The organism is Isoptericola nanjingensis (genome assembly GCF_050311635.1).
Taxonomy (GTDB): domain Bacteria; phylum Actinomycetota; class Actinomycetes; order Actinomycetales; family Cellulomonadaceae; genus Isoptericola; species Isoptericola nanjingensis.
This window is the reverse complement of record NZ_JBNOZL010000004.1, coordinates 112,365-227,707: the sequence shown is the minus strand read 5'-3', so window position 1 is coordinate 227,707 and position 115,343 is coordinate 112,365. Positions and strand designations below refer to the sequence as shown.

Annotated in this window: 85 protein-coding genes and 1 pseudogene (2 of these 86 cut by a window edge); 40 read left to right on the top strand and 46 right to left on the bottom strand. The window is 72.0% G+C overall.

Going from position 1 to position 115,343, the window contains the following annotated elements:
• Positions 1-98: the 5' end (the start) of a lysophospholipid acyltransferase family protein gene (locus ACQP6G_RS09180; RefSeq protein WP_429763983.1), read on the bottom strand. It extends 661 nt beyond the left edge of the window; only the first 98 of its 759 coding nucleotides appear in the window; the start codon lies at positions 96-98; the stop codon falls past the left edge of the window.
• A gap of 41 nt (positions 99-139) precedes the next feature.
• Positions 140-1,456, bottom strand: coding sequence for a UDP-N-acetylglucosamine 1-carboxyvinyltransferase (gene murA, locus ACQP6G_RS09175; RefSeq protein ID WP_429763982.1), 1,317 nt, complete (start codon positions 1,454-1,456; stop codon positions 140-142).
• 237 nt (positions 1,457-1,693) lie between these two features.
• Between murA and ACQP6G_RS09170 the strand changes: the two genes are divergently transcribed.
• Positions 1,694-3,055, top strand: coding sequence for an MFS transporter (locus tag ACQP6G_RS09170; RefSeq protein WP_429763981.1), 1,362 nt, complete (start codon positions 1,694-1,696; stop codon positions 3,053-3,055).
• Between the two features lie 84 nt (positions 3,056-3,139).
• Here ACQP6G_RS09170 and ACQP6G_RS09165 read toward each other — a convergent pair whose 3' ends face one another.
• Together ACQP6G_RS09165 and ACQP6G_RS09160 are read right to left on the bottom strand one after the other, a co-directional pair.
• Complete coding sequence (locus ACQP6G_RS09165) at positions 3,140-4,792, bottom strand: DHA2 family efflux MFS transporter permease subunit (protein WP_429763980.1); 1,653 nt, start codon at positions 4,790-4,792, stop codon at positions 3,140-3,142.
• Between the two features lie 53 nt (positions 4,793-4,845).
• The gene (locus ACQP6G_RS09160) at positions 4,846-5,340 is read right to left on the bottom strand and encodes a MarR family winged helix-turn-helix transcriptional regulator (protein WP_429763979.1); all 495 of its coding nucleotides are present in this window, start codon (positions 5,338-5,340) and stop codon (positions 4,846-4,848) included.
• Between the two features lie 79 nt (positions 5,341-5,419).
• Between ACQP6G_RS09160 and ACQP6G_RS09155 the strand changes: the two genes are divergently transcribed.
• From ACQP6G_RS09155 to ACQP6G_RS09145, 3 genes are all read left to right on the top strand, one after another.
• Positions 5,420-6,499: an LLM class flavin-dependent oxidoreductase gene (locus ACQP6G_RS09155; protein WP_429763978.1), complete on the top strand. Its 1,080-nt coding sequence runs from the start codon at positions 5,420-5,422 to the stop codon at positions 6,497-6,499.
• Positions 6,496-7,131 carry an NADPH-dependent F420 reductase gene (locus ACQP6G_RS09150; RefSeq protein ID WP_429763977.1) on the top strand — a complete coding sequence of 212 codons (636 nt, stop codon included), beginning with the start codon at positions 6,496-6,498 and terminating at the stop codon, positions 7,129-7,131. Before ACQP6G_RS09155 ends, ACQP6G_RS09150 begins: the two co-directional genes overlap by 4 nt.
• A 229-nt stretch (positions 7,132-7,360) precedes the next feature.
• Positions 7,361-8,032 (top strand): DUF4287 domain-containing protein, encoded by a 672-nt coding sequence (locus tag ACQP6G_RS09145; protein WP_429763976.1) that lies wholly within the window; start codon positions 7,361-7,363, stop codon positions 8,030-8,032.
• 63 nt (positions 8,033-8,095) lie between these two features.
• Here the strand turns inward: ACQP6G_RS09145 and rbsD are convergent, their stop codons facing one another.
• The 9 genes from rbsD to ACQP6G_RS09100 form a co-directional block, all read right to left on the bottom strand.
• Positions 8,096-8,593: a D-ribose pyranase gene (gene rbsD / locus ACQP6G_RS09140; protein ID WP_429763975.1), complete on the bottom strand. Its 498-nt coding sequence runs from the start codon at positions 8,591-8,593 to the stop codon at positions 8,096-8,098.
• Positions 8,590-9,516, bottom strand: a complete 927-nt coding sequence (locus ACQP6G_RS09135) for a ribokinase (RefSeq protein WP_429763974.1) — start codon at positions 9,514-9,516, stop codon at positions 8,590-8,592. Before ACQP6G_RS09135 ends, rbsD begins: the two co-directional genes overlap by 4 nt.
• Positions 9,517-9,567: 51 nt before the next feature.
• Positions 9,568-10,272: a deoxyribose-phosphate aldolase gene (deoC, locus tag ACQP6G_RS09130; RefSeq protein WP_429763973.1), complete on the bottom strand. Its 705-nt coding sequence runs from the start codon at positions 10,270-10,272 to the stop codon at positions 9,568-9,570.
• A gap of 63 nt (positions 10,273-10,335) precedes the next feature.
• Positions 10,336-11,190 (bottom strand): carbohydrate ABC transporter permease, encoded by an 855-nt coding sequence (locus ACQP6G_RS09125; RefSeq protein WP_429763972.1) that lies wholly within the window; start codon positions 11,188-11,190, stop codon positions 10,336-10,338.
• The gene (locus ACQP6G_RS09120; RefSeq protein WP_429763971.1) at positions 11,187-12,080 is read right to left on the bottom strand and encodes a carbohydrate ABC transporter permease; all 894 of its coding nucleotides are present in this window, start codon (positions 12,078-12,080) and stop codon (positions 11,187-11,189) included. The genes ACQP6G_RS09125 and ACQP6G_RS09120 overlap by 4 nt, the downstream gene beginning before the upstream one ends.
• Before the next feature lie 25 nt (positions 12,081-12,105).
• A complete protein-coding gene (locus tag ACQP6G_RS09115) occupies positions 12,106-13,383 on the bottom strand; it encodes an ABC transporter substrate-binding protein (RefSeq protein WP_429763970.1) in 1,278 nt (425 codons plus the stop codon).
• Between the two features lie 88 nt (positions 13,384-13,471).
• On the bottom strand, positions 13,472-14,932 hold the full coding sequence (locus tag ACQP6G_RS09110; protein ID WP_429763969.1) for a hypothetical protein: 1,461 nt from the start codon (positions 14,930-14,932) through the stop codon (positions 13,472-13,474).
• 50 nt (positions 14,933-14,982) lie between these two features.
• Positions 14,983-15,999: a hydroxyacid dehydrogenase gene (locus tag ACQP6G_RS09105; RefSeq protein ID WP_429763968.1), complete on the bottom strand. Its 1,017-nt coding sequence runs from the start codon at positions 15,997-15,999 to the stop codon at positions 14,983-14,985.
• A complete protein-coding gene (locus tag ACQP6G_RS09100; protein WP_429763967.1) occupies positions 15,996-17,150 on the bottom strand; it encodes a mandelate racemase/muconate lactonizing enzyme family protein in 1,155 nt (384 codons plus the stop codon). Before ACQP6G_RS09100 ends, ACQP6G_RS09105 begins: the two co-directional genes overlap by 4 nt.
• 201 nt (positions 17,151-17,351) lie before the next feature.
• Between ACQP6G_RS09100 and ACQP6G_RS09095 the strand changes: the two genes are divergently transcribed.
• From ACQP6G_RS09095 to ACQP6G_RS09075, 5 genes are all read left to right on the top strand, one after another.
• Entirely contained in the window at positions 17,352-18,089 is a 738-nt protein-coding gene (locus ACQP6G_RS09095) for a FadR/GntR family transcriptional regulator (RefSeq protein ID WP_429763966.1), read from the top strand.
• Positions 18,090-18,394: 305 nt separating this feature from the next.
• Positions 18,395-20,833 carry a glycosyl hydrolase family 95 catalytic domain-containing protein gene (locus ACQP6G_RS09090; RefSeq protein ID WP_429763965.1) on the top strand — a complete coding sequence of 813 codons (2,439 nt, stop codon included), beginning with the start codon at positions 18,395-18,397 and terminating at the stop codon, positions 20,831-20,833.
• A gap of 58 nt (positions 20,834-20,891) precedes the next feature.
• Positions 20,892-22,784 (top strand): right-handed parallel beta-helix repeat-containing protein, encoded by a 1,893-nt coding sequence (locus ACQP6G_RS09085; protein ID WP_429763964.1) that lies wholly within the window; start codon positions 20,892-20,894, stop codon positions 22,782-22,784.
• Between the two features lie 96 nt (positions 22,785-22,880).
• Positions 22,881-24,776, top strand: a complete 1,896-nt coding sequence (locus ACQP6G_RS09080) for a right-handed parallel beta-helix repeat-containing protein (protein ID WP_429763963.1) — start codon at positions 22,881-22,883, stop codon at positions 24,774-24,776.
• Positions 24,777-24,859: 83 nt separating this feature from the next.
• Positions 24,860-27,349 carry an amylo-alpha-1,6-glucosidase gene (locus tag ACQP6G_RS09075; RefSeq protein ID WP_429763962.1) on the top strand — a complete coding sequence of 830 codons (2,490 nt, stop codon included), beginning with the start codon at positions 24,860-24,862 and terminating at the stop codon, positions 27,347-27,349.
• Between the two features lie 36 nt (positions 27,350-27,385).
• On the opposite strand, the gene ACQP6G_RS09070 is transcribed toward ACQP6G_RS09075, so the two are convergent.
• Positions 27,386-28,351: a helix-turn-helix transcriptional regulator gene (locus ACQP6G_RS09070; protein WP_429763961.1), complete on the bottom strand. Its 966-nt coding sequence runs from the start codon at positions 28,349-28,351 to the stop codon at positions 27,386-27,388.
• Between the two features lie 118 nt (positions 28,352-28,469).
• On the opposite strand from ACQP6G_RS09070, the gene ACQP6G_RS09065 reads away from it, so the two are divergent.
• Both ACQP6G_RS09065 and ACQP6G_RS09060 read left to right on the top strand, forming a co-directional pair.
• Complete coding sequence (locus ACQP6G_RS09065; RefSeq protein ID WP_429763960.1) at positions 28,470-28,880, top strand: VOC family protein; 411 nt, start codon at positions 28,470-28,472, stop codon at positions 28,878-28,880.
• Positions 28,881-28,946: 66 nt separating this feature from the next.
• Entirely contained in the window at positions 28,947-29,426 is a 480-nt protein-coding gene (locus ACQP6G_RS09060; RefSeq protein ID WP_429763959.1) for a pyridoxamine 5'-phosphate oxidase family protein, read from the top strand.
• 1 nt (position 29,427) lies between these two features.
• Here ACQP6G_RS09060 and ACQP6G_RS09055 read toward each other — a convergent pair whose 3' ends face one another.
• Complete coding sequence (locus tag ACQP6G_RS09055; RefSeq protein ID WP_429763958.1) at positions 29,428-30,003, bottom strand: hypothetical protein; 576 nt, start codon at positions 30,001-30,003, stop codon at positions 29,428-29,430.
• Between the two features lie 104 nt (positions 30,004-30,107).
• Here ACQP6G_RS09055 and ACQP6G_RS09050 point away from each other — a divergent pair, with 104 nt between their 5' ends.
• From ACQP6G_RS09050 to ACQP6G_RS09035, 4 genes are all read left to right on the top strand, one after another.
• On the top strand, positions 30,108-30,614 hold the full coding sequence (locus ACQP6G_RS09050; protein ID WP_429763957.1) for a GNAT family N-acetyltransferase: 507 nt from the start codon (positions 30,108-30,110) through the stop codon (positions 30,612-30,614).
• Between the two features lie 33 nt (positions 30,615-30,647).
• A complete protein-coding gene (locus tag ACQP6G_RS09045) occupies positions 30,648-31,271 on the top strand; it encodes a TetR/AcrR family transcriptional regulator (RefSeq protein ID WP_429763956.1) in 624 nt (207 codons plus the stop codon).
• Positions 31,272-31,385: 114 nt separating this feature from the next.
• The gene (locus ACQP6G_RS09040; protein WP_429763955.1) at positions 31,386-32,789 is read left to right on the top strand and encodes an MFS transporter; all 1,404 of its coding nucleotides are present in this window, start codon (positions 31,386-31,388) and stop codon (positions 32,787-32,789) included.
• Between the two features lie 139 nt (positions 32,790-32,928).
• Positions 32,929-35,721 carry a winged helix-turn-helix domain-containing protein gene (locus ACQP6G_RS09035; RefSeq protein WP_429763954.1) on the top strand — a complete coding sequence of 931 codons (2,793 nt, stop codon included), beginning with the start codon at positions 32,929-32,931 and terminating at the stop codon, positions 35,719-35,721.
• Here the strand turns inward: ACQP6G_RS09035 and ACQP6G_RS09030 are convergent.
• Entirely contained in the window at positions 35,694-36,350 is a 657-nt protein-coding gene (locus ACQP6G_RS09030) for a hypothetical protein (RefSeq protein WP_429763953.1), read from the bottom strand. The genes ACQP6G_RS09035 and ACQP6G_RS09030 overlap by 28 nt on opposite strands.
• A gap of 133 nt (positions 36,351-36,483) precedes the next feature.
• Positions 36,484-39,207: a cation-translocating P-type ATPase gene (locus ACQP6G_RS09025; protein ID WP_429763952.1), complete on the bottom strand. Its 2,724-nt coding sequence runs from the start codon at positions 39,205-39,207 to the stop codon at positions 36,484-36,486.
• Between the two features lie 194 nt (positions 39,208-39,401).
• Here ACQP6G_RS09025 and ACQP6G_RS09020 point away from each other — a divergent pair, with 194 nt between their 5' ends.
• The 4 genes from ACQP6G_RS09020 to ACQP6G_RS09005 are packed head-to-tail and all read left to right on the top strand — an operon-like array spanning position 39,402 to position 42,101.
• Positions 39,402-39,833: a DUF6325 family protein gene (locus ACQP6G_RS09020; RefSeq protein ID WP_429763951.1), complete on the top strand. Its 432-nt coding sequence runs from the start codon at positions 39,402-39,404 to the stop codon at positions 39,831-39,833.
• Position 39,834: 1 nt separating this feature from the next.
• A complete protein-coding gene (locus tag ACQP6G_RS09015; protein ID WP_429763950.1) occupies positions 39,835-40,125 on the top strand; it encodes an SHOCT domain-containing protein in 291 nt (96 codons plus the stop codon).
• A 33-nt stretch (positions 40,126-40,158) separates the two neighbouring features.
• Complete coding sequence (gene gadC, locus ACQP6G_RS09010) at positions 40,159-41,658, top strand: glutamate/gamma-aminobutyrate antiporter GadC (protein WP_429763949.1); 1,500 nt, start codon at positions 40,159-40,161, stop codon at positions 41,656-41,658.
• Complete coding sequence (locus ACQP6G_RS09005) at positions 41,655-42,101, top strand: hypothetical protein (RefSeq protein ID WP_429763948.1); 447 nt, start codon at positions 41,655-41,657, stop codon at positions 42,099-42,101. Before gadC ends, ACQP6G_RS09005 begins: the two co-directional genes overlap by 4 nt.
• A 13-nt stretch (positions 42,102-42,114) precedes the next feature.
• Here ACQP6G_RS09005 and ACQP6G_RS09000 read toward each other — a convergent pair whose 3' ends face one another.
• Positions 42,115-42,612 carry a pyridoxamine 5'-phosphate oxidase family protein gene (locus ACQP6G_RS09000; RefSeq protein WP_429763947.1) on the bottom strand — a complete coding sequence of 166 codons (498 nt, stop codon included), beginning with the start codon at positions 42,610-42,612 and terminating at the stop codon, positions 42,115-42,117.
• 251 nt (positions 42,613-42,863) lie between these two features.
• On the opposite strand from ACQP6G_RS09000, the gene ACQP6G_RS08995 reads away from it, so the two are divergent.
• Positions 42,864-43,526 (top strand): SDR family NAD(P)-dependent oxidoreductase, encoded by a 663-nt coding sequence (locus ACQP6G_RS08995; RefSeq protein ID WP_429763946.1) that lies wholly within the window; start codon positions 42,864-42,866, stop codon positions 43,524-43,526.
• 27 nt (positions 43,527-43,553) lie between these two features.
• Here ACQP6G_RS08995 and ACQP6G_RS08990 read toward each other — a convergent pair whose 3' ends face one another.
• From ACQP6G_RS08990 to ACQP6G_RS08975, 4 genes are all read right to left on the bottom strand, one after another.
• On the bottom strand, positions 43,554-43,982 hold the full coding sequence (locus ACQP6G_RS08990; RefSeq protein WP_429763945.1) for a YybH family protein: 429 nt from the start codon (positions 43,980-43,982) through the stop codon (positions 43,554-43,556).
• Between the two features lie 89 nt (positions 43,983-44,071).
• Positions 44,072-45,160, bottom strand: coding sequence for a LacI family DNA-binding transcriptional regulator (locus ACQP6G_RS08985; protein ID WP_429763944.1), 1,089 nt, complete (start codon positions 45,158-45,160; stop codon positions 44,072-44,074).
• A gap of 45 nt (positions 45,161-45,205) precedes the next feature.
• Positions 45,206-46,297, bottom strand: a complete 1,092-nt coding sequence (locus ACQP6G_RS08980) for a hypothetical protein (protein WP_429763943.1) — start codon at positions 46,295-46,297, stop codon at positions 45,206-45,208.
• Entirely contained in the window at positions 46,294-47,610 is a 1,317-nt protein-coding gene (locus tag ACQP6G_RS08975; RefSeq protein WP_429763942.1) for an ABC transporter substrate-binding protein, read from the bottom strand. Before ACQP6G_RS08975 ends, ACQP6G_RS08980 begins: the two co-directional genes overlap by 4 nt.
• Before the next feature lie 311 nt (positions 47,611-47,921).
• Here ACQP6G_RS08975 and ACQP6G_RS08970 point away from each other — a divergent pair, with 311 nt between their 5' ends.
• From ACQP6G_RS08970 to ACQP6G_RS08960, 3 genes are all read left to right on the top strand, one after another.
• Positions 47,922-48,518 (top strand): DUF6318 family protein, encoded by a 597-nt coding sequence (locus tag ACQP6G_RS08970; protein WP_429763941.1) that lies wholly within the window; start codon positions 47,922-47,924, stop codon positions 48,516-48,518.
• 203 nt (positions 48,519-48,721) lie between these two features.
• A complete protein-coding gene (locus ACQP6G_RS08965) occupies positions 48,722-49,492 on the top strand; it encodes a hypothetical protein (RefSeq protein ID WP_429763940.1) in 771 nt (256 codons plus the stop codon).
• A 231-nt stretch (positions 49,493-49,723) separates the two neighbouring features.
• Positions 49,724-50,218 (top strand): hypothetical protein, encoded by a 495-nt coding sequence (locus ACQP6G_RS08960; RefSeq protein WP_429763939.1) that lies wholly within the window; start codon positions 49,724-49,726, stop codon positions 50,216-50,218.
• 20 nt (positions 50,219-50,238) lie between these two features.
• Here the strand turns inward: ACQP6G_RS08960 and ACQP6G_RS08955 are convergent, their stop codons facing one another.
• The 3 genes from ACQP6G_RS08955 to ACQP6G_RS08945 all read right to left on the bottom strand — a co-directional run bounded on the left by ACQP6G_RS08955 (position 50,239) and on the right by ACQP6G_RS08945 (position 53,268).
• On the bottom strand, positions 50,239-50,991 hold the full coding sequence (locus tag ACQP6G_RS08955) for a carbohydrate ABC transporter permease (RefSeq protein ID WP_429764289.1): 753 nt from the start codon (positions 50,989-50,991) through the stop codon (positions 50,239-50,241).
• A 74-nt stretch (positions 50,992-51,065) separates the two neighbouring features.
• Positions 51,066-52,016: a carbohydrate ABC transporter permease gene (locus tag ACQP6G_RS08950; protein WP_429763938.1), complete on the bottom strand. Its 951-nt coding sequence runs from the start codon at positions 52,014-52,016 to the stop codon at positions 51,066-51,068.
• Positions 52,017-52,062: 46 nt separating this feature from the next.
• Complete coding sequence (locus ACQP6G_RS08945; RefSeq protein ID WP_429763937.1) at positions 52,063-53,268, bottom strand: sugar ABC transporter substrate-binding protein; 1,206 nt, start codon at positions 53,266-53,268, stop codon at positions 52,063-52,065.
• Positions 53,269-53,438: 170 nt separating this feature from the next.
• On the opposite strand from ACQP6G_RS08945, the gene ACQP6G_RS08940 reads away from it, so the two are divergent.
• The 5 genes from ACQP6G_RS08940 (at position 53,439) to ACQP6G_RS08920 (ending at position 59,388) form a co-directional block, all read left to right on the top strand.
• On the top strand, positions 53,439-54,449 hold the full coding sequence (locus tag ACQP6G_RS08940) for a LacI family DNA-binding transcriptional regulator (protein ID WP_429764288.1): 1,011 nt from the start codon (positions 53,439-53,441) through the stop codon (positions 54,447-54,449).
• Between the two features lie 49 nt (positions 54,450-54,498).
• Positions 54,499-56,814, top strand: a complete 2,316-nt coding sequence (gene yicI / locus ACQP6G_RS08935) for an alpha-xylosidase (RefSeq protein ID WP_429763936.1) — start codon at positions 54,499-54,501, stop codon at positions 56,812-56,814.
• Entirely contained in the window at positions 56,811-57,743 is a 933-nt protein-coding gene (locus ACQP6G_RS08930) for a D-isomer specific 2-hydroxyacid dehydrogenase family protein (protein ID WP_429763934.1), read from the top strand. The genes yicI and ACQP6G_RS08930 overlap by 4 nt, the downstream gene beginning before the upstream one ends.
• Position 57,744: 1 nt before the next feature.
• Complete coding sequence (locus ACQP6G_RS08925) at positions 57,745-58,281, top strand: gluconokinase (RefSeq protein ID WP_429763933.1); 537 nt, start codon at positions 57,745-57,747, stop codon at positions 58,279-58,281.
• Between the two features lie 66 nt (positions 58,282-58,347).
• Positions 58,348-59,388 (top strand): NAD(P)-dependent alcohol dehydrogenase, encoded by a 1,041-nt coding sequence (locus ACQP6G_RS08920; RefSeq protein WP_429763932.1) that lies wholly within the window; start codon positions 58,348-58,350, stop codon positions 59,386-59,388.
• A 41-nt stretch (positions 59,389-59,429) separates the two neighbouring features.
• On the opposite strand, the gene ACQP6G_RS08915 is transcribed toward ACQP6G_RS08920, so the two are convergent.
• Positions 59,430-60,311 (bottom strand): alpha/beta fold hydrolase, encoded by an 882-nt coding sequence (locus tag ACQP6G_RS08915; RefSeq protein ID WP_429763931.1) that lies wholly within the window; start codon positions 60,309-60,311, stop codon positions 59,430-59,432.
• 66 nt (positions 60,312-60,377) lie between these two features.
• The gene (locus tag ACQP6G_RS08910) at positions 60,378-61,271 is read right to left on the bottom strand and encodes a universal stress protein (protein ID WP_429763930.1); all 894 of its coding nucleotides are present in this window, start codon (positions 61,269-61,271) and stop codon (positions 60,378-60,380) included.
• 370 nt (positions 61,272-61,641) lie between these two features.
• Here ACQP6G_RS08910 and ACQP6G_RS08905 point away from each other — a divergent pair, with 370 nt between their 5' ends.
• On the top strand, positions 61,642-62,367 hold the full coding sequence (locus ACQP6G_RS08905; RefSeq protein WP_429763929.1) for an alpha/beta fold hydrolase: 726 nt from the start codon (positions 61,642-61,644) through the stop codon (positions 62,365-62,367).
• Positions 62,368-62,441: 74 nt separating this feature from the next.
• Here the strand turns inward: ACQP6G_RS08905 and ACQP6G_RS08900 are convergent, their stop codons facing one another.
• Both ACQP6G_RS08900 and ACQP6G_RS08895 read right to left on the bottom strand, forming a co-directional pair.
• Entirely contained in the window at positions 62,442-63,482 is a 1,041-nt protein-coding gene (locus ACQP6G_RS08900) for an alpha/beta fold hydrolase (protein ID WP_429763928.1), read from the bottom strand.
• A 57-nt stretch (positions 63,483-63,539) separates the two neighbouring features.
• Positions 63,540-65,255, bottom strand: a complete 1,716-nt coding sequence (locus ACQP6G_RS08895; protein WP_429763926.1) for a carboxylesterase/lipase family protein — start codon at positions 65,253-65,255, stop codon at positions 63,540-63,542.
• A 325-nt stretch (positions 65,256-65,580) separates the two neighbouring features.
• On the opposite strand from ACQP6G_RS08895, the gene ACQP6G_RS08890 reads away from it, so the two are divergent.
• The gene (locus ACQP6G_RS08890) at positions 65,581-66,018 is read left to right on the top strand and encodes a nuclear transport factor 2 family protein (RefSeq protein ID WP_429763925.1); all 438 of its coding nucleotides are present in this window, start codon (positions 65,581-65,583) and stop codon (positions 66,016-66,018) included.
• 46 nt (positions 66,019-66,064) lie between these two features.
• On the top strand, positions 66,065-68,890 hold the full coding sequence (locus ACQP6G_RS08885; protein ID WP_429763924.1) for a helix-turn-helix transcriptional regulator: 2,826 nt from the start codon (positions 66,065-66,067) through the stop codon (positions 68,888-68,890).
• On the opposite strand, the gene ACQP6G_RS08880 is transcribed toward ACQP6G_RS08885, so the two are convergent.
• The 13 genes and pseudogenes from ACQP6G_RS08880 to ACQP6G_RS08820 all read right to left on the bottom strand — a co-directional run bounded on the left by ACQP6G_RS08880 (position 68,837) and on the right by ACQP6G_RS08820 (position 87,056).
• Positions 68,837-70,075 (bottom strand): low temperature requirement protein A, encoded by a 1,239-nt coding sequence (locus ACQP6G_RS08880; RefSeq protein ID WP_429763923.1) that lies wholly within the window; start codon positions 70,073-70,075, stop codon positions 68,837-68,839. The genes ACQP6G_RS08885 and ACQP6G_RS08880 overlap by 54 nt on opposite strands.
• 49 nt (positions 70,076-70,124) lie before the next feature.
• The gene (locus ACQP6G_RS08875; protein WP_429763922.1) at positions 70,125-71,027 is read right to left on the bottom strand and encodes an SDR family NAD(P)-dependent oxidoreductase; all 903 of its coding nucleotides are present in this window, start codon (positions 71,025-71,027) and stop codon (positions 70,125-70,127) included.
• A gap of 48 nt (positions 71,028-71,075) precedes the next feature.
• Positions 71,076-71,507, bottom strand: coding sequence for a hypothetical protein (locus ACQP6G_RS08870; RefSeq protein ID WP_429763921.1), 432 nt, complete (start codon positions 71,505-71,507; stop codon positions 71,076-71,078).
• Positions 71,508-71,695: 188 nt separating this feature from the next.
• On the bottom strand, positions 71,696-72,376 hold the full coding sequence (locus tag ACQP6G_RS08865; protein WP_429763920.1) for a VOC family protein: 681 nt from the start codon (positions 72,374-72,376) through the stop codon (positions 71,696-71,698).
• Between the two features lie 161 nt (positions 72,377-72,537).
• Positions 72,538-73,365, bottom strand: a complete 828-nt coding sequence (locus ACQP6G_RS08860) for a DUF6999 family protein (RefSeq protein WP_429763919.1) — start codon at positions 73,363-73,365, stop codon at positions 72,538-72,540.
• On the bottom strand, positions 73,365-74,096 hold the full coding sequence (locus tag ACQP6G_RS08855) for an iron-containing redox enzyme family protein (protein ID WP_429763918.1): 732 nt from the start codon (positions 74,094-74,096) through the stop codon (positions 73,365-73,367). Before ACQP6G_RS08855 ends, ACQP6G_RS08860 begins: the two co-directional genes overlap by 1 nt.
• Entirely contained in the window at positions 74,093-75,223 is a 1,131-nt protein-coding gene (locus ACQP6G_RS08850) for a 3-oxoacyl-[acyl-carrier-protein] synthase III C-terminal domain-containing protein (RefSeq protein WP_429763917.1), read from the bottom strand. Before ACQP6G_RS08850 ends, ACQP6G_RS08855 begins: the two co-directional genes overlap by 4 nt.
• Before the next feature lie 110 nt (positions 75,224-75,333).
• On the bottom strand, positions 75,334-76,119 hold the full coding sequence (locus tag ACQP6G_RS08845) for an SCO1664 family protein (protein WP_429763915.1): 786 nt from the start codon (positions 76,117-76,119) through the stop codon (positions 75,334-75,336).
• 16 nt (positions 76,120-76,135) lie between these two features.
• Positions 76,136-76,711, bottom strand: coding sequence for a DUF3090 domain-containing protein (locus tag ACQP6G_RS08840; protein ID WP_429763914.1), 576 nt, complete (start codon positions 76,709-76,711; stop codon positions 76,136-76,138).
• A gap of 31 nt (positions 76,712-76,742) precedes the next feature.
• Complete coding sequence (locus ACQP6G_RS08835; protein WP_429763913.1) at positions 76,743-77,456, bottom strand: histidine phosphatase family protein; 714 nt, start codon at positions 77,454-77,456, stop codon at positions 76,743-76,745.
• A 113-nt stretch (positions 77,457-77,569) separates the two neighbouring features.
• Positions 77,570-78,009 (bottom strand): annotated as a pseudogene (arfB, locus tag ACQP6G_RS08830) (alternative ribosome rescue aminoacyl-tRNA hydrolase ArfB); the annotation flags it as partial.
• 810 nt (positions 78,010-78,819) lie between these two features.
• Positions 78,820-84,033, bottom strand: coding sequence for a DEAD/DEAH box helicase (locus ACQP6G_RS08825; RefSeq protein WP_429763912.1), 5,214 nt, complete (start codon positions 84,031-84,033; stop codon positions 78,820-78,822).
• 11 nt (positions 84,034-84,044) lie between these two features.
• Positions 84,045-87,056 carry a hypothetical protein gene (locus ACQP6G_RS08820; protein WP_429763911.1) on the bottom strand — a complete coding sequence of 1,004 codons (3,012 nt, stop codon included), beginning with the start codon at positions 87,054-87,056 and terminating at the stop codon, positions 84,045-84,047.
• A 197-nt stretch (positions 87,057-87,253) separates the two neighbouring features.
• Between ACQP6G_RS08820 and ACQP6G_RS08815 the strand changes: the two genes are divergently transcribed.
• Positions 87,254-89,122 carry a DUF262 domain-containing protein gene (locus ACQP6G_RS08815; protein ID WP_429763909.1) on the top strand — a complete coding sequence of 623 codons (1,869 nt, stop codon included), beginning with the start codon at positions 87,254-87,256 and terminating at the stop codon, positions 89,120-89,122.
• Positions 89,123-89,133: 11 nt separating this feature from the next.
• Here ACQP6G_RS08815 and ACQP6G_RS08810 read toward each other — a convergent pair whose 3' ends face one another.
• Positions 89,134-89,511: a very short patch repair endonuclease gene (locus tag ACQP6G_RS08810; RefSeq protein WP_429763908.1), complete on the bottom strand. Its 378-nt coding sequence runs from the start codon at positions 89,509-89,511 to the stop codon at positions 89,134-89,136.
• A gap of 70 nt (positions 89,512-89,581) precedes the next feature.
• On the bottom strand, positions 89,582-91,159 hold the full coding sequence (gene dcm / locus ACQP6G_RS08805) for a DNA (cytosine-5-)-methyltransferase (RefSeq protein ID WP_429763907.1): 1,578 nt from the start codon (positions 91,157-91,159) through the stop codon (positions 89,582-89,584).
• A 377-nt stretch (positions 91,160-91,536) separates the two neighbouring features.
• Here dcm and ACQP6G_RS08800 point away from each other — a divergent pair, with 377 nt between their 5' ends.
• The 3 genes from ACQP6G_RS08800 to ACQP6G_RS08790 all read left to right on the top strand — a co-directional run bounded on the left by ACQP6G_RS08800 (position 91,537) and on the right by ACQP6G_RS08790 (position 101,047).
• Positions 91,537-94,554 (top strand): helicase-related protein, encoded by a 3,018-nt coding sequence (locus ACQP6G_RS08800; RefSeq protein WP_429763906.1) that lies wholly within the window; start codon positions 91,537-91,539, stop codon positions 94,552-94,554.
• On the top strand, positions 94,554-99,527 hold the full coding sequence (locus ACQP6G_RS08795) for a class I SAM-dependent DNA methyltransferase (protein ID WP_429763905.1): 4,974 nt from the start codon (positions 94,554-94,556) through the stop codon (positions 99,525-99,527). Before ACQP6G_RS08800 ends, ACQP6G_RS08795 begins: the two co-directional genes overlap by 1 nt.
• Before the next feature lie 335 nt (positions 99,528-99,862).
• Positions 99,863-101,047, top strand: coding sequence for a reverse transcriptase domain-containing protein (locus ACQP6G_RS08790; RefSeq protein WP_486606400.1), 1,185 nt, complete (start codon positions 99,863-99,865; stop codon positions 101,045-101,047).
• A gap of 741 nt (positions 101,048-101,788) precedes the next feature.
• Here the strand turns inward: ACQP6G_RS08790 and ACQP6G_RS08785 are convergent.
• Positions 101,789-103,018: a DUF697 domain-containing protein gene (locus tag ACQP6G_RS08785; RefSeq protein WP_429763903.1), complete on the bottom strand. Its 1,230-nt coding sequence runs from the start codon at positions 103,016-103,018 to the stop codon at positions 101,789-101,791.
• A 136-nt stretch (positions 103,019-103,154) separates the two neighbouring features.
• Between ACQP6G_RS08785 and ACQP6G_RS08780 the strand changes: the two genes are divergently transcribed.
• From ACQP6G_RS08780 to ACQP6G_RS08760, 5 genes are all read left to right on the top strand, one after another.
• A complete protein-coding gene (locus tag ACQP6G_RS08780) occupies positions 103,155-109,646 on the top strand; it encodes a DEAD/DEAH box helicase (RefSeq protein ID WP_429763902.1) in 6,492 nt (2,163 codons plus the stop codon).
• 19 nt (positions 109,647-109,665) lie between these two features.
• Positions 109,666-111,942: a UvrD-helicase domain-containing protein gene (locus ACQP6G_RS08775; RefSeq protein ID WP_429763901.1), complete on the top strand. Its 2,277-nt coding sequence runs from the start codon at positions 109,666-109,668 to the stop codon at positions 111,940-111,942.
• A 109-nt stretch (positions 111,943-112,051) separates the two neighbouring features.
• Positions 112,052-113,698, top strand: a complete 1,647-nt coding sequence (locus ACQP6G_RS08770; RefSeq protein WP_429763900.1) for an SIR2 family protein — start codon at positions 112,052-112,054, stop codon at positions 113,696-113,698.
• Between the two features lie 300 nt (positions 113,699-113,998).
• On the top strand, positions 113,999-114,343 hold the full coding sequence (locus ACQP6G_RS08765) for a hypothetical protein (RefSeq protein WP_429763899.1): 345 nt from the start codon (positions 113,999-114,001) through the stop codon (positions 114,341-114,343).
• 4 nt (positions 114,344-114,347) lie between these two features.
• Positions 114,348-115,076: an 8-oxoguanine DNA glycosylase OGG fold protein gene (locus ACQP6G_RS08760; RefSeq protein ID WP_429763898.1), complete on the top strand. Its 729-nt coding sequence runs from the start codon at positions 114,348-114,350 to the stop codon at positions 115,074-115,076.
• 79 nt (positions 115,077-115,155) lie between these two features.
• On the opposite strand, the gene ACQP6G_RS08755 is transcribed toward ACQP6G_RS08760, so the two are convergent.
• On the bottom strand, positions 115,156-115,343 hold the 3' portion of the coding sequence (locus ACQP6G_RS08755; RefSeq protein ID WP_429763897.1) for a family 1 glycosylhydrolase. The gene runs 1,135 nt beyond the window's last position; 188 of the gene's 1,323 nt are visible here — the last part of the coding sequence; the start codon falls outside the window, past its right edge; it ends in the stop codon at positions 115,156-115,158.

Here is a 115,343-nt window from a genome sequence, read left to right as displayed (position 1 = left end):
CCGCCGTCCCAGTCGTAGCGGACCATCGAGAACAGCAGCGGCCGCACGATGCGCGCGACGAGGCGGTAACCACGGGAGTCAGGTCGGGCGATCGGCACGGGGCCAGAGCCTACCTCCCGGCCCCGGCGGTCGAGGTGCCTCAGCCGCGGGAGACGTCGGCGCCGAGCGCGACGAGCTTGTCCTGGAACGACTCGTACCCGCGGTCGATCAGGCTGATGCCCCGCACCGTGGAGGTCCCCTTCGCCGCCAGCGCCGCGATCAGGTGGGAGAACCCGCCCCGCAGGTCCGGCACCTCGATGTCCGCCGCGGACAGCGGCGTCGGGCCCGAGATGACAGCCGAGTGGTGGAAGTTGCGCTGCCCGAACCGGCAGTCGCGCCCGCCGAGGCACTCCTTGTACACCTGGATCGTCGCGCCCATCTTCCGCAGCGCGTCGGCGAACCCGAACCGGTTCTCGTACACCGTCTCGTGCACGATCGACAGGCCCTTGGCCTGCGTGAGGGCCACGACGAGCGGCTGCTGCCAGTCCGTCATGAAGCCGGGGTGCACGTCCGTCTCCAGCACGATCGAGTCCAGGTCCCCGCCCGGGTGCCAGAACCGGATCCCGTCCTCCTGCACGTCGAACCGGCCGCCGACCTTCCGGAACGTGTTGAGGAAGGTCATCATCTCGGGCTGCGTCGCACCCTTGACCGTCACGTCGCCGCCGGTGGCCAGCGCGGCCGACGCCCACGACGCCGTCTCGATCCGGTCGCCGAGCGCCGTGTGCGAGTACCCCTCGAGCCGGTCCACACCCTCGATCCGGATCACCCGGTCGGTGTCCACCGAGATGATCGCGCCCATCTTCTGCAGCACCGCGATCAGGTCCATGATCTCCGGCTCGGTCGCCGCGCCGGTCAGCTCCGTGATGCCCTCGGCCCGCACCGCGGTGAGCAGCAGCTGCTCCGTGGCGCCCACCGACGGGTACGGCAGCGAGATCTTGGTGCCCTGCAGCCGGCGCGGCGCGCGCAGCTGGATGCCGTTGGGCATCTTGTCCACCACCGCGCCGAACTGGCGCAGGATGTCCAGGTGGTAGTTGATCGGCCGGTCACCGATCCGGCAGCCGCCCAGGTCGGGGATGAACGCCTCACCGAGCCGGTGCAGCAGCGGCCCGCAGAACAAGATCGGGATCCGGCTCGAGCCCGCGTGCGCGTCGATGTCCGCCACGTGCGCCGACTCGACGTTGGACGGGTCGAGGTCCAGGATCCCGGCGTCCGGGTCCGACTTCACCGTCACCCCGTGCAACTCCAGCAAGCCCGTGACCACGCCCACGTCCCGGATCTGCGGCACGTTGCGCAGGACGCTCGCCGACTCGCCCAGCAGCGACGCCACCATCGCCTTGGAGACGAAGTTCTTCGCCCCCCGGACCGTGATCGTGCCCTCGAGAGGAGTCCCGCCGTTGACGTGCAGCAGATCGTTCATGTCGTCGTGTTCGTCCCGTCGTTACGGATGCAGTGGTCCTGGGATGCCGTCGGTACCGTCGTCCCAGCGCGCCGTCGATCCTGCCTCGCCCGACACGGTGGTGCCAACACGCGCCCCGGCGGGCTTATTCACGTTCACCACACCTTCACGCGGCGGGCACCGGCACGCAGCGGGGCGCTATTCATATCCTGAGACAATTGTTCATGATGCGGGACGCCGGTTCTACGGTCGTCGACCATGACCTCCTCCGTCACGTCGGGCGCCCCCAGCACGCCGACGCCGGCCGTCAACTCGCGCGGCCGCGTCATCGTCGCGTCGCTCATCGGCACCTCCATCGAGTTCTACGACTTCTACGCGTACGCGACCGCGGCCTCGCTCGTGTTCCCGGCGCTGTTCTTCCCGAACCAGGACGGCACGACGGCGTTGCTCGCGTCGTTCGCCGCGTTCGGCGTCGCCTTCGTCGCCCGGCCGCTCGGGTCGGTGCTCTTCGGGCACTTCGGCGACCGGGTGGGGCGCAAGACGACTCTCGTCGCGTCGCTCCTCACCATGGGGATCGCCACCGTCGTCATCGGCGTGATCCCCGCCGCCACCACGCCGGGCTGGGCCGTGCTCGCGCCGCTCGTCCTGGTGCTGTGCCGGTTCTGCCAGGGCCTGGGCCTCGGCGGCGAGTGGGGCGGCGCCGCCCTGCTGGCCACCGAGAACGCACCGGCCGGCAAGCGCGCGATCTGGGGCACGTTCCCGCAGCTCGGCGCGCCGATCGGCTTCATCCTGGCCAACCTCGTCTTCATCGGGCTGTCCCAGACCCTCACCGACGCGCAGTTCACGTCGTGGGGCTGGCGCGTGCCGTTCCTCGCCAGCTCGGTGCTCGTCATCGTGGGCCTGTGGGTGCGGCTCAAGCTCATCGAGACGCCCGCGTTCACCAAGGTCGTCGAGGCGGAGGCCGTGGCGAAGGTGCCGGTGGCCGAGGTCTTCCGCACCTCGTGGCGCAAGATCGTCTCGGGCACGTTCATCATGCTCGCCACGTACGGGCTCTTCTACCTGATGACCACGTTCACGCTGAACTACGGCGTCGCGGCCACCTCCCCCACCGACGGCTCCCCCGCGGGCCTGGGCTACGAGAAGATCGACTTCCTCTGGATGCTCATCGTGGGCTGCGTGTTCTTCGGCCTCTTCACGCTCGCGTCGGGACCCCTGGCCGAGAAGTACGGCCGCCGCCCGATGCTGCTGGTCGTCACCGGAGGCATCGCCGCCTTCGGCCTGCTGTTCGTGCCCCTCTTCGCGGGCGGCACGATCGGCGTGCAGTCGCTGCTCATCATCGGCTTCACCCTCATGGGCCTGACCTTCGGCCCGATGGCCGCGCTGCTGCCCGAGCTGTTCCCCGCGAACGTGCGCTACACGGGCGCGTCGGTGGCCTACAACCTCGCGTCGATCCTCGGTGCCGCCGTCGCCCCGTTCGTCGCGGTGTGGCTGTGGGAGGCCGCCGAGTCCCCGGTGCTGGTGGGCGTGTACCTCACGGTGATGGCCGCGATCACGTTCGTCGCGCTGTGGCTGCAGAAGGAGACCAGGGACGTCGACTTCAGCGGAGACATCCGCGCCTGACCCATCGAGCACCGTGGGCGCTCGTCCGGCGCCGTTCCTGCCCGGAACGGCGCCGGACGGGCGCCCACGACGCTCCCGGGGGTGTCAGGCCGCCGTCGGCGCGGCCTCGTGCTCGCGGTGCTGCACGGGGGACATCGCCGCCGCGCAGAGCACCCCGACGACGAGCACCACCCCCACCAGCAGCAGCGTCTGCGCCGCCGCGTCGGCGAAGCCCGCGAAGAACGCCTGCTGGGCGGCCGCCCCGACCTGCTCGGCGACCGAGGCCGGCACCTGGTCGGGCAGCTGCACCGACCCGACCGCCGTCGTGCCGAGGCTGCCGCTCGCCTGCGAGATGCCGTCGACGAACGCCTGGCGGTACTGCTCGGGCAGCTGCGCGGCGACGTCCTGCGCGGCCGCCGGGACCGTGACCGTGAGCCGGGCGGACAGCAGCGCCACGACGACCGCCGACCCGATGACCCCGCCCACCTGACGGGTGGTGTTGAACGCACCGGCGCCCGCCCCGGCCGTGCGCGCGTCGAGGCCCGACGTCGCCAGGTTGGACAGCGGCGAGAACGTGAGCCCCGTGCCGACGCCGAACAGCGCCATGGGCCACAGCAGCGCGAACGGGGACAGGTCCGGGTCGAGCACCGCGGCGAGCCACAGCACCGCGCCGGCGATGGCGGCGAACCCGGCCGCCACCACCCACTTGGCGGGCACCCGGTCCGACAGCCGGCCCGCGAACGGCGCGACGACGCCGGACACGAGCGAGCCTGGCATCATCACGAGCGCCGCATTGATGGGCGTCAGGCCGAGGATCGACTGCAGGAAGATCGTCAGCGGGAAGAAGATGCCGATCATCGCGAAGGTCACGACCATGCCGTCGACGTTCGCGAGCGAGAAGTTGCGCGAGCTGAACAGCCGCAGCGGCAGCAGAGCGCGCGGGCCCTGGCGGTGCTGCCACCACACGAAGACCGCGAGCACGAGGACGCCGAGACCCACCACCGACCACACGGAGAACGGCCCCCAGATGTGGCCCCAGTCGAAGTTCTCGCCCTCCTGGAGGCCGAAGACCACCGCCGCGAGGCCCAGGACGGACAGCACCACGCCCAGCGGGTCGATCGTGGTGCCGTGCGACGGCAGGTGCGGCAGCCGCGCGACCGAGAACCACAGCGCCGCCACGCCCACCGGGATGTTGACGTAGAAGATCCACTCCCAGCCGATCGTCTCCACGAAGACGCCGCCGAGGAGCGGGCCGACGAGCGTCGCCACGCCCGCCGTCGCGCCCCACAGCCCCATCGCCGCTCCGCGCTGGGTGGGCGGGAAGACGCGCGTGATCATCGACATCGTCTGCGGCGTCATCATCGCGGCGCCGACGCCCTGGACCACCCGGAAGCCGATGAGCCAGCCGATCTCGGGCTCCGAGCCGATGTTGCCGGAGAACCCGCACAGGAACGAGAACGTCGTGAACACGATCAACCCGGCGATGAACACCGACTTCTGCCCGTAGCGGTCGCCGAGCCGGCCGGCGAGGAGCATCAGCACCGCGTACGAGAGCAGGTAGGCGCTGTTGACCCAGCCGACCTCGATGAGGGAGGCGGAGAACTGCTCGGTCAGGGTGGGGATGGCGATGTTCACGATGGTCGTGTCGACCATGATCATGAAGAAGCCGAGGATGAGCGGCGGGAGCACGCTCCACGCGGACCTGCCGTGCAGGTCGACGAGCGGGGTCACCGGGCCGCGCCCGGGAGAGGTGGACATGCGACGAGCGTGGCACGACCCACCGACGCGCGCGCGGCCTGCCCCGAAGCGGTTCAGCCCTCGGCCGGAGCCTGGGCCGGGGACGGCTCGGGACGGTCCAGCGCGGCCCGCAGCGCGACGGCGATCTCGCCGGCGGCCGCCAGCTGGTCGTCGGTGAGCGCGTCGACGAAGAGCTGCCGCACGACGCGCAGGTGCGCGACGGACGCGCGCCGGAACGTCGCCGCGCCGTCGTCGGTGAGCGCGACGCCGGCCGCGCGGCTCCCCTGCCGGGCGACCAGGCCGCGCCGTTCCATGCGGCCCACCTGGTGCGACAGGCGGCTGCGCTCCCAGCCGACGGCGTCCGCGAGCGCCGACGATCGCAGGCAGTGACCCTGGGCGTCGTGCAGGGCGAGCAGGACGGCGTAGTCGGACGACGAGAGCCCCGACTCGGCCTGCAGGCGCGCGGACAGCCGCGAGCGCAGCGCGTCCGTGGTCTCGACGAACTCGCGCCAGGTGCGCAGCTGGTCGCTGGTCGGCGAGCGCCGACCGCCGTCCCGGCCCTGGGTCATGCCGCCCTCCAGCCCTCGGGAATTGACACGTCAATTCCGACGTTACCCCCGGCGACCGACACCGTCACGGGAGGGCATCATGACCACGCTCCAGCTCGGGCTCGACTCGTTCGGCGACCGCCCGGTGGGCGCCGACGGCGAGCTCGTCTCGCACGCCGCCGCGATCCGCCAGGTCGTCGAGGAGGCCGTGCTGGCCGACCGGGTGGGCGTCGACGTCGTCGCCCTCGGCGAGCACCACCGGCCCGAGTACGCGATCTCGACGCCGGAGACCGTGCTCGCCGCGATCGCGTCGCGCACGGAGCGGATCCGCCTCGCCTCGGGCGTCACGGTGCTGTCCTCCGACGACCCGGTGCGCGTCTTCCAGCGCTTCGCCACCCTCGACGCGCTCTCGGACGGCCGCGCGGAGGTCATCCTCGGGCGCGGGTCGTTCACCGAGTCGTTCCCGCTGTTCGGCTACGACCTGGCCGACTACGACCTCCTCTTCGACGAGAAGATCCACCTCTTCACCGAGCTCCTCAAGGAGCAGCCGGTCACCTGGTCGGGCACCACCCGGCCCGCGCTGCGCGACGCCGACGTCTTCCCCAAGACCGAGTCCGGCCACCTGTCGACGTGGGTGGGCGTGGGCGGCTCCCCGCAGTCCGTGGTCCGGGCCGCGCACTACGGCCTGCCCCTCATGCTCGCGATCATCGGCGGGGAGCCCGGCCGGTTCGCGCCGTACGTCGACCTGTACCGGCGCGCGACCGCCCAGCTCGGCACGACGGCGCACCCGGTCGGGATGCACTCGCCGGGGTTCGTCGCCGACACCGACGAGGAGGCCGTCGAGATCTTCTGGCCCCACTACCGCCTCCAGCGCGACCGCATCGGCGCCTCCCGCGGCTGGCCGCCGATCCGGCGCGAGGAGTACGACGCCGAGGTGGCGCACGGCTCCCTGTACATCGGTTCGCCGGAGACCGTGGCCCGCAAGATCGCGTCCGCGGTGACCGAGCTCGGCGTCGGCCGGTTCGACATGATCTACACCACCGGCGCGCAGCCCGCCGCTGCCCGCCTGCGCAACGTGGAGCTGTACGGCACGCAGGTGGTCCCCCGGGTCCGCGAGCTCGTCGCCGAGCACGCCGCGGCGTCCCCGGCGGAGCCGGTCACGGCAGGCGGTGCCGCGTGACCGCCACGATCGGCGTCCTCGGTGCGGGCAAGGTCGGCACGGTCCTGGCGCGGCTCGCCGTGGAGGCCGGGTACCGGGTGCTCGTCGCGGGCTCCGGCGACCCGGCGAGGATCGCGCTGACCGTCGAGGTGCTCGCGCCCGGCGCGCAGGCCGTCACGGCCCAGGAGGCCGCGGCGAAGGCCGACGTCGTCGTGCTCGCCCTGCCGCTGGGCCGGTACCGCACCGTGCCTGCGGACGCGCTGGCCGGCAAGCTCGTCGTCGACGCCATGAACTACTGGTGGGAGGTGGACGGGCACCGAGCCGACCTCAGCGACCCGGCCGCCTCGACGAGCGAGCTCGTGCAGGAGTTCCTGGCCGCGTCGCGGGTCGTCAAGGCGTTCAACCACATGGGCTACCACGACCTGGACGCCGGGGCCCGTCCTGCGGGAGCCCCGGGCCGCCGGGCGATCGCCGTCGCGGGGGACGACGCCGACGACGTGGCGCAGGTCGCCGGTCTCGTCGACCGGCTCGGCTTCGACCCCGTCGTCGCGGGCCCGCTGTCCGCCGGCGCGCGCCTGCAGCCCGGCACACCGGCGTTCGGGGCGAACCTCCCCCACGACGAGCTGCGCGCGCTGGTCTCCCCCGCCGCCTGACGCCGCGGGCGCCGTCCCGGGCGCCCGGCGGCGCCGCGCCCTATGCTGGTCGGCAGGGCGGCGCGTCCCGCCCGATCCCCGGACCGGCGCTCGCGCCGCCGGGACCGCGCGAGCGGTGGGGACAGAGGGGACCTCGAGTGCTCGACGCGGTCAGGACACCGTGTTCACCGGTGCCTGCCGGCGGGCGCGAGCCGCGGGTGGCGCACCGTGCGAGCACGCAGGAGTCCTCATGGCCACGCAGGAGTCGTTCAAGAAGCGCGTCCGCGCGCGCATGGCCGCCACCGGCGAGAGGTACGGCGCCGCGCGCCGCACCCTCCTCGCCTGGGCGGCACCTCCCCCGGCCGGCGCCCGCGCCTGGGTGTCGGAGCCCGACCTCTCCGACGACACGATCCGCGAGGGCACCGGCCGCGGGTGGGACGAGTGGGTCGCGCTCGTCGACGCCGGCCCCGGTCGCGACGCCGGGCACACCGCCATCGCCGCCTGGGTCGCGGGCGAACACGGCGTCTCCGGCTGGTGGGCGCAGTCGGTCACCGTGGGCTACGAGCGCATCACCGGGCTGCGCGTGCCCGGCCAGCGGCCCGACGGCACGTTCTCGGTCAGCCGGTCGCGGCTGCTCGACGTCGACCGCGACGCGCTGCGCGCCCTGCTCGACGACGACGCCGACCGCGCCGGCCTCGTGCCCGGCCTCACGCTCGCACCGCGGTCGCGCCCGGGCGTGAAGAGTCCGCGGTTCGGGGTGTCCGACGACGACGGCGAGCACGGCGTCGCGATGTTCTCGCCGGACCCGGTCGGGTCGCGGCTGCGCCTGACCGTGACCCACGAGCGGCTCGGCTCCGCGGCCGAGGCCGAGCTGTGGAAGGCGTTCTGGGCCGACTGGCTGGCAGCGCTCGACGACGCCTGACGGTCGCCCCGGCCGGTCTCGGACCGGTCCTCGACCGGGAACCCGCCGGACGCCGGGGGCGTGCTACCCGAGCTCGGGTCGAACGCCCTCGGCGATCATCCGCCGCCGCTCGACGTACTCCGGCAGGATCGTCACGTCGTCGTCGGCGAACCACTCGAACGGCGCGGTGGACGCGACGAGCGCGAAGTTCGCCCAGGGCTCGAACGAGCCGGAGCGCACCACGACCTTGGCGCGCGGCGCCCAGTGCTCGATGAGGTGCTCGTGGGTCGTGCCGCGGAACGTGGCGCCCGAGCCGGTGAAGAGGTCCTGCACGTCGCCGTAGAGGTGCGGGTGGTGCGTCCGCACCTCGCCGGCCATGTGCACCTCCTCGACGAAGACCTCCTCCAGCAGCACCCGCAGGATCGTCCGCACGTCGAGGTGCCCGCGTGTCAGCGCGAGGTCGACGCGGTGCGCGTCCTGCGGGATCGGGAACCCGGCGTCGGTCACCAGCACGACGTCGGTGTGCCCCAGCGTGGCGAGCGCCCCGGCCAGGCCGGGGTGCAGGATCCGTCCGCTTCTCATGCCCTCTCCTTCGTCCTCGCGAGGAACTCCTCGACCTCGGCGCGCGTCCGGTAGGACGGCACCGTCTCCCAGTGCTCGCAGCACAGCGCCGCCACGACGCCGGCGAAGGCGGCCGCGCCCCGCAGGTCGCGTCCCTCCCCGAGCGCGACGGCGAGCGCCGCGTTGAAGCTGTCGCCCGCGCCGTTGGAGTCGACGACGTCGACCGCCGCGGCCGGCACGGCCACCGCGCCCGCGGCGTCCGCCACGAGCGCCCCGTCCTCCCCGCGCGTGACGACGACGGCCCGCGGGCCGAGAGCGAGCAGGCGCCGGGCGAGCTCCTCGACCGGGGTCGGGTCGCCGGGCAGCAGGCCCAGCGCGACCCGTGCCTCGTGCTCGTTAGGCGTGAGCACGTCCACGGCCGACAGGTCGACGCCCCGCAGGTCCACGGCGGGTGCCGGGTTGAGCACCGTCGGCACGCCGGCATCCCGTGCGACGGCGAGCGCGTGCAGCGCCGAACCGAGCGGGATCTCGAGCTGGGCCAGGACGACGTCCGCCCCGCGCATCGCGTCGGCCGACGCGTCCAGCACGTCGGGCAGGAGCCCGTCGTTGGCGCCCTTGTCGACGACGATGAGGTTGCGCCCCGCGGTGTCCTTGACGATGAACCCGACCCCCGTCGGCGCGGTCGCGTCGACCGTCACGCGGGAGTCGTCGACCCCCTCGGCGGCCATGAGGGCGCGGAACTCCGCGCCGTGCGCGTCGTCACCCACGGCCCCGACGTACGCGACGTCGGCGCCGAGCCGGGCCGCCTGGACGGCCATGTCGGAGCCCTTACCCCCGTACGTCTCGCGGTACTCGCGCCCGAGCAGGGTCTCCCCCGCCTCGGGCAGCCGGTCGACCGTCATCACGAGAGCCTTGGCATAGCTCCCCACCACCGTGAGCCTCATCGCTCCCCTTCGTGTCGCGTCGTCGTGCGGTCTGCCGCGCGTCCGGCCCGGTCAGTAGGCGTCCGGGTCGCCGACGAGACCGTCGACGATGGCCGGCCCGGAGCTGGTGCCGACCAGCTCGGCGCCCGCCTCGAACAGGCGCTGCATCTTCCCGAGCGAGTTGACCTTGCCGGACACCTTGACCCGGCACGGTGGCTCGATGTTCGCGGCGAGCAGGCGCACGTCGTGCTCGGTGGCCTCCAGGCCGCCCTTGCCCCACCCGGAGGACTGCTTCACCCAGTCCACGCCGGCCTCGTACGCGATCCGCGTGGCGCGGGCCTTGAGGTCGTCGGTGGGCAGGAAGCCGAACTCGAGCATCACCTTCACGGCCACGCCCTCGGCGTGCGCGAGCCGGACGACGTCCTCGACGTCGCGGGCGTAGAGGTCCTCGTCGCCCCCGAGCAGCAGGCCCGGGTGCGGCGGGAAGTCGAACTCGTCCACCCCGGCCGCGACGAGCGCTCGCAGCGCGGCGAGCCGCATCTCGGGGGTGTCGTTGGCCATGGGGAAGTTGAGCGTGGATGCGACCTTGACGCCGGTGCCCGCGAGCACGTCCTTCGCCAGCGGCACCCAGTACGGCGCGATCATCGCGGCGTCGAAGCCGTAGGCGGCGCACGTCTCGAGGTGCTTCGTCACGCCGTCGCGCGTGAGGTCGGGGTTGACGTTCGTGTACTGGATCGCCCGGGCGACCTGCGCCGGGTCGGTGAAGTCGAGGGTCATGCGGTTCTCCTGGACAGGTGCGAGACGAGTGGGAGGCGAGGGGGAGACCGGTGGGTGGGCGGGTCAGCCCTTGACCGCGCCGGCGGACAGGCCGCTCATGACGTGGCGCTGCATGAGGACGAAGATGAGCAGGATCGGAACCACCGCCAGCAGCAGGGTGGGGAAGACGATCTCGTAGTTGGTCGTGTACGAGGACACGGCCGCGTACACGCCGGTGGTGATGGTCCGGAACGACGACCCGGGCCCGAGGATGAGCTGCGGGCTGACGAAGTCGTTCCAGGCGCTGAGCGCGTTGAGGATGAACGCCGTCGCGACGATCGGCTTCATGAGCGGGAACACGATCCGCCACAGCACGCGCTGCTGGCTCGCGCCGTCGATCGCCGCGGCCTCGTCGAGCGAGCGCGGCAGCATGCGGATGTACCCGGTGAAGATGAACAGGGTGAACGGGATCATCGTCGACGACATGAAGAGCACCAGGCCCGGCAGGGTCCCCATGAGGTGCAGCGCCTTCAGCACGAAGATCGCGGGCACCAGGATGATCTGCGCCGGGATGAACATGCCCGCGACGAAGAACATCAGCAGCACCCGGAACAGGACCGTCGGGGTCCTGGCGATGACGTACGCCGTGGGGACGGAGACCCCGATCGCGACGACGTTGCACGCGACGACCAGGAACAGCGTCACCGCGTAGCCGGAGACCACCGGGAAGTTGGGGTTGGTCCACGCGTCCTGCAGGAACTGGGTCGTGGCCGTGGCCGGGTCGAACCCGAGCGGCGACAGCAGGATCTCCTGCTGCGGCTTGAACGCGTTGACGACGACGATGTACAGCGGCACGAGCATCGCGACCGACAGGACGGCGATCGCCCCGTTCCGCAGGGTCGTGCGCGTCCGCGCCGACCGGCTGCCGGACAGGCTCATGACAGCGCCTCCGCTCCCTCTTCGGCGCGCCTGCGCAGCGCGATGATCGTGAACGACAGGATCCCGGCGACGACGATGAGCAGCATCGCCTGCGCGCACGCCAGCCCCACCTTGTTGTTGGCGAAGGACACGGCGAGGATCTCGTAGGCCCAGGTCTGCGTGGCGTCACCGGGGCCGCCGTTGGTGAGGCCGAGGACGACCTCGTAGACCTTGAGCAGCGACAGCACCGACGTCACGATCGTCACCGTCACGGTGGGCGCGAGCGCCGGCCACGTGACGTGCTGGAACACCTGCACGCGGCCGGCGCCGTCGAGCGTCGCCGCCTCCTGGAGGTCAGCGGGCACGGCCTGCAGGCCCGCCAGGTACAGCACGAGCTGGACGCCGAGCTGGGCCCACACGATGACGGCGATCATCGTGGCGAGCGCCCAGTCCGGGTCGGACAGGAACGGCAGGGTCGACCGGCCCGACCCGGTGAGCAGGTTGTTCACCGCGCCCTGCGGGCCGAGGACCGCCTGCCACAGGAAGCCCACGATGAGGGCCGACAGGACGTGCGGGTAGAACATCACGGCCCGCGCGAACGCCGTGAACGGGGTGGTCCGCCGCAGCAGGAGGGCCAGGCCCAGCGCGATCACGTTGACGCCGAACGCGCCCACCACCGCGATGACCCCGGTGACCCACAGCGACGAGTGCATGTCGCCCGTCGGGTCGGTGAAGATCCGCGTGTAGTTCTCCAGCCCGACCCACTCGGGCGCCTGGGTCGGGATGCCGTTGTACTCGGTGAACGAGTAGTAGACGGCGTACCCGACCGGCACCACCATGAGACCGATGTAGACCAGCGCCGCCGGGACCGTCATCAGGCCCCGGCCCAGCGCACCCCTTCTCCCCAGCACGCGTGCCGTCCTCGCTCGAGCCATGTCAGCCCGCTGCCTCCGCGTCGTACCACGCCGTGAGCTGGCCCGCGGCGTCCGCGGGCGACGTGCCCTGCCACAGCCCCTGCGCGACCTCGGTGAACTTCTCGTTGAACCCGGCGACCGGCAGGGCGAGGTCGCCCACCGTCTGGTTGCCGGGCACGACGAACGACGGCGCGGCGTCGAGCAGCTCCTGGACCAGCCCCGCGTACTCGTTCGCGCTCGCGTCCAGGCCCTCGCGGTTGAAGTTGTCCATCTCCGCCTGGGTGGCGATCGCGTCCTCGTCCGTCACGAGGTACTCCACGAGCTGCGTGGCGGCGTCCTTGGCCTGCGTCCCGTTCCAGACCATGTACGGGAACGCCATCGTGGCGCCCATCGGCGCGGGCTGGTCCGCGGCGTCGTCGACGGGCGGCGCGAAGATCCCGACCTCGAACTCGGGCGGCGACGCCGCGAGCGTCGTGGTGAACCACGAGCCCATCGGGTAGATCCCGACGTCGCCGGCGATGAAGTTCGCCTCCTGCGTGCCGCTGTCGGTGGCCACGTCGTCGGCGGTCGTGTAGCCGGCGTCGATCCAGCCGGCCACGTGCTCGAACATCGGCTGGAACTGGTCGCCGAGCGTCGAGGACCCGCCGGCCACGGCCTGCTGCCACCCGGGGGTGCTGAGGTTCTGCTGCGGGTGCCAGATCTCCTGCACCTGGACGCCGGTGGCCCACTCGGAGGCGAAGCCGATCGGCTTCTTCACGCCCTCGTCCTGCAGGGCCTTGAGGGCGGCGTCCATGTCCTCCCAGGTGGCGGGGGGCTCCGTGATGCCGGCCTTCTCGAAGAGTTCCTTGTTGTAGTACAGGAGCGACTGGGCCTGCATGCCCACGCCCACCACGTTGATCGCGCCGTCCGTGGAGTACAGGTCGGCCATCGGGGTGCCCTGCGCCCAGTCGAACTCCGACAGGTCGAGGATCTCGGGCGCCGTGTCCTCGGTGGGGAAGATCGACTGGATGACGTCGGGCGCCGTGCCGGCCGCGAGCTGCGTCGGGAACGTCTCGGCGACCGACTGGCCGCTCGGCCCCTCGATCTTGACGTCGATCCCCGTCTCCTCCTCGAAGGGGGCGACGAGCTCGTCCCACTTCGCCTGCGTGAGGTTGTCGGTGATGTTCACGAGCATCCGCACCTGGTCGCCGCCGCCCGAGCTGCCGCCGCCGTCGCCGGAGCTGCAGGCCGTGAGGGCGAGGACGGGTACGAGCCCGAGCGCGGAGGCGCCGATCGCCCCGCGCCGAAACCTTGCTGACATCGTTGTCTCCCTGGGTGGGTGCGTCGTCCTCGAGAACGAGGACCACTTGTCATACATGCTACATGTGAGAGGTGGCGTGCCACCAGCCTTAGCCGAGACGACCTCGGAACGGGACCGGGCCGACCACGGTGACGTCCGTGGACCGGTCCGAGCCGTCGATCCGGAAGATCCCCTCGTCCGCGACGAAGAACGCCGGCGGCCCGGGATACTCCAGCTCCGCCGGCAGCGGCTCCTTGTCCGTCCAGGCGAAGAACGACCGCGCGAACGTGTCGCGGTCCTTGCGGCCGAAGATGCTGAGATCCCCGGCCGTGTACGGGCTGAGGATGCACCAGTGCACGCCGTCCTCGGCCCAGAACGCCCGGTCCGACAGGATCACCGCCTGCCGGTCGGGGTCCGCGAACACGGCGTCCCAGAACGTCGCGTCGACGTCACCCCGGGCCAGCGCGTGACGGGCGAGGAAGAGCAGGTCGTGCGCGTGCCAGGCGGTGCTCGGCGCGACGTCGGCCTCGTGGTGCCAGCCCGTGGCGGAGACGAACGGGCCCGCGGGCGACTGGTAGTGCGCGTAGGTACGCAGGCACGCGTCGCGGAAGTCGCCCAGCTCGGGCACGTCGACGTCGGCCAGCACCTCCTCGATGCCGTACAGGCTCAGCCCCATCCCTGCGACCAGCATCGGCGTGGTCGACAGCAGGTGCGTGCCGCCCCGCACGTACCAGTAGCGGTGGAACCGCGTGCAGCCCGCGTCGTCCACCCAGGCGGAGCGCGCGACGTGCCGGCAGATCGCCACCGCCTCCTCCAGGAGGTCGGGCCGGCCGAACCGGCGCGCGCCCAGGACGAGCGGCACCACCATGAGCCCGTAGTACTCGGCGGGCTCGAGGATGCCGCCGCCCTCGCGGTCGGTCGGCTGACGGAAGACACCCACGGACTCGCCGTCGGGCACCCCGCGCACGTGGCTGAGGCGCACCAGGGCGTCGAGGTCGTCCTCGAGCTCGGCGGCGTAGACGTCGACGCCGCTCAGCTCCTCGTACCGCAGCTTGGCCCAGACCCGCGCGTACTCCTGGTTCACCGTGCCGTCGGGCGTCGGGCGTCCGCCGCCGTAGACGCGGCAGGCGTCGAGGTCGTGCCGGACGGCCGCGAGCACCTCGGCGCGCTCGTCCTCGGGCAGGAGGTGCCCGGCGTGCCGCAGCCCCTCCAGCAGGCCGAGGCAGCCCACCATGTTGTGGATCAGGCCCGCGGTGGCCGACTCCCCCACCTGGAACCCGATGTGGCGGAACTGCCCGTCGTCCTGCACGGTCCGCGCCTGGAAGAGCATCATCCGGCGCCACAGGTCGAGCCCGCGGTCGTCGGGGTACCGGCCGAGCACCTCGCCGAACGCCGCGGTGGCCGGGGCGGAGAACGCCTGGTGACCGCTGGTGAAGTCGACGAACGTCGCCGGGTTGGTGCCCCACACGCTGTGGTTGTGGAAGCCCCGGATCTGCCCCTCGTCGCCCACCCACGTGCGCATCCAGCGCGCGAGCGCCGCGACGTCGGGGCCTGCTTGTCCTGCCGCCATGCGTCCTCCTGCCTCGTTGCTGCGGGTGGCATCCTCGCGCACCTCGGTCGTCACGACGCCACCAGCTCCTCCGTGTGCACGAACGGCAGCCCGCGGGCGAACCGCTCGACCTCCGCCACGACGGAGTCGCCGATCCGGCGCAGCTCCGTGCCCGTGGAGCCCGCGAGGTGCGGGGTGAGCACCACGTTCGGCAGGCTCCACAGCTCGCTGTCCGGCGGGGGCGGCTCGGGGTCGGTGACGTCGAGCACCGCGTCGATCCGGCCGGTGCGCAGCTCGGCGAGCAGCGCCACGCCGTCGACGACGCCGCCGCGGGCGGTGTTGACGAGGGTGGCGCCGTCGGGCATCAGGCCGAGCACCCGGGCGTCGACCTGCCCCGCCGTCTCGGGCGTGAGCGGCTGGTGCAGGGACAGGACGTCGGCGCGCGCGGCGACCTCGTCGAGGCACGCCGCCCGCGCCCCCGGCAGGCCGGGCACCGGGCCGGGCGCCAGCTCCGGGGAGTACAGCAGCACGTCGAGGTCGAACGGCCCCAGCAGCTCGACGACGCGGCGCCCGACCAGCGAGGCCCCGACGATCCCCACCGTGCGGCGGTAGTTGCCCGTGCCGGTGAGGAGACGGTCCGCGTCCGGGGCGGCGCGCCGCTCGCGGTAGGTCCGCTCGGCGGCGTGCGCCTTCTTGTTCGCGAGCAGGATCATCGCCAGCGCGTACTCGGCGACCGGCACCGCGTTGGCGGCCCGGGCGTGGGACGCCGTCACCCCGCGCGCCGCCAGCGCGGCCGGGTCGGCGAGGCACGTGCGCGCGACGCCGCCCGCGTAGGCGACCGCGCGCAGCCGCGGCACGAGGTCCGTCGGCAGGGGCGGCGCGCCCCAGCCGGCGACCAGCAGCTCGGCGCCGGCGAGGCGGCGGCGCGCAGCCTCCGACGCGACCTCCACGACGACCTCCGGGTCGAGGTCCACGACCGCCCCCAGGCGCTCGAGGCCGTCCGCCCCGAAGATGCGCTCCACGAGCCCGGGCGGGTCGAAGGCCAGCACTGCGCGGGGCCGGGCCCGGGCCTGCGGGAAGGCGCTCACTGCTGCTCGCCCGCGCGGCGGCGCGCGAGGCGCAGGCCGGCGTCGACGGGTCGCACGTGGGGGCCCGACGGCACGGCCCATGTGCCGGACTCGCGGTTCGTGGCGATGAGCTCCTCGTCGACCTCGATGCCGAGGCCGGGCGCGTCGCCCAGCACGATCCCGCCGTCCTGGATCTCCTGGTCCACGCGGAGCCCCACGGGCCACGACAGGTCCTGCACCTCGGTGACCAGGTGGTTGGGCACGGCGGCCGACGCGTGCGCGACGGGGTTGGCGTTGTAGCCGACGGGGCTGACCGGCAGGTCCCGGCCGAGGGCGAGCACCGAGACCCGCAGGAAGTGCGTGACGCCCCAGACGCTGCCCGCCTGCACGACGCCCACGGCGTCGCGGTCGAGCAGCGGCCCGTACTGCTCCAGGCCCGTGAGGTTCTCACCCGTGGCGACCGCCGCGCGCAGCTCGGAGGCGACGGCCCGGTGCCCGGCGACGTCCCACCTGCGTACCGGCTCCTCGATCCACATGATGTCGACCTGGTCCTCGACGCGGCGGGCGAACCGGACTGCCTGGTGGCGCCCCCACGCCTCGTTCACGTCGTACATGAGGTCGGGGTGGTCGGTGTTCTCGCGCAGGACGTCGCGGACGATGGCGAGCCGCTTGACGTCGCGGTCGACGTCGAGGCCCCCCTTCACCTTGGCGCCGGTGAAGCCGCGCTCGGCCCACGGCTCGTAGAGCTCGACGAGCGCGTCGTCGGGCAGGGCGTACTCGAGCCCGGACGCATAGCCGGGCACGAAGCGGTCGGCCGCGCCGAGGGTGCGCCACAGGGGTTCGTCCGCCAGCTTGGCCTTGAGGTCCCACAGCGCCATGTCGAAGGCGCCGATGGTGCCGAACGTGCTGCCCGCGTGCCCGGACTTGAAGACGAACGCGAGCATGCGGTCGTAGAGCGCGGTCACCGCCCGCGGGTCCTGCCCCTCGAGGGCACCGAAGACCAGGTCGAGGTCGCCGCTCGCCCCGAGGCCGACGCCGGTGACGCCGGCGTCCGTCTCGAGGAGCACGACCGGTACCTCGGTCACCCCGTCCGCGACGACGCCGTTGACGTCGCCCACCGGCCGCCCCCATCGGTGGACGGTGGTGAGGGTCCGGTATCCCGTGATGCGCATCCGCTGCTCCTACTCCGCACGCGCCGCCGTCGGCGCGAGTCTCGAGGCCGGGTCGTGGGAGGTGCAGCGGCTGGTGCCAGCGCCTCGTCGAGCCTGTCGGCTAAGTCATAACTTATGATACGAGTGATGAGTGCGCAAGCCTCCGCTACGCTCGGGGTGGCCGTCAGCGCAGGCCGCGACGCAGAACGGAGCCCGGACGACATGACAACGACGCCCTCGACCGCCGGAGCGGTGCCCCGTCCCCAGCGACACCGCCCGCCGCTCGCCGCCGCGGTGGTGAAGAGCCTCGTCACGGCGATCGTCGTCGGCGAGCACCCCCCGGGCAGCGCCCTCCCTCCGGCGGGCGCCCTCTGCGAGCAGTACGAGGTCAGCCGCACCGTGATCCGCGAGGCCACCACCGCCCTGGTGGAGAAGGGCCTCGTCGCGTCGCGCCAGGGATGGGGCACGATCGTGCTCGACCAGGACCAGTGGAGCCTGCTCGACCCGCTCGTCCTCGACGCGCTCTTCCAGCGCGAGGACCGCCTCGTCTACCTCGACAACCTCATCGAGATCCGCACCACCCTGGAGTGCGCGATGGCCCGGCGGGCAGCCGGCCTGCTCGACGCCGAGCAGCGGTCCGCGCTCGCCGCCAAGCTCGACGAGCTCGCGGGGCTCGTCGACGACCCCACCGCGTACGCGCGCGTCGACCTCGAGTTCCACGAGCTGATCCACCGCGCCTCCCGCGACGCCTTCGGCCGTGCGATCGTCTCCAGCGTCCAGGGCAAGGCGCTGCACTCGCCGCAGTACAGCGGCACCCCGAGCGTCGACGACGTCCGTTCCACGCACGAGGGCCACACCCGGATCCTCGAGGCCCTCGCCGCCGGTGACGCGGACGGCGCGGAGGCCGCGATGCGCGAGCACATCACGTCGTCCTGGGCGCGCCGCCGGCCCCAGGAGTAGCACGGCCCGAGGCCCGGCCCTCCCGGCGGCACCGCTGCCGCCCGGAGCGCCGGGCCTCTTCTCGACCTGTTGACTTGTACTACATGTGATGTACTACATTCGATCCGTCGCGGCACCGCATCCCTGAGCACCTCGGGACGCGAGGACGGCGGGGCAGGGCTGCCCGGCCTCCACCGGCCGCGACAGCACTCCAGCGACACCCTGCAGTTCCGGTACCGAAGGCGACGACGCCCGACCGCACGGGCAGCCGTTCGACCTTTCGTGGCCTCGACGACGAGACGGACGACGAGAGGGATGTGGATGCGATGACCTCGTTCACCCGACGAGACCTGCTGAGATCGACCGGCGCCGCAGCGGCCGGAGCGGTCGTGCTGGCCGGCGGTGCCCGCGCCGGCACGGCCGAGGCCGCCACGGGGGACGCGGCCCCGGACGACGCCGCGACCCACCCGCTGGAGCTCTGGTACCCCCGGCCCGCGGCCGCGTGGCTGGAGGCTCTCGCGGTCGGCAACGGCCGGCTCGGCGCCATGGTCTTCGGCGGCGTCACGGCCGAGACGCTCATGCTCAACGAGGACACGGTCTGGGCGGGCGGCCCGCACGACTACGCCGACCCCGCGGGCGCCGAGGCCCTGCCGGAGATCCGGCGGCTGCTCACCGAGGAGCGCTGGGCCGACGCCCAGCGGCTCGCCGACGCGCGCTTCATGGGCCGGCCCACGGAGCAGATGCAGTACCAGCCCGTCGGCGACCTGCACCTCGCCTTCCCCGGGCTGACCGACGACGTCGCGGAGTACCGCCGTTCGCTCGACCTCACCACGGCGGTGACGACCACGACGTTCGTCGCCGACGGCGTGCGGCACACCCGGGAGGTGTTCGTCAGCCACGCCGACCAGGCGATCGTCGTGCGGCTGCGCGCGGACGTGCCGGGCGCCGTCTCGGTCGATGCCTCGTTCACGTCGCTGCAGGAGACGACCACCCTCGCGCACGACGGTCGGACGCTCGCGCTCGAGGGGCGCTCCGGCGAGGCCGAGGGCCTCGAGGGCGAGGTGCGGTTCGTCGCCCTGGCACGGGCCGTCGCCGAGGGCGGCTCGGTGGTGTGCGGCGAGACGTCGCTGCGGGTGCGGGGCGCCGACGCCGTCACGCTGCTCGTCACGATCGGCACCAGCCACCGCAGCTATCTCGACGTCGGGGGCGACCCCCTCCAGCAGGCGGCGCCGCCTCTCGAGCGGGCGAGCGTCCGCGGCTTCGGCGTCCTGCGCCGGTCGCACGTGCGCGACCACCAGGAGCTGTTCGGGCGCGTGGACCTCGACCTCGGCACGTCGCCGTCGGCCGACCTGCCGACCGACGAGCGGGTGGCGGCGTTCCGGGTCGGCGGCGACCCGCAGCTCGCCGCCCTGTACTACCAGTTCGGCCGCTACCTGCTGATCTCGAGCTCACGCGCGCCCGGCCAGCCGGCCAACCTGCAGGGGCTCTGGAACGCTGAGATGCTGCCCGCCTGGCAGTCGAAGTACACGCTCAACATCAACTGCGAGATGAACTACTGGCCGGCAGGCCCGTCGAACCTCGCGGAGTGCTGGCGGCCGCTGTTCGCGATGATCGAGGAGCTCGCGGAGTCGGGGGCGCGGACGGCGCGGAAGATGTGGGGAGCCCGGGGGTGGGTGGCCCACCACAACACCGACCTGTGGCGCGGGACCGCCCCCGTCGACCACGCCTTCTACGGGGTGTGGCCCACCGGCGGCGCGTGGCTCTCGCTGCTCTTCTGGGAGCACTACGAGTACACCGGCGACCTCGACACCCTGCGCGAGTACTTCCCCGTGCTGCGCGGCGCGGTCGAGTTCTTCCTCGACACGCTCGTCGTCGACGACGCGACCGGCTACCTGGTCACGAGCCCGTCGCACTCCCCCGAGCTGAAGCACCACGAGGACGATGACGAGGGCGTCAGCCTCTGCGCCGGGCCGACGATGGACTGCCAGATCCTGCGGGACCTGTTCACCGCGTTCGACAAGGCGTCGCGGGAGCTCGGCCTCGACCGCGAGACCGCCGTGGCCGCCCTCGCCGCGCGCGACAAGCTGCCCCCGAACCAGGTCGGCTACCTCGGCCAGCTCCAGGAGTGGCTGATCGACTGGGAGGACGCGGCCACCGAGACCAGCCGCCACGTCTCCCACCTGTGGGGCGTGTTCCCGAGCGACCAGATCACGCCTCGCCGGACGCCGGAGCTCGCGGCCGCGGCCGACCGGTCGCTCGAGCTGCGGGGCCCGGCCGTGACCGCCGGCTGGTCCCTGGCCTGGAAGATGAACATCCGCGCCCGCCTCCTGCAGCGCGACGGCGCCTACGCGCACCTCACGCAGCTGCTCTCCCCCGGCCGGACGGCGCCCAACCTGTTCGACCTGCACCCCCCGTTCCAGATCGACGGCAACTTCGGCGGCACGTCGGCGATCAACGAGATGCTCCTGCAGTCCCACTCCGGGGAGGTCTGGCTGCTGCCGTGCCTCCCCGAGGCCTGGCCCGAGGGGCGCGTGCGCGGCCTGCGCACCCGCGGGGGCTTCGAGATCACCATGACGTGGTCCGCCGGCCGACTCGACCACGCCCGCGTGCGCTCGCTGCTCGGCCGCACGGTCCGCCTGCGCACCGACGCGCCCGTGCGCGTCGTCGGGCCGCACGGTCCGGTCGCCGTCGAGCGACCCGAGGACGACCTGGCCGTGTTCGAGACGCGGCGCGGCGCCACCTACGTCGTCCAGCCGACGGCCTGAACCACCCGGCGGCAATCCACAGCCACCCACCCGCACCACTCACGAGAAGAGGACACCGATGTCCAGACGATGGATCAGGACCGGAACGGCGGCGGTCGTCGCGGTCAGCGCGGTCGCGGCCGTCGGGGTCGGGGCCACGGCCTTCGACCCGTACGCCGCCAGCTCCCAGAGCGGCGGCAAGTGCCCCCAGCTCTACGTCTCCCCCGACGGCGACGACGACCGCGGCAAGGGCACCGAGCGCAAGCCGTGGGCCAGCCTTGACAAGGCCCGCGACCACATCCAGGACCTCGGGCTCAACCACGAGCGCAAGATGCGCTGCGACATCGTGGTCAACCTCGCCGAGGGCGACTACCCCGTCGACGAGACCATCGAGTTCACCGAGAAGGACTCCGGCAACAACGGCCACCAGGTGATCTACCGCTCCGCCGACGGGCCCGGCAAGGCCAACCTCGTCGGCGCCGAGCCCGTCACCGGCTGGGAGCCCTACAAGGACGGCATCTACAAGACGACGTTCGACCCCGAGCAGCAGTTCTACACGCTGTTCGAGGACGGCGAGCGCTCCGAGCTGGCGCGCTACCCCAACCGGACCTCCGAGGACACGCAGGCCCCGTACCTGTTCTCCGTCCTCGGCGAGCCCGAGAAGGAGGCCGTCCGCTCCTGGCTCTACTGGAAGGACGGGGACTGGGACCCGGCGTGGGACGACACCGCGGACAGCAACCCTCTCAAGGACGCCCAGATCACGGTGTGGTCGGGCGGGTCCTGGAGCTGGTTCACGGACACGATCCCGATCGGCGGCGCGGACTACCGCAAGGGCTTCGCGACGTTCGACTACTGGTCGCGGTACGCCCTGGTCAACAGCCGCAGCGGGTCGCGCTACTACATCCAGAACGCCATGCCGTTCCTGGACCAGCCCGGTGAGTACTACGTGGACCGCGAGGCCGGCGAGCTCTACTACATGCCGCGGGGCGACATCGACGACGTCACCATCATGCGGCCGACCGTCGCCAAGCTCGTGGACATCAAGGGCGACTCCCCCGACGACCGGGCGCACGACATCACGTTCGACGGCCTCGGCGTCCAGTACTCCGACTTCGTCGACTGGTACCGCGCCGGGTGGATCAGCGCAGGCGACTCCGGCGAGGTGCACACCTATCCCGAGTACGACCGGCAGATCGAGATGCCCCGCAACCGGTTCGGCGCCGTCACGCTCGAGAACACCAGCAACATCACCCTCACCGGCATGCATATCCGGGACACCGGATTCATGGGTGTCTACGCACTGTTCGCCAACGACCACCTGACGGTCGAGGACTCCCTGCTGGAGAACATCGGCGCGGACGGCATCAAGGTCGAGGGCGGCTGGCCCGGCGAGGGCGACCTCACCCACGCGCACACGTTCCGCAACCTCTACATCGACCACGTCGGCGAGCTCGTGCCCGGCGACGCCGCCGGCATCGAGCTCATGGGCACCGGCGACAACACCGTCGAGCACGTCCACGTCAAGCACTCCGCGCGCTACGGCATCAGCCTCGAGTCGCGCCCCGAAGTGATCGACGGGGACCAGTACACCGACAACAACACCTTCCGCTACATCCGCATCGACCAGGCGGGGCTCGACTCGGGCGACATGGGCGCCTTCTACACCTACGGCGTCGCGAACCAGGAGCCGCACCCGATCCAGAACACCGTCGACCAGATGGTCATCGGCGACGTCATCCCCGACCCCGCCGGCGCCATGCCGGACTCCGGCACCCGCGGCGTGCACATGGACGCCGGCGGCTGCGGCTTCGCGTTCTCCAACATCGAGGTCGGAAAGACCACCGACCAGTCCTACCAGTCCTACCAGTGCAACGAGGTCACCAACGGCAACTGGGAGGACGGCTTCGACGCCACCCAGATGCAGTACGACCAGATCGGCGTGACCGACGACTTCCCCTTCGAGGTCGAGTAGCGCCCGGGGCCGTGTCGCGCACCGTGGCGTGCGCGGCACGGCCCGCCCCGCTCCACACCCGTTCCGCTCCCGTTCCACACCGACCGGAGGACGACGATGTCCAGCAGGTGGATCAGAACCAGCACGGTGGCCCTCACCGCGTTCGCGGCGGTCGCCGCCGTCGGGGTCGGGGCCACGGCCTTCGACCCGTACGCCGCCAGCTCCCAGGGCGCCGGCAGGTGCCCCCAGCTCTACGTCTCCCCCGACGGGGACGACGAGCGCGGCGACGGAACCCGCAGCGCCCCCTGGGCCACGCCCGACAAAGCCCGCGACCACATCCAGGACCTCGGGCTCAACCACGAGCGCAAGATGCGCTGCGACATCGTGGTCAACCTCGCCGAGGGCGACTACCCCGTCGACGAGACCATCGAGTTCACCGAGAAGGACTCCGGCAACAACGGCCACCAGGTGATCTACCGCTCCGCCGACGGACCCGGCAAGGCCAACCTCGTCGGCGCCGAGCCCGTCACCGGCTGGGAGCCCTACAAGGACGGCATCTACAAGGCGCCCGTCGACCTGGACGCCCCCTTCTACACGCTCTTCGTCGACGGCGACCGCGCCACCACCGCGCGGCATCCGAACCGCACGAGCGAGGACACCCACGCGCCGTACCTCGTCTCACGCCTGATCGAGCCCGAGAAGGAAGGAGTCCGCGACCAGATCGGCTACAACCCCGGCGAGTGGGACGAGACGGCGGACCTCGGCTCGTACACCAGCTGGCCGGCGCAGGTCACGATCTGGTCCGGCGGCTCGTGGAGCTGGTTCACCGACACCGTGCCGATCAAGAACGCCGACGTCAAGGACACCGACAACAAGATCATCCTCGACCACTGGACCCGCTACGCCATGATCAACAGCCGCAGCGGCTCGCGGTACTTTCTGCAGAACTCCCTCGACTTCCTCGACCAGGCCGGCGAGTACTACCTGGACCGCGAGGCGGGCGAGCTCTACTACAAACCGGCCGCGGGATCGATGGACGGCGTGACGGTCATGCGGCCGACCGCCACGACGCTCGTGGACGTCCAGGGAGACTCCCCCGACGACCGGGCGCACGACATCACGTTCGACGGCCTCGGCGTGCAGTACTCCGACTTCGTCGGCTGGTACCGCGCCGGGTGGACGAGCGCCGGCGACGCCGGCGTCCCGCACACCTACCCCGAGTACGACCGGCAGATCGAGATGCCCCGCAACCGGTTCGGCGCGATCACGCTCGAGAACACCGCGGACATCACGCTCACCGGGATGCGCATCCAGGACACCGGCTTCACCGGCGTGTACGCGCTCTTCGCCAACGACCGCCTGACCGTGGAGGACTCGCTGCTGGAGAACCTGGGCGCGGACGGCATCAAGGTCGAGGGCGGCTGGCCCGGCGAGGGGGACCTGAGCCACGGCCACACGTTCCGCAACCTGTCCATCGACCACGTCGGCGAGCTCGTGCCCGGCGACGCCGCCGGCATCGAGCTCATGTCGACCGGAGACAACACCGTCGAGCACGTCCACGTGAAGCACTCGGCGCGCTACGGCATCAGCCTCGAGTCGCGCCCCGAGGTCGTGGACGGTGATCAGTACACCGACAACAACACCTTCCGCTACATCCGGATCGACGAGGCCGGGCTCGACTCGGGCGACATGGGCGCCTTCTACACCTACGGCGTGGACAACCAGGATCCCCACCCCGTGCAGAACACCGTGGACCAGATGGTCATCGGCGACGTCATCCCCGACCCCGCCGGCGCCATGCCGGACTCCGGCACCCGCGGCGTGCACATGGACGCCGGCGGCTGCGGCTTCGCGTTCTCCAACGTCGAGGTCGGAAAGACCACCGACCAGTCCTACCAGTCCTACGACTGCAACGAGGTCACCAACGGCAACTGGGAGGACGGCTTCGACGCCACCCAGATGCAGTACGACCAGATCGGCGTGACCGACGACTTCCCCTACACCGTCGACTGACGACCGCGGCCGTGCCCGCGCCCCTCGCGCGGGCACGGCCGTACCTCCGCCCGAATGTGAGCGCTCACACACCTGGAGCCACCATGACCGACCGCCAGAACACCCGCGCCCTGCGCCGCGCGCCCGTCGTCGTCGGCGCCGCCGCCGCTCTGCTCGCGACCGTCGCCGTCCCCGCCGGGGGCTCGACGGGCGCGGGCGGGCCGCCCGGCACAGACGTCGGGCTGCAGCGCCCCTTCGCCCTGCCCGGCTACGTCGAGCGGGACGACAACGGCGCCCTCCTCGTCGGCGAGGGGGAGAGCCGCTTCGCCCTGCGGGTCGACCTGCTGACCGCCGCAGGGAAGCTCGTCCGGGAGAACCAGGGCCTGCTGGGCAACGTCGCCCGCGTCGGCCCCGTGACGGTCGACGGCTCGTACTACGAGGTGGAGATCAGCAGCGACGACCGCTCGATCACCCCCGACCGCCTGGGGGCGCTGCGCGAGATCCTCGACCACCCGGACGAGTGGTCCGCCGACCAGGTCGCGGAGGCCCGCGAGCAGCTGCCCGTACTGCAGGCGCGCTACGACCAGACGCAGCGCGACAAGCAGACGATCCTCCTGCGGTTCGCGCGGACGACGCCGAACACCCTGGTCGGGTCGGTCACCGCGCGCGACGCCGACGCGACCGTCTTCCTCGAGGCCACGCCCCCGTGGGACGAGGAGAACTCCTACGAGCTGGCCGACGGGGGCGTCCGCGCCACCGGCGCCGGGCTCGACGACCCGTCGGAGATCGGCCACTTCGCGCTGCTGCCGACCCAGGCGCCGGACGACGCCGCGGCCTACGCGTCCGAGGACGACCTGGTTGCCGCGATGGAGGGCGAGGAGGGCGTCGCCGGCGACGCCGCGGCGGCCCTGCGGTACGACCTCGAGGAGGGCGAGACGATCACGTTCACCACGAGCGTGGCGGATGAGCCTCCGGCGGCCCGCGCCTCGCGCGGCAGCATCCTCGGCACCCTCGCCCGGGCCCGGGCGCAGGCCGACGAGGGCACCCTCAGCGGCAGCGGGCCGGCCGGCCGCGCGGCGACCGCGATGCGTAGCGCCATGGCCCTCAACGCGAACTACGACGAGCAGTCGCGGCAGAGCTTCCTCGTGTGGGGCTGGGGCCGTGGCGGGTCGGAGAACGACTCGATCTTCACCGGCTGGGACTCCGCCTGGGACGCGATCACCGCGCTCACCGTGAACCCGGACCTGGCGCGGCAGCACGAGCGCGTGCTGTTCGCCTCCGGCGGGCCGCGCTACGACCAGCTGCACGCCGGCCCGATGCACGCCTACGCCGTCAAGCGGATCTACGACGCCACGGGCGACCGCGAGCTGGTCGAGCAGGCCTACCCGGCGCTCGTGGAGTTCTTCGACAAGCTGCCCGAGTGGGACGTGAACGACGACGGCCTTCTCGAGGCGCCCTACGACGGCGACCCGAGCAAGGTGGGCAACCACCTCGGCCTCGACGACCTGCCCGTCTACCTCGCCGCCGACCGCATCGCCAAGGAGGGCGGCAGCGGCGACGAGCGGGACAACACGGATCTCACCGACGTCGCGCTGACCTCGTACTACGCGCTGATGGCGGGCTCGCTGACCGAGCTGGCCACCGCGCTCGACCGGCCCGAGGACGCCCGCCGGTTCGCGACCGTCCTGGCGCGGACCAAGAAGGCCGCCAACGACACCCTCTGGGACGACGAGCGCGGCATGTACCTCGACCGCAACCTCGACGGGACGTGGGGGAACGTCGTCACGCCGACGATCTTCTACCCGCTGTTCGGGGGCCTGGCCACGCCCGATCGGGCGGCGCGGACGGTCGAGGAGAACCTGCTCGACCCGGAGCAGTTCTGGGGCGAGTACGCGATCCCGAGCATCAGCCGCGACGACGCGGAGTACTGCGCGAACGGCGACGTCTCCGCGACGTCGTCCCCGGAGTACACGTACTACCTGGGGTGGGGCGAGGAGAACACCTGCGAGCAGTGGCGCGGCGCCGTCTGGCCGCCGATGAACGCCACCGTCTACGACGGCCTCAAGCGGTACGGGCTCGACGAGGCCGCCGGCGAGCTGGCGACGAAGAGCACGAGCATGTACCTCGACAGCTGGGACGAGAACGGGTACTTCCCCGAGTACTTCGACCCCGAGCCCGGCCAGGTCGTCAACGCCTCGGCGGTGGACAGCGCGTGGCGCTACTACACGTGGTCCAACGTGATGCCCCTGATGGCGGTGCACGAGCTCGTCGCCGAGGACGCCTGGGGGCGCCCCGGGTCGGTCACCTTCGGCTCGCACGCCCTGCCCGGCCGCAACACCGTGGACGACGTGCGCGTGGGCGGGCACACCTGGGCCGCGACGGTGAGCCCGAGGGCCACCGCGCTGGAGCGGGACGGGCGGACGGTGTTCCGCTCGACCGGCGGGCGCGTCGTCGTGCGCGACTTCGCGCTGACCCGGGACGGTGCGTGCTTCGACGTCAACGCCACCGGGACCGCACGTCTGCAGGTGACGCCGCGTCCCGGCACCACCCTGCGCGCGACGGTGCGGGAGGGCAGCTCGCACCTCTGCCTGTGACCCCACGGCAACCCGGCGCCCGGTCGTGACCACCCGTCACGACCGGGCGCCCGTCGTCGTGCCGCCGTGCGCCACCACCAGCTCCGCCCCGAGACGCGCGAGCTCCGCCCGCACCTCCGGCGGTCCGACGACGTCGGCCTGGGCGCCCCAGCCGGCCAGGTGGCGCGCGACGTCGAGCGGCGTGGGGGCGGCGACCCGCACCGTCGCGCGAGCGCCGTCGCCGCCGTCGACGATCACCGTGTGCCGCCCGAACTGGGCGCGCAGGACGTCGACGTGCTCGGGGGCCACGCGCACGGTGGCCCACGTCGCGGACCGTCTCGCCTCGACCTCGCCGACGACGCGGTCCCACTCCGCCTGCAGGTCGACGCCGTCGGGCACGACGGCGGGCTCGTCGGTGACGTCCAGCGCGCCGACGCGGTCGACGCGGAAGGTGCGCGGGCCGCGGTCCGTGCCGGCGATCAGGTACCAGGCGCCGTCCTTGTCGACGAGCCCCCAGGGGTCGAGGGCGCGGCTCGAGGACCGCCCGGTCGCGCCGGTGTAGTCGATCCGCACGCGGCGCCGCTCGACGACGGCGCGCTGCAGGGCGTCGACCTCCGGCGGCCGGACCCGGCCGGCCGCGCTCCACCCCTCCCGGTCCACGACCACGGCCGCGGCGGCCGCCTCCGCCTCGGCCCGGAAGGTGGCGGGCAGCGCGCGCACGAGCTTGCGCAGCGCCGCGCGCGCGTGGTCGGACGACGCCGCGCCCGGCCCGGCGAGCAGGAACAGCGCGCGCGCCTCGGGCGCCGTGAGGCCGCTGAGGTCCGTGCGCGACCCGCCGAGCAGCGACCACCCGCCGCCGCGGCCCGGCTGCGGGTACACGGGCACGCCCGCGGCCGACAGCGCCTCGAGGTCCCGGCGGGCGGTCGCCACCGAGACCTCGAGCGCGTCGGCGAGCTCGGCCGCCGTCACGCGGGGGCGCGACTGGAGGTGGAGCAGCACCTGGATGAGGCGGTCGGCGCGCATGCTCCGAGACTGCCACGAAAAATAGTCAGAAGGTGAGCACTTTGGACGGAAGAGTGGTGCTCACGAGGTCATCAGGCCTCGATCGCACCGACCGTCACACCGAGCACCGGGAGCCGACATGCTGCGCGGACTGACCACCATCACCTACCTGGCCGACGACGTGGCCGCCGCCCGCGACTGGTACGCCGAGGTGCTCGGCACCGAGGCGTACTTCGCCCGCGAGGCCGGCGGGGCGCTCGCCTACGCGGAGTTCCGCATCGGCGACTACCAGCACGAGCTGGGGATCATGGACCGGCGCTTCGCTCCCCCGCAGCCCGACGGAGCCGCGGGCGCGGTCGCCTACTGGGCGGTCGACGACGTCCGCGGCACCGTCGCGCGGCTGCTCGAGCTCGGCGCCGCCGCGTACCAGGAGCCGGTCGAGCGCGGCCCCGGGTTCGTCACCGCGGCCGTCGTCGACCCGTTCGGCAACGTTCTCGGCGTCATGGAGAACTCCCACTACCGCGACGTGCTCGCCTCCCTGACCTCCTGACCGCCCCGCCGGCGGACGCCCGCCCGTGCCAGCATGGTGGCGAACCGCGACGCGAGGAGGCCCGCGATGGAACGACAGGACACCGACGAGCAGGACGACGCCGGGCTCGCGCGTCGCGTCCTCGACGACGGCCGCTACCTGGTCCTCGCGTCCGCGGACGGCGACGGGAACCCGTGGCCCACCCCGGTCTGGTTCGCCCGCGACGGGCGAGAGCTCGTCTGGGTCTCCCGGCGCGGCACGCGCCACTCGACGAACGTCGCCCGGCGGTCCGCGGTGGGCATCGTGGTCTTCGAGACGCCCGCGCCCGTCGACGGCCGCCCGCGCGCCGTGTACGCCGAGGCCACCGCGGGCGAGGTGCCGGACACGGACCGCGACCGCTGCCTCGCGATCTTCGACCGCCGCTCCCGCGCCGAGGGACTGGGCCCCTGGACCGTCGACCGCGTCGTCGCGCCCGCCGAGCTGCGCCTGTACCGCGCCGTCGTCTCGCGGTTCTTCGTCCTCGAGCCCGACCGCGACGTCCGCCGCGAGGTCGATCTCGGCCTCTAGGTCACGCCGTCAGCACCAGCACCGCGAGCGCGACGGCGAGGATCACGTCGAGCACGCCGCAGAACTCCGACAACGACCGGGCCACGACGCGACCGGAGCGGTGGTGGTAGACGTCCCAGGCGGCGTGCCCGAGCAGCCCGACGGCGACGACGAGCCCGCCCGCGGTGGCGTCCAGCCGGACGGCGACCGACGCGGCGGCCCCGAGGACGAGCATCGCCGCGGCCTGGAGCGGGAGCGACCACGGCGGGCGCCGGCGCCCGGCCGCGAGGCCGACGACGACCAGCACCACGGCGAGGCCGATCATCCAGGGCGTCGGGTCGAGGTCGACGACCTTGGTGGCGCCGATCAGCACGAACGTCACGCCGAACGCGAGCCATGCGGCGCCGCGCCGGCCGAGCGCGGCGGCCGCCAGGTAGACGAGGCCGGAGGCGGCGAGCACCGGGGCGACGTCGCGCGCGTCGGCGAGCCCGACCGCGGTCGCGGCGGCGACGACCACCCCGAGCGCCGCCGGCCACACCCGGCCGAGCACCGAGCGCCGGTCGGCCGTCCACGTGCCTGACACCTGGTCCTGGGTCATGGTCTTCTCGCTCTCGTGCGTGCGAACCGCGTGAGGTGAACCGCTGACGATCGAGCGCGATAAACTGTACACACTTGTTCGAGTTAGAGGAAGGGCGGACGACGATGTCGCACTCCACGGCGGCGACGCCCGGCCCGGCGGAGCTCCGGCGCGCGACCCCGGACGACACGGACGCCGTCGCGCGGATCTGGCACGAGGGCTGGACGGACGCCCACCTGGGCCACGTGCCCGACGCACTCGTGGTGGCCCGCACCCCGGCGTCGTTCCCGGAGCGCGCCCGCGAGCGCATGGCCGACACCACTGTCGCCGTGCACCGGGGGGCCGTCGCGGGCTTCGTCATGGTCGCCGGCGACGAGGTGGACCAGCTCTACGTCGACCGCGCGGCCCGCGGCGCCGACGTCGGCGGGGCGCTCCTGCGGCACGCGGCCCAGACCGTCCGGGACGCCGGGCACCCGCGCGCCTGGCTCGCCGTGGCGACGGGGAACGCGCCGGGGCGCCGCTTCTACGCGCGGCAGGGCTGGGTCGACGAAGGCCGGTTCGTGCACCGCGCGCCGGTGCCGGGCGGGACCGTCGAGGTGGACTGCCACCGGTTCGCGAGCCCGGACCGTTAACCTGGACACTCCTGTACAGGCTTGGAGGAGCTCGTGGTCACGACACCGGCGCAGACGACGGAGACGACGCACGGGGCCACGGCCGACGGCGGCCGGGACCGCGCCAAGCGCGCCGACGCCGTCCGCAACGTGGAGGCGATCCTGGCCGCGGCCACCCGCGTGCTGGCGACGGACCCCGACGCGAGCATCAACGAGATCGCCAAGGCCGCGGGCGTCGGTCGCGTCACCCTCTACGGACACTTCGACTCGCGGGCGACGCTCGTGCGCGAGGTCGTGGACCGCGCGATCGCCCAGACCGACGAGGCGCTGGCGACCGTCGACCTGGACGGCGACCCCCGCGAGGCGCTCGGCCGCCTGCTCGAGGCGACCTGGCACCTGACCCACCGGTTCGGGGCCCTGGTGGTCGCGGGCTCCCAGGTCCTCCCGCCCGAGGAGATGAGCCGCGCGCACGAGGGGCCCGCGCAGCGGGTCCGCGGCCTGCTCGAGCGCGGCCGCGCGGCCGGCGAGCTCCGCGACGACATGCCCGTCGACTGGCAGGTCAGCGTGCTGCAGGCGATCCTCCACGGCGCCTCCGCCGCGGTGCACCGCGGCGAGATCACCGCGGACGAGGCTCCCGCGCTCGTCCGCGCCACGACCCTCGGCGCGCTCTCCGCCTGACGTCGCCCCGGAAGTCACCCGCACGACCCTCTTGTCGAACATGCCTGTTCGAGTTAATTTACTCGAACAGGCATGTTCGACTTATTCGTGCTCGACACCTCGAGGGACCGTGCCATGACGTCACCAGAGAAGCCCGCCCCGCAGACCACGCCGCAGACTCCGGACGACCAGCCCTCCGCACCCGACCCCCGGCGCTGGCGCATCCTCGCGCTGCTCGGCATCGCCCAGCTGATGCTCATCGTCGACGTGACCGTCGTCGCGATCGCCCTCCCCGAGATGGGGGCCGACCTCGGCCTCTCCCGCTCCGGCCTGGCCTGGGTGGCGAGCGTGTACGCCCTCGTCTTCGGCGGGCTCATGCTGCTCGGCGGCAAGGCCGCCGACGTCCTCGGCCCGCGCCGCGTCGTGCTCGCCGGCCTCGCGCTGTTCACCCTCGCGTCGCTGCTCGCCGGGCTCGCACGGTCCCCGGAGCTGCTGCTCGCCGCCCGCGCCCTGCAGGGCGCCGGCGCGGCGGCCATGTCGCCGGCCGCGCTGTCCGTCATCGTGCGGACGTTCAGCGGGCCGGAGCTGTCGCGCGCGATCGGCGTCTGGTCCGCGCTCGGCGGCGCGGGAGCCGCCGTCGGCGTGCTGGTGGGCGGCGTCCTGACGTCGGGCCCGGGCTGGCCGTGGGTGTTCTACGTCAACGTGCCCGTCGGGGTGCTGCTCCTCCTGGCCCTGTTCCGGTGGGTACGGCCGTGGCCAGGGTCGGGCGGTCGGCTCGACGTGGCTGGCGCCGCACTCGCCACCGCCGCGACCGCCGCCGTCGTGTACGGGCTCGTCACCGCCGGCGACGCCGGCTGGCTGAGCGCGCCGACCCTGGTCGCCCTGCTCGTCGGCGTCGTCGGGTACGTGCTGCTCGCGCGCCACCTGCGCGCGTCCGCGACGCCGCTGGTGGACCCGGCCCTGCTCGTCCGGCGACCGGTGCTGCGCGGGCTCGGGCTGATCTTCGTCGCCACGGCCCTGATGATCTCCGTGTTCTTCCTCGGCTCGTTCACGCTGCAGCAGCTCCACGGCTTCAGCGCCCTGGACACGGGGCTGACGTTCCTGCCCGTCGCGGTGGGCACCATCCTCGGGTCGAGCGTCGCGGGCCGCGTCCTCCCCCGCCTCGGCGTGCGCGCCGTGTCCGTCGTCGGGCTGCTCGTCGCCGCCGTCGGCCTGGCCGCGGCGGCCGGCATCTTCTCGATGACGGTGCTCGTGGTGGGCATCGCCGTCGCCGGGTTCGGCGTCGGCGCCGTGTTCGTCGCCGCCGCGGGGAGCCTCTTCTCCGCGGCCGAGCCGCACGAGGCCGGCGTGGCCTCCGGCGCGCTCAGCACGTTCCACGAGTTCGGGGCCGCGACCGGTGTCTCCGCCGTGTCCAGCGTCGCCGCCGCGGCCCTGGTCGACCCGGGGTTCGACACGTTCGCCGCCGGGTACTGGTTCGCCGCCGCGGTCGCCCTGGCGGCCGCGCTCGCCTCGCTCGCGCCGGCCCGGGCCGGTCGCTGACGGAGCTCACCGCCGCCGGGCCGGGCCGGGTGATATCTCGCCGTCGCGTGGCCACTCGCGGGGCGGGAGAGAGACGCTGGTACGGCCGCGCCCGCCGCGCGGGCTCATACTGGCAGGAGCACACCCGGGCGGAGTCACGATGACGCGTGCACAGGAACCGGGGGCGCCCGACCTCGACGCCCCGGGCGCGAGCCGCCGCAGCCTCCTGTCGACGGTCTCGCCGGCAAAGCTGCGCCCGGCCGTCAGCCCCGAGTACCTCGTGCCGCGGCCGCGGCTCGTCAGGCTGCTGGACGACGCGGTGCGGGCGCCGCTCACGCTCGTCGTCGCGCCGGCCGGCTCCGGCAAGACCTCGCTGGTGCGCGACTGGGCCGCGCGGAGCGCCCTCCCTCACGCCTGGCTGTCCGTCGACGAGCCCGACCGCGACCCCGCCCAGCTCTGGCGGGGGATCCTCGCCGCCCTCGAGGGGATCGCACCGGGGTGCTCCGAGCCCGCGGCGCGGGCCCTGCGGCAGCAGCGGCCGCTCGACGACGCGCTCGCCGTGCTGCTCGACGACCTCGAGGCGCGACCCTATGACGCGCGCGTGCTCGTGGTCGACGACCTGGAGCTGGTCGACGACGAGCCGGTGACGGCGTCGTTGCGGACGTTCGTGCAGCGGCTCCCCGGCTGGCTGCACGTGGTGCTAGTGAGCCGCCGGGTGCCGCAGCTCCCGGTGGACCGGCTGCGGGCGCGCGGGATGCTCGGCGAGGTCCGCTTCCCCGAGCTCCGCTTCTCGGACGCGGAGGCGTCCGCGATGCTCGCCCGGCTCGCCCCCGCGATGCCGGCCGACCGCGTGGACGAGATGTCCCGCCAGGCCGAGGGCTGGGCCGCGAGCATCCAGCTCGCCGCGCTGGCCGCACGGTCGGCCGCTGCGCGGGCCGACGACGTCCGGGCGGGCGACAACCAGGCCGACGACCTCCAGGAGGGCGACGTCGACGACGGCGAGGAGGCCCGCGACGACCGGTCGGCCCCGGGCGCCGTGCGCCGCGACGACGGCGCCCGCTACCTCGAGGACTACGTCTGGCACGAGGTGCTCCGGGGCGAGGCGTCGGACGTCGTGACGGTGCTGACCGCCACCGCCGTCGTCGACCGCGTCGACCCGCGCCTCGCGCGGGCGCTGGCCGGCCGCGAGGACGCCCCCGACCTGCTGGCCCGCGCCGAGGAGCGCGGCCTGTTCGTGGCCCGGATCGAGCCCGCGGGGTCGTACGAGCTGCACGCGCTGGTCCGTGAGGCGCTGGTCGCGCGGCTGCGCCGGCAGGACCCGGCGCGGATCGCGGAGCTCCACCGCCTCGCGGCCCGGTGGTACGAGGCGGACGGCCAGCCGGTGCATGCGATCGAGCACCTGCTGCGGGCGCAGGAGCACCGCGACGCGCTCCGGCTCCTCGCGTCCTGCGTCACCGCGCTCTACGAGAGCGGTCGCCGGTCCACGGTCCTGCGCACGCTCGCCGCGATCCCCGCGGACGTCGCGCCGGCCGACCCGGGCGCCGCGAGCGACGTCGCCTGGTGCCGGCTCTATGTGGACCGGGCGGGCTTCGTGCAGACGGTCGACGGGCTCGACGCCCCGGCGCACGACGTCGGCCCGGGCACGGACGACCCGGGCGCCGACGACGGGGCGACCGCGCCGGCCGTGCGCGCCCGGCTCGAGGTGCTGCGGGCGGTCGTCTCGGCGATCCGCGGCGACTGGGCCGGCGGCGCAGGACTCGCCCGGGCCGGCCTCGCCACCATGGGTGACTCCTGGCTGCTCGACCCGGTGGTGCGGTACGGCTGGAACCTGGTCGCCCGGGAGATCGCGCTCGCCGAGCGGTGGGACGACGCCAGCGCCGAGGTGCACAAGCTCGCGCTCACGATCGCCGCGGCACCTGAGCGGAGGCTCGCGCTCGAAGGCACGCGGGCGCTCGGCGCGGCGCTCGGCGGGCGTCCGGTCGACGCCCTGCGGCTCGTCGCGGGCGCGCGGGAGGCGTCCGAGCAGACCAGCATGACCATGCTCCGCACCGAGCTCCTGACGGCCGAGGGGATCGCTCTCCGGGAGATCGGCGACCGGGCCGCCGCCCTACCGCTGCTCGACCGGCTGTCCGGCGAGGACTGCGACCCCCTGCCGCACTGTCGGCTCCTCGCCTGCCTGGAGCTGGCCCGGGCGCACCTCGACCAGGGGGACCTGGACGCCGCTGGACGAGCCTTCGCCCAGGCCGCCGAGATCGTGGGGACGGAGGTCACCGGCCCGGGCGGCCGGAGCCTCCTGGCCCGGACGGGATGCCTCGTCGCTCTGGCCCGGGGCGCGACGGACGAGGCGCGACGCTGGGTCACGCAGATCGACGACCCGTTCTGGTCACCCGTCAAGGGCGCTCTCGTGCTCGTCGCGGAAGGCGAGCCCGGGGCCGTCGCGGGCCTGGTCGTGGACGCCGAGCCCCGGAACGCGCGGCACCGCGTGGTCCTCGACCTGGTGCTCGCCCGCACCGCCGCGAGCCCGGCGGAGGCCGAGGCGCACCTGCTCGAGGCCGTCGGCACGGCCTCCGCGCACGGCCTGGTGCAGACCGTCGCGAGCGCGGGTCCCGAGGTCGTCGAGGCGATCGAGCGGCTCGCGTGGCGCGTGCCGCCGAGCTGGCTGGCGCGGTTGCGCCGTGTCCCCGCCAACGGGTCGGTGCTGTCGAGCGCGGCGCTGCGCGAGCGCGCACGCTCGCTGACCGACCGTCAGCTCGGGATCCTGCGGATGCTGCCGAGCCGGCTCACCCTGCGGGAGGTCGCGGACGAGCTCTACATCTCCGTGAACACCCTCAAGTTCCACCTCAAGATCATCTACCGCGAGCTCGGCTGCGGGTCGCGCGCGGAGGCTGCCGAGCTCGCGCGCGCCCTGGTCAGTCCCGGGCACGCTCAGCCGTCGAGCACCCTGCGGCGCTGAGCCTCGTACTGGTCGAGGGTGAGGACGCCCCGCTCCACCAGCTCGGCGAGCGTGCGGAGCTGAGCCGCGGGGTCGACGGCGAGCTCGGGCCGCGCGGCCGTCGCCGGCCCGCGGACCAGCAGGTCGGCGGCTCCCCGGCGCCCGGTGTCGGCGACGGGCCCGTCGCGGTGCGCCGAGGACGGCGCCGTGGCCGACCCGGCCGCGCGGACACGGACACGGGCCAGCCGCTCACCGCCGACGATCCGCCCCCCGGCCGCCCGGGCAGCGGCCGACAGCGGCGCGGCCCAGCGGTCCTCGAGGAGCAGCAGGAGGGCGGCCGCGTCGGGCTCGACCGCCACCGACGCGAGCGCGACGTCGTGCGCACTGAGCCGGACCCGGGGGTGCTCGAGCGCCGCGAGCGGCGCCAGCTGCTCGACGTCCCGCAGGGCGTGGGCGGTGGCCGACGCCTGGTCCGGCCCGCGGCGGAGCAGGACCGCGTCGACGAGCCCGAGCACCCCCGACCGGACCAGCCCGGTGACCGTCGCCACGACGCCGCTGAGGAGCTCGACCGCCGGCACGGCGATCATCACGTACTCCAGGAGGTCGTCATCGGGGCCGCGCGCCGCGCCCGCCCCCGGCGCATCGGTCATCGGGCTCCCCTCCCCGCGGTCGTGTCGTGCCCAGCCAGGCTGGCCCGGGGGCGGGTGGTGCGGCACCACCCCCCGACGGATGGAGCCCGCCGCGGCCGAGCGCGCCCCGACCGCGATGCCGTGGACGGCGGCGTCAGGTGCGGACCCGGAGACGCCGTCGCCGGGCGACCAGCTTCCACAGCTCCTCCACCACCACGAGGGACAGCGCGAGGCCGGCGGCCGAGCACCACTGCCCGAACGACAGCCCGGTGGTGCCGAAGATCCGCGTCAGCAGGTCGATGCCCGTCACCGCGACGATCGCGAGCAGCGCCAGGCCGTACCGGCGCAGCTGGACCGCCCCGGGCAGGGCGTCCCGGTCGAAGATCGTGCCCTCCGGGTCGCGCGAGAGCAGCGCCCCGGCGAGGTGGAACAGCGACAGGGTGGTCAGCAGCATCGTCGTCGCGACGACGGCGCCGCCCTGAGCGTCGCCGACCTGGTAGGCGATCAGCGATCCCACGGTCATGACGAACCCCTGCACGCAGAGCCGGACCCAGCCGCGGCGCGAGATCACCGGCGCGGACACGGGCCGCGGTGCCCTCGACATCAGCCCCCGCGCGGGCTGGTCGAACCCCAGCGCGATCGCGAGCGGGATGTCCACGACCATGTTGAGCCACAGGATCTGCAGGGGGTCCAGGGGCACGCCGCCCGCGATCCCGAGGGTGCCGGCGCCGAGGAAGATCGCGATGTAGGCGACGAGCGTCGACATCTGGAAGCGCAGGTACTTCACCAGGTTGTCGTAGAGCGCCCGGCCGTAGGACACCGCGCCGACGATGGTCGCGAAGTTGTCGTCGGTGAGCACCATGACGGCGGCCTCCTTGGAGACCTCCGTGCCGGTGATGCCCATGGCGACGCCGATGTCGGCCGTCTTGAGCGCCGGGGCGTCGTTGACGCCGTCCCCGGTCATCGCGACCACGTCGCCCTGCTCCTGGAGGAGCCGGACCAGGCGGACCTTGTCCTCCGGCGCGACGCGGGCGACCACGCCGATCTCGTCGAGGTCGCGGAGCAGGCGTTCGTCGCTCGTCGCCGCGAACTCGCGGCCCGTGACGGCCCGGCCCTCGATGCCGAGCTCCGCGGCGATCGCGGCGGCGGTCGTGGCGTGGTCGCCGGTGATCATCCGGACGCGGATGCCGGCCCCGCGGCACTCGGCGATCGCCGCCCTCGCCTCGGGGCGGGGCGGGTCGACGATGCCGACCATGGCCAGCAGGGTCAGCCCGTCCACGAGGCGGACGAGGTCGCCGGGCGCGGTCCCCTCGAGCACCCCCGGCTCCAGGTCTCGCCGGGCGACCACCATCACGCGCTCGCCCGCGGCGGCGATCTCGTCGTTGGCGGCGAGCGCGCGCCGGCGCTCGTCGTCGGTCAGGGCCGTGACCGTCCCGTCCGGACGCAGGACGGCGGTGGACCGGCCGATCAGCACGTCCGGCGCGCCCTTGACATAGCAGCGCACGACCGCCCGCCCGTCGGCGACGACCTCGTGGAACGTCGCCATGAACTTGTACGCGGAGTCGAACGGCACCTCCGCGACCCGGGGCAGCGCCGCGCGCGTGCCCGCGACGTCGAGCCCGCCCTTCGCGCCGAGCACGATCAGCGCACCCTCCGTGGGGTCGCCGACGAGGTCCTCGCCGTCCAGCACGGCGTCCGCGCACAGCACCATCGGCAGCAGGTAGGGGTCGAGGTCGATCCGCTGCCCTCCGACGTGCCGGATCTCGCCGGCGGTGGAGTAGCCCTCGCCGGTGACGGTGAAGCGGCCGTGGCCCGGGACGACGAGCTGGCGGGCGGTCATCTTGTTGAGCGTCAGGGTGCCGGTCTTGTCCGAGCAGATCGCCGACGTCGAGCCGAGGGTCTCGACCGCGGGCAGCCGTTTGACGATCGCATGGCGGCGGGCGATCTCGCGGGTGCCCATCGACAGCAGCGCGGTGACCACGGCGGGCAGCCCGGTCGGGATGGCGGCCACGGCGAGCGCGACGCCCGTGACGAACAGCGTGTCGAACGGCTGCCCCTGGGCCAGGCCGAGCATGACGACCAGCACGAGCGCGACGCCGGCGACCGACGCGATGATCCGGGACAGCGCGTCGAGCTGGCGCTGCAGGGGCGTGCGCGCCGTCTCGGTGCCCGCCAGCATGTCGGCGATGTGCCCGATCTCGGTGCCCATCCCGGTCGCCGTCACGACGAGCTCGCCGCGCCCCCGGGTCACTGCCGTGTTCATGAACACCATGCAGACCCGGTCGCCGAGCGGGACCCCCTCGCCCGGCACGGGGTCGACCGACTTCGCGACGGGCAGGCTCTCGCCCGTCAGCGCGGCCTCCTCGACCTCGAGGGCGGCCGCCACCCAGAGGCGCCCGTCGGCGGGCACCCGGTCGCCCGCCTCGACGAGGACGACGTCCCCCGGCACCAGCTCGGCCGCGTCGATCTCCGCCGCCAGGCCGTCGCGCCGCACCCGGCAGACCGTCCGCATCATCTGGGCCAGCGCCCGGACGCTCTCCTCGGCCTTGGCCTCCTGCCGCAGGCCGATGACGGCGTTGAAGACCGTCAGGCCCGCGAGCACGACCGTCGTCCCGGTGTCGCCGGTGACCACCTGGTTCACTGCGGCGGCGACGAGGAGCACCACCTGCATGAAGTCCTGGTACTGGCGCAGGAACGCCCGCCACCCGGGCTCACGGGCCTTGGCCGCGAGCTCGTTGCGCCCGTGCGACGCGAGCCGCGTCCGCGCCTCCTCGGCCGTCAGTCCGTGGGTGGGGTCGACGCCGACCGCGCGTGCGACGTCCCCGGCCTGGGCGGAGACGGGGTCGATCGAGGTCGGTCCGGGGTCGGTAAAGGTCATGCTCGGCTCCAGGTGGCGGCGAGACGGCGCGGCACCACGGGTGGTGGTCGTCACGACCGATGCTGCGGGTGACCCGGGTGGCGACGCTCCACCCCGCCCGGGGTGGGGTGCGACCACCCGCGACGGTGCCAGTCTGTCCGTCGCGGCCGCACGGGCCGCGCCCGGCAGGCTGGCACCGTCGCAGGAGGACCTCGATGACCGAGCAGCAGGTGGGACCGATCGACTACCTCGTCCTGGAGTTCCCCGGCGCGAGGCTGCAGGGCAAGGGGCTGCCCGCGCTCCTGGACCTCGTGGAGCGCGGGATCATCCGGATCCTCGACCTGCGGGTGGCGAAGGTGACGGAGACGGGCGTCGCCGGCGTGGCGCTCACGGACCTCGACGACGACGGGCAGCTGGACCTCGCGGTGTTCGAGGGGGTGACGTCCGGCCTGCTCGACGACGACGACCTGGCGCGCGGCGCCTCCCTCGTGGAACCGGGCAGCGCCGTCGGGATGATCGTGTACGAGAACACGTGGGCCGGACCCTTCGTCGCCGCCATGCGCGAGGCCGGCGCGGAGGTCGTCTCCAGCGGCCGCATCCCGGTGGACGACGTCGTCGCGGCGCTCGACAAGCTCGAGGAGGAGTGAGATGGGACTGCTACGAGGGGTCGCCCGGACCGCGGTGGTCGCGGGGACCGCGACCGCGGTGTCGAACCGGGTGTCACGACGTCAGGCCGGCCGCTGGGCCGCGCAGGAGCAGTACGCGGAGCCGCAGCAGCAGTACGCGCCGCCGCCTCAGCAGTACGCGCCGCCGCCGGCACCGGCCGCCGGCGGCGACGACGTCATCGCGCAGCTGGAGAAGCTGGGCCGGCTCCGTGACAGCGGCGTCCTCACGGACGAGGAGTTCGCCGCCCAGAAGGCCAGGCTGCTGGGGGCATGACCTGACCGGCGAGCGGGGACGAGGGAGACGACGATGAGCGCCACGGACACGCCCCGCCCGCCTGCGGCCGGGGCCCGGACGAAGCCGCCGGCGACGGCCTGGATCTCCTGGGTCGCGCTCGCCATGATGACGACCAGCTCGGTGGCCAGCCTGCGGGCCGCGCCGACCATGGCGGTCTACGGGCTCGCCTGCGTGTTCCTCTACCTGCTGCCCGCGGTGGTCTTCCTGCTGCCCACGTCTCTGGTGTCCGCCGAGCTCGCCTCGGGCTGGAAGGGCGGCGTCTACAACTGGGTCTCGCTCGGCATCTCCAAGCCGATGGGCTTCCTCGCCGTGTGGTGCCAGTTCGCGATGACGATCTTCTACTACCCGAGCCTGCTCGGGTTCGTCGCGAGCACCCTCGCGTACGTCTTCAACCCGTCCCTGGCCAGCAGCGGCGTCTGGACCGCGCTCGTCATCATCGTCGTCTACTGGAGCGGCGTGTGGGTGTCCTCGCGCGGGACCAAGGGCGTGGCAGGCCTCGCGAGCGGCGGGCTCATCATCGGCACCCTCATCCCCGGCGTCGTGCTCGTGACGCTGGGCATGGTGTTCCTCGGCCAGGGCAACGAGTCGGCGGCGCCGATGACGAGCGACCACATCTTCCCCGTGTGGGCCGGCCTCGCGAGCCTCGTGCTCATCGTGAACAACTTCCTGTCGTACTCCGGCATGGAGATGAACGCGGTGCACGTCTCCTCGCTGAAGAACCCGGCCAAGGAGTTCCCCAAGTCGATGTTCCTCGCGATGGGGATGGTGCTGCTGATCTTCATCCTCCCGGCGCTGGCGATCAGCTGGGTGGTGCCCGCCGAGGAGCTGTCCCTCACCGCCGGCGTCATGCAGGCCTTCGACGCCGTGTTCGCGAGCTTCGGCTCGCAGTGGCTCACCCCGATCGTGGGCGTCATGCTGGTCACGGCGTCGCTGGGCGGGATGCTCACGTGGCTGGCCGGGCCGTCCAAGGGCCTGCTGCTCATCTCGCGGCAGGAGGGCTACCTGCCACCGTTCCTGCAGCGCCTGAACAAGCACGGTGTGCAGCAGAACATCCTCGTCGTGCAGGGCGTCGTGACGACGGCGATCGGCCTGATGTACGCGCTGATCCCCGACGTCTCCAGCGCCTACTGGATCTTCTCGGTGATCACCACGCAGGTCTACCTGATCATGTACCTGCTCATGTTCGTCGCCGCCGTCGGCCTCCGGCGCCGGTACCCGGACCACCCGCGCGGCTTCCGGGCGCCGATGCTCGTGGCGCTCTGCGGCGTCGGGTTCGCGGCGTCGCTGGCGGCCCTGCTGGTGGGCTTCGTGCCGCCGTCCCAGTTCGGCGGCGGCAACACCGGCCTGTACTTCCTCATCGTGGGCGGCGGGGCGCTGGGGCTCGGCCTCCTCGTCCCCTACCTGTTCTACCGCTTCCGCAAGCCGTCGTGGCGGCAGCCCGACGACGGCGGCGAGGCGGGCACCGACGTCGCGGGCACGCCCCCTGACGGCTCGGGGGTGAGCGCGGCATGAGCACCGTCGACGAGACCCAGCCGCCCCGCGAGCGCCGGACGCTGTACGTGGTGGTGACCGTCGTGGTCGTCGCGCTCGTCGTCCTCGGACTGATCTTCTTCCGGTCGGGCGAGCAGACCCGCGACGCCGAGGCCAAGGCCGACCAGCTCATCGCGGCGCTCGACGCCGCCGGGGCCCGCACGCCGTCCCAGGACCAAGTGATGCGGGTGCTCGCGGACGACGGCGGCGCGGTGTGCGCGAACCCGAACGAGGCGCTGAGCCGGGCCGCCTACCTCGCCCAGCTCGCCAACGGGGCCGGCGGCCCGGGGGCACGGCCCGTGATCGCGGACAGCCGGGTCGTGCGCGGGCAGGTGCTGATCATGGGGATCTACTGCCCCGACGAGCTCGCGGAGTTCCAGGAGTTCACCGACGGACTGACCACGGAGGACCTCACGGCGCCGTGACGGGCGGGACCGTTCACCCCTGCCCGTCCGTCCCGCGCGCCGCGAGCTCCTGGAGGAACGCCGGGATCCGGCCCGTGCCGAAGTCGTAGTAGCGGGCCCAGGTCGGCACGACGGCGATGCGCGCCATGCGGTCGTAGAGCGCGCGGCAGGCCTGCTCGAACTGCTCGAGCTCCGCCCCGGCCATGCCCTTGCCGGCGGCGGCGAGGTACTCCGGCACGAGGCCGTCGACGACCGTGATCTCCGCGCGGCCGCGCACCGACAGCGACTTCGCCCCCGACGGCGAGTCACCGTCGACGAGGGACAGCGCCACGTCCGGGCGGGCCCGCAGCGCGGCGACCTTGGGCGCCGTCTCGGCGGTGGAGACCACCAGCTCCCGGCCGGTCCACCAGAACCCCGCGGGGACCACCCGTGGCGTGCCGTCCTGCGCCGTGTACGCCAGGTGCAGGGCGGACGGCGAGCCGAGGAGCTCCCTCGCGTCCGCCAGCTCGCGGTCGATCTCCTGCTGCTTCATCGCGTGCGTCCCTCCGTCGGTCGCGGCGCCGGTCGCCGCCTCACCCCGGGGACGGAGCGGGCCGCGCGTCCTCGACATCGGCGTGCTCCCGACATCGAACCGCGGCCGCGGCCCTTCCGCCCGACGTGGGCACCGTGGGGTCCCCTGCCGGTACACCCCACGCCAGGGACTCCCCCGCCCGCCGCCGGAGGCGTTGACTGGGACCCGGGCCGGCGCCGCACGGGCGCCGACCGCCACGTGGGAGGAACGACATGACGACGCTCGCCATCATCGGCGCCGGCCCCGGCCTCGGGCTGTCGGTCGCGCGACGCTTCGGCCGCGAGGGCTTCTCGGTCGCGCTCGTCGCCCGGGACGCCGCGAAGCTGGACCGGCTCGCGGCCGGGCTGCGCGACGAGGGGGTCACCGCCGCCGGGTTCGTCGCCGACGCCCGGGACCGCGCCGCGCTGACCGCTGCGCTCGACCGGGCGGCCGCCGACCTCGGCCCCGTCGAGGTGCTGCAGTACAGCCCCGTGCCCGCGCGCGAGTTCATGAAGCCGACGCTCGAGACCACCGCCGACGACCTCGTCGGCCCGCTCGAGATGTCCGTGCTCGGCCCTGCCGCCGCCGTCCGGCACGTCCTGCCCGGGATGCGCGAGCTGGGCCGCGGCACCGTCCTGTTCCCCAACGGCGGGAGCGCCGTCCGGCCGCGCGACGCCGTCACCGGCACGTCCGTGGCCTTCGCCGCCGAGAGCGCCTACGCCCGGCTGCTGCACGAGGTCCTGGCACCGGAGGGCATCCACGTCGCGCAGCTCATCATCCCGCTCGGCATCGGCGGCGGGGAGCCGGACCACGACCCCGACGCCCTCGCCGACCGGCTGTGGCGGCTGCACGTCGAGCGTGGCGAGTTCCGCACGTTCGTGCGGCCGCTGGACTGACGCTGCCCGCCCGACGGCCGCGGCCCGTCAGCGGCCGGTCGCGCCCTCGTCGGGGAAGGACGCGGTGACCAGCGGATCGGCGTGCATGTGCACGATCCGCCAACCGGCCGCGCGCCGCAGGTAGACCTTGGTGACGCGACGCTCGCGGACCTCGGTCTCCCCCGTCGCGGACCGGGAGTGGATCTCCTCCACGTGCACGGTCCAGGCGGTGTCCCCGTGGACGTGCTCGTCGAGCTGGTCGAACCGCCGGTAGACGCCGTTGCCGTACGTGACGGCCACGGCGGCGAGGCGGTCGCGCACCTCCTCCCAGCCGCGGGCGACCCCGCCGAACGCGCCGAGCAGGGAGACGTCCGGGGCCCGGTCCCAGAGCTGCTGGAAGTCGTGCGGGTCGCCGGCCACCAAGGCGGCCAGGGCGGAGCGCTGCGCCGCCTGGAAGTCGGCCCACGTCGACACCATCGTCCTGACCCCTCGGGGTGAGCGGTACGGGCCGCGGGACGGACGCCGGCGGCCTCGGAGCCCCACGTCACCACACCGGCCGCGACCGTTCAACCCCTGCGGCCGCCCGGCGCGGGCGCGGCGCCGCACGACGCCCGGACGGTCAGCCTCGGGAGCAGGCTGAGGTGCCGCGGCGGGCGGCGGCTCGCGCCGTCCTCCGCCATCCGGTCGACGAGCAGCCGCAGCGACTCCTCGCCGATCTCGCGGCGCGGCGGGGTGACGGTGGTGAGCGGGACGACGGCGAGCTCGGCGTTCTCGTCGTCGTACGCGACGACGGCGAGGTCGCCCGGCACGCGCAGCCCGCGGTCGAGCGCACCCTCGACGAGGCGCGCTGCGTGGTGGTCGGTGTGCGCGACGACCGCCGTCGCGCCCGCCGCGACGCACCGGTCCAGGGCGTCCTCGACGGCCGCCGCCAGCGCGATCGGGTCGCCCTCCTCCCCGACGTCGAACGACACGTCGGGCCCGGGCTCCAGGCCGAGGCGCGTCAGCGCCGTCGCGAACCCCGCGCGCAGGTGCGGCGCTGTCGGGGTGCGGTCGTAGACGGCCAACGCGATGCGCCGGTGGCCCAGGCGGTGCAGGTGCTCGACGGCGAGGACGCCGCCCTGGGCGTGGTCGGTGCGGGCGAGGTCCAGCTCGCTCAGGCTGGTGTCCCCGTCGAGCTGACGCTCCATGAGCACCAGCGGCACGGCGACGGAGCGCAGCCAGGACGCGAGCTCGGCGACCGGCCGCTCGCGCGTCGTCGGCGCGACGACCAGCCCGGAGACGCCGAGGGCGACGAGCCGGTCGACCTGCGCCACCTCGACCTCCGGCCGGTACTGCGACACCCCCAGCACCAGCCGCACGCGCAGCGCGGGGGCGACCGCCTCCGCGCCGCGCACCACGGAGCGGAAGTACGACGTCGTGTTCGGCACGACCAGGCCCACGAGGCTGCGCGCCGGCCGGGGCGCCGGGGCCGCGTCGAGGGCCACCGCGCCGCCATGCACCCGACGGAGCTTGCCGGCACCCTCCAGCGCGACAAGGTCGCGGCGCATCGTGATCTCCGAGACGCCGAGACGCGCGGCCGTCTCCGCCGAGCGCAGGGCGCCGCGCAGCGCCAGCTCGCGCAGCACCAGCTCGTGCCGCTGGCGTGCCAGGTGCATCGCCGCTCCCTCGTGTTCCGCGTCGCCGGCAGGGTATCCCGGCCGTCACCCGCCGAGGCGGGCGGCCCAGTCGGCGGGTGCGGGCAGCGGCGGGGCCTCGACCCCGGCGAGCCGGTACAGCGTGGGGCGCACGGTCGTGACGAACTGGTGCGTGGCGTTGAGGTCGCCCTCGTCCAGCCCCAACCCGAGGCGCACCGCGTTCGGCGCCGGGACGGACGCGCCGACGTGCCGTGAGAAGCCGCCGTCCCCGCGGGCAAAGCCCACCGCGTTGCAGGTCGTGATCGCGACGAGCTCCGCGACGTCGGCGTCCGGGACGCCGCCGAGCTGACCGCCCACGACGTCCACCAGCTCCACCGGGTTGCGCAGCCAGCACGCGTCGACGCACGGCTCGGTGCGGATGACGTCGAACGCGGCGGCGTAGATCTCGCGGGCGAGCGGCACCGGTCGTCCGACCTGCCGGCAGAACAGCGCGAGCTTGAAAGCCCCCGACAGCCGGTTGTACGGCACGCCCTCGCCCGCGAACCCCGTCGCCGGGTCCTGTCGGGCGCCCACGTGCGCGAGCGCGGCGTCGACGAGCGGCTCGCGCCGCTCCGCCGGCAGGAGCGCGAGCAGCGAGCCCTGGGCCTGGAGATTGTCCTGCGCGAGCCACGAGTCGTCCCAGGGCCGGCGGTCCAGCCACTCCTCGAACGCCGCCACCGACTCCACGTGCCGCGTGAACGGCGTCGTGCCCGACGTCGCGTCCGGCAGCGGGTGCAGGGGCGCCGCGCCCAGCCGCCGCAGCGCCGTGGTGGACACGTCGAGCGCGCGGCCGCGCAACCGCTCGATCTCGCGCATCTCGTTCTGCCGGTCCAGGAAGTAGCCCGTCGACGGGTCCTGCCGGTCCTGGAAGTAGCGCACCAGGGCGTCGTGCACCGAGGCCGGGAGCGCGCCGAGCAGGCCCGCCCGGTCGACGATGTTCACCGCGAACGCCGTCGACTCCAGGTCCGCCTCGAGCTCGGGGCGCGTCCGCGAGCTCGCGGCGTAGTAGAACCCGCCGCGATCCGCGTCCCACAACGTCGGCAGCCACTCCAGCAGGTGGTCGAAGAGCCGGTCGAACTGCGCGAGCGCGGGTGCGACGTCGGCGGTCGTCGCGGTCATGACCGCCCCACCCTCTCGTCGGCGAACGAGAACCACTGGCTGACGAACTCGTCGACCGTGAGGTTGCCGTACTGCAGCTCCTCGCTGAGGCGCTTGAACTCGGCCTCGAGCTCGCCGACGCCCTCGACCGGGACGGGGACAGTCTCGGTGACGACGTCCGCGACGTCCTCCTCGTACTGCACCACGCGAGCGTCGACCGAGCCCGGCTCCACGCCCATCGCGTCGATCTGCGCCTGGGCCGCGGGCACGCCCTTGGAGGTGCCGAAGATCCTTCCGACCTCCGGGTCGTTGACGAGGAAGTCGATGAGCGTGGCGGCGGCCGCCGGCTGCTCGGTGGAGGCCGACGCCGACAGCAGCATGCCCGGCTTCCAGAACTGCTGGGGCCCGTTCGGCCCGGACGGCATGGGCAGCATCTTCACCTCCTGGCCGGTCTCGGACTCGTAGCTGCCGAGGAAGTTGTCCCACGTCATGCCGGCCGCCTGCTCCCCGACGGTGAAGCCCTCCAGCGGCTCGATCTGCTTGGCCTTCTTGATCGGGAAGAACGCGTCGGCGTCGCGCAGGTCCTGGCCGCGGTCCAGCCACTCGGTCATCTGCGCCTCGTCGAAGTTCAGCCGACCGTCGTCGGTGAACGGCTCGACGCCCTGCTGGATCAGCCATGACAGGAAGAACCACAGCTGGCCCGTGTAGTCGCTGAACCCGTACAGGACCGGGTCGTGGCCCGCGCCGACCTTCGACGTCTTCGCGATCCACGCGTCCAGGTCGTCCCAGGTGTACCCCTCGGCGGGCGGGTTGACGCCGAGCTCGTCGAGCAGGTCCGCGTTGTAGAAGAGCGCCAGCGTGTTGGTGCTGAGCGGCACGCCGAACTGGCCACCGTCGAGCTCCCCCGCCGACACGAGCGACTCGTCGAGCCCGCCGACGTCGAGGTTCACACCCTCCTGGCCCGAGAGGTCGAGCAGCTGGCCGGTCGCGCCGTACTGCCGCAGGTACGACAGGTCCATCTGCATGACGTCGGGCAGTGCGCCACCCGCCGCCTCCGTGGCCCGGGCGCCCCAGTAGTCGTCCCACGCCTGGAACTGCGTCTGCACCGTGATGTTCGGGTGCTTCTCCTCGAAGACGTCGATCGCCTTCTCGTAGAGGTCCGCGCGGTCGTTGTCGCCCCACCACGCCATGGAGAGGGTGATGTCCTCGTCCGTGCTCAGCTTCTCCGCCGAGCCCGGCGCCGTCGTCCCCGGTCCGCCGCCGCACCCCGTGAGGGTGAGTGCCACCGCCGCCAGCGCCGCCGTCATGCCGGCCGCCTTGCGTGCCAACCTCATGAGAGCCTCCTCGCTCGTCGACCATCCGTACCCGGCGACCTCGCCGGCGCGAGACGAACGGTAGGTCTCGAGGTGGTGCCCTCGGTGCGAACGAGCGGCCAACCGATCATTTCCGGTCGTTCGAGGCGGTTCACTCGCGCAGGCCCGTCGCGCCCACCTCGCCGCGGCGGACTCTCCGGCTCATGTCTCGTGGCCGACGAGCGTCTTCCCTCTGCCACCTGCACCGACGCGATATCCACAGACGCTCAGGCAACCAAATGACGATCTGCTCTACAGTGACCGCGACGTCACCGCCGACAGGGAGCCCCGTCATGACCCGCAGCCGGGCCATTCTCGCCGCCACCTCTATCGCCGCTGCCGCTGTGCTCCTTGTCGCCGGCTGCGACGATGACCCGCCCGCGACGCCGTCTCCCGAGCCCACCGCCGCCAGCGCGAGCCCCTCGGCGTCCCCGTCGCCCAGCGCCACCGCTGTGGTCGTCGCGCCCGAGCGGCCGAAGGCGATGGACGGCGACGGCCCCGCCGGCGCCGAAGCGGCAGCGGTGTACTTCCTCGAGCTCGACGACTACATCATGAAGACGGGCGACACTGCCGAGTGGGAGTCGATGTCCACGAGCAGTTGCGGACACTGCGCTGCCCGACTTGATCAGGCTCGTGATATCGCCGAGCAAAACGCAGTTTGGGAGGGCGGCGAGACTGAGGCACGCGTTGTGCACACCTATGAACAGGATGCCGCGACCAGCATTTGGCCAATTGACGTGGAGATCAAAGTCGCACCAGTCACGGTGAACGATGCCTCCGGAAAGCAGATCTTCGAGGATCCGGCGCGAGAGGCCGGCCTCCGTGTCGAGATCGCCCACAAGGATGGCAGCTGGGCGGTTGTCGGCGTCGCGAATAGGCCGGAGTCGTGATGTCTGGCTATGTCATTGCGATCGCGACGGCGCTGATGCTCTCATCGGCGACGCCGCCCCCACCCCTTGACCTCAGCGGCTCGATTCCGGATAGCAAAGACTCCGTCGCCGTCGAAGGAACGTCGAACGCGTGGAAGCAAGGCCACGACGGCCGTGAGCCCGCGAACAACGAACCCAAGGACCGCTACGCCCGCACCGACGCGGTGACGTGCGGGACGCTGGGTGAAGACCTGGATTCCCTCAGCGGCATCGTCACCGCACCGGGTGCATGCCCGGAAGGCACGGACGTCGTCGAAATCACGACACCGTGCGAAGACGGTGAGTACGCCCTCGATGCGCTCTGGGTCCAGCAAGTCCGGGAGAACGGCACCTACGACGACGCCGAGCAGCTCACCGAGGACGAGTGCATCTCCCCCGCGGACATCGCACGCCAGGCACAGCGCGAGTTCAAGTCCATGAAGATCCGGGCGCCGGAAGCGACGGTGCAGGGCAACCCGCCGATGGTGGTCAACGTCCACTACCCGGCGTACACCACCGCGGCGCCGCAGGACCGCACGGTCACGCTGCTCGGTGTGCCCGTCGTCCTGCGCGCGGAGCCCACCGAGTACGCGTGGGACTTCGACGACCCGTACTCGTCCACCGGCAGCACGCTCACGACGACGTCTCCCGGTCGCCCGTGGCACGAGGGCGACGCCACCCCTGACGAGTCCTGGGTCGGGCACACCTACAGCCAGCTCGGCACGCCCGGCGAGGACGCGGGCACCGCCGTCGACGACAAGGGCAACGTGTACCGCGACGGCGTCACCGTCTCGCTCACCACCACCTGGCAGGGCCGCTTCCGCGTCCAGGGCACCAGCGACTGGACGGACATCCCGGGCACCATCTCGACGACGAGCACCACGGGCCCCACCACGGTCACCGAGGCACGCACGCGCCTCGTCTGCGAGGACCTCGACGGCAACGACGTCTGCTGACCCACCGCGCCCCGACGTAGCGCCCGGTGGCGGTTCCGAGTCGGGAACCGTCACCGGGCGCTACGTCGACAGCACGTCCGCCGGAGCCCGAGGCCGCGGCGCCAGGCCCTAGATCACGCTGCGCCCCTCGGCCCTGGCCTTGCGCAGCTCGCGGTAGAACGCGCGTGCGCCGCGCAGCCAGGCGCGCGAATCCCGTCGCTCCCGACGGGAGGCCCTGCCAGACTCGCGGGCATGACGACCGACGCCAGGCACGGCGACCGCCCCGGCACGACGCCGCCCCTCCGCACCGCGCGGGTGCTCCGCGTGACGGAGGAGGCGTGCGACGTGTGGCGCGACGGCGGTGTCGCCACCGTGCCGTTCGCCGCGACCCTTCCGGCACCGCGTACCGAGCGCGTCTCCCCCGGCCACCTCGTCGCGATCGCGAGAGCGACCGACGGGCGCGACGTCGTCGTCTGGCGATGGTTCGACGCCGTCGTCCTCGGCGAGGAGGCCGACGGGTCGGTGCGCCTGTGGGAGCCGGCCCACGGCGAGGTGCTCGCACGGCGCCGGCCCGGTTGTCGCCACCTCGAACCGGGTGTGCGCGCCTATGCCTCGGCCGGCCTGCCCGGCGCCGGCTGGTGGGTGGCGTCGGCCGCCGGCGGGGGCGACGTCGTCCCCCCGGCCGACCTCGACGAGGTCGCCGCGTTCTCTGCGAGCAACGGCCTCTGGGCGGCGGCCCTCGGCTGAGGGGACGAGGTCATCTCACGTCACTTCACCGCGCCGCCGAGCGCGCCGGCGGCGATGTACCGCTGCGCGAGGACGAGGAGCACGATCGCCGGCACGGAGGAGATGACGGCGCTCGCCATGACGGGCCCCCAGCTCTGGACGCTGCCCTGCAGGTAGTCGTAGATGCCGAGGGTGATGGGCTTGATGTCCGCACCCGTGGTGAGGGTGAGGCCGAACATGAAGTCGCTCCACGCGAAGAGGAAGCTGAACAGGCCGGCGGTGATGAGCGAGTTCCTGCTCACCGGCACGATGATCGACCAGAACGCGCGGAAGTGGCCGGCGCCGTCGACGCGCGCCGCCTCGGTGAGCGCGGGCGGGATGGACCGCATGAACGCGCTCATGATGAGGATGGCGAACGGGATGCCGTGGGTGGCGTTCGCGAGGATCAGCCCGACGTACGTGTTGAGCAGGCCCAGGTCGTTGAACAACGTGTAGAGCGAGTTCGCGATGACGATGCCGGGGATCATCTGCGCCAGGAGCAGCACGAACAGGAAGATCCCCATGCCGCGCAGGCGGAACCGCGACAGCGCGTAGGCGGCGGGCGTGGCGATCACCAGCGACACGAGCACCGCGCCGAGGGCCACGATCATGCTGGTGACGAGGTTGCCGGTCTGGTCCTCCCACGCCCGCTGGTAGCCCTCGAACGTGACGTTCGTCGGGAAGAACGAGCTGTTGGCCGCCGTGCCGCCGCCCTGGAGGGACACGTTGACCATCCAGTAGACGGGGAACAGCATGACCGCGAGGAGCACGATCCCGACGATCGTGTACCGCAGCTTCCGGGCGTCGGTCGTCTGATTCACGATGAACCTCACTCATCCACGGCGCGCTTGTTGACGCGCAGGTACACGACGGCGAACAGCAGCGACACCACGATGAGGATGTTGCTGACCGCGGCGCCGGTGCCGAAGGAGAACTCCTGGAACGAGCGCCGGTAGGAGTCGGTGGCCAGGGTCTGGGTCGCGTTGGCGGGGCCGCCGCCGGTGAGGCCCAGGATGATGTCGAGCACCTTGAGGGTGTAGATCACGCCGAGCACGAGGACGACGCTGACCACGGGCCGCAGGTTGGGCCAGGTGATGTGCCAGAACGCCTTGGCGCCGGTGGCGCCGTCCAGGGCGCCGGCCTCGTAGAGCTCGTCGGGGATGTTCTGCAGACCGGAGTACAGCAGCGTCATGTTGAACGGGATGCCCACCCAGACGTTCACCAGGACGACGGCGACGAGCGCGACGTCGGGGCTGGTGAGCCAGTGGACCGGCGCGATGCCGATCGTGCCCAGCGCCTCGTTGAGGACGCCGCCGTCCTGGTCGAGGATCCACTTCCACACCGCGGTGCCCGCGATCATCGGTAGCAGCCAGGGCAGCAGGAGGAGGGACCGCAGCACGTTCCCCAGCGGGAACCGCCGCTTGAAGAAGAGGGCGAACAGGAGCCCGATGACGAACTGGCCGACGATCGAGCCGATGGTGAACAGCGCCGTGTTGAGCACGGTCGTGCGGAACAGGCCGCTCGTCACGACCTCGACGTAGTTGTCGAGCCCGACCCACGGCGCCTCGCCCGAGACGAAGGTCCGCACGGTGTAGTCCTGCGACCCCATCACGAGGTTCTTGACGATCGGGTACCCGAAGAACACGAGCACGTACGCGATCGCGGGCACGAGGAACAGCCACTGGGCGGTCCGCTCGCGCATCCGGGCGCGGCTGCGCCGACGGTCGGCGCCGCGACCGGGCGCGACGACGGGCGCCGGGCCGGCGAGGGTGGTGGTCATCGTCGATCCTTCCTCGGTGACGACGCGCGCGACGTGGGCGTGCGCATCAGTGCTCCGTCGCCCGCTCGAGGGCTTCCGCGGGAGGCTCGCTCCCGGTCAGCGCGAGCTGCTGGGCGGTGTAGATCTGGGTGGCGGCGCCGGGCCAGTCCGGCCCGAGCAGCGCGGTGCGCGACCGGGCGGTCTGCACGGTGTCGACGAACGTCGCCACGACCGGGTTCTCGGCGGCCGCCTCCGCGGCGACCTCGGTGTCCGACGGGACGGCGCCGCGCCCGGTCGCCATCGCGAGCTGGTGCTCGCCGCGGGTCACGCACGCGACGAAGTCGCCGGCCTTCGCCATCTTCTCGGGGTTCCCGGTGCGCGGGACGGTGAACGCCTCGCCACCGAGCGGCGCCTCGAGCGTGTCCCCCGCCTCCGGGACGGGCAGCGGGACGGCGGCGTAGTCGAGGCCGTCGGCCGCCTCGAGCGCGGGCATGTTCCACGGCCCGTTGACCATCATGGCGGCCTTGCCCGCGATGAACTGGTCGTTGACGTCGTTCTGCGACCAGTTGACGACGCTCGACGACGCGTACCCGTCCTGCACGAGGCCGTTGACGAAGGAGAGCGCTTCGACCGCCTGGGGCGACGTCAGGTCGTCCTCGTCCGCCCCGTTGCTCCACAGGTAGGGCAGGAACTGCCAGGTGCCCTCGAAGGTGTTGGCGGCGCTGAACGCGAGGCCGTAGCGCCCGTCGGTGGTCAGCGCCTCGGCGGCCGCGCGCAGCTCGTCCCACGTGGTGGGCGGCTCGATCCCGGCCTCGGCGAGCGCGTCGACGTCGTAGAACAGCCCGACCGTGTTGACGACGGGCGCGATGCCGTACAGGTCGCCGTCGTAGGTGCCCGCGTCGACGACGCCCTGCGGGAACCCGTCGCCCGTGATGCCGTAGTCGGTCAGCGGGCTGAGCGCGCCGGACGACGCGATCTGCTGCACGTCGGGGTTGTCGAGCATGAGGACGTCGGGGAGCGTGTCGGACGACGCCTGCTGCAGGACGGTCGCGATGAGCCCGGAGCCCGCCACGTGGTTGGCCTGCACCTTCATGCCGACCTCGGCGGCGCAGGCGTCGTAGACCTCCTGGTAGACGGGCGCGCTGGTGTCGGACAGCGTGTCGGTCACGATCAGCGTGCCGTCGTCCGCACGGGCACCGCCGCTGCAGGCCGAAAGCCCCAGGACGACGACGGCGGCCGACGCCGCGCCGACGGCGGTGTGGGTTCGTCGCACAGTCGTAGCTCCTTCGCTCGGTTCACGTGACGGCGAGGTTAGGCACGACCCGGCGAGGCTGTCAAAGCGCTTTACCAATCTCGTCCGGCTGTGTGATCATCGATCCGCACCACCGATCCCGAGCTTTGTTCCCGACCTGTTCCCGACGTGAGGAGTGCCCCGTGGTGACCATGCAGGACGTGGCCGACCGGGCCGGCGTCTCCCTGACGACCGTGTCGTTCGTCGTCAACGGGACCAAGCGCGTGGCCCCGGCCACGCGCACCCGCGTCGAGGACGCGATGGCCGACCTGGGGTACCGCCGCAACGTGCTCGCCCGGGCTCTGGCGAGCCGCCGCAGCCACATCGTGGCGCTGGTCTTCCCCGCCCTGCAGCACCGCCTCGGCAGCACCGCGCTGAGCATCGTCACCGCCGCCGCGAGCGCCGCGACCGAGCGCGGCTTCAACGTCGTGCTCTGGCCGGTCGACGACGTCGCCCAGCTCGACGACTACCTGTCCGGCGGGCTCGTCGACGGCGTCCTGCTCATGGAGGTCACCGCCGACGACCCGCGCGTCGCGCTGCTCGCGGCGCGCGCGGTGCCCTTCGGGCTGATCGGCCGGACCGAGGACACGACCGGGCTGTCGTACGTCGACATGGACTTCGCCGGCATGGTCGCCACGGGCCTCGACCACCTCACCGACCTCGGCCACCGCCGGGTGGCGCTGTTCCTCGGCGAGCCGGGCGGCCCCTCCGGCGCCGCATGGTCGGGCTACGGGCCGGTCGTCCGCACCGCGCGGGCCTACGAGGCGGAGGCGGCCCGCCGCGGTCTCGACCCGATCGTCGTCCGCGGCGGCCAGGACCCGCGCTCGGGCCGGCAGGCCGCCACCGCCCTGGTCGCCGACCACCCCGACGTCACGGCCGTCCTCGTCCTCAACGAGGCGGCGCTGTCCGGGTTCGTGAACGGACTCGTCGCGGCCGGGCGCGCCGTCCCCGACGACGTCTCCGTCCTCGCGCTCGCGACCTCCGCGGCGGACCTGGCCACGGCCGACCCCGCCGTCAGCGCCGTCGTCGCGCCCGGCGCCGAGCTCGGCGCCCGCAGCGTCCAGGACCTCGTCGACCGCCTCGCCGACCCGTCCGCCGCCCCCACCCACGACCTCCTGCCCGGCACGCTCCGGCTCGTCGGCTCCACCGCCGACGCCCGCTGAGACCGGTCGGCGCGCCCCGCACCACCCGCACCACGGAAGGCCCTCCCCCATGAAGTTCACCGACGGTTTCTGGCACGCCCGCCCCGGCGTCGCGATCCACTACGCCCGCGAGGTGGACCGGGTCGCCGCCGACGGCGCGCGCCTGCGCTCCGTCGCGCCGACCAAGGTCGTGCGGCACCGCGGCGACACCCTGAACAACCCGGTCATCACGACCACCGTGTCGTCGCCGATGGAGAACGTCGTGCGGGTGCAGCACGTCCACCACAAGGGCCGCCAGGAGCCCCGCCGCTTCGAGCTGGACCTGCTCGACGGCATCGGCGAGGCGAAGGTCGTCGACGGCCAGGGCACGCTCACCACCGGCGACCTGAGCGTGCAGCTGTCCGTCGGGAAGTCCTGGGAGCTGTCGTTCCACGCCGGCGGGCGCCGCCTCACCGGGTCGAGCGGCAAGTCGGCCGCGTGGGCCGACGTCGCCCCCGACGCCTCCGTCGACCACGGCCCGATCGAGCTGCGCCGCGACGGGCGCACCAGCTACGTGTTCGACCAGCTCGACCTGGGCGTGGGCGAGCTCGTCTACGGCCTCGGCGAGCGCTTCGGCCCGGTGGTGAAGAACGGCCAGACGGTCGACATCTGGAACTACGACGGCGGCACGTCGAGCGAGCAGGCGTACAAGAACGTGCCGTTCTACCTGACCACCGGCGGCTACGGCGTCTTCGTCAACGACCCCGGCCACGTCTCGTTCGAGGTGGGCTCCGAGGCCGTCGAGCGGGTGCAGTTCTCCGTGCTCGGCGAGGCGCTCGACTACTTCGTCGTCTACGGGCCGGACCCGAAGACGATCCTCCAGCGCTACACCGCGCTCACGGGCCGCCCCGCCGAGATCCCCGCCTGGACGTACGGGCTCTGGCTGTCGACGAGCTTCACCACGGACTACGACGAGACCACGGTCAGCTCGTTCATCGACGGGATGGCGGAGCGGGACATCCCGCTGAGCCTGTTCCACTTCGACTGCTTCTGGATGCGCGAGTTCAACTGGTGCGACTTCGAGTGGGACGAGCGCACCTTCCCCGACCCGGAGGGCATGCTGGCCCGTCTCCACGACCGCGACCTGCGGGTCTGCGTGTGGATCAACCCGTACATCGCCCAGCAGTCGCCCCTCTTCGACGAGGGCATGGCGGCCGGCTACCTCGTGAAGCGCCGGGACGGCTCGGTCTGGCAGTGGGACCGCTGGCAGGGCGGCATGGCCCTGGTGGACTTCACCAACCCGGACGCCGCCTCCTGGTACAAGGACAAGCTGCGCGTGCTCGTGCGCCAGGGCGTCGACGCGTTCAAGACCGACTTCGGCGAGCGGATCCCGGTGGACGTCGAGTACTTCGACGGCTCCGACCCGGAGCGGATGCACAACTACTACACGCACCTCTACAACGAGGCGGTGCACGAGGTGCTCGCCGAGGAGCGCGGCACCGGCGAGGCCGTGCTGTTCGCCCGGTCGGCCACCGCCGGCGGGCAGCAGTTCCCGGTGCACTGGGGCGGCGACTCCACGGCGTCGTACGTGTCGATGGCCGAGTCGCTGCGCGGCGGCCTGTCGCTCGCGTACAGCGGGTTCGGCTACTGGAGCCACGACATCGGCGGCTTCGAGATGACGCCGGACGCCGGCGTGTTCAAGCGCTGGACGGCGTTCGGCCTGTTCTCCAGCCACAGCCGCATGCACGGCAGCGGGTCCTACCGCGTGCCGTGGATGTTCGGCGAGGACGAGTCCGACCCGACGAGCGCTGTCGCCGTGACCCGCACGTTCGCGCGGTTCAAGAACCGGCTCGCGCCCTACCTCGTCGCCACCGGGCACGAGGCGCACCGGTCGGGCACGCCGATGATGCGGCCCATGCTGCTGGAGTTCCCCGACGACCCCGCGGTGCCGCACCTGGACCGCCAGTACATGCTCGGGTCCGACCTGCTCGTGGCGCCGGTGTTCAACGCCGAGGGCGACGTCGACCTCTACCTGCCCGACGGCGAGTGGGCCGGCCTCCTCACCGGCGAGCGCGTCGCCGGCGGCCGCTGGGTGCGGGAGAACCACGGCTTCGACTCCCTGCCCGTCTACGTGCGCGCCGGCGGCGTCGTCCCCCTGAGCGCCCACGAGGAGCGCCCGGACGCCGACCACCTCGACGGGCTGACGCTGCTCGTGCACCCCGGCACCGACGGCTGGTCGCGGACCGTCGAGGTCGACGGCGCCGACGGCGAGGCCGTGGCGTTCACCGTCCGGCGCGACGGCGACGAGGTCGTCGTCGAGTCGGCCCTCGGGGCGGGCTGGTCGGTCGAGGTCGCGGGCGGCGCCCGCGCGCAGGCCGCGGACGGCGTCGCCCGGGTCGCGGCATGAGCGGCGCGACGTCGGTCCCCGGCGTGAGCGTTGCCCGCCCGGGCCCCGGCTGGCTGCCGGACGCCGTCACCGCGGCCGGCGCCCGCCTGGTCGCGCCGGGCCCGGAGACGGAGGGACTGCTCTGGTTCGGCGGCGACCTCGCCGACCTGCGGGCGGCGCTGGCGTCGGCGACCGGGACCCGCTGGGTCCAGCTGCCGTCGGCCGGGGTCGACGCGTACGCCGAGGCCGGGCTGCTGGGGACGCCGGGCATCACCTGGACGTCCGCGAAGGGCTCCTTCGCGCGCCCCGTGGCCGAGCACGCCCTCGCGCTGACCCTGGCGACGCTCCGGCACCTGCCGGAGCGCGCCCGCGCCCGCTCGTGGGGCACGTCCACCGGGACGTCGCTGTTCGGCGCCGACGTGCTCGTGCTGGGCGCCGGCGGCATCGCCCGCACGTACCTCGACCTCCTGGCGCCGTTCGGCACGCGCAACGTCGTCGTCCGCCGTCGGGCCGAGCCGGTGCCCGGCGCCGAGCGCACCGTCACCACGGACCACCTGGCGGCCGAGCTCGCCCGGGCGGACGTCGTCATGGTGGCCGCGGCGCTGACCACGCAGACCCGGGCGCTGCTGGGCGCGGACGAGCTGGCCGCCATGAAGCCCGGCGCCGTGCTCGTCAACATCGCGCGCGGCGGGCTCGTGGACACCGACGCCCTCGTGGCGGCGCTGGCCTCGGGCCGTCTCGGCGGCGCGGCGCTCGACGTCACCGACCCCGAGCCCCTGCCCGACGGCCACCCGCTGTGGGACCTGCCGACCGCGCTGATCACCCCGCACACCGCGGACACCCCGGAGATGGTCGCGCCGCTGCTGCGCGCGCGGGTCGAGGTGAACCTCCGCCGGTTCGTCGCGGGCGAGCCGCTCGACGCCGTCGTCGACCCGGCCACGGGGTACTGACGTGGGCCCCGTCCGCGTCGACGACCTGCGCGGCGTCGTCGTCATGGGCGTCGCGGGCTGCGGCAAGTCGACGGTGGGCGGCCTGCTCGCCGCCCGCCTGGGCCTGCAGTTCGTGGACGCCGACGACCTGCACCCGCCGTCGAACGTCGCCAAGATGTCGGCCGGGACCCCGCTGACCGACGACGACCGGCGCCCCTGGCTCGCCCGCGTCGCGGAGGTGCTGCGGACCGGCGCCGAGGCCGGCAGCCCCGTCGTCATGGCCTGCTCGGCCCTGCGCCGGTCGTACCGCGACGCCCTCCGCGACGGCGCGGGCGGCGGCGTCGCGTTCGTCCACCTGCACGGCGACCGTGACCTGCTCGCGCGGCGGATCGCCGCACGAGCGGACCACTTCATGCCGCCGGCGCTCCTGGACTCGCAGCTCGCCACGCTCGAGCCGCTGGGCGCCGACGAGAACGGCGTGGTGGTCGACGTCGACCGGACCGCCCACCGCGCCGTCGACGTCGTCGCGGGATGGCTAGGGCGCCCAAGGGTGCCCTGACAGGGCGCCCCGGAGCGGGCCGGGGGCGCATACGGTGGACCCCGCACCACCGACGAAGGAGAACTCTTGCGCACCGTCAACGCCTACGCTGCCCCGTCCGCGACCGAGCCGCTGGTCCCCACGACCATCGAGCGTCGCGACGTCGGCCCGAAGGACGTCCTGATCGCCATCCGCTACGCGGGGATCTGCCACTCCGACATCCACACCGTGCGCGGCGACTGGGGCCCGATCACCTACCCCCAGGTCGTCGGCCACGAGATCGTCGGCGAGGTCGTCGAGGTCGGCCCCGCCGTCACCAAGCACGCCGTCGGCGACCGCGTCGGCGTCGGCTGCATGGTCAACTCGTGCCGCGAGTGCGAGAACTGCCGCGCCGGCATGGAGAACTACTGTCTCAAGGGCAACACCGGCACCTACGCCGCCGTCGACCGGGACGGCACCATCACCCAGGGCGGCTACTCCACCCACGTGGTCGTCGACGAGGACTTCGTCCTGCGCGTCCCCGCCGCCATCGACTACGCGGCCGGCGCGCCGCTGCTGTGCGCGGGCATCACCACGTACTCCCCGCTCGCGCACTGGAACGCCGGCCCCGGCAAGCGTGTCGCGGTCGTCGGCATGGGCGGTCTGGGCCACATGGCCGTGAAGATCGCCGCGGCCATGGGCGCCGAGGTCACCGTGCTCTCGCGCACGCTGGCGAAGAAGGACGACGGCCTCGCCTTCGGCGCGACCGACTACTACGCCACCGACGACGCCGCCACGTTCGAGGCGCTGAAGAACCGGTTCGACCTCATCGTCAACACCGTCAGCGCGCCGCTCGACCTCAACCAGTACCTCCGGCTGCTGCGCCTCGACGGCACCATGGTCAACGTCGGCGCCCCGCCCGAGCCGCTGCCCATCCAGGTGTTCTCGCTGTTCAACAACCGCCGGTCGTTCGCCGGCTCCAGCATCGGCTCCATCGCCGAGACCCAGGAGATGCTCGACTTCTGCGCCGAGCACGGCATCGCGCCCGAGACCGAGCTCATCGCCGCCGACCAGATCAACGACGCCTACGAGCGCGTGCTGTCCAGCGACGTGCGCTACCGGTTCGTCATCGACACCGCGACCCTGTAGCACTGCGTCGCCGCCCTCGCGGGCCGGTGCCGGCGTCGCCGTCAGACGGCAGGGGCGTCGGCACCGGCGAGGAACTCCCGCAGGGCGGCGGCCACCTCGTCCGGGGCCTCCTTGGCCTGGTGGTGACCGGACCCGATCTGGCGGTGCCGCAGCGGCCGGTCGAGCCACGGCTCCCAGATGGCGGCCGGGTCGCCGTGGATGTCCAGGTCGTCCCCGGTCGACTCGAGCAGGAGCGTCGGGCACCCGACCCGGCGCCCGGCCGCGCGGTCGTCCTCGTCGTGGCGGCGGTCGATGCCGAGGCCTGCGCGGTAGTCCTCGCACATCCCGTGCACGACGGCGGGGTCCCGCAGCGCGGCCCAGACGTCGGCGTGGTTGCCGGGTCCGATGTCCTCCGGCGGCGGCGTGCGGTACCAGGCGTCGGGGTCGGCGGTGATGACCCGCTCGGCGGGCTTGTCGTCCTGGGCAAGGAACCACCAGTGCCACCAGGCGCGGGCGAACCGCGCGTCCGTCCGCTCGAGGTGCTCGACCACGGGCAGCCCGTCCATGACGACGAGGTGCGTGACCCGCTCCGGGTGGTCCATGGCGGTGCGGAAGGCGACCAGCGACCCGCGGTCGTGGCCCACCACGGCGAACCGGTCGTGGCCCAGGGCGGACATCAGGTCGACGACGTCCCGCGCCATCGCCCGCTTGCTGGACTGCGCATGGTCCGGCGCGTCGGGCGGCAGCGTCGACCTCCCGTAGCCGCGCAGGTCGGGGCAGACCACGGTGTGCTCCTGCGCGAGGAGCGGCGCCACCGCGTGCCACGTCGTGTGGGTCCGGGGGTGCCCGTGCAGCAGCACCACCGGCGTGCCCGTGCCGCCGTGCCGCACCCGCAGCGTCACCTCGGGAAGTTCCACCCGGTCCAGCCGGAAGCCGTCGAACATGAGCCGACGCTAGCAACGCGCCCGCGGCCTGACCGTCATCGGCACGGCCAGCGCGGCGCACCACGATCACGTCACCGAGCTCGAGCTCGAGGCTCGGGCCTCTCGTCGTCCCGGCGCCGGCACGTCGGCCGGGACGAGGACGACGGTGCCGCGGGCCCCGGCGACGACGCGGCGCGCGAGGGTTCGCCCCCTCAGGTCGCGCTGGGACGACGGCACGCCCACGACCGTGAGCGCGGCGCCCACCGATTCCTGAACGACGGCGCGAGCGAGCGCGGGGACCGCCCGGGTCCGCACGTCGACGTCGGGAAAGACCTGCTCGTAGGGGTCCAGGACCTCGGCGAGGATCTCCGCCTCGACCGTGGCGGGGAGGGTGTCACCCGGGACGTGCAGCACGGTGACCCCGACGCGACGGCGCGCAGCGGCGCGGAACGCCACGTCCAGGACACCGGTCGGGTCCTCCCGGCTGCGCAGCGCCGCGACGACGCGGTGCGCGGACGGTCCCTCCTGCGGAGCCTCTGCCAGCGCGACGACCGCCAGCGGTCGGCCGACCCGTCGTGCCGCCCGCCGGGCCGTCCCGGGGACTGGCCCGCCCAGCGCGCGGAGGCCGCGCCGCCGCCCCACGACCAGCAGGGCGTCGTCCCGGCGGGCGGACGCCGCCCCGGCCTGCGTGAGCGCGGTCTCGACGCCGAGCTGCGGGTCGACCTCGTGCGCCTGCCGCACGACGTCCTCCAGGTCGGCCCGCGCGGCGTCCCACGCCGCGGCGACGGGGCTGCGTCCGTCGGACGACGTCCACGGGTACCAGGTCCCCCAGGGAGTCGCGGGGACGACGACGGGCGGCGGCGTCACCACGGTCCGCACCACCCGCAGCGTCGTGCCCCGCACGGCGGCCTCGGCCGCCGCCCATGGGACCGGCAGGTGGCTGGCCGGGGTGTCGTCGAGCGCGAGGAGGACGGGCCCCACGGGCTCGACGCGGGAGGGAAGCCGAGACCGCAGCCTCGCGATCACCCGGGGATCGGTAGCGGACATGGTCGACCTTTCTCGGGACGGGACGGATGGCTACCGACGACGATGCCGAGGACGCCTGCGGGGTCGCGCCCGGGTGCGGCACCGGCGCCGTGACGGGTCGCCCGGGCCAGGGCACCGGGCCCGGGCACCGCCCGTGGGTGGACCCGGGTGCCGCACGGGTGCCGCGGTGCGGCCGGCGGCCGGACGGTGGGGACGTACCGCCGACCGAACGGAGAGCACGAGGAGATCCGCGAGCGCCGCCCCGGCCGCTGACCGACGGCGCCCCGACACCACGCACCGCACCATCCCGACGAAAGGAACCCTCATGTCCGAGCCCACCACGTCCCGCCCCACCGTCGTGCTCGTCCACGGCGCGTTCGCGGACTCGTCCAGCTGGAACGGCGTCGTCGCGCGCCTGCAGGCTCGCGGCGTCCCCGTCACGGCCGTGGCGAACCCGCTGCGGACGCTGTCCGGGGACGGCAGGTACGTCGCCGACGTCCTCGCCTCGATCCCCGGCCCCGTGGTCCTCGTGGGCCACTCCTACGGCGGCAGCGTGATCACCCAGGCCGCCGCCGACGCCACGAACGTCGCCGCCCTGGTCTACGTCGCCGCGTTCGCCCCGGCCGACGGGGAGAGCGCGCTCGAGCTGTCGGGCAAGTTCCCCGGCAGCACCCTCGGCGACACCCTGAAGAGCTACCCGCTCACCGACGGCGGCACCGAGCTCGCCATCCGTCAGGACGCGTTCGCGCAGCAGTTCGCCGCCGACGTCGACCCGGGCACGGCGGCCCTCATGGCCGCGGGCCAGCGGCCCGCGACGTCGGCAGCGCTCGGCGAGGGCCTCGCGGCGGGCGCCCCCGCCTGGGAGCGGCTGCCGTCCACGTTCGTGCTCGCCGGCGCCGACCGGAACATTCCGGCGGAGGCGGTCCGTTTCATGGCGGACCGGGCCGGCGGGCGCCTGATCGAGATCGCCGGGGCGTCCCACGCCGTCGCGGTCTCGCACCCCGCCGAGGTCGCCGACGCCGTGCTCGCCGCGGTCGCCGACGTCTCCTGATCCTGAGGCGCGCGAACGCCCCGGGCCGTGACGGGAGACCGTCCGGGCCCGGGGCGTTCGTGGTCGACGCGGCCCTACAGCCGGGTGGCGTCCACGACCGCCTGGGCGAACTCGCGCGGCGCCTCCTGCGGCACGTCGTGCCCGACGGCGAACGTCCGGTGGTCGTACGGCCCGACGAACTTGGCGCGATAGTGCGCCCCGTCGCCGTCCGGGGTGAACGGGTCGTCCGCACCGTCGATCGTGATCGTCGGGACGCCGATCGTCGGCCCGGCCGCCAGCCGCTTCTCGAGTCGGTCGTACCTCGGGTCGCCGGCGGCCAGACCGAGCCGCCAGCGGTAGTTGTGGACCACGATCGCGGCGTAGTCCGGGTTGGTGAACGCCGCTGCCGTCCGCTCGAAGGTCGCCGCGTCGAAGGACCAGGTGGGCGAGTTGAAGGTCCACACCAGCCGGGCCAGCTCGTCGCGGTACTCAGGGTTGTTCAGGCCCCGCAGGCCGCGCTCGGTGGCGAAGTAGTACTGGTACCACCACGCCCACTCCAGGCTCGGAGGGATCGGGTCCTCGTTGGCCTCCCGGTTGGTGATGAGATAGCCCGTCACCGACACCAGGGCCCTGACCCGTTCCGGCCACAGCGCGGCGATGATGTCGCCGGTGCGCGAGCCCCAGTCGTAGCCGGCGATCACCGCGCTGCGGATCCGCAGCGCGTCCATCAGCGCCACGACGTCCAGCGCGATGACGGACTGCTGGGCGTTGCGGAAGGTGCGGGAGGAGAGGAAGGTCGTCGTCCCGTGCCCGCGGAAGTACGGCACGATCACGCGATATCCCTGGTCAGCGAGCAGCGGCGCCACCTTCACGTAGCTGTGGATGTCGTACGGCCAGCCGTGCAGCAGGATCACGGGCGTGCCCCGGGCGGGGCCGAGCTCGGCGTACCCGACGTCGAGCTCACCGGCCCGGATCTGCTTGATCTCGGGGAACGCCGGGCGGACCGGCAGCACGGGGGGCGGTCCGGACGGACCGGCGGCGGGCGGGCCGGCGACCGCGGTCCCGGCCTGGGAGCCGACGGCTCCTGCGGCGGCGAGCACGCCGGTGGTGCGGAGGAACGTCCTTCTGTCGAGCATGGCGCGACCTTTCTGTGGATGGGTACGGGTGTTCTGCGTGCGGTGGCGGGGTGCCGGTCAGCGGGAGCCGAACAGCGCGACCGCCGCCCAGACGCCGCACCGGTGGTCGGCGGCGAAGCCGCGCTCGACGGACGGGGCCGGGTCGTCGAGGGAGAGGATCCGGTGCCCGGCCAGGTCGAACCTCGGCCAGGGCGTGGTGGCGGTGGCCGGCGACCCCGTGCGCGCGAACTGCACCCACGCGGCCTGCATCGTGTCGGCGAGCTGCTGCTGCGACGCCGAGAGCTCGCCGGGGAGCGGCGCGTTGGGCTGGTCGAAGAGGTACGCCAGCTCGGACTGGTGCGTGGCCGCGTAGGGCTCGCCGAGCGTGTCGGGCGCGAACAGCCTGGGCGCCTCGGCGTCGTTGAACTCGTACGCGTAGGTCTTGACCCAGGCCGAGGCCGCGCCGTCGAGCGCGAACGCCGGGCAGGAGAAGTTGGCGTCGGAGTTCAGCACGCTGAAGGCCTGCGCCGGCGACGCGTACCTCGACAGGGGGTAGGCCTTCGCGACGAACGACGCCGTCCGCGCGTCCACGCCGAAGTTCGTGGCGATGGTGGACTCGTAGCTCGACGCGTCGACCGGGCCGGGCAGCACGGCGGTGGCGCCCTTCGTCACGCTCAGCCCGAGCGTGGTGAAGGTCCGGTTCTCCTGGGTGTTGACGCCGTTGAGGATCGGCACCCGGTGGAACCGCCCGGTCGCGATCGCGTCGCCGACCGACCGGGGCAGGACTGTTCCGTCGACGACGCCGGGCGTGATCGACAGCGGCTGGTTCGCCACCAGGGTCTCGACGGACGCATGCCGCAGGCACTCGGCCACCTGCGCGGCGGTCCCGTCGTCGCAGCCGACGGCCGCCGCCGAGGCGACGCCCTCGCGCTCCGCCCGCGCGAGCGACTTCTGCACCGGGGCGAACGCCCCGCTCTGGATCACCGCCCGCTGGAACAGGCCCTTCGCCCCCGGCGACGCCAGGTGCATCGCGACCGACAGCCCGCCGGCCGACTGCCCCGCGATCGTCACGTTCCCGCCGTCCCCGCCGAAGCCGGCGATGTTGCGGTGCACCCAGCGCAGCGCCGCCTGCTGGTCCATGAGGCCGTAGTTGCCGCTCGCTCCGGCCCGGTCGGCCAGGGCGGGGTGCGAGAGGAACCCGAGCAGCCCGAGGCGGTAGTTGATCGTCACGACGACGGCGCCCTGGGCGGCGAGGTCTGCCGCCTCGTAGTCGGCGCCCTCCCCGATCTCGAAGCCGCCGCCGTGGATCCAGACGATCACCGGGAGCTTCGCGTCGGCCGCGGTGCCGGCCGGGACGGTGACGTTGAGGTAGAGGCAGTCCTCGCTCTGCCCGTTCGGGCTCGGCGGCGCCTGCGGGCACACCGGCGAGTAGTCGGTCGCCTCGCGCACGCCGCTCCAGGGCGCCACCGGCTGCGGCGGCTCCCAGCGCAGCTCGCCGGTCGGCGGCGCCGCGTACGGCACGCCGCGGAACTCCAGGCCTGCGGGCGTCGTGGCGCCCTCCAGGGCGCCGGCGTCGACGTGCACCACGGACGAGACGGGCGCGGGGCGGTCGGCCGCGTGCGCCGGGGGCAGGAGCGAGCCCCAGCAGGAGAGCAGCACGGCGAGCGCGCCGAGGACGGCGAGGAGGCGGACGGTGAGCGGGCGGACGCCGCGGCGTCCGGCGACCGCGGCGCGCGCGGTCGGTCGGGACGTGGTCGGTCGGGGGGCGTCGGGCGGTGGGGGGAAGGTGTTCATGCAGGCCACGGTCGCGCGCGGGCTCGGGGCAAGGCACCGGTGTCACTCCCTGGGCGACCACCCGGGCGACCACCGGGCGATCACCGGGCGATCACCGGGCGAGCCACTGGTGTCCGACGGGCGGACCACCGGACGAGCGCGGAGTCACCGCGCAGCGGCGGGCGGCGCCGAGCGGCTGCGATCCCAGGGTGTCGACCAGGGTGTTGCCCTGGTGGTCCCGGGCACGCAGGGCGGGAGGCTCGACCCAGGCGCCGGACCGGACGGTGCCGCACGTCGAAAGGACTCCGATGTTCCACCGCACCACGGCCGCACGACGGGGACGCGCATGACCGACCCGCTGGCGCCCCTCGACCGGCTGCTCGTCCTCGAGGAGCTCCGCCGCGTGCAGTCCCGGCTCTGCCGCGCCGCCTCCGTGCGCGACTGGGCCGAGCTGGAGTCGTTGTTCACCCCCGACGGCCGGTTCCGCGCCTACGGCGCGGACGGCGAGCTCGGCTGCTTCGCCGCCACCACGGGGATCGGGGCCGCGATCGACCGGGCCGTCGGCCCGGGGCGGCTCGTCGTCCAGTCCTCGGACGAGGAGCTCGACGTCCTCGCCGACGACCGGGCCGACGGGACCTGGGCCGTCGAGGACACCCTCTACCCGGAGGACGGGACGCGTGCCCGGCACGGCGCCGGGTCGCTCGCCCTGGCCTACCGGTTCGACGGCGGACGATGGCGGGTCGCGACGGCCGAGTTCACCCGGACGGCCCGTGAGCACGGCTGACCCGAGCGCTGTCGAGGCGCGGGGGCTGCGGATAGGCTCTGCGACCATGACGCCTGGTGCGCATGGTCCGACCCTCATCGGGCGTCGTCGCGAGCGGGAGCGGCTCAGCCGCCTCGTCGCGAGCGTGCGCGGCGGCGAGAGCCGTGCCCTGGTGCTGCGGGCCGAGACCGGGCTCGGCAAGACGATGCTCCTCGACCACGTCGCCGAGCAGGCGACCGGCTGCCGAGTGGTGCGGGCGATCGGCGTCGAGTCCGAGATGGAGCTGGCCCTCGCGGGCCTCCAGCAGCTCTGCGCTCCCGTCCTCGACGGCCTGGGAGCGCTCCCGGAGCCGCAGGCGATGGCGCTCGGCGTCGCGCTCGGCCTGCGCTCGGGACCGGCCCCGGACCGGTTCGTCCTCGGCCTCGCGGTGCTGAGCCTCTTCAGCCACGCGGCCGAGACGCGTCCGCTCGTCTGCCTCGTCGACGACGCCCAGTGGCTCGACCAGGCCTCCGCCCAGGTGCTCGCCTTCGTGGCGCGGCGGCTCGTCGCGGAGTCCGTCGCGATCGTCTTCGCCGTCCGCGAGCCGGTCGACGAGCGGTTCGCCGCGATCGAGGACCTCGTGGTCCGGCCGCTCGACGACGCCGACGCGCGCACGCTGCTCGGTACGGTCGTCGGCGGCCCGGTCGACGCGGCCGTGCGCGAGCGCATCGTCGCCGAGGCGCGCGGCAACCCGCTCGCGCTCGTCGAGCTCCGGCGCGGGGCGATGGAGTTCTCCGCCGCTCCCCTCCGGGGAGGCACCGGCGTCGGCGCCAAGGTCGAGGACGGCTTCCGGCGCCGCGTCGAGCGGCTGCCGTCCGACACCCGGCGGCTGCTGCTCCTCACCGCGATCGAGCCCGTGGGCGACCCGACCCTCGTGCTCGCCGCGGCGGCCTCGCTCGGCCTGGACACGTCCGCGTTCGCGCCCGCCGTCGAGGAGAACCTCCTGGAGCTCGGGGCGCGCCTCCGGTTCCGGCACCCCCTGGTGCGCTCCGCCGTGGTCGCCGCCGAGCCCGCCGCCGACCGCCGCGCCGCGCACCGGGCGGTCGCCGACGCCACGGATCCGCAGCAGGACCCCGACCGCCGCGCGTGGCACCTCGCCGAGAGCACGATCGGGTTCGACGAGGACGTCGCCGCCGAGCTGGTGCGCTCCGCCGACCGCGCGCGCCTGCGCGGCGGGATCATCGCGGCCGCGAACTTCCACGCCCGCGGAGCCGAGCTCACCCCCGACCGCCACATGCGGTCCCGGCGGATGCTCATGGCCGCCGAGGACACCCTCCGCGCCGGCGCGATGCAGGACGCGCAGCGGCTGCTCGACCGCGTGGAGCCGGAGCTGCTCAACGCGCACCAGCAGGCACGGGTCGACCTGGCCCGCAGCCACGTCCGCTTCTACACCTCCCCCGGCCGCGACGGCGCCGAGCTGCTCCTCGACGCGGCGAGACGCCTCGAGGCGTTCGACGGCGACGCGGCGATGGTCACCTACGCCAACGCCTTCATCGCCGCGGTCCTCGCCGGGTCGTCGGCGGGCCCCGTCGGCATCCCCGAGGTCGCGCACGGCATCCTCGCCGCGGACCCCGCGACGCCTCTCAACCGCGGGTCGCGGGCCGCGCTCGACGCCCTGCGCGGACTCGCCGTCCTCGTCCTGGACGGCTACGGGCCGGCCGCCCCGGCCCTTCGCACCGCGCTCGCGGCGCTGCGCTCGCTCGACGACGACGCCGACGCCGCGCAGCAGGACACCGATCCCATGCGCGGGTACGGCGCCGACGTCAGCCAGGAGGTCGGGGCGATGCGCTGGCTCCCCCTCACGTGCCTCGTCGCCCGGGTCCTCCTCGACGACGCCGCCTACCTCGACGCGTCGGCCGAGTTCACCGACGCCTGCCAGCGCGACGGGGCGTTCTCGACGCTCGCGATGGCGATGTCGGAGCGCTATCCGATCCTGCTGATGAGCGGCCGCATCGCCGACGCCGAGGAGCTCTACGAGGGCACGCGGGAGATCATGGCCGCGAGCGACGTCCCCGAGGGGCCGGACCGGGCGGGCTGGTTCGCCGCCTATCGCGGCGACGAGGCGGCCAAGCAGGAGTCCGCGGCGTCCGTCGCGCGCCGGGTCGCGGAACGCGGCGAGGCCCAGTGGCGGCTCTCGGACGACCTGCACGGCGGGGTGCTGCACAACTCCCGCGGGCGCTACGCCGAGGCCCTCGCGGCGACGGCCTCCGCCGACGGGCACCCGTTCGACGTGGGCCTCGCCGCCTGGGTGCTCCCCGAGCACGTCGAGGCGGCCGTGCGTGCCGGCGCTCCCGAGCAGGGCCGCGCCGCGGCCGCCCGCCTGCAGGAGATCGCCGACGCGACGGGCACGGACTGGGCCGTCGGGCTGGCCACCAGGTCGGCCGCGCTGCTCGCCGACGACCGCGACGCCGAGCCGCTCTACCGCGCCGCGATCGAGACCCTCGGCCGTACCCGGGTCGGCACCGCAGAGGCCCGGGCCCGGCTGCTCCTCGGCGAGTGGCTGCGTCGCCAGAACCGCCGGGTCGAGGCCCGCGAGGTGCTCCGGCAGGCGCACGAGCGCTTCGTCGGCTTCGGCGCGCACGCCTTCGCCGAGCGCGCGGCGCGCGAGCTCGCGGCGACCGGCGAGGTCGTGCACCGGTCGGTCGTCGGCCCGGTCGACGAGCTGACCGCCCAGGAGCGGCAGATCGCGCGGCTCGCGGCGACGGGCAGCACGAACCCGGAGATCGGCGCGCAGCTCTTCCTCAGCCCGCGGACCGTCGAGTGGCACCTGCGCAAGGTGTTCGGGAAGCTCGGCGTCACGTCACGACGGCAGCTGGCGACGGCCCTCAAGGACTCGGTGGTGGCTGCGGGCTGACCCCCGGCCGACGAGGGCGGCGGCGACGGCGACGATCGCCACGATCGCGGCGGCCGACGCCCAGGCGGGGAGCCACGGGGACGCGGCCGCGGCAGCCGCCACCGCGGCGGCGGCGACCACCGAGGCCGGCCGCCACGTCCTCAGCAGCACCCACCGGAACGCCTCGAGGCCGGCCAGGAAGCTCACGGCGCCGCCGGCGAGGGCGACCACCGCGAACCCGTGGGCGGGCGCGTCCGGCGCACGCGCGACGTCGTCGAGCAGGAGGGCGACGCCGAGGGCGACGAGCACCACGCCGCCCACGATCGGGAGGTGGCCGAAGGTGTACCCGTCGCGCGCGAGCGCGGAGCGTCGCGACCGGTCCGTGCCGGCGAGGGCCCGCGCCGCGTCGCCCGAGAGGTGCCCGAAGAACGCCCACCACAGGCTCGCGGTCAGGAGGAAGCCGAGGAGCGCGACGGCGAGCGCCGCGGGCTGCGCCGTCCAGGAGCCGACCCGGGCCCCGGTGGCGAGCACGGTCTCGCCGAGCGCGATGATGAGCACGAGGTCGTGCCGCTCGGCGAAGTGGCGGGCGCTGCCCACCCGCCACCCGCGGTAGCGCGACGCCGACCGACCGCCGACGAAGTCGACGACGAACGCGCTCGCCCACAGCGCCGTCTGCCACCTGCCGCCGAGCAGCGCGCCGGCGAACAGCAGGCCGATCGACAGCGACTGCGGCACGAGGTCGAGCAGGACCTGCGTGCGCAGGCGCCGGTGCGGCCAGGCGACGACCGCGAGCAGCACGACGTAGCACGCGCGCACCACGGTGAACGCGACCGCGAGGACGACCGCCGGGGCGACCGCGCCCGGCCGGGCGTCCCAGGCCTCGGGCACCACGAGCCCGACGACGAAGAGGGCCGCCATCGCGACGAGCATCCCGACCCGCACGAACCCCCGGTCGAGGCGCACCTGGTTGCCGAGCCAGATGAACGCGCACCACGACCACCAGAGCATGAGCAGCAGCACGACCGCCCGCCCGAGCGAGTCCGCGCCCGGCGTGGCCTCGACGAGCGCGACGTCCCGCGTGAGGGCGAAGACGAAGACGAGGTCGAAGAAGATCTCGAAGGGCGTGGTGCGGTCCTCGGCCCGCGTGGGCACGGCGGCGCCCGGGGCGGGCGTCCGCGCGTGGGAGGTGCGAGCCGGGGTGGTCACGTCGGCCCGATCCCGCTCCCGGCGCCGGTGATGCGCCAGACCGGGGCGCTCATCGATCCGCCCCCGTGGCCGCCCCGGCCGGCGCCGGCGCGAAGTCGGTGCTGCGGCTCGTCTCCGCCCACGCCTCCGTCTCCTCGATCCGGCGCCGGTCGCCCTCGAGCGCGCGCCCGACGGCGTCCGAGCCGAGCGGCAGGCGGAGCGGGAGATCGGCGCTCGCGGCGAGGTCCACCAGCAGCCGGGCGGCCCGCGCCGGGTCGCCGGCCTGGGTGCCGTCGGTCTCGGCCCTCAGGTCGTTGATCGCGCCGACCGTCGTCGCGTAGTCGGCGCCCGCCGGGTACCGGCGCATCGAGCCGCCCTGCCAGTCCGTGCGGAACGCGCCCGGCTCGGCGATCACGACGCGCACGCCGAACGGCGCCACCTCGGCGGCGAGCACCTCGGAGAACCCCTCCACGCCGAACTTCGCCGCCTGGTACGCCCCGAGCCCCGGCGAGCCGCCCACGCGGCCGCCGATCGAGGAGAACTGGAGGAACAGCCCGGAGCGCTGCCGGCGCAGGACGGGCAGGGCCGCCCGCGTGACGTGGATGACGCCGTACAGGTTGGTGTCGATCTGGCGCCGCAGGGCGTCGTCGGGCATCTCCTCGATCGAGGCGCTGTCGGCGTAGCCGGCGTTGTTCACGACGACGTCGAGCCGGCCGAAGCGCTCCACCGCGGCGGCGACGGTCGCCCGCGCCGCCTCGGCGTCCGTGACGTCCAGCGGGGCGAGCAGGAGCCGGTCGTCGCCGAAGCGCTCGGCCAGCGGTGCGAGGTCGTCCACGCGGCGGGCCGTCGCGACGACGGCGTCGCCGTGCTCGAGCACGGCCTCGACGATGGCGCGGCCGAAGCCGCGGGAGCTCCCGGTGACGAGCCAGACGCGCTGCGGGGTGAGGCTCTTCTCGGACGGGTTCTCGGACATGGTCCGTTCCTTTCGGGGTCGGCGGCGGGCCGCCGGAGGTGGAGGGGGTCAGGCGGCCGCCTGCAGGGGGCCGCTGAAGGACGTGCGGAGCGAGCCCGGCGCCACGAACGGCAGCAGCGCGGCGAGGAGCTTGCCCTTGAGGGACGCCGGGTGCCGCGTGAGCTCGACGTCGACCCGGGAGCCGGACCCGGTGGGCGTGACCTGGAAGACCCAGCCGCCGCCCGGCCCGAAGACCTTCGAGTCCAGCGTCGTGATGACGACGCGGCCGGCGTCGGCGTCCCACTCGTAGCGCGCGTGCTCCCACGCGGATGCGGTGCCCTCCGTGACGTCGGCCCAGTCCGCCCCGAGGCCGTGGACCTCGAAGTGCTCGGCGTCGATGGTCGGCCACGCCTCCGGTCGTGCGGGCGTGAAGTCGGTCAGCACGTCGAGGACGTCCGAGGCGCTGAGCGTGGAGTCGAGATGAAAGCGGATGACGGGCATGGCCGTTCCCTTCGGGAAGCTGCGTGGGGCTGCGGGAGCTGCGGGGGTCGTTCCCCGCTCTCCGAGACTCCCGCCCGGGCCGGGGTGAAGGCGCCAGGGGCGGCCACTGGCCGTGACCCCAGGGCCGCTCCCCGGTACGTGCCCGGGCCCCTGGCCCGGGCACGGCGAAGACCCGGGTGTGCGGGTCGTCACTCCGGCGGCTGCTGGCCCGCCGCGACCCGCATCAGGTACTCGGCGTACCACTCGGGCCAGTTCGCGTCCGCCTGCCCTGTGCGGGCCTCGTGCTCCCCGTGCGCCGCCGCGGCCGCGCGCAGCGCCTCGGCGAGCTCTGCGGCGGAGTCGTAGCGCGCCTGCGTGACGCGGCCCGGGATCCGCTCGGTGATCTCCTGCACCGTCCACGTGTTGCCGTCGGGGTCGGCGAACTCCACGAACGAGCCGTACGACGCGCGCCCGGGCGCCAGGCCGGCCACCCGCGATGCCGGGTCGGCGCGGTGGAACACCCCGCCGGCGTCGTGGAACACGTCGCTGACCTCGACGCCCCGCGCCACCAGGTCCGCGTGCGTCGCCTCGATGTCGCGGGTCACCAGGTGCAGGCCCCGCGCCGAACCGGGCGCGGCGTCCGTCACGCCCGTCCCGACGATGATCGACGCCGGCGACCCGGGCGGGGTGAGCTCGACGACGCGGTAGTCGTCCGCCACACGCAGGTCGACGTCGACGGTCCAGCCGAGGCGGGTGTAGAACGCCTTGGCGCGGTCGACGTCCGCCACCGGGATGACGACGAGCTCGAGCTTCAGCGCTGGGGCCGTCGCCGGGGACTCCCCGGAGACGTCCGTCGTGGCGGTGCTCTCACCCACAGGAATGGTGGTCATGGAACGCTCCTTCGAACCTGGGCCGGTCCGATACCGGCCTCAGGTCGATCGTTCGTCCCCTCCCCCGTCGCAGGCGCCGGTGGGAGTCACTGGTCGACCCCACCTGTCGGCCCACCGGGGTGCCGGAGGGTCGCGTGCAGGTCCTGGCCGGTGACCGAGGGCTACTCCCTCTCGCCCCGCTGCCGCGCGATGGAGACCAGGTGGGCGTGGGCGTACTCGCACACCAGCGCGTGCCGGTAGACGAGCTGCGGGACGTCCACGTTCGTGTCCATCCAGAGGCTCAGGGCGCCCATCTTCCAGTGCTCGAACGTCTCGTCGTCGGTCAGCACGGCGAGGATGCTCAGGAACGAGTCGTCGAAGCGCAGCGAGTGGATCGCGCGGCGGAACTCCTCCAGGTTCAGCGCGATGCAGAACGGGATGTTCATCAGGCACAGGGCCGTCTGGATGTCGAGGCGCAGCAGCCGGCGTCGACGTCGTTCCGGATCGATGTCGGGCACGTCGAGCTGGGCGAAGTTCAGACGCTCGGGCGCCGTGATGTCGATCCCCTCGAGCGCGATGAGCACGTCGTAGACGTTGACGTCGTGCTCCACCACCGCGTTGTCGCCCAGCCCGGACAGCGTCGTCGGGCGCAGCGTGACCGGCTCGATGGCGGCCGGGGTGTTGCGGATGATGAAGTTCACCAGGTTGGTCTCCACCACGAAGTGGCGGATCAGCAGCTCGACGGCGTCCGGCGACACGAACCGGCGCAGGAACCACAGGCACAGCGCGTCCATGGCGCGCAGCGTCATCCACCTGCCGGGGAACACCCGCTTGATGACCGAGAGCACGGCCACCAGCACCCGGGAGACGATCCGCGCGATCGGGTACAGCAGACGGCGCGACGGGCGCTGCTGGTCCTCGATGATCATCCGCACCAGCGGCTTGTCGAGCGGGACGGAGGGGTCGGCGTAGATCGCCTCCCACATGCTCGGGTCGGACGTCACGGGCATCAGATCTCGTCCAGCTCGGTGAGCTGCATGACGTAGAGCCGGGCCACCACGCGCGCGCAGGTGACGATGGCGTCGGCCGCGGCGTCGTCGATTCGGTCGGAGGTGAGGATGGCGTCGAGCGTGCCGGTGTGCTCGGCGTCGGCGTCCTGGTGGTAGGCCATGAAGTGCACCTGGTTGTCCGCCAGCCCGAGCACCTCCTGGAAGCGCCGGGCCCACACCCCCGCCTTCTGCGCGCCGAGCCCCTCGATGATGAACATCGCGCCGAGGCACCCGACCGGGTTCGGCTTGCTCGCCTCGTGGAACATGTAGCCGGACAGCGCCTGCGAGCCGACGTTCTTCCGGCCCGCGCGCAGCGCCTCGAGCGAGCCGCCGACGGCGACGTAGTCGCGCTCGAGCAGCAGGTGGTCGCGGTGCTCCTCCAGCGCGTGCGAGATGGCGGCCGAGCGCAGGTCGAAGTGGTCCATGTCGAAGTTCGACGCCGCCCGCGCGATCCACAGCGACCCGTCGACCACCTGCTGGCGCAGGTTGTGCAGCAGGCGCTGGTAGTCCGCCACCGTCACGTCGCCGTCGTCGAGCGCCCGCAGGATCGGCACCTCGGCCAGCCGGGCCTCGAAGTCCGTCCAGACGTCGGAGAGCCGGGCGAGCAGCCCGGCGGAGCGGTCCGGCTGGGGCGGGCGGTAGCCCTCGACGGTCTCGGCGCTGGCCTCGGTGCTGATCCCGGTGCTGGTCATCTGGTGCTCCTTCGCGGTGCGACGACGGTCAGGTGGGCGAAGCCGAACGAGAACCGTCCGGACTCGGGGACGGCGAGGAGGATCGTGTCGCCCGGCGCGAAGCGCCCGGTGCGCCACGCTTCCTCCAGTGCGATGAAGATGCTCGCGGCGCCGGTGTTGCCGCAGGTCTCCAGGTTGGAGAACCAGCGGCTCCTGTCCATGCCGGGGACGCGCGCGCTCAGCGCGTCGAAGACGACGTCGCGGAACGCGTTGGTGCTGTAGTGGCAGAGCACGTGGTCGAGCTTCTTGAGGTCGACCAGGCCGCGGTCCACGAGCTCCTCGAACTGCGCCAGCCCGGCCGCGGCGAGCTCGTCGAGCACGGCCGTCTCCTGCCGGATCTGCAGCAGGCCGGCCTTCTCGGCGGTGGCCACGTCGTCGTAGTCCTGCCACGTACGGCCCGCGACGGCGGCGGGGCCGTCGAGCCCGGCGCGCATGCAGACCTCGTGCTCGTGCGCGAGCGACACCTGGCGCACCCAGTCCACGCGCAGCGACGGCCTGTCCGGGCGCGGCTGGAACTCCACGATCGCCGCGCCCGCGCCGTCGGACAGCATCCACCGCAGGAAGTGCGCGTCCAGGTGGTCCTCGACGCCCTCGAAGCGCCGCTGGTGCAACCACCGGCTGGACAGCTCCGAGCCCACCACCGCCGCCCGCGGGTGGTCGCCCAGCCGCACCTTGCTCACCGCCGCGTCGAGCGCGGCGATGCTGGACGCGCACACGCCGCTCGCCGTCAGCGTCTGCATGGGGCCGCCGCCGAGCCGCCCGTGCACCATCGACGCGAACCCCGGCACCAGCAGGTCGCCCTGTGTCGTCGCACAGGCGAGCATGCCGAGGTCGGTGGCGGTGATCCCCCGGTCTGCCAGCGCGTCCTCGATCGCGTGGACCGCCAGCTCCTCGTTCAGCTCGGTGGTGCGACCCTCGTCGTCCAGCGCGTAGTACCGCTGCCGGATGCCGTTGGCGCGCTGGATGCGCGCGCGCAGGCCGTCAGTGCGCTTGTCGACGCCGCCGAGTCGGCGCGCCACGTCCTCGTTGGCTACCGGTTCGCCGGGCAGGTACCGGCCCAGGCCGGTCAGGTACGCGGTCGCTGGCATGGGGGCCATTCAGCCACACACGGGGTTTCGCCGTCGACGACACGCGCACCCAAGACTCGGCCGAACGATCGGCTGACCGGGACAGCAGCTCGCCGACGGCCCGGACGCTCCTAGAAAAGGGGCCAGGGCACGGACGGCATGTCGCCCTCGGGCGACGGGAAGATCTCCGTGCGCAGCAGCCGGTCGCAGCGCTCGGCCAGCGCGACCAGCTCGACGTCGTCGAGCAGCGGGGCGAGCCGGCCGCCGAGACCGCCCTCGCCGTCGTCCTCGAGATCGGTCCGGACCCGCCGGACGCCCTCGAGCTCGTCGGCGGTCAGCGGCTCGCCGAGGAATCCCCACAGCACGGTGCGCAGCTTGGGCTCGACGTGGAACGTCACGCCGTGGTCGACCCCGAGCCGGCGGCCGTCGCGCAGCGGCAGCACGTGCCCGCCCTTGCGGTCGGCGTTGTTCACCACGGCGTCGAACACCGCCATCCGCCGCAGCGCCGGCGAGTCCTCGTGGATCAGGCGGACCGGCTGGTCGTCGGCGTCGCTGCCCTCGAGCACCACGCGCCACCCGTCGAGCACCGCTCCCCGAGCGGGGACGACGTCGACCGGGTCCTGCTCGGCGTCCTGCTCCTGCCACAGCTGGACCATGCCCGGGCCGAGCGGCCCGTCGCGCAGCCACGTGCGGGGCACGATCCCCCAGCCGAACGCCTCCGAGACGAGGTACGCCGCGACCTCACGGTCGGCCAGCGTCCCGTCCGGGAAGTCCCACAGCGGCTTCTCGCCTGCCACGGGCTTATAGACCACCGAAGACCCGCCGATCCGGCCCACGAACGTCGCGTTCGAGGCCACGGCGATGCGGCCCACGACCTCGAGCTCGCCGTGCTCGAGGTCGACGTCCAGCTCGGTCACGGGGTGCCCGGCAGGCTCATGGCGCCTGCTCGCCGTCGTCCGTGGGGCACTCGTGGCCGTCCTCGTCCATCGGCAGGCCGCAGTCCGAGCACGTCGGGCGCCCCGCCTCGACCACGCGACGCGTGCGCTGCGCGAAGGCCCGCGCCGTCCCGACCGGGATCCGCACGAGCAGCATCTCGCTGGGCTCGGCCTCGTCGTCGGCCGCCCCTGCTCCGGCCGGATCGTCGTCGTCGGACAGGTCCGCCTCGACCGGGTATGCCTCGATGACCATCTGCAGGGTCCGGGGGTCCCAGGCCAGCCGCATCGTGCCCGTCCGGAAGTCCTCCTCCACGGGCTGGTCCAGCGGCTCGTCGTCGAGGAGCTCCACCGGTGCCTCGGCGGGGATGGAGAGCTGGTCGTTCTTGGCCGTCAGCTCGTCGAGGAGCCGATCGACCATCTCGGCGAGCACGGCGGACTGCTCTTTCTCCAGCGCGACGCTGGACGTCCGGGTGCCCGCGCGGGCCTGGAGGTAGAACGTGCGTGACCCGGGGCGGCCGACCGTCCCGACCACGACCCGGTCGGGCCAGTCGAACTCGTGCACGATGGTGGGCATGCCACCACTCTAGGAGGCGGCGGCAGCGGCGTTACAAGGCCTGGGCGCCGGACCCGCCCCCGACGGGCGCGTCCCCTGCCGGTCCGGCGTCGCGCAACCACGACAGGTCGCCGGAGTCCGTGTTGGTGGCCACGACCTCCGGCCGGTGCGGCCCGTACCGCACGATCGACACCGACGCCGGCCCCACCGCGATGCGCTGGAACAGGTCGAGGTGCATGCCGAGCGCGTCGGCCAGCACCGACTTGATGATGTCGCCGTGCGCGACAGCCGCCCAGACCGCACCCCTGCCGTGCTGCTCCTCGAACGCCGCGTCGTGGCGACGGACCGCCGCCACCGAACGGGCCTGCATCTGCGCGAGCGACTCCCCGCCGGGGAACGTCACCGCGGACGGCTGCGACTGAACCGTCGACCACAACGGCTCCTTCGCGAGGTCGCGCAGCGCGCGCCCCTGCCACTGCCCGTAGTCGCACTCGGTGATGCCGTGCTCGACCACGATCGGCGATGCCGCGACGTCTTCGCCGGGCCGGCCGGCCTGATGGTCGACCAGGATGCGCGCCGTCTGCCGGCAGCGCTCGAGCGGGCTCGTCACCACTGCGACGAGCGGCACCTGCGCCATCCGCTCCGCTGTGCGGGCCGCCTGCTCGCGGCCTACGGCGTCCAGCCGCACCCCGGCCGTCCGGCCGGCGAGGATGCCCTGCGCGTTCGCGGTCGTACGGCCGTGGCGGACGAGCAGAACAGTGGGCATGGTCCGGAGCCTACGTGCCGACCAGGCCCGGGACGACGGCCGCGCGCCTGCCGGGAGCGGGCACGTGCCGCGGGGTGACAGCCGCAGCGGCCTCGTCCCACGGCGCGTCGGTCGTCGCGGCGGGGACGCAAAGAGCGCAGTCGCTTCGTCGCGGACCGCTGCTTCTTGGCGGTCAGACGACGCTCCCGGAAGCCGTGGGTCGGGCGGGTGGAGCGGCGTGGCCGGGACGGTGCAGCGATCGCTTCGGCAACGACGACGGCCAGCGGCGGGCGGCCGCGTCGCGGTTGCGACGCTGCTCCCGGTGCTCCGACGCCGACACGGTCAGGACCCCGTCCACCAGACGGTCCCCGAGCCGCGAGACGATCCGGTCGCGCTGCACCGGGGTCAGCACGGTGGACCTGCCGACGTCCCAGAACAGATCGACGCGCGAGTCGGTGGTGTTGACGCCCTGGCCGCCAGGCCCGGAGGAGCGGGAGAACCGCTCGGACAGCTCCGTCCGCGGGATCGTCAGCGCACGGCTCACCACAAGACCAGGACGGAGCGGAGCGGGCACACCCCTATGGTGACGTCATACGGGGTCACTCCGGTGCCTCCTGAGGCATGCGCCGAGCAACGCCGTGTGCGCCCGGACAAACGCCCGGACAACGATGAGGCCGGAACCGCAGCGCCCCGCGGCTTCGTTCTACTGACCGCGCGAACGAGCACGACGATCGCTCGTCGATAAGAAGTCGATCGTCCTGGCAATGTTCAGAATCATCGAAATTCCGCGGTTTCGGCGCTCTCTCCGAGTAGTCGTGCGGCTCGCGCTAGCCCCTCGGAACTGAAGTGGGGACATGTTTGTCGCTTTGAATTCTGCGGAGGGCACGACAGGGCATGTGATCGGGCGTTCACCGCTCCGACGAACCGCTGGCAAGGACGCGCCGATTTGGCGTCTGCGTCTGCGACAGAGGCCTGCCGGATCCCAGTCCGGCAGGCCTCGCAAGGTCGCCGCTCGCCCGCGGTCTCCTGGCACGTTCCCGGGTCCGGAGGATCGATGTCGGCGCAGCCCGGGGCGTACTCCAGGGGTTGTTTGACCTTCCCAGGATTCAGGCCTCACCCAGGCGACTCATCGAGCCAGAGCGGGGAACACTTGCCCGATGACGTCCAACAGCTCTGCGGCCGTCAGTTCGTCGAGCTGGATCGACTGGCTTATCGTGCCGACGTCTTTTCGCTGGGGAGAGCCGTAAGTGTCCAGCTGGAGAACCTTGCGACCCTCTCGGGTCGACTCACGCCAGGTGCACTCCGACTCGGAATGAGGTCGGTGGCTCCCTTCGATCGGCGCGAGAGGGGAGAGGGAGACGATGTAGGCCATCTTTGGCTCCGTTCAGTGGACGAGCAGGTGGAAGACCTGGTCAGGTCGATTGCGGAGGATCCTCGCGTCCGTCCAACGCACCGTGCGGCCGCTGCTCTGGAGAGCGTCCTGCACGCGCCGCTGGACCCCGTTGAGCCGTTCATCGCTGATCGACCACAGAGGGTGCCCTACGGGCACTGCGACGCGGCCGGCGGAGATCACCGTGATCCCCTCGACTTCGTGGGCATCGAGGCCGTCCAGTGCGTCACGGAACGCACGCGCGAATCCTCGGACACCACTAGCGACCACTCGGTCCCACCTAGAGGTGTCGAGCGCTCGACCGAGGGCCAGCTCGGCGACATCGACGGCTAGCCGCCAGTCGAGAGCGCCGTGCAGGTGACGATTGTCCCAGGAACGCAGGCAGTCAGGGCACGACGTATCACATGACCCGTGTGCTTCGGCCTGCCATGCTTCTGCTACCTCATTGACGATGCGCTCGAGGACTCCCCCGATGCGACCCCGCGCAAGCTCGAGCGCGTAGCCGGCGCCGTTCTCCAACGTATCCGCCACGTAGACCGCTGCAGTGCGTACACCGTCGATGGTGCGCGGCTGGGTACCGACGACCAGCTCCGACGGGTCGATGTCCAGCTCCGCCTGGCACCCCCTACGGAGCGCCTCAGCGAAGGAGAGCATCGCGGCGTTGCCCGAGCCGCAGTCCTCCCGGCCCGTCGGGACCACGCCGTCCTCCAGATCGGCCCCCCGCACGAGCACGAGAGCGGCGTCAGTCACCCTGACCTCGCCGATCGCCGCGTCAGCCAGCTTTGGCATCGACGGCACCTGGCTGCTCTCGACCGGGACGATGATTGAGCGATCGCTCGCCTCGTACATCGGGAAGAGGTGCCCGTTGTTGTCGTTGATCGTCAGCAGTCGGGCCTGGTCGAGGTTCCACACGTCGAGGGCGCCCACTCGTTCGGTCGGTGCGCCCGGCTCGAGCCAGCCGAGGACCGGTCTCGACGCCGTCGCAGCACCAGCGTCCTCGACGCGCCCATCCTTGGCGTCCGGGTGGGTCCGGAACCCTGCAGGCTGGTACATCGTCACCGTTCGGACGGGACTGCCGCACACCGGGCAAGACTTCGACGACTCGCTGATGGTCGAGGCTGAGCACTCGCGGCAGCGCGAGACGGTGAGAGAGGACTCGAGCGCCTTCGTCGTGAAGGGCTTGCGGCCCCCGCCCCGACGCCACGAGACGAATCCGTTGGCCGTGTACACCCAGCCGTCACGGACGACCTGCGCGCCGGGTGCGAACAGCGAGACTGCTTGCGACAGGGGGCGGTCGGAGAGTTCCTCGGCTGTGGTCCGCCCTGTGGCGTCCGTTCGGTAGAGGTAGCGCACGCGCGTCGGGAACCCGAACATCGGCAGGACACCCGCGTTGGCCAGACGCTCGCTCAGCGCTCGCTGGGTCTGGGCCGGGTCGTCGACGGCGTCATCGACGCAGAGCACGAGGGAGTCTCGCGCCCAGTCGACGAGCTCGTCGACCTCGAACTCGGTCACACCGGTGAATGCCGTGAGTCTCCGCACGACCGGCTCGACCTGGTTGCTCGTTCCGAGCCATGCCTCCACGCCCGAGCGATAGACGTCCTCCCAGTCCGGGGTGTCGCCGAACGCTCCGTGGACGTTGTCGCCTCGAGGCTCTGGGGGAACGGGGAGCGCGGCGAAGGCTCTACGGAGCAGCTCGGCGGCGACGACCCGTCGCAGGATGGTCAGTCGTCCGGTGTCGAGGAACGGCTGCGGCGGGGCGTCTCCCGTGATGCGCGCCGAGTGAGCAAAGTAGTAGTCGTCGTGGGACCGGTCGCGGCAAAGGGTCGCCGCGTAGGAGAAGGACTGACCGGAGCGACCGGCGCGCCCGACACGCTGCTGGTAGTTGAACCGCTGGGGCGGCATGTTGCCCATCACCGTCGACTGCAGCGAGCCGATGTCGACTCCGACCTCCATCGTGGTGGTCACGCTGAGCACGTCGAGCGGTGTGGCTCTAGCGTTCTCTCGGGGCTCAGGCAGCAGCGCGCCACGGAACACCCGCTGGCGTCGACGTTGCTCCTCCGGCGGCCTGGTCTGCCCCGTCAGCTCCGCGACCGCGAGGCGCTGCGGTCGCTGGCCGGCGAGCCAGGCGTAGTAGTCGGTCTCCCCGAGAGAGGTGACAGAAACCTCCGCGAGGGCTCCGGAGCAGCCGGCCCTGGTGCAGGTGCCCGCCGACGGGTGCAGGTGGCGTCGGCCGCACAGGTCGCAGACCCATGCGTGCTCGCCCACGGGGAGCACGTCCAGAGGGAGGTCGAGGCTGTTCAGGTGGACGAAGCCGTCCGTGAGGATCCCGGAGAGTTTTGACTCGACCGTGGCCAGGAGATCGTCTCCCTCGCAGCCGGCACGGGCAGCGGCCCGCCGGACGTAGTCGACGACCGACCGGGGCATCGCAGCCGCTTGGGCCGGCCTGTCCTGAGGGAGCCAGCGGTCCGCGGCCAGGAGCAACCGCAGGCTGGACCTGACCACCTCGGCGACCAGCCCATCGCCGTCCTCCCGGACCGACCTCGGCACCAGCGCAGCCACGAGGGTCTCCTCGGCGTCCCGGTCTGCGGCGCCCATCAGGACGTCTCCCAGCGACTCAGCAAGGCGGTCGCGGTAGGCCTTCTGAAGCTGCTGACGCATCGTCGGGTCTTGGATCGGCTCCCACTCCCCCCGGGTCGGCGGCTCGAACGCCTTGTACCAAGGGAGCCCGTCGCCGAACGTCAGCAGCGAGGCGCGCGGCCCGCCCGGCGGCACCCCGATCTCGACGAGGCGCGCGCTGATGTGGTTCAAGATGTTCGCCCAGTCGCGCGCGACGTCCTGCCTGCAAGCCTCCTCGAAGGTCGAGATCGTCTGCAGGTGCTGCTCCTGTGCCATGCCGAGGTGCTCGAGCATGTAGGCCTGGTTGACCAGCGGGTGCTGAGTCGAGAGTTCGCCGTAGCGGGCCTGCAATGATCCGGTGAGAGCCCCTTGCACACCGCCGCGGAAGATCGCTGGTACGTCCTCGGTGGGTGCGGCCAGCGTCTGCTGAACCTGCTGCCTCACGAGGTCGGCGTAATGGTTCATCGAGAGGCCGACCGCCATCCGCGCCGCATCGTCTCGCGAGTCGGTGAAGACGATGGTACGGCTCGACTCCTGCTCGTCGCCGAGCTCGCGGAAGATCTCGGACACCAGCAGCTGGGCAGCCTGTGTGGCGCCCTGGGTATGAGCCCGCAGGGCGGACGAGACTCGTCCACGGTCGAACGCGGTCTGCCGGCGGGAGTGACCGCACCGAGGGCAATGGGACGGCAATGCCGGGGGCTGCCAGTCGCTCGGCCCTGACGTCCTGACGACCGTCCCGGTCGCGTCGTGGGCGTCCTCCTCCAGGTAGCCGTTCCGGGGGTCGAACCTGCCTGGCACGAAGGAGAACTTCCACGACTTCTTGTCGGCCCCCGTGTGGGTCCAGGACACACCGATGCCTGCCCGGCCGGGCAGGTACCAGCGATACTCCGCCCGACTGCGCTCGAACACCATCTTCGACCGGTCGCCGTCGGACTCGGACGGGTCGACGCCGAGGAAGACGCCGTCGGCCAGATTGGAGAGGACGTGCCCGCCGAGGCTGGCGTCACCGCAGTTGCCGCAGTAGATCAGTTCGAGCACGCGCGCGCCGCACCGGCACTGACGCACCGGACGTGGGTAGAGCCGGCCCACTCCGGTGACCTCGCGCGATCCGGGTCGCACTTCGCTGCACCTGGGATCGCTGCACGCCCACATGCCGCGCATGGTGCGCATGAAGTAGTGGGCCCGGAACGGGATCGGCCGCTCAGAGGGCGTCGCCGACATGCTCTCGAGCGCGCGGTGTACCAGGCCGACCGAGGAGCCCTCGCCGAACGCACGGCTGGCGATCTGCTCGATGCTCGTCGCACGCGGAGGGCCGTCACCGTCCCGGCACGCGCTCGCGAGCACCTCGTCCACACCCACGTCCAGCCCACCCGAGAGCGCCACCTCGGCGTCGACGGGCACCTGCACCCTTGTCTCTCGGGGTGCGCCCGCGATCTGCGCGAAGGTCGTCCGCGGCACCCCGAAGAACTGTTCGAGATACTCGCTCTTGTCGGAGTCGAGCGAGGCGCTGGTCCCGATCACCCGCAGCTGCGGGGAGTCAGCCTCTAGCCCGAGACGCAGGAGGAGGTTGCGCAGGATGAGGGCGACCTCGGAGCCCTGCGTCCCCCGATACAGGTGCAGCTCGTCGACGACGAGGGTGAACACCCTGGACGGATCGCCGGCGAGCCAGGACCGCGTCGTCTCGAAGATCCGCTGCTCCATCTGACGCATGAGCATGATGTTCAGCATCGAGTAGTTCGTCACGAGGATGTCTGGTGGCGTCGCCACCATGTCCCATCGCGTGAGAAGCTCGACGCGCCGCGGGTCAGACAGGAAATCGGCGATGTCTGGGCGTGCAGCGGTCAGCGAGTCGTACTCCTCGACGAGATTCTTCATCTCGTGCGCGACGTCGGCCAAATGAGCGTGCGAACCGCTCGCCTTGGGCATGCGAGTCCCACCCGGGGCGGCGGAGGTATAGCGCCCGAACCACAGGGCGGGCCCCCCGAAGTCCTGGATCCTGCGGGCGGTTCGGCGCAGTCGCGACATCTGGTCCTCGACCAGGGCGTTGGTGGGGTAGAGCACGAGGGTTCGCACCGCGGCAGGACGCTCCTCCTTGGCACGCACAGGAGCCCAGCGCGTCGTCTCCCACCACCGGGTCGCCTCGGCGCCGGGTCCCCAGCCCCTGGCCTCGACGAGTAGCCGGGAGAGCACCGGCAGCAGGAACGACTCCGTCTTGCCGGAACCCGTGCCCGAGGTGACCACCGGGTTGTACGGGGCGCTGGCCCGCGTCGCCACGGCCAATGAATCGGCCTGGTGCTGGCGCAGGCGCAGGTTGTCGACGTCCTGTGTCCCGAAGAGGCCCCCGAGCAACCATGCCGCCTCCTGCTGCCGCAGGCCCGCCGCTCGGCACGCCTCCGCGCCGTTCGTGGTCCCGTCGTACGGGAGCACCGGTTCGAGCAGCGGGGCGGGGACGAGCGGGAAGTCTTCTGTCAGCAGGTGCCGCCGCTCGGCCTGGAGCGCGCCGTCGCGCAGAAAGAAGGCGGTGTCGATGTAGCGCATGAGCGTGTCGCTGATCCGCTGCCCGACGGAGACAGGGTTGGGCTGGTTTGCCATGTCTGCTGTGCTCAGTTCTGCAGGAGGTGGGTGATGCGGTGGGCAACCTCAGGGGTGACCCCCGGGTACACGAGATAGCTTCGACGGCGCTCCGGGGCTCGGCAGGAGTCCATGACGACGGCGCGCTGGTACATGCCGGGGAGGCTGGCGCCCAGCGGGACGGCGAGCTCTCGGTTGTGCTCGTCGTAGGCAAGCAGGGCCCGACCACCCAGCTCAGCAGCGGCGGCATGCTTGACGAGGTAGACGTCGGCCCGTGCAAGAGTGCCGTCGACGACGTCCTGCGCGGTTCTCAGGAGGTGCTGCGAGGCGTACCTACCGACCCGGTAGGCGCCCGGACCGTCGACCCCGACCACGTCGATCCAGGCAGCGCGGGCCGGGTCGAACCACTGCACGTCGAGGTGAGGGGGCGCCTTTCGGCGGGGAAGTGCCGCGACGACGCTGCTGAGTGGTGGGAGCGCCGCCGCCAGGGCGATTCCAGCCCGACCGACGACGAGGACGTCCTCGATGCCAAGGTGCTCGAGCACCTCGGCATCAGTGGCGCTCGTCGACCAGCGATCCGGGCTCAGCGTCTGCGCCTCCTCGGTCAGGGAACGGCCGTGGTCTGCAAGGTTTTCCTCAGCCACCTCGAGGAGCCCCGGGGTCCAGAATCCTGCGAGCACCCGCTCCTCCCTGGTGTCGATGACCGAGGTAGGACAGATCTCCCACGAGACCTCAGCGAGCGTCTCGGGTGAACGCCTGACCTCGATGTGCCCGAGTGCTTCAAGAGTCGCGACGAACTCCTTGACGAAGAGGCTGCTCGGGTCGATTTGCCGGGCGATGCCCTCGAGCAGCCTGAACGGTCCGCCACCGGCGAACCGCAGCGCGTCGAGGGCCAGGTCCCATCCCTCCGCGATGCCCTCCGGCCTCGGGGTCGACGGTGGGAGGGCCGCGGCCTCGACGCGGGCGCCGGAAGCAAGTGCCTGCCTCCGTTCGAACTGCTTCCTGTTCTTCCAATAGCTGGCCGAGAAGCGCTTGCGCAGGTCGCAGTTCGTGCAGACGCCCTCGGTGGTCGTGGCAAGCGGCCTGCCCTTCGAGTCGTACATCGCGGTCCCGAGCTCGAAGCGATGCCTGCCCGTGTAGAAGCAAGAGTCTGGCGCCGGTCGTGCCAGCGCGACCGTGCGGGTGCGCTCCTGGTCCGCGGCCGCGCGCCACCAGGGGCGCGCCGGGGGGCGGGACACCTCCGCCCGGTCGCCGACCTCGCCGGCGTCTAGCAGCACTCCCTGCACGACCGGGCCGGCCGCCGCAGTGTCGCCCGCCCCGATCACGGACAGAGGGTCGGCGAGGCCGTGGCTCACCTCCTCGACCCGCGACCACAGAGCCTCGTCCGGCGAGTCCGAGGAGCGCAGATAGATCTCCTTGCGGCTCAGCACGTCCTCACCCACGACCAGCTCGACGGCATAGTCGCCGTCGTCGAGCTCGAGCTCGGCGAGGTCTTGGATCACGCTGCCCGTGCCCTTGTCGGGCCACTCCTCCAGCACGACGAGGTCGTCGTGCGGGTCCCCAGGAGGCCCCAGATCGAGGATGCGGACGACGAACGGAACCCCGACGTCGCTCACCGCCCGGACCTCGGGCGCCCGTCCCGAGTGCCAGCGGTTCCGCAGGCGCCCCGGCAGCGCCAAGCCTCCCGCGAGCTTGAGCTGGCTGCTCGTGAGCGGGACGAGCGAGCGCAGGTCCTGGGCGAGCCGTCCCTCCTCGGCCGGCCGCGAGAAGATCTCCACCTCACGGACCAGCGTCCAGGCGTGGGGTATACCGCGGGTGCTCTGGTCGGTGGTCCATCCTGGCCGGGACACCTCGCGCAGCACCGCCTCCACACCGTCGAGCAGGCGGGAGGACACGAGAAGCGCGACGTCGTCGCCCATGAGCACCTGCTGAACCTCGACCCAGCTGCCAGTGAGGTCGTCCTTGCGGAAGACGACAAGGCCGCGCGGGCGCCGTACCACGCTCCCCGCGAGCTCGTCCGTGATCGAGAGCACGCCCTCGAGCAGACCGGCGGCGTCGACGAGCCCCGGGTCCTGGAAGCTCATGGTCCCGCCGGCGACCTGCTCCACTGTCACCGCCTCGTCCTGCTCCCCGTGCAGGGTGACCTGCCTCGAGACCTCGGGGCGAGGCAGGAAGAGCTGGGGCATGAGCCGGATCTGAGGGCGAGGGAAGGCCGTGATGGAGAGTGCCAGCCGCGCCCTCCCACGTGCTCCGGGCTCGTCGGCCTCAGTGTCGGTGTCCAGACCGTCCCACTCAGCGAGCAGCGTGGCCGCGACCTCGGCGACGCGTCCCTGGAGGGACGGCTTGCGCCACAGGTTCGCCAGGTGGTTTGTCGCCGGTGATTGCGGCTCGTTGATCCACGAGCCGAGCAGCGGGGTCAGCTCAGCGGGAGGAAGCTCGGAGCGCGGCGCAAGCCCGAAGTCGGTGAAGAAGCGCTCGAGCCTCTTCCGGTCGGCCTCTCGCACGAGTGCCTGGGAGACGGCGAGACCGACGTAGCGCAGACCGACGGAGTAGGCGGTCGGGGTGCCTCGTCGGCCGTCCAGGGCGGTCAGCCAGAGGTTGAGGCTCGCCCAGAACGGCTCGGCGACGTCGCGGTAGCTGGTCCCCAGCCTGCCAGCATCAAAGCCCAGCAGGTCGGAGAGGCGACCGTAGTAGTTCTGCGCCGACATCCCGTCCCCTGACGCCATGCGCTCAGCAGCCAGGCTGAAAGTGGCCAGGAGTGCTACCAGAGGATTCGTCGCGGTGCGCCGACCACCGCGCCACGCCCGAAGGCGCTCGCGGTGCCACGCGAAGACCCCTCCGGTCGTGACGAGCGTCGCGGCCACCGCGCCGGCGAGCGCAGGCACGACCTCGTCCGAAGCTACCTCCATGCGGGCGCCCAGAGCTTCGAGCACGTCGCTCTCGAGGTCGAGGTATGCGGGCCGGGGCTCGTCCTGCTCTGGGAGGAGCACGTCCGTGAGCGCGGCGTTCCACCGCTCGTACTCTGCCCGTGCCGCGCTGGTCACCACTGCTTGCCCCCCGCAATGCTCATGCTTCGGTCATACCTCGACGACGGTAGCGCCGCTACCTGACTCAGGAAGAACTCTCAGCGGGCGAAAAATTCGTCCTGTGCCGTTCTGTACCCACCTCCGCATCGGTGGCGGATACGATCTCGTGGGTCTTGCTTTGCCTGGACGACTTGAGCGAAGGAGCAGATGTGAGCATGGAGGACACCGACGTCGAGGATCGCCGCGAGGCCGAGGCGGCCATCGCCGAGGGGCTCGCGATGCTGTCCCGATCGTCCCTCCGCCCCACCGAGGTGGACGTGGTCCGATCGTTCGAACCCGAGGAGGTGAGCTTCTCGGGCGGCCTGTGGCTCGACAGCGTCGAAGCTGTCCAGGACTGGCTCCGACTCGAGTCTCGGCTGGACTCGTTCGGAACTAGCACGTCGATGGCGACTTCTCTCTTCGCGGGGCTGTCGGCCGACCGCCCTCAGGACGCCTTCGCGGTAAGCGAGGAAGACGTCGTGCTGACCCCCTACGGGCTCGATCTGCTGCGCAGCCGTGTCGACCGCGCCCTCCAGCTCAGGGACGCCTTCGTCGGCGACGTCGAGGACGGCTCCGTCGCCTCCGCCACCGCGTCCTGGATCGCCGCGTGGGACGACGTGGTCGACGAGACCGTCTCGGGACCCATCCGGGCGAAGGCCGAGGTCTGGTCGATCCACGACTTCGCCTCCCGCGCGAAGAGCCGTCGCCTCGACCTGAGCCCGTCGTACCAGCGCGGCGAAGTGTGGCCGACCCGCGACGCTCAGCTGCTCATCGAGTCCATCCTGCGGGGGATCCCGCTGCCCTCGGTCATCATCCTGCGCCCGAAGTCGCTCGCAGAGTCTCCCTTCGAGGTCGTGGACGGCAAGCAGCGCCTGACGTCGATCCTCCGATTCATCGGCATGCATCCCTCCGCCCTGAGGGCGGTCGAGGAGGCGAGCCGTGAGCACCCCGGTCACGACCTGTCCCGCCTGTTCCAAACCGACTACCCCGCGTTTCGCAACGCTTGGACGGAGGCCACCGGGGAGAAGCTCACCACCACGCGGGAACGTGAGCTGTTCTTCCCGTTCAAGCTCGCCGGCAGGTCCCCGGGTCTTCTCGGGGCTCTGGCGGAGCTCGGCGGGAAGTACTACCACCAGATCGCCGGCGAGATCATCCGTGTCGGGGGCGAGGAGAGCGAGGTCCGCGACGTCTTCGAGTCCACGACCGACTACAAGGTGCCGGTCATCGAGTACATGGAGGCCACGCCCCGCCAGATCCACGAGGTTTTCAACCTCTACAACAAGCAGGGCAAGCACCTGAACGCCGAGGAGATCCGCAACGCGGTCTACCACGAGGTCGACCTCATGAGGGCGCTGGCAGTGGCTGCTGGCGACGGACCGACGATCTCCGGCGCAGCACCGTTCCTCGCACCGGTCACGGCCGAGGTCGAGGTGATCGCGGAATTCCTCGCCACCTCCGGTGTCGCGGAGAGCCGGTACCGGCGTACCAAGGTCCTCTCATGGCTGTTCTCGATGGCCTTCCTGGAGTCCACCAACGACGACGGCACGCCCCGCAAGCTCTCGACGGCCCACCAGATCAACGCGCTCCTCGACCGGGCGGCCAAGCCTGGCTCCCCGTTCAGCGACCAGCGGCGCATCGCCGACGCCGTCCGCCTGGTGGCGACTGCGATGCGGGCTCACCAGGCTAGCGACGTCTGGGCGCCCAGGTTCAAGGACGGTCGCAAGGGCGAGAAGTGGCAGGACCTGCAGCTGGTCGCGAGCCTGCTCGGCGTCGTCCTGGCTACCGCGATCCTCCCCGACGGCATCGAGGGCGCGCTCCGGTCGCGTCGCGACAACTTGCTCCGCCTCTCGGGGGAGGTCTGGACCCGCCCCACGAAGACGCAGACCTCGGAGCAGTGGGACTACATCGCCACGGTGGCGCTCGGCATCCTCACCGAGATCGGCGCCTCACCGGCGCAGGTCGACCAGGCTCTCCGGGACGGGTACCTCACGTCGTCGGTGCGAGCCTTGACCCAGGTCGCGGCATCCACCGGCGCGCGTCGCTGACGCCCGGGGCGTCAGGTCGAGAGGCGGGACAGGGCCTCGGACACGAGGTCCGCCGCTCTCTCGGGAGGTTCGTGCTCCCACACCCTGACGACGCTCCAACCTCGCTGGACGAGGATCCGATCCGTGTCGGCGTCGCGTGCTCGGTTGGCGGCGATCTTCGTCTGCCACCAGGCGTCGTTCGTCCGCGGGTTCGTCCCGTGGTCGGGGCAGCCGTGCCAGAAGCACCCGTCGACGAAAACTGCCAGGCGACGCCGCGTAAAGGCGACGTCGATGGTACGACGACGCTGACCAGGCACGGGGTAGGCGACCCGGAAGCGCAGACCTCGGGAGTGCAACAGCCGTCGCAGTGCCAGCTCAGGAGCCGTGTCACGTCGCCGTGCACGGCTCATCCTCTGGGAGACCGCCGTCGACGAGGCTCCGGGGTGCGTCGGGACGTGCTGCGGCAGCGGCACCCCGCCGTCAGGCTGCTCGGGCCTCATCGACGTCGTGAGCGCTGTCGGTACGCGCCGCTGGCTCCGCGGACGAAGGCCCGGTTCCGCCGGACCATCGTCGCTCCCAGCGCCTCCTGATCTCACGGAGCCGCGGGTCGAGGTCGAAGGAGTTCTCGAAGTGCTCGATGAGCTGCGCCAGAGCGAACCCGACCGCCCCCACGTGCACAGCGTTGCCGAGCTGCTTGTACGACTCCGCGTCGGTCTGCAGGCTCGCCATCACGTCAGAGACGAAGTCTGGAAAGCCTTGCAGACGAACGGTCTCAGCCGGCGCGAGCCGACGACGCTCCTTCCCCAGGATGGTCGTCTGGTTGATCGCGACGAGGGCCGGGGTGTACGTGTCCTTCTTGACCCGAATCCCCGACGGTCGGAGCTGGATCAGGCACTCGTCCAGGGACGAGGCGTCCTGCGCCTGCCACTCGAACTTCCACCGGCTCTCTGGGAGCTTGTCGTGCAAAGGCTTGACCGTCGCCTCGAGATCGACGCGGTGCTGGTCGATCGTGCGTTCGTTGCTGTCGAGGAAGGCGTTCTTCCAGTGGCTGCCTTCCTGCGCACGGCTGTTGGCGTCGGCCCGCTCTCGTGCCAACCAGAGCGGTCTCATCACACCCGTCCAGATCGGGTGTCCGGGCAGTCGTCGCACGCCGTCGTCCTTGCTCAAGCCGCGCCGCGCGACGACGCGGCGGACGAACGCGTCCCACGCGTCGATCGCTCCGCCGTCCTCGTCGCGGAGCGCGAGTCGCGCACGATCGCCCAGACGCTCGTCCGGCAGGACGACGGGCTCACCGTCGTAGAGCGCCAGCGGGGTCGTGCGGATCCGCCACTTCTGCGGATCCCACGTGCCGTACGAGAAGGCCGAGAACGGTGCGACGTCCCGCAGGAAGGGCCCGTTCTCGTCGGTCCACCGGATCCGGTCCTCCGTGCCCTGAGCCTCCGTGCCGAGAGCGGTCCGATGAACCGCCAGGATATAGATGCGCTCGCGCATCTGCGGAGTTCCGCCCTGGTCAGGGTGGATCCGATGAGGCGAGATCACCGTCGGGTCGTCCGAGACGACGTAGCCGAGCTCGAACAACGAGTCGACGATGGCCTTGAACGTAGGACGATGCTTGGGGCCGGCGAGATTGCGCACGTTCTCGAGGAACACGATCCGCGGCCGCTTGGCACGTACGATTCGCAGAATGTTGTAGAAGAGCGTCCCGCGCGTCGCGTCGAGGATGCCCTGCTGCTTGCCGGACTTGCTGAACGCCTGGCAGGGAAAGCCAGCCGCGAGCACGTCATGGTCCGGAAAGTCCGGCAGGTCGGAGCTCGCTTCCGCCAGGGCCGACTCGGGCAGTACCGGTACGTCGTCGTTGATGTTGCCTACGAACGGGTACGCGCCGATCCCTCGGGCCAGCTCCGGCGTGCGCCAGGCATTCTCGTAGACCGCCCGGGCCTTGTCGTTCCACTCGGCCGCGTAGACGCAGCGCCCGCCGAGCGATGCCAGCGCGGCGTGGAACCCGCCGATGCCCGCGAAGAGGTCGACGAACGTGAACCCCTGGTCGTCGGTGCTCATCGAATCCCCTTGCTGCTTCATGTCGCGGCCGAGCGCATGGTGATCCAAGCCGCACCTTCACGCTCCTGCCATCCACCTCGAACGCGCGTTCAAGCTACCACCGTGCCCACCGCAAGAGCTAGCCGGCACACTGCGTCGTGCCCCACACTCGTTCGCCAGCCCGGAGCGGGCCCGCCGGATTTCACCCGCGGCCGGGCTTTTCCGGGCACACCACCTGGATAACGTCACGGGTCGGGTCTCCGAACGCTTCCCCGCTCGTCCACGCGCGGCAAGGGGCTGGCCCGGGAGAAGATGACCAGAGCGACGGTCCGCTTCATCTGCCTGAGCAACAACCTGGACGGACCACAGACGACGAAGCACCAGCGAGGGGTAGACACGTGACAGCAGTGACGGAGTCACGGACGGAGTTCGACGGCGCCCCGGGGTCGACGGTGGTGGTGCGGGACGAGGAGTGGCTCGTCACGCAGGTGGAGCCGACGACGGACGGTCACTTCGTGCACGTGACGGGCCTGTCGGAGCTGGTGCGGGACACGGAGGCGGTGTTCTCGACGGCGCTCGACACGGTCGAGGTCGCGGACCCCGCCTCCACCAGAGTGGTTGCCGACGCCTCGCCGAAGTACCGCGACTCGCGCCTGTGGCTGGAGGCGATGCTCCGCAAGACGCCGGTGCCGATCGCGGAGGAGGCCCTGACGACGGCGCACCGGGCGCTGGCGGACCCGCTGCCTTACCAGTTCGCGGCGGTGCGGAAGGCACTTGACCCGGGGAACCTGCGGCCGCGCATCCTGCTGGCGGACGCCGTCGGCCTGGGCAAGACGCTCGAGATCGGCATGATCCTGTCGGAGCTGGCCAGGCGTGGCCGCGGCGAGCGGATCCTGGTGGTGACGCCGAAGCACGTGCTGGAGCAGATGCAGTTCGAGCTGTGGACGCGGTTCGCCCTGCCGTTCGTGCGCCTCGACAGCACCGGCATCCAGCGGATCCGGCAGAAGCTCCCCGCGAACCGCAATCCGTTCGCGTTCTTCAAGCGGGTGATCATCTCGATCGACACCCTCAAGAGCGACAAGTACGTGGCACACCTGCGCAAGCACCGGTGGGACGCCGTCGTCATCGACGAGTCGCACAACGTCACGAACGCCTCGACGCAGAACTTCCGCCTCGCCAGCATGCTGGCCCGCCAGACGGACGCGCTGGTCCTGGCGAGCGCGACGCCGCACAACGGTGACCCGCGGTCGTTCGCCTCGCTGATCCGCATGCTGGAGCCGACGGCGGTGAAGCCGGACGGCGTGGAGCTGGACGAGAAGCAGGTGGAGCGCCTGATCGTCCGCCGGCACCGGCACTCCCCCGAGGTCGCGTCCGTGGTGGGTGCGGACTGGGCGGAGCGCAAGGAGCCGCAGAACGTGCTCGTGCCGGCGTCGCCGGTCGAGGAGGAGATCGCCGTCGAGCTGGAGCGCACGTGGCTCTGGCCGGCGAACGGCGCGAGCCCGTACTCCGGCAAGGGCGGCGTGACGCTGTTCCCGTGGACGCTGGCGAAGGCTTTCCTCTCCTCCCCCGCAGCGCTGGAGGAGTCGGTGCGCAAGCGCCTGCGCACGCTCGACGGCGGCGTGGAGGGCGCGGACGACGAGGGGTCGCTCGGCTCCCCCGGCGACGCGCCCGACGACGGCGCCGCGGCGGACAGCGCAGCGCCCGCCGGCACCCGGGCGACCGAGCGGGAGGCGCTCGGCCGCCTGCACGACCTCGCCCGGCGGTCGCTGACGGAGCGGTCGGCGAAGTACGACGCCCTTCTCGCTCACCTCAAGCAGATCGGCGTCGGCAAGGGCTCGGAGATGCGGGCCGTCGTCTTCGCGGAGCGTGTCGCGACGCTCGGCTGGCTCCAGACGAGACTGATGAAGGACCTCGGCCTCAAGGACGAGAACGTCGCGGTGCTGCACGGCGGGCTGTCGGACGTCGACCAGCAGGCGATCGTGGAGTCGTTCAAGCTGGCGTCGTCGCCGATCCGCGTGCTGGTCACGGGCGATGTCGCGTCCGAGGGCGTGAACCTGCACAGCCACTGCCACCACCTGGTGCACTACGACATCCCGTGGTCGCTGATCCGCATCGAGCAGCGCAACGGCCGTATCGACCGGTACGGGCAGAAGCACGCTCCACAGATCACGACGCTCCTGCTGGACCCGCAGCAGACGACGCGGTTCGGCGGCGACATCCGCGTGCTGACGCGTCTGGTGGAGCGCGAGCACCACGCGCACCAGGCGCTCGGCGACACCGCCTCGCTCATGGGCGAATACTCGGTGAAGGCCGAGGAGCGGGCGATCGCGGACGTTCTGCGGCAGGCGAAGGCGCTGGACAGCGTGGTGAAGGAGGTCGAGGAGGTCGTCGCCGACGACGGCCCCGCGGGCCTCCTGGCCCGCCTCATGGGTCTGGGCGCCGCCACCCCCGCCGAGCCCGAGCAGGCCGCGCCCACCGCGGAGACCGGCGGCCGCACCGGCGTCTACGACGACGAGCTGTCGTTCCTCGAGGACGCGCTCGCCCAGATCTACACGACGCCCGGCCAGGAGCCGTCGAACGGCGTCACGTGGCGGACGTTCCCGCAGCAGTCGCTGGCGTCCCTCAAGCCGCCGCGCGACCTGCAGCAGCGCCTGGACGTGCTGCCGCAGTCGTACCTCGCGGACCGCAACGTCACCGAGACGCTGCGCCTGGCGACGTCGGTGCCCAAGGGCAAGCAGGAGCTCGCGAACGCGCGCAGCCGGGAGTCGAGCTCGACGTGGCCGGAGGCGCACTTCCTCGGCCCGCTGCACCCGATCGTCGACTGGGCGTCGGACCGTGCGCTGGCGTCCCTGGGCCGCGACCAGGTGTTCGCGGTGCGCGGTGACGTCGACGCCGTGACGGTGCTGGTGCAGGGCGCGCTGTACAACGCTCGCGGTCAGGTGGTGGCGACCTCGTACCAGACGGTCCTCTTCCCCGACCCCGACAACCCTGCCGGCGGGATGGCGGTCCAGCACGCGTCGTCCGCCGACGCCGTCGCCCACCTGAACCTGAGTACCACCAACACGGGCGGCGTCCCGGGCGCCGGGACGCTGCAGCCGTTCGTGCGGCAGGCGATCCGCTCGGCGGAGGTCGCGGTAGGCGACCAGATCGAGTCGATCCGCACCGAGACGCAGGCACGGGTCGAGGGCTGGCTCGACCGCAGCAGCAGGTGGCGCATGAACGCGACCGCCCTGATCAGCCGTGAGGCCGCCACCCGCGCAGTCGTGGAGAGCCGCACGTCCGACGTCGACGAGGAGTCGCGCCTGGCGCGCGAGATGGTGCCGCACCGCACGCTGCTGCGGCCGCTGCTCGTCGTCGTCCCGCCGGACTTCACGGCACCCGAGAGCACCGAGCACCGCACCGAGGGGAACCACTGATGGCAGCGAGCGACGCGATCGTCGTCGGCGAGGACTGGATCAGCGAGCACTACTTCGGCACGGACGGCAAGCAGTCGTTCCGCACCCGGGTGCTGGAGCGCCGCAAGGCGTGGGACGACGCCGCCAAGGAGGGTGAGCAGACGACGCGCGCCCGGTTCGTAGGCGCGCGCACCGGCCTGCTCTCGACGCTGGCGGGGCTGGGCGAGACCGGTGGCCGGTTCGCCGTGCTGCCCGATCTGTACGACGAGCTACGCACGGTGCTGGGGTACCGGACGGCGGCGCTGCAGTCGAAGAAGGACGGCCCGGTCGAGTGGGTGCATGCGACGGGCCTGGAGGCCGCCGCTCCCCTGGTCATCGTGGAGGCGGTGGCGGTCAAGGACGTCGAGTCGCTGCTCGCCAAGGGCGATCCGGTGAAGCCCGCGCCGAGCGACCGGACGCTCCTGGAGCCGTACGCCGTCGACGACAAGACCGAGATCTTCTCGGTGGCGCGGATGCTGTCGTACCTGTTCGTGCAGGACGACGCCCCGGAGTTCGCGCTGGTGCTGGCGGGCGGGTGGATGCTCGTCGCGGAGAAGACCCGCTGGGCGGAGGGCCGCTACCTGGCCGTCGACCTCCAGCTCGTGGCCGAGCGCGGCGGTCCCAAGGACCCGCGCGGCGGCGAGATGGACACGGCGCTGACGTGCGTCGAGGCGGTGTCGCTCGCCCCGGACCCGGAGGGCAACCTGTGGTGGCCGGGCGTACTGGACGAGTCGGTGAAGCACACCGTGGGGGTGTCGAAGGACCTGCGCGAGGGCGTGCGGCTGTCCATCGAGATCATCGCCAACGAGGTGGTGCGTCGTCGGGAGGCGCAGGGCCTGGAGGCGCTGCCTCAGGGCGAGGCGCAGGTGCTCGCCGGGCAGTCGCTGCGGTTCCTCTACCGCATCCTGTTCCTGCTGTTCGCGGAGGCGTCGCCGGAGCTGGGCGTGCTGCCCGTCGGCGACCCGACGTACGAGCAGGGGTACAGCCTGGACCGGCTGCGCGAGCTGACGCTCATGGAGATCTCCGGCCCGCGCGCCGAGGACGGCACGCACCTCTACCAGTCGCTGCGCACGCTGTTCCGGCTGGTCGACGAGGGGCACGACGGCGCGGCGGGCGCGGCGCGTGTCGAGCGCGTCGACGGCGAGGCGCAGCGGGTGGACGACGGCGCGGACGGCCTGACGTTCCAGCCGCTCAAGGCCGACCTGTTCCTGGCGAAGGCGACCGCGCACATCGACGAGGTCGGGCTGGGGAACGCGGCGCTCCAGCGCGTGTTGCGGCACCTGCTGCTGAGCAAGGAGTCGAAGGGCAAGGACCGCGGGTTCATCTCGTACGCCGAGCTCGGCATCAACCAGCTCGGCGCCGTGTACGAGGGCCTCATGAGCTACACGGGCTTCTTCGCGGACGAGGACCTCCACGAGGTCGCCAAGGACGGCAACTCCGAGAAGGGCTCGTGGGTGGTGCCCGTCGCGCGGTCGCAGTCGATCGCCGCGAAGGACTTCGTCACCACGCCCGACCCGGTCACGGGCGAGCAGAAGCCGGTGGTGCACGAGCAGGGCACGTTCGTGTTCCGCCTGGCGGGCCGGGAGCGGCAGCAGTCGGCGTCGTACTACACGCCGGAGGTGCTGACCCGGTTCACGGTGTCGCAGGCGCTGGTGGAGCTCATCGGCCCGGACGAGGTCAAGGAGGGCTCCGTCGAGTGGGAGGGCCGCGAGGTCCCCCGCAAGATGACCGCCCGCGAGATCCTCGATCTCACCGTGTGCGAGCCGGCCCTCGGGTCGGGCGCGTTCGCCATCGAGGCGGTGCGCCAGCTCGCCGCCGCGTACCTGCGCCGCCGCCAGGAGGAGACCGGCGAGCGGATCGACCCCGACCGCTACGCCGCCGAGCTCCAGAAGGTCAAGGCGTACATCGCCCTGCACAACACCTACGGGGTGGACCTCAACGGCACCGCCGTCGAGCTCGCCGAGATCTCCCTGTGGCTCGACACCATGGGCGAGGGCCTCCAGGCGCCGTGGTTCGGCCTGCACCTCAAGCGCGGCAACTCCCTCATCGGCGCGCGGCGCGCGGTGTACCGGCGCGACCAGCTCGCCAAGAAGGCGTGGCTCAACGCCGTCCCCGCGGACGTGCCGCTCACGCCGTCCGACGACGACGTCGCGGCGGGCAAGGCATCCTCGCTCGGAGACGTCGGTGGGCGCATCCACCACTTCCTGCTGCCCGCCGCGGGCTGGGGCTCGGCCGTCGAGGCCAAGGAGGCCAAGGAGCTCGCCCCCGAGGCGCTGGCCCGCCTCAAGGCGTGGCGCAAGGCCGTTCTGGTGACGCCGTCCAAGAAGCAGGCCGACGAACTCGTCAACCTCGGCCACCGCGTCGAGGCACTGTGGGACCTCGCCCACCAGCGGCTCCGCATCGCCGAGGGCGAGGTCCGTCGGTCCATCGACGTGTGGGGCGCCGACGACTTGCCCGTGGGTGGGGCTGTCACGCGCGAGCAGATCGAGTCCGCTCTGGCTGATGCTCGGGGGGCCTACCAACGGCTGCGGCTCATCATGGACGCCTGGTGCGCGCTGTGGTTCTGGCCGCTGACGGACGGGTTAACCCGGGTTAACGAAACGGACGGTACCGAGGTGACCGTCGAGCCCCCGACCCTGGACGAGTGGATCGCCAGCCTGCGTGCGGTGCTCGGCGTCCACGCCGAGGCCGGAGCCTCCGGGCGCGGCCGGAAGTGGACAGGCGGCGACCAGACCCTCGCGTCCACCGCCGACTGGGACGAGCTCAATGGGGCCGAGGATCTGGAGCTCTCCTTTGCCGGTGTCGCGTCGCCGGAGCGGGTGCTGCGGGAGAACCCGTGGCTGGCAGTGTGCCAACGGGTTGCCACACAGCAGGGGTTCTTCCACTGGGAGCTCGACTTCGCGTCGGTCTTCGCCGCGCGGGGCGGGTTCGACCTCCAGGTCGGAAACCCGCCGTGGGTGCGGCCCGATTTTGACGAAGCAGCAGCGCTGGGCGAGTACGAGGTGGCTTTCGCGCTGGAAGGAAAGCTGGCAACGGGCCGAGCGAACGAACTGCGCAGCACCACGCTCGGCGTGCCTGCCGCCCGGGACTTCTATCTCGACTCTCTCGCAGCGACGGTCGCCACTCGCGAAGCCGTGTCGAGCCCGACCGACTACCCGCACCTTGTCGGCCTTCGCCCGGACCTCTACCGCTGCTTTATGGAGATCACCTGGCGTCACCAGGCGGCCAGAGGGATGACGGCCCTCATCCACTTGGAGTCTCACTTTACCGATGAGAAGGCAGGAGCCCTTCGCGTGGAGACGTACCGGCGGCTACGCAGACACTGGAGCTTCATCAACGTCAAGAAACTCTTCGAGATCAAGGACAATAAGCAGTACGGAATCAACGTCTATGGTTCGCTGCAGTCGCCATTGTTTGTTCAAGCATCATCGCTCTACCACCCCGACACCGTCGAACGCACGCTTGCCCATGACGGAAGCGGTAGCGAGCCCGGGATCAAGGATGCGGACGGGTCGTGGGACGTTAGCCCTCACCGCGGAAGGGTCGTTTGCGTTGATGAGAGAGAATTGTCAATCTGGCACGAGTTGCTCGAAGAGCGCTCCACTCCGGTACATCAAGCGCGAATGGTCTACACGGTAAACCGATCATCCGCAACCGTTCTTGACAAGCTAATCAGGGCGAAGCGAGTTTCCAGCCTTGGCCTGGTTTTTTCCCAGGGCTGGAACGAGACAACCGATTTCAAGACCGGTCGCTTCGTCAAGGGATGGGGCGCACCTGAGGCATGGACGGACGTAATTCTCCAGGGATCACATCTTGGCGTGGCGGTCCCGCAATACAAGCGCCCAAACAAGACGATGCTGCACAACACCGACTGGACTTCGGTCGATCTTGAAGCGCTCGATACCGAAGCGATCCCTGCCACGTCGTACAAGCCGCGCGGCGACCGCAAGACCTACGACGCGGCATACGCGCACTGGACCCGCGATGTCGAAGTCGGCCCGGACGGCAAGCCCACCGACGGCTCCCCCGTCGTGGACCCGAAGTACGTTCGCCACGTTGAGACCACCACCCGTAGCAACGGCACCACCGTCCGCACCGAGACCGTCTCCGCCCGTGCCTTCTACCGGGTCGCGTGGCGAGGCATGGCCGCAAACACCGGTGAACGGACACTGATCCCGGCGATCATCCCGAGGCACGGCACTGAGGTACAGACCATCTCCACGGTCGGCTCGCCGACAGACACTCGCAAGACGGTGCTTGCGGCGTCGTATCTGCAGTCCCTCGTCTCGGACTTCGCTGTTCGCGCCACACCCAAATCGCACGTCCTCTTCTCCACGGTGCAACGCCTCCCCTACGGAGGCGTCGAGTATGGCCGTGAACTCACACTGCGAACCCTTCGCCTCAACTCCGTCACCGACGCATATGCCGACCTGTGGACCGAGTGCTACGACGAGGCGTTCCGTGACGACTCGTGGACGAGCCTCCCAGAGCGAACTGGCTGGGCGGATCTCGGCGACGTTGGCTCGACGTGGACTCCGGAGACGCCGCTGCGTCGGGCGGAGGACCGTCGTCAGGCACTCCTGGAGATCGATGCCCTGGTGGCTCTGTCGCTGGGCCTGACCGCGGACGAGCTGTGCACGATCTACCGCACCCAGTTCCCGGTGCTGTACGGCTACGACACAGGCATCTCAAAGGCACGCCAGGACCTCTTCGACTCCAACGGACGCCTGGTCCCGAACGCCGTCCTGACCATCTGGCGCAAGAAGGGCGGCAACGACGGCCGCTACTCGGACGACGACCTCACCGCCGTCCACCCGGGCAGCGGCGTCGCCTACACCTACGACCTCCCCTTCCAGACCCTCGACCGCGAGGCCCACATGCGCCAGGCCTACGCCGCCTTCCAGAGGCGTCGCAACATCAAAGCTGCTGGCCACTACGCCAAGAACAACTCGTGAGAAGAGAAGCGATGCTTGAGACTCGGGTCGCAGACACACTTCCACTTGACAAAGCTGCGAGCGAAGTTACCTCCACGCCAATGGATCACCTCCCTATCCTGGCTATCGACCTTTGTCTTTCTGGTTCTGAAGGACACGTGATCGACGCTGTACGGTCGGAGTTCGCTGGATCGAACGCTCCGCGTGGAGAAACCATCTCCATGCCGAGGAAGGGATACGGTCCGAGACCTGTCTACGTTATGCCCACAACTGCGAGAACTCTCTACTACGCGTTAAGTTCCGCGGTAGCTCCGGATCTTCCCCCGCCTTCGCGCACGAAAGAACGCTGGGAACGAATGACCGAGGTGGGCATGGGCGCCTTTGACAGTGGCTACATTGTTGAATTCGACATTGCTTCCTGCTATGAGTACATAAGCCACGAACTACTGCGCCGTGAACTCACCCTCCAGACAGGAAGCCCTGCGCTTCCGAAGGCTATTCATGGACTCCTGGGTTCAATCTCTCCGCGAGGTCACGGCCTTCCGCAACTCATGAGCCCTAGCGACCTACTGGCTGACACGTACCTCGAAGCGGTCGAACGCAGGCTGGTCCGCGAGGGGATCTCCGCGGAACGATATGCCGACGACTTCCGGGTCCTATCGAACACTTGGGAATCAGCCAACACGGTGATCGAAATCGCAGCGGAAGTGATTCGCGACTACGGACTTGTGTTGTCCACTTCCAAGACCTCGGTAATGAAGTGTGAAACAGCGCGGGAGCGCGATGCGCACGGAAACGAGCTTCTATCCTCATTGCTTAATGACAGAATCGTCGTCCGCACAACGCGCACTTCGAGATACGACGAAGTGTTTGATGACGACGAAGATATATTCGGAAGTCCATCTGACGACGACATATTCGAAAGTCCATCTGCAGGAAACGGCGAGTGGGCAGTTCTGCGGGCATGGGAGAATAATTCGTTCAAATCTTCGCCGGAGAAGCCGTTCGTTGAACTCTTGCCCACCCTTCTCTCATCGCTAGCGTCAGACCACAATCGTATTGGAGACGACATTCTCCAGCAGATCGTGTTCGAAACCCCTTTGTGGCTCGGCAAGGTCCTCGATTATGTCGAACGCCGCAATGCCAACGAAGCGGCCGCCAATAGGCGCACCCTTCGAACTCTCTGTAACATGGGTCGGCAGAGCCCCTGGGCGAAATTGGTTCTTCTGGACCAGATTGAGAAGTCCATTGGCGTTCAGGAGGCCAAAGAGGAGGACGGGGAGGCGTTGCTAAAATGGGCACATGAGCAAGCGACGTCACGCTATGAAACGGTACGCACACAAGCAATTTGGCTGCTCTCCTCACTAAAGCTGACAACGGAGGACCACCTGTTACACGCCCTCAGGCAAGCGACTCCGTTAAGCATCCCCGCTCTGGCGGGCGCGGCGGCAAGAATGCCAGAATCGAAATTGACCCGATCTCTTCGCGATGAAAGTAGCCTGTCACGGGCTGCCTACAAAAGCGCTCGCAACGCATCATGATTCCTGTGACTCTGAGTTCGTGGGCAGAGAGTGCATTGATCGGACTTGCTGCGCTCAGCGAATCGTCGACAAGCGACCCCGGCGTGAGGCGCCACTTGGTAGTTTCATCCTGCGCGATCGCGGAGTCCTACGCCGACGGGCTCACAGATTCAGGCATGAATTCAGTCCTGGGCCCAGCTGGAAGTTCAGACGTTCGCTCATGGCTATATCAAAAGGCGAGAGACGATGTTAGCACGAGCTGGGCGCGCCGGATATCGTGGCTGCAGATGCTTTACGGAGTTGAGAGGGATCACGATGGCCCCATTGGCCGTCTCTTGCGAGTTGTTGATCTCCGGAACTCACTCGTTCATGGCGACGGCGGGCTGTCACCGCAACAGCTTTCTAAGAGCATTGACGCACAGCGGAACCTGCTTCGCGACTTCGCAGACCACTGGAAATGTGTCGCGGAGCGTGGCTCATTATTCGTTACGAGTGAAACCTGTGGACTCGCAATCCTTGCCTCGCGGAGGTTTGTTCTGAGCGTCGATGCAGCAGCCCACGCCTCCGCGCCCCGCATGTTTGCGCACCGGTAGCAGTTCTTTCCCGATAGCCGTTCTATCGAGGCATCCTCGCCGACATAGATCTGCCCGAGTGTCCGTCTCAGGTCGCAGACCTATAAGGCATTATCCGGCCGAGCGCGGTCTTGGGACGGGAGAACTCTCGCGATAGCTGAGCGCGACTCGGTTCGGTCACGGTACACATTTAGGCAGGCCGGGAATTGTTCCGAGACATCCTGGCGAATTTCATGTAGTACTTGAGCACTTGCTGTGCGCTCGGCCCATAGTCCTTCCAAGCCTGCTCGATGTCGTCCAGGTTCACCTTCTTGGTGTGAACCGCTTCGCACAACCGCATCCACGACTGCCCTGTGACGTAGGTGATGGTGCCGGCCACCGCCGCGTTGATGATCCAACCAACGCCGGGGATCACCTTCACGATGCTCCGCGCTGCCGCCCTGCCCGCGTACTGCACGCCGAGCTGTGCCAGCGCCTGCGCCGACAGGACGACCTTGAGGTCGATCCGGTAGGCGGCGGCGACCTTACCCATCATCGTCAGTTGGACGGGTGCGAGCGCCACCGCGTCGGCGAAAGGGATGGGGGTCGCCGCGATCGCCATGGCGGATGCCGCCGCCGAGTTGATGTAGCGCTGCGCCAGCTCTCGCTTGAGCGGGAGAGACAGCTGCTGGACAACCCGGAGCGCATCCTGGTTCTCCTCCGGGGATGTCTCCAGCGTCTGGGAGAGCAGATCCTCGAGGCCGTGCTTCGGGCCGCCGAACTTCCCCTGATCGACGGCGGCCGTCATGACGGTGCCCGAGACGGGGAGATCAATCAGGTTCCCGCTCTCGTCCCGCGGGTCCTGGAGAAACTCGAGCATCTGCTTCGCCTCACCAGACGGCGCCCAGCGGCCGGTGATGCCCTCCTTGGCACGCTGCACCTTGGTGAGCACCAGGATGACGTGCAGACCCTTGTCCGCGAACGTCCTGATCAGACGGATGTCGTTCTCGGTGATCCGTCCCGACGACGCCTGGATGCAGTACCAGACCACAGCGATCTGCTGCTCTCGCGGCCCGGCAGCGATCTCGCCGAGACCCTCGGCGACGTGGTCCTCAGGCGATTTCGCCGAGCCCGCCTCGAACCCCTCGAAGTCCCAGATGCCGAGGGATCCGTCCGGGTTGAGGTGGTAGTCGATGCCCTTGGTGACAGGCATTCCCACGCCAGTCGGCGCACTGTCCTTGCCGAAGATCGCATTGATGAGGGACGACTTACCGACGCCAGTTCCGCCGACGACCGCCAGGTTGAACCGGCCGATGCTCGCGCCCTGTTCCCGTTCCGCGTCAAGGATCGGGGTCGGGTCGAGGGTCGGATCAGCCTCCCAGTCCTGCACCCTCTCAGCACGTTCACTCTTGGTCCGTCGCCCCTTGTCGGTGCGGCTCATCGCAGAATCCTCTCCGTCAGTGATGCCGACCGTATCGGCGCGCGGGGCAAGCACATTCCCCCCTGGCGGGTGAAGTCTTGGGTCTCCGCCAACCCCTGCTTGGGAAGTTGCCTCGGGAGTCTGAAACGATGCCGAGGTGAGCGAGCTCCTCCCCGTGTCCCAGGCCGAGTCGCTGCGCGCTGCGCTGCTGGAGTACCTGGGCACCACGTTCGCCCTGGCGGACGCGAGCACGCGGGCGTCGTTGGAGGAGTTCCTGCGGTCGCCGGAGTCGGGTCTCTTCCGTGGCCCGTACGTGCGGCTGCGGCTGCCGTTCCGCGCCGCGGACCCGGGCTGGCGGGAGTCGCTCGACTGGTACGAGGGCTTCCCGCCCTACGGGCACCAGGCGGCAGCCTTCCAGCGACTGTCGTCGCTGGCACCGGACGGCGGGCTCCGCCGTCCGCAGCCGACGCTGGTGACGACGGGCACGGGTTCGGGCAAGACGGAGGCGTTCCTCTACCCGATCCTCGACCACGTGCTGCGCGCGAAGCGGGCCGGTCTGGGCGGCATCAAGGCCGTCATCCTCTACCCGATGAACGCGCTGGCGAACGACCAGGCGAAGCGCCTCACCGAGCTCCTCACCTCCCAGCCCGCGCTGGCCGGGATCACGGCAGCGCTGTACACGGGCGAGCAGGGGCCCACCCGCACGAAGGTCACCCGGGCCGGGTTGATCAACGACCGCCCCGTGATCCGGGACTCGCCGCCCGACATCCTGCTCACCAACTACAAGATGCTCGACCAGCTGCTGCTGCGCCGCGACGACGCGAAGCTGTGGTCCGCGAGCGCCCGTTCCCTGCAGTACCTGGTGCTGGACGAGTTCCACACGTACGACGGCGCGCAGGGCACGGACGTGGCGATGCTGATCCGGCGGCTGGGTCTGGCGCTGAAGTCGCACTGGCCCACGGACGCCGAAGCACTCTCGGCAGCCGGGCTCACCGACGCGGACGTCGCACGTCCCCTGGGCATGGTGACCCCGGTGGCGACGTCGGCGACGCTCGGCGACAAGGGCGACGCGACGGCGATGCTCGAGTTCGCGCGCACGGTGTTCGGCGAGGAGTTCCCGACCGACTCGGTGGTGACGGAGTCCCGCCTCTCGCTGGCGGAGTGGCGTGGGGACGCGGACATGGTCGCGGGCGCCCGCGGGTTGCGCCCGGTCGAGGTCGACGACGTCGTCGCCCGAGACCTGCTGGACGCCCTCTGGGCGGGCGACCCGACCGATCCCGACGCCACGACGCGCACCGTCCTGTCCCACCTGTTCCGGGTGGCAGGGGGCAGCGGCCACGTCGACCCCTCCGGCGAGCGGCCAGACCTGTCGGCCAACTCCGACGACGACCTGCTCGACCTGGTCAAGGCGCACCCGTTCGTCACGGGCGAGCGCGGCCTCGTGCAGCGCACGGAGCAGGCAGTGGACCTGGCGGACCTGGTCACCGACCTGTTCCCGCCGTCGTCCGACCCGACCTGGCCGGGGCGCGCCGAGCAGACGCTCACCGCAGTGCTCGCCGCGCTGTCGCACCTGCGCAAGGTGACCGGTCGAGGGGCGCTGTCGTTGGACGTCCACCTGTGGACGCGCGAGCTGACCCGCCTCAACCGCACCACGGCGGGCGTGGCACAGTTCCGGTGGCAGGACGAGGGTGTCGTCGTGGAGGACGGCGACGACGACGGCGGCGGAGACGCCGCCCGGGTGTTCCCGGCGGTCTACTGCCGGCACTGCGGCCGATCCGGCTGGGGCGTGGCCCTCGCCCCGACGGGCACCGACCTCGACACGCAGGACAACGACATCCGTGGGCGGCACCTGCGCAGCGACGAGCGGTTCCGCGCCCTCGTCCACGCCCCGGCGGAGGGTGAGCGCGCGGAGGCCGGCGAGAAGGTCGACGGTCTGTGGTGGTTCCTCGTCGGGCAGCGCCGCCTCGTGACGGCCGTGCCCGCGGGCGACGAGGCGGAGGCGGGCGTGCTCCCCGTCCTCGCGCACCCCATGGACGACGCCGGCGGCAAGCCGTCCAAGGACGACGACTGCCCCTCGTGCGGGCAGAAGGACGGCATCCGGTTCCTCGGCTCCGCCATCGCGACGATGCTGTCGGTGTCGTTGTCCAGCCTGTTCGGTACCGCCGGGCTCGACCCGGCGGAGAAGAAGGCGCTGGTCTTCACCGACTCCGTGCAGGACGCCGCCCACCGCGCCGGGTTCGTCCAGTCCCGTTCGCACGTGCTGACGCTGCGCGCGGTGCTGAGGAACGCCGTCGGCGACGAGCCCGTCGACCTCGAGACGCTCGTCGACCGGGTCGTCGCCGATGCCGGGGACGACCCCCGCAAGCGGTACCGGCTGCTGCCGCCGGACCTTGCCGAGCGGGAGAAGTTCGCGCCGTTCTGGCAGGCCGAGTCGTGGGCGAAGGTCCACCACACGGTGCGCAAGCGGGTCCGCCGTCGCCTGCTGCTCGACGTCCTGATGGAGCACGGCCTGCGCTCCGCCGTCGGCCGCACGCTGGAGGCCACCGGCACGCTGGTGGCCGAGGTCCGGGCCGACCCCGACGTCCTGCTCGCCGCTGCCCGCGCCGCGCTCGACGAGGCCGACCGGCAGGGTGTGCTCGACGACTTCGAGCCCACCGAGGCAGACCTGCGCGCCTGGGTCCGCGGCGTCCTGGAGCACATGCGTACCCGCGGCGCGATCGACCACGAGTGGTTCAAGAAGTTCCGCGAAGAAGACGGCAACCGCTGGTGGGTCACCGGTGGGCGCCGCCGCCACGACGGCATGCCGGGTTTCGGCAAGGGCAGCAGCGCGCCGGGCTACCCGCGCGTCGGCGGATCCGTCACCACGGGCGCGGGCGCGAAGAGCGCCGGCGACGACCTCGAACCCGTCGGCTCACCCCGCGGCTGGTACGCCGCATGGACTCACAAGTGCCTGCACGTCGACAAGACGGAGGGCGCGACGTTCGCCCGCCTGCTGCTCAAGCACCTCTCGCGGCTCGACGTCGTCGGGACTCTCCTGTCGTCGTCGGGTGGCACGACGTACCACCTGGACCCGCACGACGTCACCGTGCAGGCCGCCGACGCCGTGGCCCTCGACGCCGGGGACCGGTGCCTGGAGTGCACCGACTGCGGCACGGCGCTCCCCGCGACGGGTACCGTCGTCGACCAGCTCGACGGCGCACCCTGCCTCGTCGCGCGCTGCACCGGACGGCTGCGGCGCCACGCGGTCGCCGACAACTTCTACCGCCGCATGTACGAGGACTCCGACCCGGCGCGCGTCGTCGCCCGCGAGCACACCAGCATGCTGGAGGACGAGGTCCGGCTGGCCTACGAGACCGCGTTCAAGTCGAAGAGCCCGGAGCCCGACGCCCCCAACGTGCTCGTCGCGACCCCGACGCTGGAGATGGGCATCGACATCGGCGACCTGTCCGCCGTCGTGCTGTCCTCCCTGCCTCGCACGGTCGCGTCGTACCTGCAGCGTGTCGGCCGCGCCGGGCGCCTCACCGGCAACTCCCTCGCCCTGGCGTTCGTCACCGCCCGCGGCGACCAGCTCCCCCGGTTCAGCGAGCCAGGCGGCGTCATCAACGGGGCTGTCCGGCCACCGGCGACGTACCTCGGCGCCGAGGAGATCCTGCGCCGCCAGTACGTCGCGTCGGTCGCCGACGAGCTCGCCCGCCGGGCTGACGCCCCGCACCCCCGCACGGCGTCCGACGCCCTCGGCAACAGCGAGCCCGGGTCGTTCCTCGGCGAGCTCGTCGCCCTGTCCGAGGCCGAGGGCCCGGCCATGCTCGACCGGTTCCTCGACGGGTTCGGCGAACTCGCCGACGAAGTGAAGGACGGTCTGCACGCCTGGGCGCTGCCGTCCACCGTGAACGGGGAGCCGGTGCCGTCCGACCTCGCCGCCCGGGCGCACGCCGCGTCCCTCGCATGGCGGTCCCGCATGGAGACCCTCGCGTACCGCGAGAAGGAGATCCAGACGGCGATCAACGCGGCCGACGGTCTGCGCATCAAGGCCGGGTCGCCCGCCGCCACGAGCGACGACGAGCGCGCGCTGCGCACCGCGCAGGCCGCGCTCAAGCTCACGAAGTACCAGCTGGCGCAGACGTCCTCGGACCACTGGGTCGGTGTGCTGGAGGAGCACGGCCTGCTGCCCAACTACACCCTGCTGGACGACTCCGTGTCGCTCGAGGTCTCGCTCTCCTGGGTCGACCCCGACTCGCAGGACTTCCGCACCGAGCACATGGAGCTGAACCGAGGCTCTGCGCAGGCTCTGCGAGACTTCGCGCCCGGCTCCACGTTCTACGCCCGCGGGTATGCCATCGCCATCGACGCGCTCGACCTCGGCCGCGACGACGACGCGCTGCGCACCTGGGCGTGCTGCCCGCAGTGCGGGTACACCCAGGACGTCTCCGGTGCCGGCGCTCCGGGAGCGGAGGCCTCCCCCGCCGCGTGCCCGCGCTGCGGCGACCCCGGCATCGCCGACGTCGCGCAGCAGGTCGAGGTGGTCGAGCTCAAGCGGGTCTCGTCGGTCATCCGGCGCGAGGAGGCCACCATCGACGACCGGCACGACGAGCGCGAGCGCGAACGCTTCACCATCCGCACCCTCGCCGACGTGGACCCGGCGGCCGTCACCCGGCAATGGTTCGTCAAGGACTACGGGTTCGGTGCCCGCTACCAGCGGCAGATGACCATCCGTTGGCTCAACCTGGGCAAGGCGTCCGCGCAGGGCGCGACCGTCGAGCTCGCCGGGCAGCCCCACGACGTCGCGATGTTCCGTGTGTGCGAGCAGTGCGGCAAGCTCGACACCTCCACCGGGGCCAACCGCGCCTCCGAGCACAGGCCGTGGTGCCCGCTGCGCAAGGCCAGCAACGAGAAGGTCCGCACGGTGGCGCTCGCCCGGTCCCTCACCACCGAAGGACTGGTGCTGCGGCTGCCCGAGTCCGTGACCATCGGTGACGACTTCTCCCTGCCGTCCCTGCGCGCCGCTCTCCTGCTGGCCGTGCGCATCCGCATCGGCGGCGACCCCGACCACCTCGAGGTCACCGACGTCGTCGACCCCAGCCCCGCCGCCGACAGCCCCGCCGAGGCCCTGCTGCTGCACGACGTCGTCCGCGGCGGCACCGGCTACCTCGCCGAGCTCGCCGACCACGAGGCCGTCTGGGTGATGCTGCGCGACGCCTGGCAGCACCTCGAGGACTGCTCCTGCCAGACCGCCATCAAGCTCGCGTGCGAGCGCTGCCTGCTCCCCCACGCCGCCCCCCAACACGTCGAGCACGTCTCCCGCGCGTCGGCTGCACGCCACCTCAAGGCGATCCTGCTCGGGCGCTCGCAGGTCGGTGCCGACGACACGGTCCCCGCAACGAGCCCGTGGTCCGTCACGGTGGACGAGCCGGTCGTGGCCGACCCCGAGTCCCACATCGAGCTGCTCTTCCGCAAGGTGCTGCGCCAGCGCCTCGAGCAGATGGGCTCGACCATCACGGAGAAGCCCGGCCCCCAGGGCAACACCTGGTCGATCACGATGCCGGGCGGAGCGCTCTGGCGGCTCGAGCCCCAGGTGCTCGTGCACGACGCCGGGACCAAGCCCGACTTCGTGCTCCGCAGCGACCGCGCGAACGTGCCCCCCACGGCCGTCTACACGGACGGGTGGCGGTTCCACGCCTCGCCCGCCGTCAACCGCCTCGCTGACGACGCCACCAAGCGCCAGGCGCTGCGCGATCTCGGCTACCAAGTGCTCGCCTTCACCTGGGAGGACCTCGACGGCACGCAGCCCACCACGGTTGACGTGCCGTGGCTGCACCCGCAGGCGACCGCCGCCGTCCTGGCGGGCGCGAAGGATTCTCTCTCGCCGGCCACGGTCGGCCTGGTGGCCCGTCCGCCCCTGGACCTGCTGCTCGACTGGTTAGACCGCCCTGACCCGGACGGGCGAGCCCAGCTCGCCCGCTGGATGCCGCTCCTCGCGGCGCCGTCGCTCACGGGCGGTGTCATCTCCACCGAGGTCGGCATCGACGGCATCGCCCTCGACGTGCTCGACGGAGCTGACCTGCCCAGCGGCACCCGGTTCGGCGGGGTGTGGCACCACGGGACCGTGGCGATCGGAGTCCGCGAGTTCACCCTGGGCACGTACGAGATCGCCGTCGTCCTCGACGACGCCCCGGACGCGCTCGGCCGCGAGCAGAAGGCCGCGTGGCGCGAATGGCTGCGGCTGTCGAACCTGCTCAACTTCCGTGACGACCTGCCCGTGCGGATCACGACCCGCTCACTAGTCACCGGCCTTGCGGCAACGACCGCGCAGCCGTCGGCGGCAGAGGCCGAGGAGGCGAGCCGGATCGAGACGGCGCTCAGGAGCGCGCTCGACGCCCACCCGGCGTGGCAGGAGGTGGATGCGCTCGCCACCGAGGCGGAGCACGCCCTGTTGGTCGAGATTCTCGATGTCGCCCAGCTCGGGGTCGCCGCCCCGACGATCGGCGACGAGGTCGGCGACGGCGTGCCGCTCTCCCTGTCGTGGCCCGCCCTTAAGGTGACCGTGCGGTCCGACGACCTCGACGAGGCGACGGTCGGGCTCCTCGTCGCCGAGGGCTGGACCGTCCTCGATCCCGACTCCGCTGCCATCCGTGCAGCGCTGACCCACTGACCCGGAGGAAGCACGACCGATGCCGCAGATCATCCTGGGACCGTCCTTCGGCAAGCTCGACGGCGCCGTACGGAAGGCCGCGTTCGCCTTCCTCGAGAAGCTGCAGGACGACGACACCGCCCCCGGCCTCCACATCGAGCCGATCAACGGCTCCGCCGACTCGCGCATCCGCACGGGCCGCGTCAACGACTTCTGGCGCGCGGTGCTGGTCAAGATCCAGGGACAGGCCGCCGAGGCGCACTACGTCTACCTCGGGACCTACCCGCACGACGAGGCGATCACCTACGCCAAGAACGCCGTCGTGCGCATCAACCCGCGCAACGGCATCGCCGAGCTGGTCAAGGCGGACCAGGTCGCGAGTCCGCCCGTGTACGAGCACGTCTCCGAGCTCGCCGCCAGGCCCAAGCCCAAGCCCGACGACGTCGACCTGCGGACCTACCCCCTGCTGCAGACGCAGGGGATCTCCGTCGCCGACCTGATCGACCTCGGCATCGACACGGACACCGCCACCGAGGCGTCGTTTGCCGAGACGGACGACCAGATGCTGGCGGTGGCCGAACGCGCTCCCGCCTCATGGCAGGGCGACGCGCTGCTGGACCTCTCGTTCGGCACCGCCCTGACCGTCGTGAAGGAGAAGCTCGGTCTCATCACGCCGGAGGTCGAGCCGGACGCCGGCAGCGACGAGCAGCTGCTCACCGCCCTCAAGCAGCCCGCCGCCCAGATGGACTTCGCGTTCATCGAGGACGACGCCGAGCTGCGCGCCGCGATCGAGGACGACAACTTCGGCCGCTGGCGCGTGTTCCTGCACCCCGAGCAGCGCGACTACGCCTTCAAGCACCGCAACGGCTCCTTCCGCCTCTCCGGCGGCGCGGGCACCGGCAAGACCGTGGTCCTGCTGCACCGGGCGCGACACCTGGCCCGCCAGAACCCGGACGCCCGCGTCGTCCTGACGACGTTCAACAGGACGCTGGCCTCGTCGCTCCTCGAGACCCTCAAGATGCTCGACCCGCGGATCCCGATCGCCGGCGAGCTCGGGCAGCCCGGGGTGTACATCGCGGGCGTGGACGCGATCGCACGGCGGGTGATCGCCAAGGCGGAGGAGGTGCACGTCGCGTCGCCCTCCTGGGGAGAGACCGTCGCATCCGTCCTCGGTCCGCGCTCCCCGTACGTCCTGGACCCCACTGCCGCGGCACGCTGGGAGGCTGCACTCGGGACGGCAGGTGCGGACCTGAACCACGAGCTCCGCAGCCAGGCCTTCATGGTCGCCGAGTACGCGACCGTCGTCGTGCCGAACAAGGTCACCACCCGCGACGAATACCTGCGGGTCCGTCGACCGGGTCGCGGCGTCGCCCTGAACCGCGCCCAGCGCGTGGCCGTCTGGAAGGTGGTCGAGGCGTACCGGGCCTCCGCGGACGCCGCCGGCTCCACCGACTGGGACGAGAAGGCGATGATCGCCGCCGCTCACCTCGACACCATGTCCGCCGCAGGATCGACGCGTCTCGCCGACCACGTGCTGGTCGACGAGGGCCAGGACCTCGCGCCGTCGCGCCTGGTGCTCCTGCGCGCCCTCGTCGCGCAGGGGCCGAACGACCTGTTCCTCGCCGAGGACTCGCAGCAGCGGATCTACGGCCAGAAGATCGTGCTGTCGCGCTACGGGATCAACGTCCGCGGCCGTTCGCGGCGGCTGACGCTGAACTATCGCACGACGGCGCAGGTGCTCCACTACGCCGTCGGCGTGCTGGCCGGCGAGAACTGGGTGGACATGGAGGCCGAGGACGCCACCGTCACCGGGTACCGCTCCGCACGTTCCGGTCCCGCGCCCCGTGAGGTCGGCGTCTCGTCCCTCGTCGACGAGTACGAGCGCACGGCAGAGCTCGCCCAGACGTGGCTGGACAGCGGCGACGCCCCCGAGACGATCGGCGTCCTGGTTCGCACCAAGGTCATGGGAGACAAGGTCGTCCATGCACTCAGCGAGCGCCACATCAAGGCCAAGTTCATCCAGGACGACGCCGCGACCGGTACCGGCAGCGTGCTCGTCATGACCATGCACCGGTCCAAGGGCATGGAGTTCAAGCGCGTCGTGCTGTTCGGCGTCTCTCCGGACGAGGCCGGATGGGGCGTCGGGCTGTCGTCCCTGCCCGAGGCCGACCGTGCCGACGCCGAGCTCCGGGAGCGGTCGCTTCTCTACGTCGCGGCCACCCGCGCACGCGACGAGCTCGTGGTGCTCTGGAACGGACAGCGCAGCGGTCTCCTTCCCCAGGTCTCAGTCTCGTCCGCAGCGACCGCACAGAACTAGGGGTTCTGCGCGCCCCCGCTCGGCCCCAGTGCACGAGGAGCCATGGTTTCGCCGCCAAGAGCGGGACGACCATCGCGCGAGAAGACGTGCGCTCCCCTACCTTTCCCCCATGACGCGCGGACACCTCTTCGTGGTCAACGGACGGCTGGATTCCCTGAGCGCTGACGCCGTCGTCATCCCCACGGACGCTCGATTCGGGGTGAGAGCACAGTGGCGCGAGACCGCCGGGCTCGGACCTGATGGCTCCTGGGACGACCTCCGGCCGCAGGGCTGGGGGCCCGGTGCCGCCCAGACGGCTCGCGTACAGCGGGGCGGATCGGCACCCGAGGTGTGGTTCGTCGACACCGTCGCGGTATCACCGTCCGGCATCGGGGACGTCGCCGCCCGCGTGGTGGAGTCGATCGTCCAGCGCTCAGGCGCTGCGTTGCTCCGTACCGCGAATGAGGCGGGACGCCAGCTTCCCCTCGTCGCCATGCCCGTCCTCGGGACCGCTGGTGGTGGGCTGGGCGGACGGCGTGGCCAGGTCATCGCTGCGCTGGTCTCCGCTCTCGGCAAGGCCACAGCAGAGCTCGGCGTCGACGTCGCGCTCGTCGCGTGGGAGCGGTCTGACTATGCCGCCCTGCAGCATCGCCGTCGCGAGACGGACGTGCCGGCGCCTCTAGGGTCGAACGCCGACACTGCCAGGACACTCGGGGAGCGAGTCCGCCGGGGCGAGGTGGCGCTGTTCTTCGGTGCCGGGGTGAGCATCGCTGCGGGGCTGCCGTCCTGGAGCGGGCTGCTGTCAGAGCTCGTCCACCGGCTCGACCTCGACGAGCTCAAGGACCGGATCGAGAAGCTCGGCCCGCTGGAGCAGGCCGAGCTCGTCCAGGTGACCCTTGCGGCGAACCGGAAGGCCGACCCGGCCGGCTCGCAGAAAGAGCTCGGCCGACTGGTGGCGGACGTCGTCGAGGAACGTTCGGCACGGCCGAGCCTCGCCCACGCCCTGCTCGCCAGCCTCCGGGTGCGGGAAGCCGTGACCACCAACTACGACCGGCTCTACGAGCAGGCCGTCACAGCGTCCCGCGGGCCGAACGGCATTTCGGCCGTCGACGTCCTGCCGTGGGCGCGGACATCGAGCGAGCGTCCCTGGCTGTTGAAGATGCACGGCGATGTCAGGCATCCCGGGTCGATCGTCCTGTCGCGCAGCTCGTTCGTGCACTACGACACCCGCTGGAAGCCGGTCGGTTCGCTCGTCCAGTCGCTCATGCTCACCAAGCACCTCCTCGTCGTCGGGGCGTCGATGACGGACGACAACCTGCTCCGGTTCGCCTACGAGGTGGCCGGGCTTCGGGAGTCCATCGACGAGACCGATCACAGCGACGCTGAGATCGGCACCGTGGTCAGCCTCGCCGTGGACGAGGCGTTCAGCCGGTTGTGGAAGGGCCGTTTTCGGGTCGTGGTCCCAGAGCTGGACGCTGATGTCGAGGCTCAGGAACCCGCGACCCCAGACGCCGGGACTGCCGACGCGCACAAGGAGAGCGAGGCCTTCGAACGTCGACGTGCAGCCCGCGCACTCGCCGTCTTCCTCGACACCGTGGCGATGCACGCCGTCCGCGAATCGCCCTACCTCCTGGACGTCCGGTACGCCGATGGTCGCGGCGACACGGCCGCGCGGCTCGTGGACGACATCAACGCGGTTGCCGGCCGTGCCCGAGCGCTCGTCTCCGACGACGCCTGGAGTCAGCTCGTTCGTATGCTCGACGAGTTCGGTGCTTGAGCGCGTCAGTACGGGCCGCATCGCCATTTTCACCCTCGCCACGCTGCCGACGCCCGCCGAGGATCACGCGCACTGCCGTACGGTCGCGTCGAACCTGGAGGAGGAGGCACTTTGCCGGCAATCGTGCTCACGTGGAATCCCCAGCGCTGGACTTTCGCGGAAGGTGAGCGCACCGAACAGCAGGTGCGCACCGAATCCGGGCGGTTGACGCCCATGGCCTGGTCGATAGGTCGCCGCCGATCTGTCCCCGCAGGGCAGCGCGCCTTCCTGCTGCGACAGGGCGACGGTCCGAGAGGCATCGTGGCCACTGGCTGGACCCGCGACCTGGTGGAGGACAACGCTGCCGAGGACCCCTCCGCGGACAAAACCCGATACGTCCAGGTCGACTGGGACTTCGTCGTCGACGACGCCGACCCGCTGCCTGTGGCCCTGCTCGCAGAGAGAGCCCCCGGCGCGAACTGGAACAGCATTCGCCAGAGCGGTGTCGACATCCCCGATACCGCCGCGGCCGTCGTCGAGACCCTCTGGTCCGCCCACGTCCGTGCCGCGGCTCCTCGGCACCTGAGGTACCTCTCCCGATGGCGACGGCGCGGGGAGATGCGGCGCGCCGGTGCCCGCGCGTCGGTGTCCACGGGGAAGGACTGATCCCATGGCCGCGACCGACATGCCCTACGAGCACCTGCTCCGTCCTCTGGAGACCGTTCCACCGCTCCCCCACGATCTCGCGCAGTCGCTCGGCGACGGCGCCGTTCGACCGCAGGGGCAGGAGGGGATGCGATGGACTCGCGAGCGTTGGGCGTCGCGGCTGCGAGGTGTGCCAGGCATCGGTCCGTTCCTGGACCAGGTCCCGTCCACGGTGGACCGCGCGGCGACCACCAGACTCGTGCTCGATGCGTACGACGACGGCAGGGACGACCTCGCGTTCATCGCCGCGATGATCTGGGGCTACGGCCCGTCCGGTTACGGGCCCTACCGGACGAACCGCGTCCTGAGTGGCGACGGGCAGGGCGCCCCCGAGCGGGAGGTCCTGAAAAAGCTCCGCGACGGCGCCGCTGCTGCACGCCGGGACGGCGCCCTCGCCGGCTTCTACGCCCTGAACAACCGACCGGGCCGGATCCGGTACCTGGGCCCCGCGTTCTTCACCAAGTGGCTCTACTTCACGACAGCCACGGGCGGACCCGACGATCGCGGCGCTGCTCCGATCCTCGACCTCCGGTCCAGCGCTGGATCGCCCGACAGGACGGGGCTCTCACTTCGACTCGATCGCACCCGTGACTATGCCCGCTACGTGGAGCTGCTCGACGCGTGGGGCAGCCTGCCTGAAGGCACGCTGAGCAGGGCCACGGTCGAGCGCTCGATCTTCTCGCTCACGCCGTGATGCGCTCCGGCGAGCGCATGTCGTCCTCCGTCCTCGATCCCGCCCGGCGTCCCTCGATCGCGAATTCATCGTGCCGTCCTCAGCGCGGCACGGCCGCGCTCGACGGCACGGGCAGGCCCGACTTCGCGAGCTCCTGGAAACGGTCGGCGACGATGTTCCGGCGCCGCTGTAAGCCGTCGTCGCTCTCCACCAGGTCGAAGAGCCCCATCGGGAGGAGTGAGTCGGCGCGGGGTGTGGTCGCGTGGCGGTAGGTCCACTCGTACATGT

Coding starts and splice junctions, on each gene's coding strand:
- ACQP6G_RS09145 (WP_429763976.1), top strand. CDS start 7,361: ATGGCCACGCAGGAGTCGTTCAAGAAGCGCGTCCGCGCGCGCATGGCC.
- ACQP6G_RS08900 (WP_429763928.1), bottom strand. CDS start 63,482: ATGCTCGACAGAAGGACGTTCCTCCGCACCACCGGCGTGCTCGCCGCC.
- ACQP6G_RS09155 (WP_429763978.1), top strand. CDS start 5,420: ATGACCACGCTCCAGCTCGGGCTCGACTCGTTCGGCGACCGCCCGGTG.
- ACQP6G_RS09035 (WP_429763954.1), top strand. CDS start 32,929: ATGACGCGTGCACAGGAACCGGGGGCGCCCGACCTCGACGCCCCGGGC.
- ACQP6G_RS09110 (WP_429763969.1), bottom strand. CDS start 14,932: ATGGCGGCAGGACAAGCAGGCCCCGACGTCGCGGCGCTCGCGCGCTGG.
- ACQP6G_RS08955 (WP_429764289.1), bottom strand. CDS start 50,991: ATGCTGTTCCCCGTCTACTGGATGGTCAACGTGTCCCTCCAGGGCGGC.
- ACQP6G_RS08870 (WP_429763921.1), bottom strand. CDS start 71,507: ATGCCCGTCATCCGCTTTCATCTCGACTCCACGCTCAGCGCCTCGGAC.
- ACQP6G_RS09060 (WP_429763959.1), top strand. CDS start 28,947: ATGGAACGACAGGACACCGACGAGCAGGACGACGCCGGGCTCGCGCGT.
- ACQP6G_RS09075 (WP_429763962.1), top strand. CDS start 24,860: ATGACCGACCGCCAGAACACCCGCGCCCTGCGCCGCGCGCCCGTCGTC.
- ACQP6G_RS09115 (WP_429763970.1), bottom strand. CDS start 13,383: ATGTCAGCAAGGTTTCGGCGCGGGGCGATCGGCGCCTCCGCGCTCGGG.
- ACQP6G_RS08990 (WP_429763945.1), bottom strand. CDS start 43,982: ATGGTGTCGACGTGGGCCGACTTCCAGGCGGCGCAGCGCTCCGCCCTG.
- ACQP6G_RS09040 (WP_429763955.1), top strand. CDS start 31,386: ATGACGTCACCAGAGAAGCCCGCCCCGCAGACCACGCCGCAGACTCCG.
- yicI (WP_429763936.1), top strand. CDS start 54,499: ATGAAGTTCACCGACGGTTTCTGGCACGCCCGCCCCGGCGTCGCGATC.
- ACQP6G_RS09055 (WP_429763958.1), bottom strand. CDS start 30,003: ATGACCCAGGACCAGGTGTCAGGCACGTGGACGGCCGACCGGCGCTCG.
- ACQP6G_RS08995 (WP_429763946.1), top strand. CDS start 42,864: ATGACGACGCTCGCCATCATCGGCGCCGGCCCCGGCCTCGGGCTGTCG.
- ACQP6G_RS09090 (WP_429763965.1), top strand. CDS start 18,395: ATGACCTCGTTCACCCGACGAGACCTGCTGAGATCGACCGGCGCCGCA.
- ACQP6G_RS09065 (WP_429763960.1), top strand. CDS start 28,470: ATGCTGCGCGGACTGACCACCATCACCTACCTGGCCGACGACGTGGCC.
- ACQP6G_RS08895 (WP_429763926.1), bottom strand. CDS start 65,255: ATGAACACCTTCCCCCCACCGCCCGACGCCCCCCGACCGACCACGTCC.
- ACQP6G_RS08930 (WP_429763934.1), top strand. CDS start 56,811: ATGAGCGGCGCGACGTCGGTCCCCGGCGTGAGCGTTGCCCGCCCGGGC.
- ACQP6G_RS09030 (WP_429763953.1), bottom strand. CDS start 36,350: ATGACCGATGCGCCGGGGGCGGGCGCGGCGCGCGGCCCCGATGACGAC.
- ACQP6G_RS08940 (WP_429764288.1), top strand. CDS start 53,439: ATGCAGGACGTGGCCGACCGGGCCGGCGTCTCCCTGACGACCGTGTCG.
- ACQP6G_RS09135 (WP_429763974.1), bottom strand. CDS start 9,516: ATGAGGCTCACGGTGGTGGGGAGCTATGCCAAGGCTCTCGTGATGACG.
- ACQP6G_RS08885 (WP_429763924.1), top strand. CDS start 66,065: ATGACGCCTGGTGCGCATGGTCCGACCCTCATCGGGCGTCGTCGCGAG.
- ACQP6G_RS08975 (WP_429763942.1), bottom strand. CDS start 47,610: ATGAGGTTGGCACGCAAGGCGGCCGGCATGACGGCGGCGCTGGCGGCG.
- ACQP6G_RS09160 (WP_429763979.1), bottom strand. CDS start 5,340: ATGACCCAGGGCCGGGACGGCGGTCGGCGCTCGCCGACCAGCGACCAG.
- ACQP6G_RS08850 (WP_429763917.1), bottom strand. CDS start 75,223: ATGCCAGCGACCGCGTACCTGACCGGCCTGGGCCGGTACCTGCCCGGC.
- ACQP6G_RS09125 (WP_429763972.1), bottom strand. CDS start 11,190: ATGAGCCTGTCCGGCAGCCGGTCGGCGCGGACGCGCACGACCCTGCGG.
- ACQP6G_RS08790 (WP_486606400.1), top strand. CDS start 99,863: ATGACCGAGGTGGGCATGGGCGCCTTTGACAGTGGCTACATTGTTGAA.
- ACQP6G_RS08770 (WP_429763900.1), top strand. CDS start 112,052: ATGACGCGCGGACACCTCTTCGTGGTCAACGGACGGCTGGATTCCCTG.
- dcm (WP_429763907.1), bottom strand. CDS start 91,159: ATGAGCACCGACGACCAGGGGTTCACGTTCGTCGACCTCTTCGCGGGC.
- ACQP6G_RS09080 (WP_429763963.1), top strand. CDS start 22,881: ATGTCCAGCAGGTGGATCAGAACCAGCACGGTGGCCCTCACCGCGTTC.
- gadC (WP_429763949.1), top strand. CDS start 40,159: ATGAGCGCCACGGACACGCCCCGCCCGCCTGCGGCCGGGGCCCGGACG.
- ACQP6G_RS08875 (WP_429763922.1), bottom strand. CDS start 71,027: ATGTCCGAGAACCCGTCCGAGAAGAGCCTCACCCCGCAGCGCGTCTGG.
- ACQP6G_RS08785 (WP_429763903.1), bottom strand. CDS start 103,018: ATGAGCCGCACCGACAAGGGGCGACGGACCAAGAGTGAACGTGCTGAG.
- deoC (WP_429763973.1), bottom strand. CDS start 10,272: ATGACCCTCGACTTCACCGACCCGGCGCAGGTCGCCCGGGCGATCCAG.
- ACQP6G_RS08815 (WP_429763909.1), top strand. CDS start 87,254: ATGGAGGACACCGACGTCGAGGATCGCCGCGAGGCCGAGGCGGCCATC.
- ACQP6G_RS08905 (WP_429763929.1), top strand. CDS start 61,642: ATGTCCGAGCCCACCACGTCCCGCCCCACCGTCGTGCTCGTCCACGGC.
- ACQP6G_RS08835 (WP_429763913.1), bottom strand. CDS start 77,456: ATGCCCACTGTTCTGCTCGTCCGCCACGGCCGTACGACCGCGAACGCG.
- ACQP6G_RS08865 (WP_429763920.1), bottom strand. CDS start 72,376: ATGACCACCATTCCTGTGGGTGAGAGCACCGCCACGACGGACGTCTCC.
- ACQP6G_RS09015 (WP_429763950.1), top strand. CDS start 39,835: ATGGGACTGCTACGAGGGGTCGCCCGGACCGCGGTGGTCGCGGGGACC.
- ACQP6G_RS09165 (WP_429763980.1), bottom strand. CDS start 4,792: ATGTCCACCTCTCCCGGGCGCGGCCCGGTGACCCCGCTCGTCGACCTG.
- ACQP6G_RS08960 (WP_429763939.1), top strand. CDS start 49,724: ATGACGACCGACGCCAGGCACGGCGACCGCCCCGGCACGACGCCGCCC.
- murA (WP_429763982.1), bottom strand. CDS start 1,456: ATGAACGATCTGCTGCACGTCAACGGCGGGACTCCTCTCGAGGGCACG.
- ACQP6G_RS08950 (WP_429763938.1), bottom strand. CDS start 52,016: ATGACCACCACCCTCGCCGGCCCGGCGCCCGTCGTCGCGCCCGGTCGC.
- ACQP6G_RS08860 (WP_429763919.1), bottom strand. CDS start 73,365: ATGCCCGTGACGTCCGACCCGAGCATGTGGGAGGCGATCTACGCCGAC.
- ACQP6G_RS09020 (WP_429763951.1), top strand. CDS start 39,402: ATGACCGAGCAGCAGGTGGGACCGATCGACTACCTCGTCCTGGAGTTC.
- ACQP6G_RS08810 (WP_429763908.1), bottom strand. CDS start 89,511: ATGAGCCGTGCACGGCGACGTGACACGGCTCCTGAGCTGGCACTGCGA.
- ACQP6G_RS08890 (WP_429763925.1), top strand. CDS start 65,581: ATGACCGACCCGCTGGCGCCCCTCGACCGGCTGCTCGTCCTCGAGGAG.
- ACQP6G_RS09005 (WP_429763948.1), top strand. CDS start 41,655: ATGAGCACCGTCGACGAGACCCAGCCGCCCCGCGAGCGCCGGACGCTG.
- ACQP6G_RS08775 (WP_429763901.1), top strand. CDS start 109,666: ATGCCGCAGATCATCCTGGGACCGTCCTTCGGCAAGCTCGACGGCGCC.
- ACQP6G_RS08985 (WP_429763944.1), bottom strand. CDS start 45,160: ATGCACCTGGCACGCCAGCGGCACGAGCTGGTGCTGCGCGAGCTGGCG.
- rbsD (WP_429763975.1), bottom strand. CDS start 8,593: ATGAGAAGCGGACGGATCCTGCACCCCGGCCTGGCCGGGGCGCTCGCC.
- ACQP6G_RS09100 (WP_429763967.1), bottom strand. CDS start 17,150: ATGCGCATCACGGGATACCGGACCCTCACCACCGTCCACCGATGGGGG.
- ACQP6G_RS08760 (WP_429763898.1), top strand. CDS start 114,348: ATGGCCGCGACCGACATGCCCTACGAGCACCTGCTCCGTCCTCTGGAG.
- ACQP6G_RS09070 (WP_429763961.1), bottom strand. CDS start 28,351: ATGCGCGCCGACCGCCTCATCCAGGTGCTGCTCCACCTCCAGTCGCGC.
- ACQP6G_RS09000 (WP_429763947.1), bottom strand. CDS start 42,612: ATGAAGCAGCAGGAGATCGACCGCGAGCTGGCGGACGCGAGGGAGCTC.
- ACQP6G_RS09050 (WP_429763957.1), top strand. CDS start 30,108: ATGTCGCACTCCACGGCGGCGACGCCCGGCCCGGCGGAGCTCCGGCGC.
- ACQP6G_RS08825 (WP_429763912.1), bottom strand. CDS start 84,033: ATGGCAAACCAGCCCAACCCTGTCTCCGTCGGGCAGCGGATCAGCGAC.
- ACQP6G_RS08980 (WP_429763943.1), bottom strand. CDS start 46,297: ATGACCGCGACGACCGCCGACGTCGCACCCGCGCTCGCGCAGTTCGAC.
- ACQP6G_RS09170 (WP_429763981.1), top strand. CDS start 1,694: ATGACCTCCTCCGTCACGTCGGGCGCCCCCAGCACGCCGACGCCGGCC.
- ACQP6G_RS09025 (WP_429763952.1), bottom strand. CDS start 39,207: ATGACCTTTACCGACCCCGGACCGACCTCGATCGACCCCGTCTCCGCC.
- ACQP6G_RS08795 (WP_429763905.1), top strand. CDS start 94,554: ATGGCAGCGAGCGACGCGATCGTCGTCGGCGAGGACTGGATCAGCGAG.
- ACQP6G_RS08855 (WP_429763918.1), bottom strand. CDS start 74,096: ATGACCAGCACCGGGATCAGCACCGAGGCCAGCGCCGAGACCGTCGAG.
- ACQP6G_RS08970 (WP_429763941.1), top strand. CDS start 47,922: ATGACCCGCAGCCGGGCCATTCTCGCCGCCACCTCTATCGCCGCTGCC.
- ACQP6G_RS08840 (WP_429763914.1), bottom strand. CDS start 76,711: ATGCCCACCATCGTGCACGAGTTCGACTGGCCCGACCGGGTCGTGGTC.
- ACQP6G_RS08915 (WP_429763931.1), bottom strand. CDS start 60,311: ATGTTCGACGGCTTCCGGCTGGACCGGGTGGAACTTCCCGAGGTGACG.
- ACQP6G_RS09085 (WP_429763964.1), top strand. CDS start 20,892: ATGTCCAGACGATGGATCAGGACCGGAACGGCGGCGGTCGTCGCGGTC.
- ACQP6G_RS09095 (WP_429763966.1), top strand. CDS start 17,352: ATGACAACGACGCCCTCGACCGCCGGAGCGGTGCCCCGTCCCCAGCGA.